Origin of the sequence: Sphingomonas sp. DBB INV C78, from assembly GCF_042693015.1 — a bacterium.
Classification (GTDB): domain Bacteria; phylum Pseudomonadota; class Alphaproteobacteria; order Sphingomonadales; family Sphingomonadaceae; genus Sphingomonas_E.
This window is the reverse complement of record NZ_CP170544.1, coordinates 1,651,305-1,761,787: the sequence shown is the minus strand read 5'-3', so window position 1 is coordinate 1,761,787 and position 110,483 is coordinate 1,651,305. Positions and strand designations below refer to the sequence as shown.

Genomic DNA, 110,483 nt, shown 5'->3' with positions numbered 1-110,483 from the left:
TTGATTGGCGATCGATGCCAGCGTGCGGGAACGGGCGGCCCAGGCTGCGGCATAGCGGGGATCCTTGGCGATGGCGTCGTCATACTGCGCCAGCGCGTCCCTTCCGCTCTGTTCGCCGGAGGAGAGCTGGTAAAGCGCGTTCCCGCGCAGATAGGCGTCATAGGCCGCGAAATTCTCGGTTCCGCCTACCGCGCCTTTGGCGCCGCCCTTGGTTAGCTCGGAGGAAAGCGCCGCCGTTACCGCATTGGCAATTTCATCCTGAACGGCGAACACATCGGCCAGTGGTCGCTCGAAGCTCTTGGACCATTTGCTGAAACCCGTGGCGCCCTCGGTCAGCTCGACGGAAACCCGCACGACATTGCCCGATTTGCGGACATTGCCGTCGAGCAGGTGCGCAACCCCCAGCTTTCTGGCGATGGTCTTCGCATCCTCTTGCCGGGCTGCGAATTTTGCGGAGGAGGTCTGCGCCGCGACTTGCAGGAGCGGGTTCTGGGCGAGCTCGGAACGGACTTCCGCTGCCACGCCGTCAGAGAAATAGCTTTGCCCCGGATCGCCGCTGAGATTGGCAAAGGGTAGGACCGCCACGCTGTTATTGTCGCGATCGCCGACAAAGGGCCGGACCCACACCACCACTGCCGTCCCGACAGCCGCAAGCAGCACCCCACCGCCAAGGAAGATCCGCCGGTCGATAGGCTTGGCCGCCGGCGCGGTCGGTTGTGCTGATGTGACGGGTTGATCGTGGAGCAAGGCGAGGGTGCGGAGCAGATTCTGCACGGCAGGATCGCCGGCTTTCAGTTTTGCGCGCGAAAGGTCGATCGTCTGGAACTGCCCGAACCCGAGCGGTGGCGGCACGCCGTCGATCGAAACGGGAATGATGCGTTTCCTGTCGCGCGCCCGCGTGGCTTCATCATGAACCCAATGGGAGGCGACGGATGTGTTCGACCAGAGCACGACAACGGCGGCGGCGTTCTCCAGCGCTGCCGCGGTGGTTTGCGAATATCGCTCACCTCCGCCGAGCAGGCCGTCCCACCACACCGAATAGCCGGATTCCTCGATCAGCCTGATGATCGGCAGCGCCTGCTTCTGGTCATCGCGCGAATAGCTGACGAAGACGGTGGCGGGTGCTCCGTTCGATCCGCTTGGTGCAGCATCATTCGCCATCCGCCGATTGCCGCCCCTTGCTGGCCCTGCACCTGCCGATTTTCTAAGCTCTTTGTCAGTCGACAACAAGACGGGCGCGAATTGTCGTAAGGACTTGCGAGGGCCAGCATCGCCGCTACGGTGAGGTAATGACGTCCCGCGATGCCGATCTTTCCGGCGCAATTGCGCTACCGCCAATGCGGCTTAGCGTGGGGATTACCGGACATCGTCACAATAATGCGGCCTTTGACCGGAATCGCGTCGAGATCCAGGCCGCCTTTATCCGTCTTCTGGACATCATCGACGCGGTGATTGCCCGCCAAGCCGACACGATGGCCGCGACACGCCTGCATTCATTGATGGCAAGCGGTACGGATGTCCTGGCCGTCGAGAATGCGCGTGCACGGAACTGGGAGATCGTTGCACTGCTCCCATTCGGCCAGTCGTTGAACATGGCGATAAACGGGCATCCGCTGTCTATCGAAGATGCCCTGGCGCTGATCGAGGATCGCGCCGAAGCGGTGTCACCTGCCGCCGCATATGTCGATCAGGTACGCCAATTGGCCGCACACGCAAAGCGTTTCGAGCTCGCGGAGCAGGACGAACTCATCAAAGCCATGTTCGTGAGGACGCTTCAGGCGCCGGAGGATGGGGAGACCGCGCGGGCATTTGCGACCGTCACCTCCGAACGAGCGGCTGCGGCAGGCCGGGTGATGATCGAACAGTCCGACGTCATCATTGCCGTGTGGGATGGTATCGCACCAGGTGCCGTCGGCGGAACGCGCCATACGATGGCGGCCGCGCTGGAAGAAGGCGTTCCGGTGATATGGATCAATGCGAGCGATCCGGAACAGGTGCGCCTGCTGCGAGCTCCTGAATCCCTGCTGGTCGCCGATCGTACAGATGCCGATGTTGCGTCGCTGATCGAGAATATCGTCAATCCTCCCGGTGCGAACCGGCATGAAAGCGCGATCCGATTTCACACCGAGCAATGGCACCCCCATAGCCATCGTCGCTTCCATGCCTACCGGCGGATCGAGACTCTGTTCGGGGGTGGCGGATCGCCTTTCGCGGGCCTCAAGCGGACCTATGAACGGCCCGATACGATCGGGACGCATTCGGGCGCTCCCCTATTGGCCGACGCGGACGTGCTGCCCGGACGGGACGCGGATCTCGTGGCAGCGATAAGAACCCAGATCCTCCCGCGCTTCGCCTGGGCGGACGGGCTGTCGACCTATCTGTCGGATGCCTATCGCGGCGGCATGGTGACCAACTTCCTTTTGTCTGCGCTGGCGATCATGGGGGGCGCGGCCTATCTGCCCTTCGTCGGGCCGGAGGAGAAATGGCCCTTCGCTTTGCTGGAATTCGCCTTGCTCGTCTCGATCGTTGCGATCACGACGATCGGACGCAAGCGCCGATGGCATTCGCGGTGGTTCGAAACGCGCCGGGTTGCCGAATATCTCCGTCACGCGCCGATGATGCTGTTGTTGGGCGTCGTCCGATCTGCCGGGCGTTGGCCACGGGGCGCGCATAGCCAGTGGCCCGAACATTATTGTCGGCTGGTCTTGCGCGATATCGGCTTGCCCCAGGCAAGGGTGACCCAGGCCTATTTGCAGCAGGTGTTGAAGACGCTTCTGGCTCCCCATGTACGCGAACAACGGGACTATCATCGCGACAAGGCCAAACGACTGGCCAAGGTTCACCACAATCTCGATCGGCTGTCCGAATTGCTGTTCGCGCTCGCCATCGCGACTGTCGCACTTTATCTGCTTCTGGTGCTGGCGGCGTCGCTCGCGATCATCCCGGTCGAGACCGTGACACATTCTTCGAAGGCGTTCACTTTCCTGGGAGTGGCTTTTCCTGCCCTCGGCGGTGCCTTTGCCGGCATCCGGTATTTCGGCGATTTCGAGCGCTTTTCTGCGATTTCCGAGGTGACGGCGGAAAAGCTCGACGGGGTAAGTGAGCGGATCGATATGGTGCTCGCGGCGCCGGAGAATGCGTTAAGCTACAGCCACGTGGCCGGCATGACCCGCGAGATTGACGAGATCGTCGTCGACGAAATTGAAAATTGGCAGGCGGTCTTCGCCGGAAAACAGATTTCCGTACCGGTCTAGCGTTGACATCCGAGTTTGTGGCGAGTGAGGACCACAACCGCGCACTTAGGCGTCAATGCCGCTCCAATATTCCGATCGCCGCCCGTTTGCCGATCACCTCGGCATATTTTGCCTGCAGGTCGAACAGATTGGCGTCATGCGGGCCGGGGTGCCGATCCGCGCAGGCGTCGCGCACGACGAGCGGCACGAAGGCGTTCTGAAGTGCGTCGAGGGCGGTCGCGCGCACGCAGCCGGAGGTCGAAAAGCCGGCGATCAGCACCGTATCCACGCCCTGCGCCCGCAGCGTGGATGCGAGCGATGTGCCGAAGAAGGCGGACGCATATTGCTTGGTCACCACGACGTCACCGGCGCGCGGGCTCAAGGCGGGCGGGAAGGCGCCGAGCGGCGATCCGGCATCGAACGCCTTCAGCGCGGGCACCTTGCGGTAGAACAGCCCGCCATCGCCCCCCCCGGCCTGATAGACGACATTGGTGAAGATCACCGGAGCGCCGGCAATCCGGGCGGCATCGGCCATTTCCGCCGTGGCCGCTATTGCCGCCTCACCGTCCAGAAACAGCGGTGATGACGGTTCCAGATAGGCCATCACCATGTCGACGATCAGCAACGCCGGTCGCTTGCCCGGAACCAGATTGCCGTCGAACGCACCGGCATAGTTCTGCTGGAGTTCGTCCTCCACGCTCAGATCGCTCCGGCCGCTTCGAGCCGGCTCAATTCCGCAGCGTCGAAGCCCAGCAGGTCGCCATAGATTTCCGCATTATCCTGACCGATCTCGGCCGGCGCCGGGGAGCGGATACCACCAGGCGTCTCGGACAATTTCGGGAAACTGTTCTGCATGGTGACCTTGCCCCAGCGCGGCGTCTCCACGTCGATCAACGCCTCGCGCGCCGCGAAATGGGGATCAGCCAGCATTTCGGGCGCGCGATAGATCACGCCCGACGGAACGCTGTATTCGATCATCGTGGCCTCGACCTCAGCAACCGTATGTTGACTGGTCCAGTCCTCGATCAACTGGTCCAGTTCGGTCTGGTTGCGGCCGCGCGAGACATGGTCGACGAAGCGTTCGTCTGTAGCGAGTTCCGGCTGCCCGATCGCCTTGCACAGCCGGGCGAAGACCGCGTCCTGATTGCCGCCGATCAGATAATCGCCGTCCTTGCACTTGTAGACGTTGGAGGGCGCGATCCCCGGCAGGATCGAGCCGGAGCGTTCGCGGATATAGCCCGATACCTGATATTCCGGCACCAGGCTCTCCATCACCTGCAGCACCGCCTCATAGAGCGCGGAATCCACTACCTGCCCGCGGCCCGTCCGTTCGCGCGCATGGAGCGCGGCTAGAGCGCCCATGCAGCCATAGGTCGCGGCCAGACTGTCGCCGATAGAGATGCCCATGCGCGATGGCGGGCGATCGGGATCGCCGACGACGTAGCGCCAGCCGCCCATCGCCTCGCCGATGCCGCCGAAACCCGCGCGATCCGAATAGGGGCCGGACTGGCCGTAGCCGGACACGCGAACGATGATGAGCCGGGGGTTGAGCGCATGGAGCACATCCGGCCCCAGCCCCCATTTTTCCAATGTGCCCGGCTTGAAATTCTCGATCAGGATATCCGCCTGCGCCGCCAGCCGGCGAACGATCTCCTGCCCTTCGGGCATGCGCATATTCGCGGACACCGACTTCTTGTTGCGGGCAACGACCTCCCACCACAATTTATGCTCGCCACGCCCCCATTCGCGCATCGGATCGCCTTGGTTCGGCGGTTCGACCTTGATGACTTCGGCGCCCATGTCGCCAAGCAACTGGCCGCAGAAGGGGCCAGCAATCAACTGGCCCAGTTCGATCACGCGGATGCCGGCGAGTGCGCCCTGCTTGTCGTTCATGCCGCGCACTCCTGTTGCACCCGCCAAACCGGTTGCTTGGGAGCAGGCAAGCCCGTTTCCGCAAGGCAGTTGGCCCGCAGCGTCTCGATATCGGGGCCGAAGTCGAAGACGGGTAGCGGCCCGTTCCGCTGGGCGCGCATCTCGGTGCGCAATGCCGCGGTCGCCGCCTCGTCGACTGCGCCGTCCACCAGCACCACGCCATAGCGGCGCGCGCCTTCGACGGTCACAAGTCCCTGTTCCAGTTCCCGCGCCAGTAGGGCTGGATCGCGTTCCAGCGGATCGCCCCAGCCGCCGCCGCCCCAGGTGATGAAATGGAGCTGGTCGCCCGCTTCGACCTTCAGTTCCTCCAGCTTGTTGGCGACGATGATCTGCGTGCCATCCGCTTTCTCCAGAACCTTGCGTGCTCGTGCGCCCGGCAAGCCACCATTGACACCCCAGGGCGGTACGAACCAGCGATCGTCGTGGATGGCGACGACACCGGCTTCCAAGAAACGATAGGTCATGTGGATGCCGTTGCCGCCGCGATGCAGGCCGGGGCCGCCGGAGTCCGCCGCCGTCTCGTAGCGTTCGATGCGCATCGGGAAATAGCGTTCGAGAAATTCATTGGGGACGTTGGTGAAGCCGGGCCAGAGCGAATGGCCGTCGGGGCCATCGCCCATCGGCCGGCCCGGAATGCCGCCGAAGCCGATCTGGAAAAGCTGGAACCACTGCCCTTCGCGATCGACGCCCGAATAGAAAAGGTGCGGGCTCGACGAGAAGCCCGCCGCGTTGAGGAACTCCGGCGTCTTCTGGCCGAGCAGGCCGCCCAAAATATCGAAGATGCGGCCCAGCGCGTGCGTGCGGCCGGACAGGGCGGCCGGAAATACCGGCTTCAGCAGCGATCCGCGCGGGATGCGCACCTCGATCAGATCGTAGAAGCCGTCGTTGAACAGGATCTGCGGATCGAAGACCATGATCATGTAGATGCCGAAGAACATCTTAAACATGTTTTCATTGAGATAGAAGTTGATCGACGCTTCCGACTGCGGATCGGTGCCGTCGAAATCGAGGATCACCCGATCGCCTTGGCGGTGCATGGTGCAGCGGATCCGGTAGGGGCCATAGCCCATGCCGTCATCGCAGATATAATCCTCGAAACTGACCGGCTCCTCGCTGACCGAGGTGCGGATCAACTGCTGCATCGCGCGATGATTGCGGGCGAGCAGTTCGCGCGTGGCCGATACGTAGAGATCGTCGCCGAAGCGCTCGCTCATCTCCAGCACGCGCCGCGCCGCGACCCGGCAGGAGGCGATCAGCGCGTTGAGATCGGCGGTACACCAATCCGGCTTGCGGGTCTGATGCATGACCAGCTTCACCACATCGGCATTATATTCGCCCTTCCGCCAGATCTTCACCGGAGGGATGCGCACGCCTTCCTCGAAGATGGACCGCGCGTCGATCGGCATCGACCCGGCGACCTTGCCGCCAATATCCGACTGGTGACCGAACATCGCGGTATAGGCCAGCAGCCGCCCGTCCTTGAACACCGGCAGCAGCACCAGCCAGTCGTTCGAATGGCTGATCGCGCCTTCGACCGAATAGGGATCGGACAGGAAGAACATGTCCCCATCCTCGATCGTGCCGTCATAGCCATTGAGAAAGCCACCGATGAAGGAGCCGAACTGGCCGACGATCATGTGACCTTCATGGTCGGCGATCAGCGGAAAGGCATCGCCCTGTTCGCGGATGCCGGGCGACATGGCGGTGCGCACCAGGGTCGCATCCATTTCGATGCGGGCGTTGCGCAGCGCGTTCTCGATCACTTCCAGCGTGACGGGATCGATCGGCTGGCTGGCGAAGGGCGTTTCATTGGCCTGGATGATGGTGGCGGGCATGCGCGCTCCTCAAGCCGGATTGATCAGGATGTTGCCGACGCGATCGACCGTGCCGACATGGCCGGCCTCGATCAGCGTGGTGGAATCCATTTCGACGATGATGGCGGGGCCGGGCAGCACGTCGCCTGCGCGTAGCCGCGATCGATCATAGATCACTGCTGCGCGCATCTGGCCGTCGGCCCATAATTTATGATCCCTGATCTTCGCCGCGATCGGATTGCCGTCGCCTTGCGGCAATTCCGCCGCCGGCAGATCGAGCGCGGGACCAAGCGCCACGGCGCGCAGGTTCACCAGTTCGTGCGGCGTTTCCATGTTGAAGGTGAACAGCCGCAGATGTTCGGCATCGAAGCGCTGGAGGACGCCGGCAAGACCATCTCGGCGGAGCGTTTCGGCGTCGATGGCGAGCGGCACCTCGAACGCCTGGCCTTCATAGCGGACGTCGATCTCGAACAGGCTGGTGATGTCCGCGTCGGCGATGCCCTCGGCCGTCAGTTCCGCACGGGTATGAGCCGCCATCTGGTCGAGTATCTCACCCACCTCCGCCTCGTTCGTATCCGCGAAGCGGCGGGAGAAACTGCGGGCCGTTTCCGTGCGCATCCGGGTGGTCGCATCGCCCAGCGCACACAGCACGCCCGGGCTGACCGGTGAGATGGCGGGCCAGCTTCCCATCAGCCGCGCGACGGCGTTGACGTGGAGCGGGCCTGCTCCGCCGAAGCCCATCAGCGCGAAATGGCGGGGATCGTAGCCCTGCTGGACGGAGATCATCCGCAGCGCGCCGAACATGTTTTCGTTGACGATGTCGATGATGCCGCGGGCGGCCTCCATCAGGCCGATACCCAGTGCATCCGCAACGCTCTGCACCGCCTTTTCCGCACCGGCCCGATCGAGCTTGAAGGTGCCGCCGAGCAGCGATTCCGGCAGATAACCCAGCACGACATTGGCGTCGGTCACGGTTGGCTGGGTGCCGCCCTTGCCATAGGCCGCAGGCCCGGGAACCGCGCCGGCCGATTGCGGACCGACGCGCAGCGCGCCGGTCAATGCCGGCACATAGGCGATCGAGCCTCCGCCGGCGCCCACCGTCTTCACATCCAGCGACGAGGCCCGCACAGCGAGATGGCCGACCTCGGTCGTGCGTACCCGCCGCGGATCGAGATCCTCGATCAAGGCGACGTCGGTGGATGTGCCGCCGACGTCCAGCGTCAGGATATTGCGGATGCCGGCATTGCGGCCGACCCACAGTGCCCCAGTAACACCGCCGGCGGGGCCGGACATTAGCAGTGAAACCGGATGCTCCTCCGCCTTTTCGGACGACATCAGACCTCCATCCGAACGCAACAACGAAACACTGCCCGCTATCCCGGCACCGCGCAGCCGTGATCGCAGGTTATGGACGTAATTGCCGACGATCGGGCGCACAGCTGCGTTGGCAACGGTCGTCAACGTGCGCTCATATTCCTGCATTTCGGGCAGCACGACATGGCTGAGCGACACCGGAATGCCGGGCAGGATTTCCGCGGCGATTTCCGCCACCCGCCGTTCGTGCGCGCCGTTGAGATAGGCGTTGACGAGCGAGATGGTGAGCGCCTCGATCCCCTGACGTTTCAGCTTTTCGAGGCCGGCGCGGATATCGGCCTCATCGAGTGGCCGCACCTCATGGCCGGATGCGTCCATGCGCCCCTTGATCTCGATCGTGTCTTCCAGCCGCGCCAGCGGTTCGGGCTTGGGCCAGACGATCCAGCCGGCCAGGCCACCCGGCACGAAGCTGCGCGCGATCTGCAATACCTGGCGATAGCCTTCGGTGGTGACGAGGCCGACGCGGGCGCCCTTGCCTTCGAGCACCGCGTTGGTCGCCACCGTCGTTCCGTGCAGGAACACGTCTACTTCCGCCGGCGCAATGCCAGCATTGGCGCAGATCGCCTCGACGCCGGCGAGGATGCCTTCCGAACTGTCTGGCGGCGTCGATGGCGTCTTGTGCCGCCAGAATGCCCCGCTCGCCTCGTTGAACAACAGCAGATCGGTGAAGGTGCCGCCGACATCCACACCAAGGCGATAGGCCATTCGCGATTCCTTCTATTGGACGCTTGCTTTGGGGAAGGTGCCGGCCCTTCCCAACATGCCGGGTAGCGGCTTTTCCATGACCGACGACAGCCAGCCCGCGCCCTGGATCAGTCGATCGAGATCCACGCCAGTTGCGACGCCCGACCGCTGCAGCATGTAGATGACGTCCTCGGTCGGAACATTGCCGGCTGCGCCCGGCGCGAACGGGCATCCGCCCAGCCCGCCAAGCGCTGCGTCCACCGTCCGCGCGCCGGCACAGACCGCGGCCCAGACATTCGCGATGCCGGTGTTGCGGGTATTGTGGAAATGCACGCGCACCGGGATCGGCGCGATCGCCTCGGCGACGCGCGCCACCAGTCGCTCGACATCGGCGGGCACGGCCACGCCGATCGTATCGGCCAAAGCAATCTCTACCGGCCGCGCTTCGGCCGCGCTTCTCGCCATTGCGACGACGCGGTCCTGTGCGACCTCGCCCTCGAACGGGCAACCGAATGAGGCGGCGATGGTAATCTGGCCGCGGCGACCCGCGGCGTGCGCCATGCCGACGATCCGCTTGGCCACGGCCAGCGATTCCTCGCTGGTCTGGCCCTGATTGCGCATGGCGAAAGTGTCGGTCGTGACGCAGACCGCGCCCAACTCGTGAATGCGGGTCGCGAGCAGACGATCGGCACCGCGCTCGTTCATCACCAGGCCGATATAGGTCACGCCGTCGCGCTCCGGCAGGCCGGCGCTCACCGCCTCGGCATCGGCCATCTGCGGCACCTTGCGCGGGTTGACAAAGCTCGTCACCTCGATCCGGCGAATGCCCGCGTCGATCGCGGCATGGATCAGCTTCAGCTTATCCGCCGTCGAGACGATCAACGCTTCGTTCTGCAGCCCGTCCCGCGGGCCGACCTCGACGATCTCGATCTGGGAGGGGCGATGCACGACAGGAACCATCCTCGACTACGGATCATTTTTGTATACAAATCACTTTCGCTGCCGGTCAAGCGCCGCAGAACGGTATCGACATGACCACACTATTCCGCCGCCTGCCGCTCGCGACCGCCAGCCCGGCGGAAGGCATCGCGATAGGCGTGGAAGGCGCGGCGGATATGCGAAGTCATCACCGCCTTTGCCCATTCCGGATCACGGCGGCGGAATGCCTGGATCAGTTCGTCATGCTCGGCGTGCGATTGCAGGATCTGGACCCGATCATATTGCAGCGCCGTGCGCGTCACGATCGGCTGTTCGATGATCGTGCCGAGCAGCGCCGCCAGCCGCGCCGAACCGGCCATTTCCAGGATGATGGCATGGAAGGCGCGATTATGATCGAGGAAGGCGGCAACGTCGGGCGGCGCCAACTTCGCCGCAAGACCGATCGCATTGTTGTGGGCAGCAAGGGCATTGATAGCCACATCCTCGGCCCGTTCGGCGGCCCGCGCCGCGGCATGCCCCTCCAGCATGGCGCGCAGAACGAAGCCCTCCTCGATCTCGTCCAACGACCATTCGGCAACGAACGTGCGCTGGGACTCGTTGCGTCGCACAAAGTGCTCGCTTTCCAGCCGACGCAGCGCCTCGCGGATCGGTGTGCGCGAAACCCCGCACGCGGCCGCAAGCTGCTCCTCGCGAAGCTGTTCGCCGGGCTCGAGCGCACCGGAGAGGATCTCCCCGCGAATGAAGCGGTAGGCGGCATCCGATGCTTTCGACATGCGCCCTCGGCACTCCCCTCGCAGCCAGCAACCATCGCTTGACGCCGGATGTTTGTATACAATAGCATCCGTTCAAATGAAAATGAGGGATTGCTGTTCGACGCGATAGGCTTGCGGGCCGGGGAAATCAAAATGGGGGGTCATATGTCGATCAAGGGGGCCAGTTTCTTCCTAGCCGGGATTTCGGCGATAGCGATCATCAACGGCCCCGCCGCCGCGCAGGATAGCGCCGCGAGCGAGGCCGGCGCTCCGGCAGCGGGCGGCGAAATCGTTGTCACCGCACGTCGCGTCTCGGAAACCCTGTCCGAGGTTCCAGCATCGATCACCGTCCTCACCGCGGACACGCTGGCGCGGGCGAACCTTCAGAAAGCCGAGGATTTCGTCAAACTGACGCCGGGCGTGACGATCGTCACCGGCACGGCAGAAGCGGGCGACACCCAGATCAACATTCGCGGCCTCAACGGCGCCCGCGACGCCGAAAGCTCGGTCGCTCTGGTGGTCGACGGCATCCTCAAGACCAACACCGCGCAACTCAATCAGATCCAGGGGACGTTGCGCCAGGTCGAAATCCTGAAAGGCCCGCAGGGCGCGCTCTATGGCCGCAATGCCGCCGCCGGCGCCATCGTCGTCCAGACCGTGAAGCCAGGCGATCATCTGGAAGGCAGCATCCAGGCAACTGCCGCCAACGTGAACACCTATAGCGCCAACGGCTATATTGCAGGGCCGATCAGCGATGGGATCGGCTTCGTCCTGTCTGGCGATTACCGTACCACCGACGGCTTCTACCGCAACCAGTTCCTCGACAAGAAAGTGGTCGACGATCAGGAATCCTGGAACGTCGACGGCCGCATCGTTGCGAACGTCGGCGAGAACACGACGCTCGATGCCAAGGTCCGCTATGGCGAACTTCACGGCGCATCGATCAACTTCAATTCATCCTTTCACATTCCCGCCCTCGGCGGCGCTTTTTATGAGGATGTGAACGACCATCCGTTCAATTATTATTCCAACATCCGGCCCAAGAACGACCAGAAGACGTTCGAAGCCTCGCTCAAGGTCGACCATGATTTCGGGCCCGCGACGCTGACTGCTTGGGGCCTCTACAGCAACATCAAGAATGATCTTGTCGCAGACGGCACCTCGGCCGATTTCGCGCGCTATATCTCGGCCGCCCTGCCTTCCGGGCAACCGGCGGTCGACGCCTGCTTTGCCTCCACCGCCCAACTCACCGGTTTTCCGCTCAATCCGCCGGGCTTCATCGGCCAGATCCCGGTGCCCTTCATCTTCGCGCCCGCCAATGGATCGGTGTTCGGCGCCTATTCGCCCACGACCTGCGACGGCACCCAATATCAGCGCCGCAACCAGGAGGATTATAGCGCGGAAGTCCGGCTGGTTTCGAACGGCGACAATGAGCTGAACTGGCAGGTCGGCGCTTATTATCTCCACATCGATCGCAAGACCGGTGTGAGCCTGGGCGCCGATACCGGGGCGGGCGTCATCCAGGAGCTCTATAACGATCCGACATCGGCCAACCCGACGTCGCAGCTCTTCGCCGATACCTTCACGACCAACGTCTATGCGGCATTCGGCTCGGTCGACTGGAAACCCACCGATGCGATCGATATTGGCGTGGCGCTGCGCTACGACATCGAGAAGCGCAAGGTGCGCAACGATGTGCCGACGGCGACGGACCCCTTCACCGGCGGGCCGATCAACCCCGGCCAGCAATTCGGCCCGATCGAGCCGCAGAGCAAGACGTTCGAGCAGTTCGAGCCGAAGATCACCTTCCGCTGGGAAGTGGCGCCTGACACCAACCTCTTCGCCAACTGGGGCATCGGCTTCAAATCGGGCGGCTTCAACAATCAGGGATCGGCCGCGATCGTCGACCAGAATTTCAACGTGCCGCCGATCAACGCGGGCGTTGATATCGACGACCAGTTCCGCAAGGAAAAGTCGAGCGCGTTCGAAGGCGGTATCAAGGGCAGCTTCGGCCCGGTCAATTACAGCCTGGCCGGATATTATACCCGCGTCACCGACATGCAGTTCTTCGAATTCTTCGTCGGCGGCTTCGGCCTGCTGCGTGTGGTTTCGAATATCGACAAGGTCGACCTGAAGGGCGCCGAACTCGACGTGAATGCGGAGCTCGTCGAAGGCTGGACGGTGTTCGGCGCCTTCAACGTCACCGATTCCAAGATCAAGAAGAACAGCTCCCGCCCCGATACGGTCGGCAACAAATCGCCCTACACCGCCGATTATACGATCAACCTCGGCAGCCAGATGACGGTACCTGTCGCGGACGATTTCGACATGTTCTTCCGCGCCGATTATCGCATCACCGGGCCGACCTGGTTCCACACCGTTCAGGACCAGGAAAAGGCGACGATCTTCAGCGCGCTGCTGCCGATCTCGGCGCTCGGCCTGCCCGCGTCGGTGGGCAACGCCCTCTATGACGTCAATCAGCGCGAGGCGTTCGGCGTGCTCGATCTGCGCGTCGGGCTGGACGGCGAGAATTGGCGGGCGGCCATCTTCGCCAACAATTTCCTCGACGAGAAATATCTGAACGAGGTGATCCCCGCGATCGAGTTTGGCGGCTCCTTCATCTCGCCCGGCGCGCGCCGCCTGTGGGGACTGGAGGTCGCCTACAAATTTTGATCTGGTCTGGCTGGCACGGCTCGTCCGATCTGGGGACGAGGTTCGGGTGGCCATTATGCATCGGTCGCGACCGACTTGATGATTCCATAATTGGGAGAGGCGCCGCGGCGTGACGTGCTCTCACTGCAAGACCCAAAGAATGATCGCTGCACAGCACGCCGCAAAATCTCGGCGTTTCTTGGAGAAAATGGCGCACCCGACAGGATTCGAACCTGTGGCCTCTGCCTTCGGAGGGCAGCGCTCTATCCAGCTGAGCTACGGGTGCGTGGCCTGCGCGGTTAGCAAAGGCCCGCGGGGCGCGCCAGCCCAAATCGGCGGGGCCGAGGAGAAATCGGCAATGCAGCGGGCGCTTACTTCGCCGCTTCCTTCTTTTCCATTTCCTGGAACTGGCCGAGCCCGCAGCTCGCGCCGCGGCTCAGGCCGCCGGCATCCTGCAGCACGGTGATGATGTCGGTCGAACAGAGCTCGCTGAGCGAGGTCTTGTAGGCGAAACGCTCCTCGAACCCCAGCGACGGACAGCTATGGGGGAGCGTGTTGCGGTAGATCTTGCCGCCGCGCATGTAGAAATCGATCGTGCTGTCATCACGCACGCGGGTTTCGCGGATCTGGATGATCTGGACGCAGCTTTCCGGCTTGGCATCGGCCTTGGCAGCGAGGTTGTCCGCCTTCTGCCGGGCGATGGCGGCGCCGGGCAGCGCGACCGCGGCGATCAGGGCGGCGGTGAGCATGGCCTTGGTCTTCATCTCGAAATCTCCTGTCCCGACAGGATTTTGACGGAGCCGTCAGGCGGCGGCCTTGGCTGTCCCGGCCGGCGGTGGCGTCTTCGGCTTGAACACGCACAGATCGGCAACGGGGCAGCGCCAGCATTCCGGGCGGCGTGCCTTGCAGATATATCGGCCGTGCAGGATTAACCAGTGGTGAGCGCCGCGGCGGAAGGGCTGGGGCGTCACCTTTTCCAGCTTCAGTTCGACGGCGAGCACCGTCTTGCCCTTGGCGAGGCCGGTGCGGTTGCCGACCCGGAAGATGTGGGTGTCGACCGCGAAGGTTTCCTCGCCGAAGGCGGTGTTGAGGACGACATTGGCGGTCTTGCGGCCGACGCCGGGAAGCTCCTCCAGCGCAAGCCGATCGCGCGGCACCTCACCGCCATATTTGTCGACGAGGATGCGAGCGGCGGCGATGACGTTCTTGGCCTTGGTGTTGAACAGGCCGATCGTCTTGATGTGCTCTTTCAGGCCCTCTTCGCCGAGATCGAGCATCGCCTGGGGATTGTCGACTTCGGCGAACAGGCGGCGGGTGGCTTTGTTGACGCCGACGTCCGTCGCCTGGGCGGAAAGCGCTACGGCCACCAACAAGGTATAGGGATTGGTATATTCGAGCTCGGTTTCCGGCGACGGATTGGCCTCGGCCAGCCGCCGGTAGAATTCGAATATCTCGTCGCGCTTCATGGCGGCGTCAGAGGCCCAGCACGTCATTCATCGTGTAGCGGCCGGCGGGCTTGCCGGCGAGCCACAGCGCGGCCTTGACTGCGCCGCTGGCGAAGATCGCGCGGCTTTCGGCGCGGTGGCCGAGTTCGATCCGTTCGCCTTCGCCAGCGAACACGACCTGATGATCCCCGGCGACCGACCCGCCGCGCAGCACCGCAAAGCCGATCGCGCCCTCGGGGCGTTCCCCGGTGATGCCGTCGCGGCTGCGGACGGCGACATCGGCGAGCGCGACTTGCCGACCCGCGGCGGCCGACTGGCCTAGCAGGATGCCGGTGCCGGAAGGGGCGTCGACCTTGTGGCGGTGGTGCATCTCGACGACCTCGATGTCCCAATCCGTTCCAAGGCGCGCTGCCGTTTCGCGGACGAGATGGGCGAGCAGGTTGACGCCGAGCGAAGTGTTGAATGCCTGGAGGACGGCGACGGACTTTGCCGCTTCGTCGATCAGGGCATGATGTTCGGGCGCGAGACCGGTGGTGCCGATGACGATCGGCGTGCCCACGGCGGCCGCGGCGTCGAGATGGGCAGCAAGGGCGGCGGGCGACGAGAAATCGACCATCACGTCGCTCGCGGCGGCAAGCTCGGTCGGGCTGGCAAGCAGGGGCACATCGCCGAGTGCTTCGGGTGCGGTGCCGGGCCGATCGATGCCGCCCGAAACGCAAGCATCGACATCCTCCACCGCGGCCGCGATCGCCCGCCCCATGCGTCCGCCCGCGCCGATGATGCCGATCCTCGTCATGCCCGTCTCCCGTTCGATCCGCGCCTATTGGGCGAGGAGGGGGCGGGAGGCAATGGGATGTTCCTTTTAGGCTGTTCTCCGCAAGGGACGAAGTTGAGGAAGTTGAGGGTTGTGTGTGCTTTTTGCGATCCCTGGCGCCAGATGCGTCGCCGAAGCGACGGTAAGGCGACACCCGCGCGACAAGGGCGCGGCACCGGTGCGACGGCCGCGCAACACCGGCGCGACCATGACGAGACAGTGGCACGTCGGGTGCGCACCGATGACGCATCGCTGACGTGCCGGCAATGCGACGGTGCCGCGCCGGGAGAGTCGCTCGCGAGAGGGCTGGGGCAGGGCGGGGAGCCTGCCTGCCGGGAAGGAGCGTGCTGTTCCATCGACGAGTTTAGAACAGATAAAGTCCTACATTGAAAGGCTTCGGGGTGAGGCGATGGGCCATCGGGTGTTGGAGATGAAGGCCTGATCTTGTGTCTCGACACGTCCGCTTGCGTGATCCGGACGGGCGAATGTGGACTGTCGGGACACGCGACATTGCGGACATCCATCCCCTTTCCGTCACCCCGGACTTGTTCCGGGGTCCACCGCCAAGCTGGGCGAATTCCTAACGGTTCAGGTCTGGGCAGCGTCGCCTGATTCTAGATGCAGCGCCGGCACTCGATCATCAATGCCAGTGCGTGCGTAACGGTGGACCCCGGAACAAGTCCGGGGTGACGAAAAGGTGGTGTCCGCAATCCCCGACTTTCCAGCTGTACCGGGCTGGCCTTCGCCCCACCTAATTCCTGACTGTCCGGAATCGGCGTGTCGCCGCAACCTCTATAACGACCGAAAAGTCGGGGGGAGGGGATATCCGCTCTTCGTCACCCCGGACTTGTTCCGGGGTCCACCGTCACGCGGGCGACGCGGCCAGAGGTTCCAACCCGAACGCTACAGCCAGATCATTCCATGAGGGATTGTCCCGTTCGATCAGGTTCCGTTTCCAGTCCCGCCGCCAGCGCTTGATCTGCTTCTCGCGCAGGATCGCAGCCTCCATCGTGCCTGCCGCCTCCCAATAGACCAGGCATTTGATGCCATATCGCTTGGTGAAGCCGTCAAACATGCCTTCACGATGCTGGGCGACATGGCGAAGGAGATCGAAGGTTACGCCGACATACAGCGTTCCGTTAACGGAGCTGGCGAGGATGTAGACGCAAGGCTGTCGCTCGATCATCGACATCAATGAGTGCCGCACGGTGGACCCCGGAACACGTCCGGGGTGACGAGGGGAGTTCGTATCGTCGACGGCGTCCGCTATGTCGCGTGTCCCGACAGGCAGGAATTTCCCGGCGACGAGCTGGAACAAGGTTTGAAAAATCCAGACCGCCCGCAACCCAAACCACCATTGGCACTACCCCGTGTCGTGACAGGCATGGACCCCAGCCTACGCTGGGTGACGGTCGCGAGGCGTGAGGTGTCCATCCGAATGCAGCGACATTGGACTCGGGCCGACCTTCAGGCTTTGAGGGGCGCCACCGCCGCTGCAGCCGCAGTGCGGTCGTCGTCGGGCGAAAGGCGGACCTTCGCTCGCCAACTACCCACTTGCCCGCGTGGTTACTCTCTGCGCGCACTTCCCCGGTCCGGCCGCTTTTGCGCTATCATCTCGAACCTCTGACCGCCGTGGTAGCTGACGATGCCGCACATCCGCTTGCCATCGGATGCGAGAGAGCCGTCGAAGCGAACATCCCCCTCGCGTGATGCGACGATCATCGCCACGGTCTGGCCGTCGGACTTGAGACTGCGAACCACCACCACACCGGGTGTCAGCGCGAGCGATCCTCCCAGCGCTGCACCTGACATGCCCACGGATAGCAGGCCGAAGCTGGGAACACCTCCCACATCCATGACGACGTCCCACAAACCCGAGAGTTCGGGCGGCTGGCCTGGCTTCGTGATCGAGGCAGGGCATTCGAAACGCATGTTCACGGTCTCGCTTGCTGCCGCCGGAACAGCTGTAAATGCCAATGCCAAGCCAGCGATAATCCGATTCATTGCTTTCTCCCTGTCACCATTGCGACGTTTGTGCTCGCCGGTTGGATGGTTGCGATGCCGGTCGACAACGGGGAAAGTCGTGAATAGCCTTCGATATTTCGCGACCGGTGGGCCGATGCAATTGGCGATGCGTGAATGGCGGATGATGGGGAAGTGGCGGGTGCCGATAAGCGCCGTCGCTTTTGGTGCGCTGCTTGGCGTGATGGGGCCATTCGGATCGCAAACATCGCTCAGCCCGGCGGTGCGATATGCTTTCTGGATGGTCATTGCGCTCGCCGGCTTTGGAGCCGCTATTGCCGCCAGTCGAGTGATTTCATCCACTGCGCCGGGTACGAGAACGGCAACACGGATCGTCGCAATAGCAGTTGTATCCGCAGTGCCCATGACGTTCTTTGTGGCCTGGTCCATGGGGGTGGTCCGACCCGGCAGAATGTTCAGCCCTCTACAACTGCTCGGGTTGTTCCCGTACGTGGCGCTGGTCCAGTTGCTGATTGCCCGCGTCCTGTCTCCACACGAGCAGACGGCTGTGGCTGCACCCGTGGAAGAACAGCCGGCCGCCGCACCGGAATATCCGCCCGAGTTCGTGGCGAAGCTTCCGGCCGCTTTGCGCCGGGATATACTCGCCCTTGAAGCCGAGGATCATTATTTGCGCGTGCACACGCTCCACGGCTCGGCGCTGGTCCTGATGCGGCTGGCGGACGCGGCGGCGATCATCGATCCCCGGCTGGGCCTGCGCGTGCACCGTAGCTGGTGGGTGGCCAAAGACGGTGTTCGCGCTGTGGAAAGAACGCCCGGACGAGCAATTGCCCGGCTGGTCGATGACACAACCGTTCCGATCAGCAGGACATATTTGCCGGCCGCACGGGCAGTTTTGACGGATTAGCTTTATCGAAGCGACGTGTTTTGCCGGGGCGAACCGTCAGATTGTAGGTTTGATCCTGTATTTCCGACACGAATCTTCGGCTCCCGCCCATTTTTCCGACATTCGCGGGGTTATTGTTCACGCCCGGATGCTGAGGGGCAGGGCGAGACGCTTGGATAGCTCAGGGTATCGCCTGATTGAGGCGGAGGGTGACGCAAACTAGCATCGCTCGGGTGGTGGTGCTTCGTCACAATTTGTGACTCGCCCCGATTGAATGTGGGGCAACAGAGATGATTGCGTCGACCCCTGAAATTGAGACGAGACGCAGTGCATTGGTCGCCGGCTTGCTTGCCGTGATCGGCTCCATCCTGATCGCGGCAATGCCTGCAATGGCGCAGGACGACGGCGCCCGGCTCTACATGCTTATACCCGACAAGACGACGATCACCTCGGTCCGCTACCACCGGATGCACAGCAACCTCGCCGTCGATCCGGGGAATATCGCGGAGGGCGATCATCTCGACACCGATCTGGTGGTCTTCCAGTTCGTTCAGACGCTGAAGATCGCCGGCGGGCAATCGTCGGTCTTCTTCGTTCTGCCGGTCAGCCGCATCGAGCCCGATTTCGTGCAGCCCGGCCCGGATGCGGTGGATAAGGTTTCGGGGCTGGGCGACGCGCAGCTCGGCTTCGTGCTCGGTGTTCACGGCACGCCGGCGCTGGAACTCGCGGCCTATGCCGATCATCCGCCCGGCCTTGCGGTCAACCTGCTTGGCAAAATCTTCTTCCCGACGGGCAAATATAGCGCGGGGCGATCGATCAATGTCGGCGCCAATCGTTGGGCGCTGCGGCTGGGCGTGCCGATGGTCTATGCCATTGGCGATCGCATGGCCGACCCGCATCTGACGACGATCGAGATCATGCCGACCGTCACTTTCTTCGGCCGCAACGACGATCCCTTCGGCGCCGACAGCAGCAAGCAGAAGCCGCTGTTCATCCTCGAAGGCCATCTGACCCGCGGCGTCACGCCCGATTTCTGGGCTTCGCTTGATCTGCTCTGGCGGCGGGGCGGCGAGGGGACGGTGGATGGGGTCGACGCCGACAATTTTCAGCGCGCTTTGTCGCTGGGCGCCACCGGGACGTTCGCGCTGGCGAAGAACGCCTCGCTGCGGGTGAGCTATGGCGGGGTGGTCGATCGCAACGCGCATGGCCCCAATGGCTGGATCTTCCGAACCATCCTCGGCTTCACCTTCTGACGACGGCATAGGTAGTGCCTCGGGCCTCGTTTCGGGAGTTTAATGGCAACCTCTCGGGGGTTTCCCCGATTGTTCCTTTCCTGCCCGAGGCGGAGGATCGGCGCGCATTTCCATTCCTTTGCGGCCCCCTCAAACCGAGGACATTCTCCATGCATGATGCGCCCGTCTGGTCGAAGCCCGCGGCTGCCGTGATCCCCAAGCATGACGAGAATTGGGAGGTCGGGAAATATGGCCCGATCTGGCCGCGGACACCGGCCTGCTACGGCTTCACGATCATCGCCAAGGTGAAGGAGGGGCGGGCCGAGACGATCCGCGGCTATGGCGCGAATCTCGCCAAGGCGCTCGAGACCGAGCCCTATCTGCTGGCGCCGCTCAAGCTGCATTATCTGCGCTGGGTGCTGTTCGATGACGATACCCGCTTCATGTACCAGGGCATCTTCGACACCGATTTCGACAAATATACCGAGGACGCGATCGAGCTGTTCAAGAAATCGGGCGTCGACACAGTCTTCGAGAATCTCGAAGGCTTCCCGTTGGACTGGAAGACCAATCCCGACGCCTTCGTGAAGTTCGTGCGCGAGCATCAGGCACCGAGCTTCATCGAATATGGCGAATATCCGTTCGTCACCGCCGACGAGATCAAGAGCGCGCTCGCGGTGAAGGCGGCCTTCTCCCAGATGATCGAGCATATGCAATAGCGGCCCTTGCAGGAGCTGATGGCGATGAAAGAGCCGGCCCGCACCTACAATCAGAACCATGTCGCGCGCGCCTGGTCCGCCGATCGCAACCGGGTGAGCATCTATGTTTCCTGGAGCTATCCGGGCGAGGCTGGACGCGATGTATCGCAACTCGACAATCGCTTTTCGACGATGACCGAGGTGCGCCGGGTCGCCTGGCCCGCTTATGGCGAGCCCCGCTTCGCCGATCCCCTGTTCTTCCAGCAGGGGATTGCCGGGGCGCTGGAACTGTTCTTCTGGGCGTGGCTTCCCTTCCAGAAACTCGTCGGCGAGATCAGCGGCCATGTCGTTCCCGTCTTCCAGCGGGTCGACCAGGCCGGGTTCCAGTTGCCGCTGGATGAGCGGGTGCTGGACGATGTCGACACGCTGTTCGTGTTCGGTCTCGACCATGACATCACCGGCCAGCAAGCCAGCGATGCCGAGATCGAGGCAGTGCGGGAATTCCTCAAGCGACCGGGCACGCGGCTGGTGATCGGACCGCACCATGATGTCGGCGCGGACGACAGCGTCGAGATCCGCGCGATGGAATATGTGCATCATGGCGATCCGCTGGTGCCGCGGCAGCAGCGCTTTGGCCAATATACAAGGTCGCTGCTGGCGGGGCTCGGCATCCCTGTCATCAACCGCTATGCCCTGCGCCCGCTGCGAGACCCGGAAACGAAGAAGATCGCACCGCTCAGCATCGCGCGCGATTTCGACACGAAGGGTTGGCTGGCTGGCGTCGAGAATTTCAACTTCCACCAGCACATGCCGCATTATGTGGTTGAGCCAGGCAGCGAGACGGCGGTGCATGTGCTCGCCAGGCAGCCGATCGACCTTTCCCACCCTCATCCGCTCACACAAGCGGGCGAGCGCGAGTTCAACGCCTTCCTCTGGGTGCCGCCGGCCGGCGACCGCGCCGGCGACGTGATGATCGCCGATTCCACATTGTTCAGTTCGCTCTTCGGTGTCGACGAGAGCGTGCAGCGCTTCTGGACGAACATCGTCGGCGTTTGACGGAGACGAACATGGTCGCGGACGAGACGGCGCTTGACCTGCACGACATCCAGGCAGGCGTGCTGCGGCCGCGGCCGACGCCTTATGCGGCGACTTATATCCTGTTCCGCATCGACGATCCCGTCGCTGGGCGGCACATGATCGGCCGGCTCGCGGAGGTCGTTTCTCCTGCTGCCGGTAGCGAAGCGGCGATCGACAGGGCCGTCAGCGTTGCGCTCACTTTTGCGGGCCTCAAGGCGTTGGGCGTGCCACAGGCATCGCTCGACAGCTTCGCGTGGGAGTTCCAGCAGGGCATGGTGGCGCGCGCGTCCGCTCTGGGGGATGTCGGGGAAAGCGCGCCCGACCATTGGGAAAAGCCGCTGGGCACGGCGGACGTGCATGTGGTGCTGGTCGTCACTGCGCGCGACCAGGCGATGCTTGAGGCCGCGCTGGATCGCGTCCGTCCGGCTTTCGAACAGCTTGCCGGCGTCGTCCCGATCTGGCGGCAGGATTGTCATGCCTTGCCGAACGAGAAGGAGCCCTTCGGCTTTCGCGACGGCATCAGTCACCCCGGCGTGGAGGGCAGCGGCATCCCCGGATCGAACCCGTTGGAGGCGCCGCTCAAGGCCGGCGAATTCGTGCTCGGCTATCGCGACGAGATGGGCGGCTTCCCGCCGATGCCCGAGCCGGCGGCGCTGGGGCGCAACGGGACCTATGTCGTCTTCCGCAAGCTGCATCAGCGCGTCGCCGAATTCCGGCGCTTCCTGAAGGCCAGCGCCGCCGACGCTGCCGAGGAGGAATGGATTGCGGCCAAGATGATGGGCCGCTGGCGGAGCGGTGCTCCGCTCGCGCTCTGCCCGCTTCACGACGATCCAGAGCTCGGCGCCGATGCCAGCCGTAGCAACACGTTCCTGTTCCAGAAGGACGATCCCGTCGGCTATGCCACGCCGCGAGGATCGCACTGCCGCCGGATGAACCCGCGTGACACGCCGGTCGCAGGCGAGGTGCGCCTCCACCGGATGATCCGCCGCGGCACGGCCTATGGCCCGCTGCTGCCCGAAGGCGTGCTGGAGGATGATGGCAAGGATCGCGGGCTGATGTTCGCCTTCGTCGGCTCGCATCTCAAACGGCAGTTCGAGTTCGTCCAGTCGGAATGGATCAATGACGGGGTTTTCCTCGGCCTCGAAAACGCCCGTGATCCGGTTACCGGTTCGCCTGATGGCGACGGCAGCTTCTCCATCCCCCGCAAGCCCATCCCGAAGCGGTTGCGCGGCCTCTCCCGTTTCGTTGTCACCCGCGGCGGCGAATATTGCTTCATGCCGAGCCTCACCGCGCTCCGCTGGCTGGCCGCGCCGGAGGGCTAGCGATGGCCGCCGGCAGCTTCGACATGGTCGTCATCGGCGCAGGCCCGGCGGGCGCCTTCGCCGCGCTGCGGGCCGCCAGCCTCGGCGCCCGGACCGCGCTGGTGACGAACGGCGCGCTGGGCGGGATGGCAGCCAATGACGGGCCGATCCCGGTGCGAACCCTGGCCCATGCCGCGCGCCTCGTTCGGGACGCGCGTGGGCTCGGCCGATACGGCATAGCGGGCTGCGATCCGGTACTGGATTATCCCCGCTTGCTCCAGCGGGTGGCCGAGGTGGTGGAGGAAACCGGCCGGCACTCTACGCTCCGTCCCCAGCTTGATGCCGCCGGCGTCACGATCCTGGAAAATGTCGGGCCCGCGCGCTTCAAAAGCGAGCATGTGATCGCGATGGCGGACGGACGTCGCCTTCAGTGTGGGCAGGCGATCGTCTGCACCGGCGGCGTCCACCGTAGCTTGCCCATCCCCGGCTTCGATCTGACCGCGACGCACAGCGATGCCTGGGGCCTGCAAAGCGTGCCGGAATCCATGCTGATCGTGGGCGGCGGCGCCACGGGGTTGCAGGTCGCCTCCGTCTTCAACGCCTTCGGCACGCGGATCGACCTGTTCGAGGCGCACGACCGCATCCTGCGCACCGAGGACGAGGATGTGGCAGTCGCCGTCGAACAAGGCTTCCGCGCGCGCGGCATCACCATCCACAGCGGCTTCGGCGTGATCGACTGCTTCGAGAAAGTGGCCGATGGCGTGGCGATGCATTTTTCGCGGGACGGCCAAGCCTTCGTGGCGCAAGCGGCGCTTATCGTCACCGCTCTTGGATGGGTGGCACAGACCGAAGCGCTCGATCTCGCGGCGGCCGGCGTTGCGATAAATGCGCGCGGCTTCATTCAGGTCGACGGTCAACTCCGCACCACGGCGCCCGGCATCTATGCGGCCGGCGACGTCACCGGCCGGTTGATGTTGGCGCCCCAGGCGATTCAGGATGGCATCAGGGCCGCCACCAACGCGCTGTCGTCCACGCCTTCCCCTCAGCCGGCCGCCGTCAATCCGATGGGTAGTTTCACCGATCCGGAATATGCGCAGGTCGGCCTGACCGAAGCGCAGGCCCGCGACGGCCATGAGGTGGAAGTGGCGCTTGTCCGCTTCGACGAAACGACGCGCCCCATCATCGACGGCCGGACGGAAGGTTTTTGCAAGCTCATCGCCGATCCCGCGACGGGCCGGATGCTTGGCTGCCATATCGTCGGCGAGCGCGCCGTGGATACCGTGCAGATCGCCGCCGTCGCCATGGCCGCCAGCATGACGGTTAGCGATTTCGCCCGGATTCCACTGGCCTTTCCTACCTATGCCGGCGCGCTGGCGCGTGCCGCCACGACACTGGACACGCGGATGCAGGTGACCGCTGCCCAGACAAGGGCATAATTCCCAGCCTGATCCGGTTTTTCGATTTTCAGGCAAGACGGCGTGATCGCACCGGCCGCCATCAAGCTCAGAAAATGAGAAATTCCGAACTCAGCGCATTCTGTCGCGCACAGGGTGACTAGGCAGAAGCTGCCCACATGCCGCCATCGCGACCAGGTTTGGGTTGCCCAATACGTGCCGTCTCGTCACCCGGGTGAGCGCGCTCTAGTCCAGTGATCGCGGAAGTCCCGCTGGATCGGCAGGCCTGGTCCCCGTGAACCGGTCCAGTTCGGCGAGCAAATCCGCAAAGTCCCCGGAATCCTCGGGAAGTGGAAAATGCCGTGTAAACGCTTGTCCCAGCGCATCGAGATCGCGTTGAGACAGTAGGCCTATGGCCACCGGTCGGTCACGGTCGGTCATGAAAATCCAACGCTCGCATCAATTGAAAGTGCCGGCGTGATCCGATCAATGTTCGAATTTTTATTCAGAACTTGTTTGCCGTGCGAAACAAGATCGACCGGTGCGCGCGACGGAATAGGTGGTATGAGGGAAAGATCGGAGGCGCAACATGATCGACGATGATAGTGAACCATTTCGTTGGGTAATCGGACGAGTCATCGTTCCACTTATTTGTGCCATTCTTGCTATGTTGGTCGGATTTTATTTCAAGAACGCCTGAGTGAGACGTCGATCGCGATCTTCGTAAGCCTTTCATCGCTGCCGAAACGGAGATCCCACCGGTAGAATCAGGTCGAGCCTCTGGTTTCGCTCGGGAGCGCTCATGACCTGGATCGAATCCTACCGCGCCCAAGCGGCCTCGCAACGCGAGGCGGCCGCAAAAACTAACCTGCCCAACCGTCGAATGACGCATGAACGGTCCGCGATGACTAGGGAGCTATGGCCGACCGTGCGGAAGACAACGCGGTTCGCACCCAGGCGATGCGCAGCTATGTCTGGATCAGCGTTTCGCGACCCGTGCCTTGCGGGCCGCGTAGCGTGCGTCGCGCGCAGCCTTTCGCTCCGCTTCGGTCATCGCCGGGCCCTCGGTTTCCTGCTGCGCGGCTTTTTCGCTAGCGCGGGCCTTCCGAGTGGCCTTCTCAAGTTCCAGCGCCGCACGCTTTTCCTCGCGCGCCTTTGCCTGGGCTGCCTCTCGGGCGACACGTACAGCCTGCCGCTCGGCAAGGGCCGCTTCGTCCACCGGCGGCTTAGCCCGGAGTTTGTCGAGCGCCGCCTGTTTCGCTTTGGCCGAGAGCGCTGCTCTCTCCTGGAAGGTCGGCTGTTTGAATGACGGCATTTAGGGTCGATATCCTGAATTGCGAAAAAGGGGTGCGTTTCGCGAATAGAGCGTGGATAGGGCCGCCACCGTGATTCGCCTACGGCCGATGGCGCACGCCTGTCGCGAGCCTCTACTCGCTTCCAATACGATTCCCCAAGGGGAATCCCCTTACCGGAGCTCATATGAAACCTCGCGAACTGATCGACACGGCGCAAATTCCGGGCGGCGACGAGCTTCGGCTGTTTCGCCGCGGCGCCGATTTCATGATCGTGCTCGACCGCAACGAACTCATGAGCAGTCGCATGAGCGGATCGGAGGAAGCCCTCGCCACGATGACCTGTGATCGACTGGGGAGACGGAGGGCGCCCCACATGCTCATCGGTGGCTATGGGATGGGATTTACGCTGCGTGCAGCGCTGGAAAAGCTCGACAAGCAGGCAAGAGTGACGGTCGCCGAACTGGTCCCGGAAATCATCGAATGGGCGCGAGGGCCGATGGCGGCACTGACCGCCGGGTGCCTTGATGATCCGCGCGTGACGCTGTGCGCGCGCGATGTCGCGATGGTGATTGCCGAAGGCGAAGGCATTTATGATGCGATCCTGCTCGATGTCGATAATGGGCCGGACGGTCTCGTCCGCCTCGCCAACGATCGGCTCTACACGCTTTCCGGGCTGGCGTCGGCCAAGGCTGCGCTCAAGCCAGGCGGTGTGCTCGCCATCTGGTCGGCCGGATCAGACGCGACTTTTACGCGGAGGCTTGGCAGCGCGGGCTTCTCGGTCGAGGAGGTCGCCGTCAAGGCGCGCAGCAACGGCAAGGGGCCGCGGCACGTGATATGGTTTGCCATCAAGAAATGACGGTTCGCATTTGATCGGGCCACTGTGGCAGGCCGTTCGCTATGGCCAGGCGGGCAGGTGCGGCCCGGAAGTCGCTAGTATAGGATGGGCTGATGACCGACTCTCCCGATGAAACGATCGTCCAGACGCCCGACGGGCCCATGACCTGGGCCGAGTGGAAGAAAAAGCATCCGATTCAGACGCCCTCCCGTCGCACCAAGGGCAAGGATCTACCGAACAAGGTAAAAAGCCGCACGCAGGATTGAGCATGTGATCCTGTTGGTTGTGGGCCTTCAACGACAGACCTCTTTGAAAATTTCTGCCGCGCGCGGCCCGAGTCGAGCGCGCGAGCTATCGCCGACCAGTCCGACTGCCGGCCGGCTTGCGACTGGCTGATAGCGGATATCCATTGATGTGAGGACGGGCATCGTCGGCGGCCAAAACTTCGTCAGTGCGCCGGGAATAGCAGCGGAGCATCACCCGGCCGCCACGGTTCGATGCGAACCATAATCTCGCCGAACAATATGGATTGAAGATGGTCGCGGAGCCATGCCTGCAGGCCGGGTAGCGGCTGCGCGTCGAACCAGGTGCGATCGGTTTCGGCGAATTGGCGCACGAAGGGGAAAATCGCAATATCGGTGATGCCGCGCGCGTCTCCACAGAGGTTGCGCCGCGCAGCAAGGCGCGCTTCGAGCACTTCGAGCAGCGCCAGTCCCGCAGCGCGATGCTCGACCGGGTCCGAGGCATGGCGTTCGGGATATTTGTAGCGATCGAGGTGGTGCTTGAACGGGCCGTCATTGGCTTCGATCAGCGCGCGGTCTTCGCGCTCCAGCCACCCTTCCGGATCGTTGTGTGCCAGCGACCAGCGCATGATCGCCAGACTTTCCTCAATCACGCCGCCATCGGGGCGCACGAGCACCGGCACCGTCGCCTTGGGAGACGCAGCGATCAGCTCCTTGGGCTTGTGCGAGAGCTTCACCTCGCGAATGAAGCAGGCCGTGCCGCTGATCAGCAGCGCCATGCGGGCGCGCATGGCATAGGGGCAGCGCCGGAAGCTGTAGAGGATCGGCTTATCCGTCACGCCGATCCGACAGGCGGACGCCGATATGCGACGTGCCGCGCGCCTTGGCGAGATGTTCCTGCCGGTCGCGTTCGGCATAGCCCGCACGCTGCTCGTCCGTGCGGGTCGCATGACAGGCGGGACAGCTTACCCCGGACACGTAGAGCGGCGAGGCCTGATCCGCTTCGCTGACCGGCCGGCGGCAACCGCGGCACAGCACATGGGTTCCGGCTTCGAGGCCATGGCCGACCGCGACGCGCTCGTCGAACACGAAGCATTCCCCTTCCCACAGGCTTTGCTCGGCAGGAACTGTTTCCAGATATTTCAGGATGCCGCCCTGGAGGTGATAGACCTCGTCCAGCCCTTCGGCCTTCAGGAAGGCGGTCGATTTCTCGCACCGAATGCCGCCGGTGCAGAACATCGCTATCTTCAGCCGATCGGTGCTGCCCAGCAGCCGGTCGCGCTCGGCGCGGAACCAGGCGGGAAAATCGCGGAAGCTGGCGGTCTTTGGATCGATCGCGCCGGCAAAGCTGCCGATCGCGACCTCATAATCGTTGCGGGTGTCGATCACGATCGTGCCCGGATCGCTGATCAGGGCGTTCCAGTCTTCCGGCGCCACATAGTGCCCGACCCCGGTGAGCGGATCGATCCCGGGCTGACCCATCGTCACGATCTCGCGCTTCACCCGCACTTTCATGCGATGGAACGGCATCGTCTCCGCCGCCGAATACTTTACCTCCAGTTCGGCGAAACCCGGCAAGCCACGGATGAATGTCAGGACCGTCGCAATCGCATGGTCCGACCCGGCGATCGTGCCGTTGATCCCTTCGCCGGCGAGCAGCAGCGTGCCCTTCAATCCCGCGCTGCAGCACAGGCTCGCCAGTTCGCGGCGGACGGCGTCGCAGTCGTCCAGCCGGGCGAACTTGTAAAGCGCGGCCACGCGAATAAGGGAGGGTGAACTGGCCAAGGCAGCAGATCCTTCAGCGTTGCTTCTTGGCAATGGTTGCCGTGAAGTCCGGATCCTTGTTCGCTACCCAATCCACGAATTTGCGCACGTTCGGATTATCCAGCAGGCCCGCCACCTCCATCCCGTGGCGCTGAAGTTCGGAATTGGTGAAATTGGCGATCAGCGTCTGCTGGCAGATCGAGTGCATCGGCACGACATCGCGGCCGCCGCGGCTCTTGGGCACAGGATGATGCCAGACAATGGTCTTGCCGGTCGGCCTGCCACAAAGCCAGCAGAGCACGGGCGCCGCCGGCGCCTCGTCTTCTTGCGGAAGATGGTCATATGGATCGTATTTCGAACTTTTGCGGGCCATGTGTCGATCTAGCTGCCTTGATTTCGCTGAGCCTATAGCGACACGAACAGCCGTATCACATGCGCAAATTCATGGCGCCGGCCTTTGGCACGAACCAACCGGGAAAGAGCGATGACAGATCCGACGAAACCGTGGGATGCAGAACTGGTCCGCAAATGGCTTGCGCGTCGTTTCGAGGTGTCGCGGCTTGATCAGGCTGCGGCGGACAGACGCGGCTATGAGGCGCGGGACGACTATGACAAGGCCGCTGCCGAGGAATGGGCTTGCCGCGCGCTAAAGGACAGCGCTTGCACAAGCGATCAAGCGGCCTTCGCCACGCGCATCAAGGAACTCGTCAGCCAGGACGACTATCAGGCGGCGAGCACCTATGACGACACGCGGTTCCAACGGCATGTCCGCACATATCTCAGGAAACTGGCCAAGATGACCAAGGCGAATGAAGGGTTCGAGAAAAGCTTGCGACACCAGTGATGGGTGGAGTGCCGCTGCCGGCATGCTAAGGGCATGACAAGCCTCATACGTGCGGCCGCGGCGGCGCCGCCGAAATCGACGGTTTCAAATAGCGTTTCACGAGAATTGCACAGCCGCGATGCCGGGCCTAATCGGCCCGATCCTTCAAGCGGCGAAAATTCATTGATCTAAAAGCGTTTGCATTTGGAGGCCCGAGCCGGAATCGAACCGGCGTGCAAGGATTTGCAGTCCTCTGCGTAACCACTCCGCCATCGGGCCTCGAAGCGGAGCCGGCGGGATAGGGGGCGGGACGGCGGCCGTCAAGCGGCCGTTGCACCTGTTTGCGGATCAGCCCCAGACGCGGGCGTAGAGGTCAGCCATTTCGGACGCGTCGGGCACCCGCGGATTGTTGGCGGGGGAGCCGGAGGCGAGCGCCTGTTCGCACATCAGCGGCACCAGCCCCGCCCAGCGATCCGCGTCAATGCCCCATGCGGCCGGCCCCGGCACGTCGAGATCCATGTTGAGCTGCGCCAGTTCGTCCACCAGCCGCGCGACGGCGGACTGATCGCCTTCGCGATCGTCGGCCACGCCCATGGCGCGGGCGCAGGTGGCATAGCGGACGACAGCCGCCGGGGCCGACCAGGCGGTGATGGTGGGCAGCAGCATCGCGTTGGAAAGGCCGTGGGGCACATGAAAATGCGCGCCGATCGGGCGGCTCATGCCGTGGACCAAAGCGACCGAGGCGTTGGAGAAGGCGATGCCGGCCTGGGTCGCGCCCAGCATCATCGCTTCCCGCGCCGGCAGATCGTTGGGATCGGCGCAGACGCGGCGGAGATTGGGGGCGATCGCCTGCATCGCCAACAGCGCCATGCCATCGCTGAACGGGTTGGCGCGGCGCGACACATAGGCCTCGATCGCATGGGTAAGCGAATCGATGCCGGTGTCCGCGGTCAGGCGTCGCGGCTTGGTAAGCGTGAGCTCATAATCGACCAAAGCGGCCACCGGCAGATAGGCAAGGCCGGGGCAGAGCATCTTCTCGTCGGTCGTCTCATCGGTGATGATGGTGAAGCGCGTCGCTTCCGATCCGGTGCCGGCGGTCGTGGGGATGGCGATGATCGGTAGGCCGGGCTCGTCCTGGACATGCGGCGCCTTGTAGCCCGCCATCGTGCCGCCATGCTTGCCGAGCAGGGCGATGGCCTTGGCGCTGTCGAGCGGGCTGCCGCCGCCAAAGCCAATTACGCAATCGTGATCGGCTTCGCGGAGAAAGGCGACGCCAGCGTCGATCGACGCCACGGTCGGGTCCGGCACGGTATCGGCGAAGATGCGGGCGGAAATGCCGGCTGTCGCAAGATCATCCCGAAGCCGATCGGCCCAACCCTGACCAACTAGAAACTGGTCGGTGACGATCAAGGGACGCGAGAGGCCGAGCTGGCCAAGCACTTCGCCCGCCAGCCGCGAAGCACCGCCGCCGATGCGCAGGATGCGGGGCAGGGCGATCGATGCGGTCATCTGGCGATCCTAACTTTTCCGTTCGTGTCGAGCGAAGTCGAGACACGTTGTGCGGCGCTTGGGGCACGTCCCTCGACTGCGCTCGGGACGAACGGAAGATATAACAGAAGGCGGCGCTCTTACTCGCCGTCGCCGCGATATTTGAGTTCGAGGAAGCGGCCTTGCGTGGCGAGGCGATGGAGATCGCCGGAGGCAAGCTGTTCGGTCATGCGAGCAAGTTCGCTTTCGACCACCTCAAGCCCTTCGACGAGCTGCCGGTCGGGCGACTTGCCGTTGCGGTCTTCGCGCCGGAGCGATTGCGGGACGCGCTGATAGCCGTTGACCAGTTCGGGCAACTCCTCGCCGATCAGCTTGCGGATCTCGACTGCGGCGGGTTCCGCCGGGTTGAGCGTGGCGAGTTGCGGGGCCAGTGCCTCCAGCCGGACACCGATGCCGTCGGCCAGCCGTTGGGCGGGAGCGGGAAGCGCCGGACGTTGCTTTTCAAGCCATTGTTCGGTCTGGAGCGGCAGGGCCTTGATGTCGACCTGAACCAAAGTCTCGGCGGTCGGCTCTGCCGCGGACGGCCAGAACAGGATGACGAATGCCACGAACATCGCGACCAGCCCGGCGAGGAAGCCGGGGAAGCTGATGTTGAGCGCGGTGAGCACGCCCGCGGCGATCATCACCGCCAGCACCGCCATGATCGCGATCTTGATCCGCCGCCAGCGGGCCGCGCGGCGACGCTTGCGCGCGCGCATCTTCATCCGCTGAGCCTCTGGCGAGACGCGGCGGAGCAGAGCTTCCGCTTGTTCGAGGACGCGGCTGGATTCGACCATCAGCGATCGACCGGAGCGAAGGGATCGGCCGGCTGGCCGTGGGTGATCTGCGCCTTGGCCGCGCCTTCGGCACGAGCGATGTAGCCGCGCGACTTTTCGACCTCGTCGGTGAGCGTGTTCACGGTCTGCTTCATCGACGACAGCGCTTCGAGCTTGAATTTATCGATGCTGTCCATCGTGTCGTAGATGTTCTGGAAGGCGCGCTGCAGCGTTTCGAGCGGGATGGTGGAGGCCGCGGCCTGCTTGTGGATCTCGCCCGTTTGCGTGCGCAACAGCTCGCCCGTGGATTCGATCATGCCCGCGGTGGTGGTGTTGAGCGCGGTGATCTGCTGCAGAACGAGTTTCTGGTTGGTCAGCGCCTGCGCCACGGTGACGGCGGTGCGGAGGGCGGCGACGGTGGTGGTCGACGCGCGATCGACGCCCTTCACCAGCTCGACATTGTTCTTCTTGACGAGATCGAGCGCGAGATAGCCCTGCACGGTGACCGCCATCTGCGTCAGCAGATCGGTCGAGCGCTGGCGGACGTAGAAGAGCGCGGTTTCGCGGATCGCCTTGGACTTGGCGGGATCGGTCGCTTCCAGATCCATCGCCCGGCCTTCGAGCTTGGCATCGAGCGCCTTGGAGACGTGGATCATCTGTTCCAGCCGGCCCATCGCGGCCCACAGATTCTGCCGTTCGACGTCGATCGCGGCATTGTCCTTGAGCAGTTCGTCCTTGCCGCCGGCCAGCCGCGCGAGGATCGACGAGATATGGCTTTGCGCGGATTTATAGCCGTCGAAATAGTTGCGCATCTTGTTGCCGAACGGGATGATCCCGAACAGCTTCTTGGGCGCGAGCAGATTGCCCTGCTTGCCGGGATCGAGATCCTCGATCGTGCGGCGCAGTTCGGCAAGGTCGGTGCCGACGCCCGTATCCTTGTCCATCGCTTTGACTGGGCGATCGAGGAAGCGGTTGGACTGCCCTGCGGCTTCCGCAATCTCGCGCCGGCCCATATTGGTGATCTGATCGACCTTCATCCCGAATTCGGGGCTGTTCGCGTCGAGCGCGGCCAGTTCGTCGACGAATGCCTCCGCTTTTTCTTCGAGCGCGGAACGCTGTTCATCGCGCAGTGGCACCAGCCCTGCAGCCTTTTCAGGCGATACGACCTTCACGGGCTCCGGCGCGGTCAGCACCAGATTGCCTTCGGTTTCGGTCGTCGTCGTCGCCATGCAGGTCCTCCCAACCTTCGGATGCTCGCCAAGATGGAGGGGAAAGCCTCGCGGTTCAAGCACGACGCTCGTCAGGTTGCGTCAGATGCAACCGTAGCGTCGATTTCCTGATTTGCAGCCAGAGGGGCTTGAGCTAGAAGGCCTTTCCGTCATGGCCGATAGCGAAACCGCATTGATCCTGGCGCGAGCGCAGTTCGCGTTCACGGTCTCCTTCCATTTCATCTTTCCGGCCTTCTCGATTGGCCTCGCGAGCTATCTCGCCGTGCTCGAAGGGTTGTGGCTGAAGACGGGCAAGGACCATTATCTCGATCTCTTCCGCTACTGGCTGAAGATCTTCGCGATCGCCTTTGCGATGGGTGTCGTTTCCGGGATCGTCATGTCCTACCAGTTCGGCACCAACTGGTCGGTCTTTTCGGACAAGGCCGGTCCGATCATCGGTCCGCTGATGGCCTATGAGGTGCTGACCGCTTTCTTCCTGGAGGCGGGTTTCCTGGGCGTGATGCTGTTCGGCATGAACAAGGTGGGTAAAGGCCTGCACTTCACCGCGACGCTCGCAGTGGCGGTGGGCACCTTCATCTCCGCCTTCTGGATCCTGTCGGTGAATAGCTGGATGCAGACGCCCGTGGGCTATGCGGTCAACGATGTCGGGCAGTTCGTGCCGGCGGCCGGATGGGCGGACATCATCTTCAACCCCAGCTTTCCCTATCGCCTGGTCCATACGGTGATCGCCGCTTACCTTACGACGGCGCTGGCGGTCGGCGGGGTGGGGGCATGGCATCTGCTGAAGGGCAATCGCAGCCCACAGGTTAAGACCATGTTCTCGATGGCGATGTGGATGGCGGCGCTGGTGGCGCCCGTCCAGATCTTCGTTGGCGACCTTCATGGCCTCAACACGCTCGAGCACCAGCCGGTGAAGGTGATGGCGATGGAGGGCCATTATCGGAGCCACCCCGATGGCGCGCCGCTGATCCTGTTCGGCATTCCTGATAGCGAGGCCGAGACGGTCCATGCCGCGATCGAGGTGCCCAAGCTCTCTTCGCTGATCCTGAAGCATGACCTGAACGCGCCTCTGGCCGGGCTGGATACGGTGGCGAAGGAAGATCGGCCGCCCGTCGGCATTGTCTTCTGGTCGTTCCGGATCATGGTCGGCATCGGCTTGCTGATGCTGACGCTCGGGCTGTGGAGCCTGTTGGCGCGGGCGATGGGCAAGCTCCACGAGTGGCGCTGGCTGCATCGGCTGGCGCTGGTGCTGGGGCCGTCGGGCTTCGTCGCGGTGATCGCCGGCTGGGTGACGACCGAGGTCGGCCGCCAGCCCTGGGTGATCCATGGATTGCTGCGGACGGCGGACTCGGTGTCACCGCTGGCGTCGCCCGCGGTGGGTGCGTCGCTGGTCGCGTTCGTGATCGTCTATTTCAGCGTCTTTGCGGCGGGGACCATCTATATCCTCAAGCTCGCCGGGAAAGCGCCGCACAGCCATGAAAGCGCACCCGATCGTGCGCCGATCCGCAGCGCCGGGATTACGCCGGCGCCCGCCGTGCAGGAGGGCGAGTGATGGACCTGACCGTCATCTGGGCCGGCATCATCGCCATCGCGGTCGCGGCCTATGTGCTGATGGACGGGTTCGATCTCGGCATCGGCATCCTGTTCCCGAAGTTCAGGGTCGGGCGCGAGCGCGACGCGGCGATGAATGCGATCGCGCCGGTGTGGGACGGCAATGAAACCTGGCTGGTGATGGGCGGCGGCGGCCTGCTCGCCGCGTTCCCGCTGGCTTATGCGATCGTGCTGCCCGCGCTCTATGCGCCGCTGATCGCGATGCTGCTGGCTTTGGTGTTCCGCGGTGTCGCCTTCGAGTTTCGCTGGCGCGATCCGGGGCATCGCCGTTTCTGGGATTTCGCCTTCTTCGGCGGATCGCTGGTCGCGACCTTTGCGCAAGGGATAACGCTGGGCGCGCTGCTGCAGGGCATCACGGTCTCCGGCCGCGCTTATGCCGGCGGCTGGTGGGAATGGGCGAGTTGGTTCAGCCTGCTGACGGGGGTCAGCCTCGTCATCGGCTATGCGCTGCTCGGCGCGACATGGCTGATCTGGAAGACTGAGGGACCGCTGCAGGCGGATGCGCGGCGTTTTGCTCGGTTGCTGTTGCCTGCGCTGCTGGTGGCACTTGCCGCCGTCAGCTTGGCAACTCCGTTCCTGGAGGGGCAATATTGGCAGCGCTGGTTCGTCTGGCCGGGCCTGCTAGTGACGGTGCCGATGCCGCTGCTGGTGGCCGTCGCTGCCTTCCTGTTGTGGCGGGGCATCCCTCGCGCGCCGGACTGGCGACCCTTTGTCTGGACGCTAGCGATTTTTGGCCTGTCCTTCGCGGGCCTAGCTATCTCGATCTGGCCGGATGTGATCCCGGGCCGCGTGACGATCTGGGAGGCGGCCGCCCCGCATTCGAGCCAGCTATTCATGCTGATCGGCGCCGGCGTGTTGATCCCGCTGATCCTGGCCTATACCGGCTGGGCCTATTGGGTGTTCCGCGGCAAGGTGGGGGATGAAGGCTATCACGCGCATGGCGACCACTGATCGGCCACTAAGCTTGTGGGCACGCCGCATCGGCTGGTTCGTCGCGATCTGGGCGATCAGCGTTGCGGCGATTGGGGCGGTCGCGTGGCTGCTCCGCCTCTTCATCAAGGCTTGAGCCGGGGGCATGGCCTCCGCTAGGCCACGGCCATGAACAAGACAGGCGACGATCTCGATCAATTGCTGGCAACGGCGCAGGACTGGCTGGACGGCGGTCATCGCGTCGCCATCGCCACCGTCATCGAAACCTGGGGATCGGCGCCGCGCCGGCGCGGATCGCACGCGATCATCCGCGATGACGGGCATTTCGCCGGATCGGTGAGCGGCGGCTGCGTGGAGGGCGATGTGATCGTCACCGCGCAGGAACTGCTGAAGGCGGGTGGCAGCAAGCGAATCGATTATGGCGTGGCGGACGAGGCCGCGTGGCAGGTCGGGCTGGCCTGTGGCGGGCGAATCTCCGTTTTCGTCCAGCCTGTCGATGCGGATCATTATCCGCCGTCGCTGATCGGCCGCATCCGCGAGGAGCGCGCTGCCGGTCGGACCGTGCAGGTCGCGACCGATCTCGAATCCGGGCGGAGCGCGGAAGGCGAGGGACCGGCCGATGCCTTCCAGTCGAGCTATCCCCCGCCGCTCAGGATGATGATCGTCGGCGCGGTGCATGTCGCGCGCAGCCTGGTGCCGATGGCGCGGACGCTGGGCTATGCGCCGCTCGTCGTCGATCCGCGCGGCGCCTTTGCCGCCTCCTTCGCGCTGGACGGGATCGCCGTGGACGAGCGCTGGTCGGACGAGGCCTTTGCAGACTGGCGGCCGGATGCAGCGACGGCGGTGGTGACGCTGTCTCATGATCCGAAGATCGACGATCCCGCGCTCGCCGCGGCGCTGCGGTCGCCGGCTTTCTATATCGCCGCGCTCGGATCGCGCCGCACCCATGCGGCGCGGATCGAAAGGCTCGGCAATATGGGGTTCGAGGCGTTCGATCTCGCGCGTATCCATGGGCCGGCGGGGCTTTCGATCGGCGCGGCCAATCCGCCCGAGATCGCCGTTTCGATCCTTGCCCAGGCGACCGAGCAATTGCGCAAATCGGCGGCGTCATGATCATCGGCGCGATCGTCCTTGCAGCGGGGCGGTCGACGCGGATGGGCAGCAACAAGCTGACCGCCGATCTGGGCGGCAAGCCGGTGGTGGCGCATGTGGTGGACGCGATTGCCGCCGCGGGACTGCCCGTACCGATCGTTGTGACCGGCTATGATGCGCCGGCGGTCGAGGCGGTGCTCGCCGATCGGGAGGCGCGCTTCGTCCACGCTACCGATCACGCCTCCGGCCTGTCGCGATCGCTGGCGGCCGGGGTGCTGGCGACGCCCGCCGAATGGGATGGAGTGATCATCTGCCTGGGCGACATGCCGATGATCCGGGCCGCGTTGCTGCGGAAGCTTGCGGATCGAGCCGTGTCGGGCGCCATCGTCGTCCCGTGCCGCAACGGCCGGCGGGGCAATCCGGTATTGTGGACGCGGCCCTATTTTGAACAATTGTTGATACTTCAAGGAGATGTCGGCGGTAAGGCGCTGATCGAGGCGGCCGCGGCGTCTGTCATTCAAGTTGAATGCGAGGATGAAGGGGCATTGATCGACGCCGATACCCCGGCGGCGCTGGCGGAATTGCGGGCAAAATATAGCGAGATGGACATAAAGCGATAAGCGGACATCGCTTTGCGCATCGCAAGGTCCATCAGTTATCAAAATGAGCAATTGCGGATTCGTGTCTTGAACAGAGGACGCAAAAGGCGTCTCCTCCTGCCAATAGCAAGCAAAATAGACTTGTGGGGAGGAAGAGGAATGAGGACGTGCCTTCATGGCCGGCTGTTGGCCGGCATCAGCCTGATCGCCAGTGCGGCCCCGGCCTTTGCGCAGGAGGCGAACCAACCCGCCCCGCAGGCGGCGAACAGCGGCGGCCTTGAGGAAATCGTCGTTACGGCGCGGCGACAGGAGGAAAACCTCCAGGAAACGCCCGTTTCGGTTTCGGCCCTGTCGCAATTGACGATCGAGCGACTCAATATCCAGGATGTGACCCGCGTCGCGCAGCTCACGCCAAACGTCTCGCTGTCGCAAGGGTCGGGCACGGTCGCAGGCGTCGCCGCCTTCATCCGCGGTATCGGCAATCAGGACCCGCTGCTTTCGCTGGATACGCCGATCGGCATCTATCTGGACGGTGTCTATAATGGCCGCGTCGGTGCCGCCGGCAATTTCGACCTCGTCGATCTGGAGCGCGTCGAAGTGCTGCGCGGCCCGCAGGGCACGCTATTCGGGCGCAACACCACGGGCGGCGCGATCAGCCTCGTCACGCGCCAGCCGCTCGACGAGATGCGCGTCCAGGTGAAGGGCGGCTTTGCCAGTTATAATGAATGGTATGGCCGCGTGTCGTTCGACACGGGCGAACTCGGCAATAGCGGCCTCAAGGCCAATATGGTCTATCTCCACCGCCAGCGCGAAGGCTTCGTCGACAATATCGCCGAACCCAAGGACAGCAAGGATCCGGGCGCGCTGAACGCGGATGCCTTCTACGCGAAGGTTGCCGGCGAATGGGGTGATTTCAAAGCCGCGCTGACCTTCGATTATAATGACCGCCGCGGCGTGCCGCTGGGCTTCCAGATCGCGGCCGTGACGGACGAAGCGGCAACCTATTACGGCCAGTCCCCGGGCCTGGGCGGCGATACGCTGAGCGTCGTCGGCGATCGCCGGCTCAAGAAGATCAATCAGGAACGGACGCCGGGCCAAGTATCGAAGATCTGGGGCACGGCGCTGACGTTGGAATATGCCATCAGCGACACCGTCTCGCTGAAGAATATCGCGTCCTATCGCAAGTTCGATTCATCGCAGCCAACGCGCTATGCCGAGCCCAATCTGTTGGGTCCGGTCGTTACCAATTTCGATCCTTTCACGGTCGAGATTCAGCGGGTGACGCCTTTCTCGGCGCCACAGAAGGTGAAGCAGGACCAGGTTTCGGAAGAGTTCCAGATCCTCGGCAATACCGATCATCTGAAATATGTCGTCGGCCTGTATTACTTCAAAGAGGAGTATTCGGAATTCAATCCGAACTTCTTCACCTTCATCCTGCCGGGGACGGGTGGGACGCTCGCGCTCAACCTGAACCCGATCCTGGATTATAGCGGCGACGCGGAATCCTATGCCGCGTTCGGCCAGGCGACCTGGACGCCGTCGATCCTGGACGAGAAGCTGGATCTCACCTTCGGCATCCGCCAGACCAAGGACAAGAAGTCGATCGACGTGATCAACCAGGCGGCGCCGGGCGCTCCCGCCACGCTGACGAGCAAGAAGGACTCGTTCAACAACACGTCCTACAACGCCGTGATCGACTATCAGTGGACCGATGACATCATGACCTATGCCCGGATCGGCACGGGTTATCGGTCCGGTGGTTTCAACGCCCGCGGGGGTGCGCAGACCTTTCGGCCCGAAGATGCGACGACCTATGAGGCCGGCATCAAGACGGAGTTCCTCGACCGGAGGCTTCGCATCAACGCCGCGGCCTTTTACACCAAATACAAGGATCTGCAGGTGGCGCAGTTCAGCGGGGGCCAGGGCTTCGCTGAAAATGCCAATGCCAATTATCCTGGCTTCGAAGTCGAGTTGACGGCGGTGCCCGTCGACGGGCTGAAGCTTGAAGGCAGCATCGGCTATATCGACCCCGAATATACCTCCTTCCCGCAGCTCAACCCCGATCCGTCGGGGCCGGCGATCATCGACATCTCCGACATCGCCAAATTCCCTTACGTGCCGAAGACGACGACGCATTGGGCGGTGGAATATTCGGCGCCCGCATTCGAGTGGGGGCAATTGTCCTTCCGGCTCGATTATTCGACGTCGAGCAAGCGCTTTTTCCACGCGAGCGATCTGCCCAACATCAATCCGCTCAACAACGCGATCGACGATCCGGGCCAGAAGAACCTGGCGGCGCGCATCACGGTTTCGGATCTCCAGCTTGGCGGTGGCGCTGCCGAGGTTTCGCTCTGGGCGGACAATCTGACCGATCATGACAATGTCGTGGCCGGTATCGATTTCGGCCCCGCGCTCGGCTTCGCGGGCCGCAATTACGGCATGCCCCAGCGCTTCGGCGTGGACCTGAAATTCACTTACTGAGGAATCTCTGTGACAGTGGCTTGGGATGAGGAATGTGACGTCCTCGTCATTGGTTCGGGCGGGGGCGCGCTGGTCGGCGCGCTCACCGCGGCCAAGGCGGGGCTGGATGTGGTGCTGGTCGAAGCGACCGACCGGTTCGGCGGCACCACCGCTTATTCGGGCGGCGGTATGTGGCTGCCCTGCAATGCCGCGCTGAAGCGCGAGGGGGATAACGACACGCTGGACGATGCGCGCGAATATTATCGCGCCGTCGTCGGCGATCGAACGCCGCGTGGCGTTCAGGACGCCTTCCTCGAAAATGGCGCGCGGATGCTCGATTTCCTCGAGAGAGATCCGCACATGGCGTTCGCCGTCTATCCCTGGCCCGATTATTACGGGAAGGCGCCCAAGGCCCGCGCGGGCGGGCGGCACATCATGCCGCTCAACCTGACGCCCGAGGAGATCGGCGAGCTTCGCAATGTGCTGCGGTCGACATTGCCGGTCGAGCGGCTGGGCGAGGCGTTGCCGGACGAACTGGTTGGCGGGCAGGCGCTGATCGGACGGCTGCTGCTCGCGCTCAAGGTGCAGCCGACGGCCGATCTTCGCCTGTCGACCCCGTTCGAGGAGTATGTCGTCGAGGATGGCGCCGTCACCGGCGTCATCGTGCGGCGGGATGGCAAGGCGCAGCGGATCAAGGCACGCCGCGGCGTGCTGGCCGCTGCCGGGGGCTTCGAGCGCAATGAGGCGATGCGGGAGCGTTTCGGTGTGCCAGGTGAGCTTTCGGGCTGCGTCGGTGCGCCCGGCAATATGGGGCGGCCGATCGAGGCCGGCATGGCGATCGGCGCCGACATTGATCTGATGGGCGAGGCCTGGTGGTCGCCGGGCATTTTGCATCCCGACGGCCGTGCGACCTTTGCGCTGGGTTTCACTGGCGGCATCTTCGTCGACGGCAATGGCGAGCGTTTCACCAATGAGTCCGCCGCTTATGACCGGCTGGGTCGCGAGATCGTCGCGGCGGAGGCGGAGGGGCGCCTGACCCGGCCCTTCTGGATGGTCTATGACAGTTCGGCGGGCGTCGAGCCGCCGGTGATATTTCCCACTGTGCCCTTGATCGAGCGGGACGCCTTCGTGGCGGCCGGCATCCGCAAGGAAGGCGCCACGCTGGAGGCGCTGGCGGCCGAGATCGGCGTGCCGGGCGATCGGCTGGCGGCGACCGTCGAGCGCTACAACCGGTTCTGCGAGGCCGGCAAGGACGAGGATTTCGACCGCGGCGGCGAACCCTATGATCGTTTCTTCATGGGCGAGGCCGGGGGATCGCCGCTACTGCCGATCCGGCAGGGTCCGTTCCATGCCGCCGCCTTCTCGATCTCCGACCTCGGCACCAAGGGCGGGTTGCGCACCGATGGAAAGGCCCGCGTGCTGCGTGCCGATGGATCGGTGATCCCAGGCCTCTATGCCGCGGGCAACACCATGGCCGCGGCCAGCGGCACGACTTATCCGGGCGGGGGCAACCCCATCGGCTCATGCGCGGTATTCTCCTGGCTCGCGGCCGAGGACATGATCGCGGCTTCCCCACGCGGATAAGCTGCGTCATGGTGGTGCGATGAAGATCGCGCACCGTTTGAGCCTGTTAGGCGCACTTGCTGTCACCACCTTGTCCGTGGCGACGTGGGCGGCACCAATGCAATGGTCGGACCTCACCAGCCGCCCGCGGCCGGAGCCGACCACGCGGCTACCCTATGGCAAGGGGCCGCTGCAATTTGCCGAGCTCTGGCTGCCGGCGGGGCAGGGGCCGTTCCCCGTGGTGCTGATGGTGCATGGCGGATGCTGGCGCACCGATGTTGCCGATCTTTCGCTGATGAACTGGGCGGCGGAGGATTTGCGCAACCGCGGCATCGCCGTCTGGAACATCGAATATCGCGGGATCGACCGGCCGGGGGGCGGCTATCCGGGCACTTATCAGGATGTGGGCGCGGCCACTGACCTGTTGCGTCAGCTTGCGCCACTGTTCCGGCTCAAGGCGGATCATGTCGTCATCGTCGGTCATTCGGCTGGCGCGCATCTCGGGCTGTGGATCGCGGGGCGGTCGGGCATTCCGGCCAACAGCCCGCTTCACGCCAATCGGCCATTGCCGATCGCCAGCGTCATAGGCTTGGGTAGCGTGCCGGATCTGGAAGCCGAGCAGAATATGCCCGATCGCCCGTGCGACCTCAGCGCATCGGCGAAGGTGATGTCAGGGCCGAAGACGCCGACGCGGACCGATCGCTTCCGGGATACTTCGCCACCCGCCATGGGGCGGTTTCCGGCGAAGCAGATATTGGTGAGCACCAGCGAGGACCGCATTTCGCCGCCCTCCATCTCGGCGGCTTATTCGCGGAAGGTGGCGCTCAACGGGCTCAAGCCGACGCTCGTCACGGTTCCGGGGGAGGGCCATGTCGAACTGATCGCGCCCGGCAGCGAGGCCTGGAACGAGACGGTGACACTGATCGAGCGTGAATTGGGCGTGGCGAAACCCAAATAGGAATCAAACGGGGGCCTTGTCCGCCGGCGCCTTAGCTGCCTGGCCATAGCTGTGCCAGGTGAAGATGGCGGCGGCGCCGCGATGCGGGCTCCACCCATGCGCGACTTCGCGCGTGAGTTTTTCCGACGGGCGCTCGTCCATGCCGAGCAGGCGGCCGACCTCGATCTGAACGGCAAGGTCACCGGCGGGCCATACATCCGGGCGGCCCTCGGCGAAAAGCAGGTAGATTTCCGCCGACCAGCGGCCGACGCCCTTGATGTCGACAAGCTGGGCGATTGCTTCCTCATCGTCCTCAGGTAGCGCATCCAGATTGAGTTGGCCCGACGTCACATGTCCGGCAAGGCTGCGAGCATAGCCGCTTTTCTGGCGCGACAGGCCGGCTGCACGCAGCACCTCATCCGACGCGGCGGCAAGTGCTGCGGGATCGGCGGCGGAGCCCAAAGCGGCATCGAGCCGCTTCCATACGGCGTTGGCGGCATGGACGCTCACCTGCTGGCCGACGATCGTTCTGAGCAAGGTGGAATAGCCGCGATCGCGGAGGCGCGGCTCCGGATAACCGATTGCTTCCAGCCGCCGCGCGAAGGCCGGTTCGGCCCCCGCCAGGGCATCGAGGCTTGCCTTGAGCTGCTCGGCAGTCAATCCCATGTCGCGTCCGCCCTTGATTTCGTAAGTGTGGGCAGACATAGCCGCCCGGAAACTGGCTCGCCGGAGCGAGGGGAGAAACCATAATGCCGAAGCTGTTTGTCGTCACGCGCGAAGGGGAAGAGAAAGTCATCGATGGCCAGGTCGGCCTGTCGGTGATGGAAAATATCCGCGACAATGGTTTTGACGAACTGCTCGCACTGTGCGGCGGCTGCTGCTCCTGCGCGACCTGCCATGTGATCATCGACGCCGGCGACTTCGAAAAGACCGGCAAGGTCGGCGATGATGAGAATGATCTGCTCGACAGTTCCGACCATCGTGTCGATACATCGCGCCTGTCCTGCCAGATCCCGTTCACCGAAGCACTCGACGGCTTGCGCGTCACGATCGCGCCGGAGGACTAAGACAATGCCCGCGGCCCGCATCTACCAGCGCAGCAAGAACGCCATGCAGTCCGGCCGGGCACGCGCCGGCGAATGGGTGCTGGAATATGAGCCCGCCGAGGCCAAACGGCCCGACCCGCTGACCGGCTGGGCCGGATCGGGCGACACCCGCGGGCAGGTGAGCCTGGTATTCCCGTCGCTGGACGCCGCGCGCGCTTATGCCGATGCGGAAGGGCTTGCCGTTTCGGTGGTGCCGGCCGCCGCCAAGACGCTGCGTATCCGCACCTATGCAGAGAATTTCCGCTAAGGATCATTCAGCGCAATCAACCACTTCTTCCCGTGCGTGAAACCGGCGCTATGTTCGAGCGTTACGTTGCCGGACTGATTTCACCAAAACGGGGAGAATGTAGATGCGACATCTGACGATCCTGTCGCCGCTGCTTGCGGCCGGGCTGCTGTCGGCCTGCGCCACCAGCGGATCGGCCGATTCGGCGAGCGAGGCGCCAGCGGTAAATTCGGCCTCGATCAATCTTGCGGCGCCGGACGGGACATCGAAGGGCACCGCGACTCTTACGCAGACCAATACCGGCGTCCGCCTGGTGATCGACGGCCGCGGCCTGACGCCGGGTGGCCATGGCCTGCACCTCCACACCGTCGGCCGCTGCGACGCGCCCGATTTTGCCAGCGCCGGCCCCCACTGGAACCCGAGCCATGTCGTCCACGGCAAGGATGCGCCGGGCGGCCCGCACTGGGGCGATCTGCCCAACCTGATCGTCGGCACCGATGGCACCGGCAAGCTGGAGGCCACGATCGGCGGCACGCAACTGACCGGCGGCCCGAACCCACTGCTCGACGCCGATGGCGCCGCGCTGGTCGTCCACGCCTCCCCGGACGACTATAAGACCGATCCCAGCGGCAACAGCGGCGGCCGCATCGCCTGCGGTGTCGTTACGCCCAACTAAGGTTCAGACCGGCTCCCCCGCCGCCCGGGCGCGCTCGATCAGCGTGGCCTCGGCAGCGGGAAGCAGGCGCGCGCCGATCAGGAACAGAACTACCGCCACAGGCGCAGGGGCGAGCGCGCAGAGCATGGCGAGGCGGAGATCGCCGGTCGCATCGCTGATGAGGCCGGTGATGTAAGGCCCAAGGCCTAGCCCGATCAGGTTGGCGCCAAGAAACTGCACCGCCATGGCGAGGCCCCGCATCCGGGGCAGCACCTGATCCTGCAAGGTTGCGGCCACCGGACCCAGCCATAGGGTAAGGAACAATATTCCGAAAAAATTGGCGGCGTAGAAGAGTGACACGCTCGACGTACTGTATTGGACGATGCTGAACGCGGCGGAGATGGCAGCGGCCGCGATCGCCACGAACAGCCGTCCCGACGGATGGCGCAGGCGTGCCCAATCCCCGATCACGCCGCCAAGGCCGGTGCCGATGCCTCCCGCGGTCGCCGCAATCGCGCCGAGATACCAGCCGTCTTCGGGCTGCAGACCCAGATAGGTCTTGCCGTGGAGGAAGATGAAGGTGCTGAGGCCGTAGCTGCCATAGCTCACCAGGCCGCCGGCAATGACCGGGCAATAGAAGCTCGGCGTGCTCAGCAGCAACCGCGCGGCGACGGGATCGCGCAGGCGGATCGACTGAATCCAGCTCCATGTCGCGTAGACGCCGATGGCGATCGCGACCCACTGGACGAAATTGGTGGTGACAGCGATCCCGCCGATGTCCGCGATCAAGGCGCGCTTGGTGGGATCGAGTAGCTGGTTGGTCGATGCGATCACCAGCGCAGCGGCAGCGGCGCAGGCGATGAGCGCGACTGCATTGGCCGCGATCAGCGATCCGGGCGCATTGTGGCGCTTCAGGCTCAACAGGCTGAAGGGCGGAAACATGGTCGCCATTTCGGCGAAGGTGGCGCGAAAGGGATGGGGATCACCGGGATGCGGATGGCCATCGATCGCGCCGCGCACCGGTTCCCGCACCGTCATCACCACCAATAATGCCAGGATCAGGCCGGGCATGCCGACCGCGAAATAGGCGGCCTGCCAGCCGGCGAGACCGAAGGGCGGATCGACGGGGTAGGCGGCTTCCCACCAGCCGACGATATGCCCGCCGATCATCAGCGAGGCGCCCGCGCCGATGTAGATGCCGCTCATATAGATGGCGAGTGCGGTTGCCCGCTTGGCCTTGGGGAAGAAATCGAGCAGCACCGAGGCCGCGGCCGGCGATGCGCTCGCTTCACCCACGCCGACGCCGACGCGCGCGAGCGCGAGCTGGGCGAAGTTGGAGGCCGTCCCTGAAATCGCCGTCATCGCCGACCAGAAGCCGAGCCCGATCGCGAGCGTCCGCACCCGGTGCCAACCATCGGCGAGCTTCGCCAGCGGAATGCCGAACAAGGCGTAGAAGAGGGCGAAAGCGGTGCCGAACAGCAAACCGACCTGCGCATCGGTGATGCCGAGGTCCGCCTTCAGATACGGCGCGAGGATCGTGATGATCTGGCGATCGATGAAGTTGAAGGCATAGACGACGGTGAACAGGCCCAGGACATACCAGCGGTAGATGCCCCCGCCGGCGGGCTTGTCCGTCTGCACCATTCCCCTCGCATCCTCTTGTTACGGCGGCTTCTGTCGCCCGCCGCTTTGTTCTAGAGCCTCGCAGGGATGGGAGGCCGTGTCCATCCTCATGAAACATGAATCATGGTTCAGGTCGCGTACCTTATCGGGAGATCGCCGTGTCCTTCAACCCCAGTCCATCCGTGCTGTTCGTCTGCCTCGGCAATATCTGCCGCTCGCCGCTGGCCGAGGCCGCGTTCCGGGCGGAGGCGGAACGGATCGGGCTAGACGTGAAGGTGGATTCGGCGGGCACCGGCGACTGGCACCTGGGCCACGCGCCTGACAAGCGCGCGCAGGCGGTGGCGCAGCGCAACGGCATCGACATTTCGACCTATCGAGCGCGGCAGGTGAAACCTGAGGATTTCCGGGACTTCACACATATTATCGCGCTCGACGCCAATAATTTCGCCGATCTCCGGGCGCTGCGGCCGGACGATGCAAGTGCGGAGCTGTCGCTGCTGCTTGATCATGTGCCGGGGCGCGAAGGCGAGGCGGTGGCCGATCCTTATTATGGCGAGGATGCCGGGTTCGACGTGACTTGGAGCGAGGTCGTTGCCGGCGCGAAGGGGCTGGCGGATCGGTTGAAAGGCTGATTCCCTGACATCGTCACCCTGAACTTGTTTCAGGGTCCATTTTTCCTCTTGGGCGATGCCGCCTGCCGCACGGTGGATGCTGAAACAAGTTCAGCATGACGGTTTTAGATCAACGGATAGCGCGCAACGATCTCGTAGGCCGCGCCCTCGCTGCCGAGGTGGCTTTCGTAGAGGCAGAAGTCCTTCATTTCCTGGGGTTCGCCACCCAGGCCGGCGAAATGGGACAGCAGCGGATCGATCGGGGTCGCCTTGCGGCTGAAGCGGGCGATGGTGATGTGGGGCAGGAAGGCGCGGGTGTCTGGCGCGATGCCGATGCGGGACAGCGCCTGATCGACCTTGTTGTGGAGCGCCGTCACCTGATCGTGGGGCGTGACGCCGGCCCACAGCGCGTCGAGCCGCCCGGCGCGATCGAACTGACCGATGCCGTTCAGCGCCAATGCGAAGCGCGGATGGTGGACGCTGCCCAGCGCCGCGGCCACATCTTCGGCCATGTGACGATCGACCTCGCCGATGAAACGCAGCGTGAGATGAAGCTGCTCGTCATCCTGCCAGCGGGCGCCGGGGACGCCGCCCATGGTCGCCAGCAGCGCTTCCCGCATAATGCGCGGCGGGCGGAGGGCGACGAACAAGCGGTGCATGGGGTTCTCCGCAATATCATGTTACAAGGCCGATCCGTTGAAAAGCATCGGCATTCCGCCGATATTGACGGGGAGCGGCGCGAATTGCGACCGCACATATGGAGTTTCGTCACGATGGCAAACTGGTCCGACCCCCGGACGACCGCCGCTGCGAGGGCGACTGCCGCCGGCACGCGCGACGCCGCGATCGACGCGGGTCTGCGCTCGTATATGCTTTCGGTCTACAACTACATGGCTTCAGGCGTGCTGCTGACGGGCCTCGTCGCCTATCTGTTCGCGCGCTCCGGCATGGCGCAGATGGTGTTTTCGGGCGGCGCGCTGCGCTGGCTCGTCATGCTTGCGCCGCTGGCGTTCGTGATGGTGCTGAGCTTCGGCATCAACCGCCTTTCCACTTTCGCCGCGCAGGCCCTGTTCTGGGCGTTCGCGACGGTGATGGGCGTGTCGATGTCGTACATCTTCCTCGTCTATGGCGGGGTCGACATCGCCCAGGCCTTCTTCGCGACCGCGGCCGCCTTCGCCGGTTTGAGCCTCTATGGCTACACCACGAAGCGTGACCTGTCGGCGTTCGGCACCTTCCTGATCATGGGTGTCGTCGGCCTGCTGGTGGCGAGCGTGATCAACATCTTCCTGCAGTCCAGCGGCATGGCGCTGGTGATCAGCTTCCTCGGCGTGCTGATCTTCGCGGGCCTGACCGCCTATGACACGCAGAAGATCAAGAGCATGTATTTCTACGTCGCCGGCACCGAGATGGTCGGCAAGTCGGTGATCATGGGCGCGCTGACGCTCTATCTCGACTTCGTGAACATGTTCACCTTCCTGCTCCACCTGATGGGCAACCGCGACTAATCCCGCGGCCGGAAGGCACAAGAAAAGGGCCCGGTGGAGCGATCCGCCGGGCCTTTTCTTTTTGGGGTTTGGGCAGCCTGGATAAATTCGGAGCAGGGCCGCTATAGGAGTTTTCAGCCCGATTGCGGACTGTCCGGACACGCCCGGCATAGGGGCCATTGAGGGACACGCCCTCTCCCTCGTCACCCCGGACTTGTTCCGGGGTCCACCGCCAGGCTGGGCGAATTCCTAACGGTTCAGGTCTGGGCAGCGTCGCCTGATTCTAGATGCAGCGCCGGCACTCGATCATCAATGCCAGTGTGTGTGTAACGGTGGACCCCGGAACAAGTCCGGGGTGACGAGGGGGGCAATTTCCCCCGACATTGCCGTCGTTCGGAAATCGTCAGGCACCTCCTGAAGCCCGACAGTCGTTCATCGACCGGCCTAGCCGGCCGCGGCCGCCGCCATCGCCGCGTCGTCCAGTTCGCTCGCGCGCTTGAAGGCCGGCCGATCATGGATGCGGGCGACATAATCGGTGAAGGCCGGGCGCGCCTCGAACGTCTTGAACATGAGCCCGAAGGCGATCTGCGATCCGGCGTAGATGTCGGCGGCGGTGAAGGTGTCGCCACAGAAATAGCGGTTCTTCGCCAGATGCTGCTCCAGATTAGCCATCACATTCTCGAAACAGCCATAGCCGACGAAGCCGCGCTGTTCGGGTGTCGGCACCGCCTGCAAGGTCTTGTCGGTCACCGCGGCTTCGATCGGGCCGGCAGCGAAGAACAGCCAGCGATAATATTCGCCGCGCTTGTCGAGAGCGGGGGCGAGGCCGGCGGCGGGAAAGGCGTCCGCCAGATAGGCGCAGATCGCCGCGCATTCGGTGACGACGGTGTCGCCATGCTGTATCGTCGGCACCTTGCCCATCGGGTTGATCGCCAGATAATCCGGCCCCTTCATCTCCGGGCCGTAGGAGACGATTTTGGTGTCGTAGGTCGCGCCAACCTCTTCCAGCATCCAGCGGACGATGCGGCCGCGCGACTGGGGGTTGGTGTAGAAAGTCAGGTCGCTCATGCCAGCCTCTCCTTGAGGAATGCGATCGTCCGCCCCCACGCAAGATCCGCCGCCGCCTTGTTATAGCGTTCGGCCGAGGTGTCGTTGTTGAAGGCGTGCTGCGTGCCTTCGTAGAAATAGGCCTGCACCGGCACTTTCGCAGCCTTGAGCGCATCGATCCAGGGCTGGGCCGTCTTGTTGACGCGATCGTCGGTGGCGGCGAACTGCAGCAGCATCGGTGCCTTCACCTTTGCAGCCTCCGCGGGGTCAGGGCAGGGGCCATAATAAGGCACGGCGGCGTTGAGCGCCGATCCGGCCGCGACGGCCACGCGGTTGGTCATCGCGCCGCCCCAGCAGAAGCCGATCACGCCGGCCTTGCCGTTGCCCTTCTTGTCGGCCTTGACCATGCGCACGGTCGCCGCGCCGTCCTGCACGGCGATTGCAAGGTCGAGCGCGCCGATCATCTCGCGCGCCTTGGCCTCGTCGGCGGGCGTACCCCCGGCCACCGACAGGAAATCGGGTGCAAGGGCGTGGAAACCCTCCAGCGCGACGCGGCGGGTGACGTCACGGATATGATCGTTGAGGCCGCGATTTTCGTGGATGACGATCACCGCGGGCAGCGGCTTCTTGGCGGCGGTGGGGCTTGCCCAATAGCCGCTCATCTTGCGGGTGTTGGCGGTGTTCCAGCTCGTCTCGCCGGTCTTGAGGCGCTTGTCGTCCGTGGCGACGATGGCGGCAGCGGCGGGGTTGGCGGCGATCGCGGCGGCGAGCGCATTGGCGGCGGCGGCGCTGCCGGCGAGCTTGGTCAGTTCGGCCAGGAAGGCCCGCCGGTCATGATGTTCGTGGGTGAAGCTGTCGTAGAGCGCGATCGCGCGGGCACGGAGATCCTTGTCGGTCATCTCACTCTCCTCCGGGGCGGGAATGTCTAACCCGCCCCAGAGGATGAGGCCAGTTACTTCGCTGCGTTCCGATACTTATCGAACCAGGCAATGATCGCCGATGCCTTGGCAGCCGATTGGGACGGCCGCGCGGCGATGCCACCGTGCGAGGCTTCGGGCACCTTCACCAGCGCGGTTGGAACGCCGCGGAGTTGGAGCGCCGAATAATATTGTTCGGACTCGCTGACGGGCGTCCGGTAATCCTCACTGCCGACGACGACGAGCGTGGGCGTCTTGACCTTGCCGACCAGCGACAGCGGCGAGCGCGCCCAATAAGCCTGCGGGTCCTCCCACGGCATCTTGCCGAACCAATATTTGGCGAAGAAAGGAGTGTTGTCGGCGGTGAGCACGAAGCTTGCCCAGTCGATCACCGGTTTCTGCGTGGCCGCGGCCTTGAACCGGTCGGTCTTGCCGACGATCCAGGCGGTCAGCACGCCGCCGCCGGAACCGCCCGTGACGAACAGATTGTCTTGATCGATCGAACCGGTGGCGATCGCCGCGTCGATGGCCGCCATCAGATCCCCATAATCATCGCCCGGATAGGCGTGATGGATGAGATTCGCGAATTCCGCGCCGTAGGAGGTCGAGCCGCGCGGATTGACGTAGAGCACGGCATAGCCGGCCGCCGCATAGAGCTGGTTATCGGTGGCGAAGGAGGGGCCATAGGCCGCGAACGGGCCGCCATGGATTTCCAGGATCAGCGGATATTTCTTCGCGGGATCGAAATCGGGCGGGGTGACGAGCCATGCGTCGACCGAGCGGCCATCGGCGGCCTTGACCGGGATCTGCTTCACCTGGCCGAGCGCCTTGGTGCTGAGCAGGTCTTCGTTGAGGCGGGTGAGCCGGCGCGGCTTGCCGCCATTGGCGACGGAAACGTCGGCGGGACGCAGCGCATCGCCGCTGGTGAAGGCGACGGTGCCATTCTTCGCGACGCTAAACGAACCGCCCGAGTAAGGCCGGTCGAGTCCGGTGCCGGCCATGCCGCCGGCGACCTGGGTGATCTTGCCGTCAAGCGAGACGCGGGCGACGCGCGATGAGCCATGATCGTCATACTGGATGTAGAGCGAGCGGCCGTCGGCGGCCCATTGCGCGTCGTCCACGCTGCGATCGAGGCCGGTAGTGATGGCGCGGGCATTCCCGCCATTGCGGTCCATCACGTAGAGCATCGCATTCTCGTAACCGCGATATTTGTCGTCGAAGCCGAGATAGGCGACGCGCTTGCCATCGGGCGAAACCGCGGGGGCAGCATCGGGGCCGAGACGATTGGTCAGCGCCGTCAGTGCGCCGCTGGCGACGTCGACGGAATAGATTTCGCTGTTCGCCGGCTCCCGCTCCCAATTCTTGTTGCGATCCGCGCTGAACAGGATGGAGCGGCCGTCGGGCGTCCAGGAGATCGGCCCATTATCGTTGAACCGGCCGAAGGTGAGCTGGCGCGGTGCGCTGCCATCCGCGGAAACGACGAAGAGATGATCGTAGCCGGGCTTCAGATAGCCGGCGCCATCAGCGCGATAGACGACCGAGGAGATCACTTCGAGCGGGGGCGCCCATTTCGCGCCCTCCGGCTTGGCGGGGGCGGTTCCCAGCTTCATGCCTTCGTCCGGCACCGTCATCACATAAGCGATCCGTGCGCCGTCGGGCGACCATGCGATCGAGCTCGGGCTGTCGGGCAGGCCCGTAACGCGCGCGGTGGCGCCACTATCCATCCAGCGCACGAAAAGCTGGGGCGCGCCGCCATCGGCGGTGGAGACATAAGCGAGCCGCTTGCCATCGGGCGACCAGCGCGGCTGGCTGTGCGATCCGGGGCCGGCAATCAGCGGTGTCTGGACGCCGGTGCGGGTATCGACCAGCCAAATCGTCGCGCGCGCCTTGTCCGTCATCACATCATTCGAGCGGCGGACATAGGCGATCACCGCGCCATCGGGGCGGATCTGCGGATCGGCGGCGACTTCGAGCGAGAAAAGGTCGGAGCCCTGCAGCAGCCGCTGCGGCCCTTCGGCGGGCGCGGCGATCGTAGACTGGATGGGCAGGAAGGCGAGCGCGGTTGCGGCGGCAAAACGGAGCATCATGTGACTGGCATGTCCTTGTCGTGATGCTGCTGCGTTGCGCGTTTTGGCCATGACGGCAAGTGCCTGATGTGGAGAGGATCATTGCAACTGTCCCCAGCAAGCAATCAAGCGATTCGCGGGCGCGGGCGTGACGCGCTATAGGCGCCGCCAGAATCACCTTGCCGACAACGGCAACGTCGCCACACACCGCATCCGGGAAACTGATCCATGAAGTTCTTCGTCGACACCGCCGACACCCAGGAAATCGCCGATCTGGCCGCCACGGGCCTGCTCGACGGCGTAACCACCAACCCCTCGCTGATCGCCAAGTCGGGCCGCAAGTTCGTTGAGGTGGTCGAGGAGATCTGCGGCCTCGTCTCCGGCCCGGTTTCGGCTGAAGTCGTCGCTCTCGATCACGACACGATGATGAAGGAAGCGGCGATCCTGCGGAAGATCGCGCCCAACGTCTGCATCAAGGTGCCGTTGACGGTCGACGGCCTCAAGACCTGCAAGAAGCTCAGCGACGACGGCTGCATGGTCAATGTCACGCTCTGCTTCTCGGCCAACCAGGCACTGCTGGCCGCCAAGGCGGGCGCGAGCTTCATCTCGCCCTTCGTCGGCCGCCATGACGATGTCGGCTTCGACGGCATGCAGCTCATCTCCGACATCCGCATCATCTACGACAATTATGATTTCGACACGGAGATCCTGGTGGCGAGCGTCCGCCACCCGATCCATGTGCTCGAATCGGCCAAGATCGGCGCCGACGTGATGACCGCGCCGCCGGCCGTGATCCGCGCGCTGTTCAACCATCCGCTGACCGACAAGGGCATCCAGGGCTTCCTGGCCGATTGGGCCAAGACCGGCCAGACGATCGGCTGATTTGCTTCGGCATGGCGGGCGCATTTGGCGGCCGCCATCGCCAGTAGCTTTTTAACCAAGTGTCTGTAAGCTTCTGCTTATGGGCACGCTTCTCGACTTTGAAGGTCATGCGGTCGCGTCGCTTCGGCGGCGCGTGGCCGAGGTTGAGGAAGCCAATCAGGACCTTATCGCCTTCGCGCGCGGCCATTCCGGCGCGGTTTCGGCGATCCATCAGGCGGTGCTGGCCGCGCTCGACGCGGAAGGGCTCGATCACCTCATCCATGTCATCACGCAAAGCTGGCCGCACACGCTGGGGCTGGACGCGGTTTCGCTGGCTTTGTTCGTCGAGGATCGCGCGATGCGTGCTGACGCGAGCGGCATGCAGTTCGTCGATCGCCGCATCGTTGAACGCTCGATCGCCGACATTGACGGCGTCGTGCTGCGCGGGGTGGAGCGCGGGCATCCGCTGTTCGGCCCGGCGTCCGATCTGATCCGCGCCGAGGCGCTTATCCGCCTCGACAGTGCGCCGCCGTTGCCCTCGGGTCTGCTTGCGCTCGGCCAGCGCCGCGCTCAGGGGTTCGAGACGCGCCATGGTTCGGAACTGCTGCTCTTCCTTGGCAGCGTGGTTTCGCGCATGATCGGGCGGTGGCTGCTCCCCTAGACCTTCCGGATCATCCGGCCCGGCTGATCGCCTCCGATTGGGGGCGACATCTGGCGCTCGACCGTCGTCGATCGGTGCATACCGTGCGGGCCTATGTCGCGACCGCACATCGGCTGATCGTCTTTCTCGGCCATCATCATGGGCAGTCGGTGGATGCGGCGCTGCTGACGAAGGTGGATGCGGTGGATCTGCGCGCGTTCCTGGCGAACCGACGGCAGGACGGGATCGGCAATGCGTCTGCTGCGCGAGAGCTTTCGGCGCTGCGAGGCTTCCTGAAATATGCGGTGGCCGATGCGCCACGCATTCGCGGGCCGCGCGTGAAGCGGGGCGTGCCGCGGCCGATCTCACCCGACGATGCCGTCATGCTGGCCGAAGATGCTTCCGATGCTGCCAGCCAGCCCTGGATCGCGGCGCGTGATCTTGCGGTGCTGCTGTTGCTCTATGGATCGGGCTTGCGCGTGGGCGAGGCGGTGGGCCTGACGGGCGCCGTATTGCCGTTGGGAGACGTCATTCGCGTCACCGGCAAGCGCGCCAAGACGCGGATCGTGCCGTTGCTGCCCCAGGTGCGCGCTGCGATCGACGATTATCTGGCGCAATGCCCCTGGCCCACCGGTCGCGATCTGCCGCTGTTCCGCGGTGCCCGTGGCGGGCCTTTGTCAGCCGATCTGATCCGGCGCGCGGTGCGTGGCGCTCGCGGCCGGCTGGGCCTGTCGGAACGGACGACGCCGCATGCGCTGCGCCACAGCTTCGCCACCCATCTGCTCGGCCGCGGCGCCGATCTGCGATCACTGCAGGAACTGCTCGGCCATGCCAGCCTTTCATCGACGCAGATCTACACCTCGGTCGATGCTGCGCATCTGATGGACGTCTATCGCAACGCCCATCCGCGGGCCTAACGGCTCGGCTTCCAGGTCAGCACGCGCCAGAAATACCAGAGCGCCAGCAGGAAGATGATCGCGGTCGAGACCGGCCCGATATATTCGTCCACCTCGGTATAACGCTGGCCGAGCATATAGCCGGCGGTCGCGAGCAGAGCCGTCCAGCCGGCGGTGCCCAAGGTCGACCAGAAGAGGAAGCGGCTAAGGCTCATGTGGAGCAGGCCGGCGGGGATCGACACCAGCGAGCGGATCGTCGGCATCAGCCGGCCGAAGAAGACGAAGGCGGCGCCATGGCTGTTGAACCATTTCTCGCCGCGCTGCACCTCGGCCCAATCCATCGTCAGCCACCGGCCGAAGCGATCGATCAGCGGCTTGAAACGCTGGAGGCCGAGCGCGCGGGCGAGCAGATACCAGAAGGCGTTGCCCAGCATCGCGCCTGCCGTGCCGCAGGCGATCACGCCGGCCAGCGTCATTTCTCCCTTGGCGGCCTGAAGCCCGGCGAGCGACATGATGACCTCCGACGGGATCGGCGGAAACACCGTCTCCGCGAACATCAGAAAAGCGACACCCAGATAGCCGGATTGCTCGATGAGCTGGCGAACCCACTCACCCACGGGCGGCAACCTTGGCTTCGATGGCGTCCCAGATGATCGCCGGCGTGTCGGTGCCGTTGAATCGGTCGATCGCGACTATGCCGGTGGGCGAGGTGACGTTGATTTCGGTCAGATGTCCCGCGATCACGTCGATGCCGACGAACAGCAGCCCCCGCTTGGCGAGTTCAGGCCCGATCGCGGCGCAGATTTCCAGCTCGCGCGGGGAAAGTTCGGTCGGGTCTGCACGGCCGCCGGCGGCAAGATTGGAGCGGATCTCGCCGTCCTTGGGCAGGCGGTTGATCGCGCCTGTGGCTTTGCCGTCGACCAGGACGATACGCTTGTCGCCCTTCGACACGTCCGGCAGGAAGGCCTGGACCATGAAGGGCTCGCGCCAGACCTGGCCGAACAATTCTGTGAGCGCGGCGAGATTGGCGTCCTTGCGCCCGACATGGAACACCGCGGACCCGGCATTGCCGTAGAGCGGCTTCACCACCACCTCGCCATGTTCGGCATGGAAGGCGCGGGCGTCATCCAGCCGGCGGGTGATGAGTGTGGGCGGCATGAACTCCGCATAATCGAGCACGAACAGCTTTTCGGGCGCGTTGCGGACCGATTCGGGATCGTTCACCACTAAGGTCCGGTGGCGGATGCGCTCCAGCAGGTGTGTGGCGGTGATGTAGGCGAGGTCGAAAGGAGGATCCTGTCGCATCAGCACCACATCGACATCATCGGCGAGGTCGAGGGTGACGGGATCACCGGCGGTGAAATGGTCGCCGGCTACCCGCTGCACCGTCACGGGACTCGCCGGCGCGGTCACCCGGCCATCGCGATAGCTGAGGTCGCCCGCATTGTAATGGAACAGCCTGTGCCCGCGCGCTTGCGCCAAAAGCATGATCGCGAACGTGGAATCGCCGGCGATGTTGATCGTCTCGAGCGGATCCATCTGGACCGCGACGGTAAGCGACATGGAACTGCCTCGCGCTGGTTTGGCCTGTCACCTAGGGGACAAGGCGACGAATGTCACCCGTGCCAGACATTTGTAATATGCCGGGGCCAGGCACGGGGACGGATCAGGATGACGTCGATGCGGATGAAGTCTTGCTGACGTGCGTAGCGGTGGCCCAGCATTTCCGCCGCCTGCGCCACACGGACGAGGCGTCGTCGATCAATGGAAAGATCGAGCTCGGCCTCGGTACGGCGCGTCTTGACCTCGATGAAGGCGACGGTGCGGCCGCGGCGCGCGACTAGATCGACTTCGCCCACCGGCGTGCGGACGCGTGGCCCGACGATCTTCCAGCCGTGCAGGCGCAGCCACCAGGCGGCGATCGTCTCGCCGCGTCGGCCGGTTCGCTCGGCGGCCTGTCGGCTCAATGCTCCCCCTCCCGCCTGCGGGAGGGGGTTGGGGGATGGGGATAGGTCGCGCAAGCCCACCCCCGACCCCTCCCGCAAGCGGGAGGGGAGATCAAGCCTCGTCCTTCAGCGTCATAGCGCGGGTATAGAGATCGCGCCGGGGAAGGCCGGTCGCCTTGGCGACCTCGCCCGCCGCCTTGGCCGCGGGCAGTCGGGTCATCGCCTCAATCAAGGCAGCGTCGATGTCCGCGGCTTGCGGGGCGGCCGCTTCGCCGGGCGGGCCGACGATGACGACGATCTCGCCCTTTGGCGGCGCTTCCTCATAGCGTTCCGCCAGCGAGGAGAGGGTGCCGGTCACGCATTGCTCGAACGTCTTGCTGATCTCGCGCGCGACGGCGGCCTCGCGGTCGCCCAACCCAACCGCCAATTGGGCGAGCGTCGCGGCGAGGCGGGGGCCGGATTCGTAGAAGATGAGCGTCGCGCGCACGGCCGCCACTTCAGCGATGGCGTCCGCCTTCGCTTTCTCCTTGGCGGGCAGGAAGCCCAGGAAGAAGAAGCGGTCGGTCGGCAATCCGGCGAGCGTCAGTGCGGCGATCGCGGCGCAGGGGCCGGGTATGGTCGTGACGACATGGCCTGCCGCGCGCGCATCGCGGACCAGCTTGAAGCCGGGATCGGAGATGAGCGGCGTGCCCGCATCGGAGACCAAAGCGATGGCCTGGCTGCCCATCCGCTCGATCAGTCCGGGGCGAACCTTGTCCGCATTATGATCATGATAAGGGGTCATCGGCCGCTTGGTGCCGATGCGCTGGAGCAGCTTGGCGGTGACGCGGCTGTCCTCCACCGCGATCAGATCGGCCCGCGCCAATACCGATGCGGCACGGGGCGACAGATCGGATAAGTTGCCGATCGGCGTCGCGACGATGTAGAGGCCGGGGGTCAGGGCCTCGTCAAGGGGCTGAATCATGGGATGATGTCATGGCAGAGGCCGGGTCGGGCTCGCAACCGCGTAGAACATTTCTAAGGATCGCTGGCCTCGGCCTCGCCATCTTCCTTGCAGGCTGTCAGGCCATGGTGCCGAAGACGGCGCCGCCGCCCAAGCCGGCCCCGCCCACGGAGGAGGAGCGGCCGGTCGGGCCGGGCCTGCCGACCGATCAGGAGCGGCATCGCGTCGCCCTGCTGGTGCCGATGACGGGGCCGAACGCCGCCGTCGGCCAGTCGATCGCCAATGCCGCCAACCTTGCCCTGCTGGATACCGGCGGCGCGAAGGTGCGGATCACCACCTATGACACCGCACTGGGCGCCGGCGTCGCGGCGCAGAAGGCGCTGGCGGACGGCAATCGCCTGTTCCTGGGGCCGCTGCTGGCGGAAGATGTTCGCGCGGTGGCGCCGCAGGCACGCGGCGCAAGCGTGCCGGTCGTTGCTTTCTCCAACGATGCTTCGGTGGCGGGTAACGGCGTTTATCTGATGGGCTTTTCGCCGGCGCAGTCGATCGACCGCGTCGTCCGCTTCGCGCGGACCAAGGGGGCGAGCAAGTTTGCCGGGCTGATGCCGACCGGCCTTTATGGCCGTAATGCATCCAATGCGCTGATCCATGCTGCGGAGGCATCGGGCGGCAGCGTGGTTTCGCTCCAGACCTTCGATCGCAGTCCGAAATCGCTCACGACCGCGATCGGCAAGCTGCGGCAGTCGGGTGATTATGATGCGGTTCTGATCGCCGATGGCGGCCGCATCGCCATCCAGGCCGCGCCGCAGATCCGCAAGACGGGTGGCGCCACCGCCCAGATTCTCGGCACCGAATTGTGGGCGACGGAAAGCACGCTCGCCACCAATCCGGCGATGAACGGCGCCTGGTTCGCCAGCGTGCAGGAAAATATGTATCGCCAGCTCGCGACCAAATATCGCGCGCGCTTCGGCAAGCCGCCTTATCGCCTAGCGAGCCTCGGCTATGATGCCGTGCTGCTGACGGTGCGCATCGCCGGGCAGTGGAAGGTGGGCGATCGCTTCCCGATCAAGGCACTGGCGGATGAGGGCGGCTTTGCCGGTGTCGACGGTGCGTTCCGGTTCGGATCGGACGGCGTGGCGGAACGCTCGCTGGCTGTCCACCAGATCGGCACTGGCGGCATAACCACCGTGTCACAGGCGCCCAAGGGCTTCGAGAAGTAGGTCGAACGGAGAAGGGGCGGCGGTCGTCAGTCTGCCGCCACCACCTCACCCAGGATCGCATCGAGCAGCGGCATGCCTTGCGGCGTGACTGTCAGATGCGGCCCATCGCTGGCGACTAGGCTGAGCTTTTCGAGCCGCGCGACGGCCCGTTGATCGACCAGTGCGTCCACCGCCAGCCCGCTGCGGCGTGAAACCCGTTCCAGATCTACGCCTTCGCCCAGCCGCAAACCCATCAGCAGCGCCTCCGCCGCACGGGCGGAGGAGGAGAGGGCTTCCTCGCTTTCGATGCCGTGGCCGTTGCGCGCGACTGCGCTCAGCCAGTTTTCCGGCTTCTTGCGGCGAAAGGTGGCGTGGCCGTCGCGCCGGCCATGTGCGCCTGGCCCGACGCCCAGATAATCGCCGTAGCGCCAATAAGTGAGATTATGGCGGCTTTCCTGGCCGGGCCGCGCGTGATTGGAAATCTCGTAGGCCGGAATGCCCGCCGCGGCCGTCACATCGCGCGTAAGCTCGAACAGGGTTGCGCCCATATCGGGATCGAGCGGGTGCAATTCGCCCTTGTCGACCAAAGTCGCGAAGCGCGTCCCCGGTTCGATAGTGAGCTGATAGAGCGAGAGATGGCCGGTGCCGAAGCCGATGGCATGAGCAAGCTCGGTCTGCCATGCCGCCTCATCCTGGCCGGGAAGCGCGTAGATCAGGTCGAAGCTGACCCGCCCGAAATGCCGTTGCGCGGTTTCCAGCGCGGATAGCCCCTCGTCGACGTCGTGCGCCCGTCCGAGCAGGTGGAGCGCTTCATTGTCGAGCGACTGGAGGCCCAGCGACACGCGATTCACGCCCGCCGCGGCAAGCCCGGCAAAGCGCGCAGCCTCGACCGAGGAGGGGTTGGCCTCCAGCGTGATTTCCACATCGTCGGAAAAGCCCCAGTGGCGGTCGGCCGCGCCGATTACGGCGGCCACCGTCTCAGGCCGCATCAGCGATGGCGTGCCGCCGCCGAAGAATATGGAGGTCAGACGCCTTCCGGCCGTGAGTTCCGCTTCATGGGCAAGATCGGCGAGCAATGCGTCGCGCCACGCCGCCTCGTCGATTTCGGCGCGGACATGGCTGTTGAAATCGCAATAGGGGCATTTCGAGACGCAGAACGGCCAGTGGACGTAGAGCGCGAGCGGCTCCTCGGTCACAAGCTGGCCGTCCTCATCATCTCAAAGCACCGCCGCCACCAGCTTGCGGAACGCATCCGCACGGTGGCTCATCGCGTGCTTGGCGGCCGGGTCCATCTCGCCGAAAGTGACGTCATGGTGCCACGGCTGAAACATCGCGTCATAGCCGAAGCCGTTATTTCCGCGCGGCGGCCAGACGAGCGTGCCGTCGACACGCCCCTCGAAGCTTTCAATATGGCCGTCGGGCCAGCAGACCGACAGCGCGCAGACGAAATGCGCGTCGCGCCCGGCATCGGGCACGCGGGCGAGATTATCCTCGACGAGTTGCATCGCGAGGCCGAAATCCTTGGTCTCGCCAGCCCAGCGTGCGGAGAAGATGCCGGGCTCGCCGCCCAATGCCTCGACACAAAGACCCGAATCGTCGGCGAGCGCGGGCAGGCCGGACAGGTCGGCTGCGGCACGTGCCTTCAATTCGGCATTGGCGACGAAGGTGGTGCCGGTCTCGTCGGGTTCGGGCAGGCCGAGTGAGCCGGCCGATACCGGCTCGATACCGAATGGAGCCAGCAACTCGCGGATCTCGCGCACTTTCCCCTCATTATGGCTGGCGATCACCAGCTTGCCGGGGCCGAGTTTGCGATGCACCGCGGTCACCGGCCGACGGCCTTGGCTTGCGCGGTGAAGATATCGCCGCAGCCGATGCGGGCGAGGCGGAGCAAGCGGAGCAGCGCTTCCTCGTCATAGGTCGCGCCCTCGGCAGTGGCCTGCGCCTCGGCGATGTTGCCATTGTCGAGCAGGACGAAGTTCGCGTCGGCATGGGCGTTCGAATCCTCGATATAATCGAGGTCGAGCACCGGCGTGCCTTCATAGATGCCGCAGGAGACGGCCGCGACCTGCGCCGTGATGGGGTCTTCGGCGAGCAGGCCCTGCTTGATCAGGCCATCGACCGCGAGGCGCAGCGCGACCCACGCACCCGAGATGGAGGCGGTGCGGGTGCCGCCATCGGCTTGCAGCACATCGCAATCGATGCTGATCTGGCGTTCGCCGAGCTTGGTCATATCGACCACGGCACGCAAGGAACGGCCGATAAGCCGCTGGATTTCCTGGGTGCGACCGGATTGCTTGCCCTTGGCGGCTTCACGGCTGCCGCGCGTGTGGGTGGCGCGGGGCAGCATGCCATATTCGGCCGTCACCCAGCCCTGGCCCTTGCCGCGCAGGAAGGGCGGCACGCGTTCCTCGACAGATGCGGTGACGAGAACCTTGGTGTCGCCGAATCCGATCAGGCACGAGCCTTCGGCGTGGCGGGTGTAGCCGGTCTCGATGGTGATCGGGCGCATCTGATCGGGGGTGCGGCCGGACGGGCGCATGGGCATTCCTTCATTGGTGAACTTGCCCCGCGCCTCTAGCCCCCCGCGCTGCGGGAGGCCAGTGAAAGCGTCTCTCAATCGCCGAACATGCCCTTCAGCTTGGAAAAGAAGCCACTCGCTTCAGGGCTTTCCTCGCCTGTTTCAAGCGCCCGGAATTCTTCGAGAAGTTCCTTCTGTCGCGCCGACAATTTGGTCGGCGTTTCGACGTCGATCTGGATCACCATATCGCCCTGGCCGCGGCCGTTCAGCACCGGCATGCCGGCGCCGCGCTGGCGAATCTGCTTGCCGGACTGGATGCCCGCCGGAATCCGCAGCTCATGACGTTCGCCGTCTAGGCCAGGCACCTCGATCGTGCCGCCCAGCGCGGCGGTGGTGATCGAAACCGGGCAACGCGCGAACAATGTCGTGCCTTCACGCTCGAACAATTTGTGCCGGCTGACATGGATGAAGATGTAGAGATCGCCCGGAGGCGCGCCGCGGCCACCGGCCTCGCCTTCGCCGGACAGGCGAATACGGGTGCCTTCATCGACACCGGCGGGAATGTTGACTTCGAGCGTCTTGGTCCGTTCCACCCGGCCTTCGCCGCGACAGGCGGGGCAGGGCTCGGAAATCACCTGACCGGCGCCGTGGCAGGAGGGGCAGGTCCGTTCGACCACGAAGAAGCCCTGCTGGGCCCGCACCTTGCCATGGCCCCCGCAGGTGGGGCAGCCCTTGGCGGCCGTGCCGGGCTTGGCGCCACTGCCTTCGCACGGCTCGCAATTGGCCGCGACGTCGATGCGGATTTCCGCGGCCTTGCCGTGGAACGCCTCATCCAGCGAGATTTCCATGTCGTAGCGCAGATCCGCGCCACGCCGGACATTCTGACGGCCGCCGCGGCCGCCGCCCATGAATTCGCCAAAGATATTTTCGAAGATGTCGGAAAAGCCGCCGAAATCCTGATTACCGAAACCACCAGGCCCGCCGGCGCCGCCATTCTGGAAGGCTGCGTGACCGAAACGATCGTAGGCCGATCGCTTCTGCGGGTCCTTCAGGCAGTCATAAGCGGCATTGATCGCCTTGAACTTGGCTTCCGAATCCTGGCAGCCGGGGTTGCGATCCGGATGGCACTGCATCGCCAGCTTGCGATAAGCCGTCTTGATCGTCTTGTCGTCGGCTGTCCGCTCGACTTCCAGCAGTTCGTAAAAATCGACTTCGGCCATCAGGCCCCCCAAGAATCAAAAGCCCTCTCCCCCGCAGTCGGGGGAGAGGGGCTGGAGGCTTACGCCTTGTTGTCGTCCACTTCCGAGAATTCGGCATCGACCACGTCGTCGGCTTTCGCCTCGCCCGCGTCGGCCGCCGGAGAAGCGGCGGTCTGCTGCTCCTTCTCGTAGATCGCCTGGCCGAGCTTCATCGCGACCTGAGCAAGCGCCTGGGCCTTCTCGGTCATCGTCGCCGGATCGCCACCTTCGACCGCCGTCTTGGCGGCGGCGACGGCAGCTTCGATCTCCGACTTCAGCGCCGCATCGACCTTGTCGCCATGCTCTTCGAGCTGGCGCTCCGTCGTGTGGATCAGGCTTTCGGCGTTGTTCTTCGCCTCGGCCGCCTCGCGACGCTTCTTGTCGTCCTCGGCGAACTTCTCGGCATCCTTGACCATCTGGTCGATGTCGCCGTCCGAAAGGCCACCCGAAGCCTGGATGCGGATCTGCTGTTCCTTGCCGGTGCCCTTGTCCTTGGCCGTGACATGGACGATGCCGTTGGCGTCGATGTCGAACGTGACTTCGATCTGCGGCACGCCGCGCGGCGCCGGCGGAATGCCGAGCAGATCGAACTGGCCCAACATCTTGTTGTCGGCCGCCATTTCGCGTTCGCCCTGGAACACGCGGATCGTCACGGCCTGCTGATTGTCGTCCGCAGTCGAGTAGACCTGGCTCTTCTTGGCCGGGATCGTCGTGTTGCGGTCGATCATGCGGGTGAACACGCCGCCCAGCGTTTCGATGCCCAGCGACAGCGGGGTCACGTCGAGCAGCAGCACGTCCTTGACGTCGCCCTGCAGCACGCCGGCCTGGATGGCGGCGCCCATGGCCACCACTTCGTCCGGGTTCACGCCGGTGTGCGGTTCCTTACCGAAGAAGCCCTTCACGACTTCACGGACCTTGGGCATGCGGGTCATGCCGCCGACCAGGACGACCTCGTCGATCGCGTCGGCCTTCACGCCGGCATCGGCGAGCGCCTTCCTCATCGGCTCGATCGTGCGCTGGATCAGGCTGTCCACCAGACGCTCCAGATCGGAACGGCTGATCGACTTCACCAGATGCTTCGGCCCGGTTGCGTCGGCGGTGATGAAGGGCAGGTTGACCTCGGTCGTCTGCGCCGACGACAGTTCGATCTTCGCCTTTTCAGCCGCTTCCTTCAGGCGCTGAAGCGCAAGCCGATCCTTGGTGAGATCGATGCCTTCGGCCTTCTTGAAGTCTTCAGCCAGGAATTCGACGACCTTGGCGTCGAAGTCTTCGCCGCCCAGGAAGGTGTCGCCGTTGGTCGACTTCACCTCGAACACGCCGTCGCCGATCTCGAGGATCGACACGTCGAAGGTGCCGCCGCCAAGGTCATAGACCGCGATCGTCTTGCCTTCGTTCTTGTCGAGACCATAAGCGAGCGCTGCCGCCGTCGGCTCGTTGATGATGCGCAGCACTTCAAGACCCGCAATCTGGCCGGCGTCCTTGGTCGCCTGGCGCTGCGCGTCGTTGAAGTAAGCCGGAACGGTGATCACCGCCTGCGTCACCGTCTCGCCCAGATAGGCTTCGGCGGTTTCCTTCATCTTCTGCAGCGTGAAAGCCGAGATCTGCGACGGCGAATAATCACTGCCGCCCGCCTGCACCCAGGCATCGCCATTGGGGCCGCGAACGATGTGATAGGGCACCAGTTCGGTGTCCTTCTTGGTGACGGGATCGTCGAAGCGGCGGCCGATGAGGCGCTTCACCGCGAAGATCGTGCTGTCCGGATTGGTGACCGCCTGGCGCTTGGCCGGCTGGCCGATCAGCCGCTCGCCATCCTTGGCGAACGCCACGATCGAAGGCGTGGTGCGCGTGCCTTCCGCATTTTCGATAACCTTGGGCTTGCCGCCGTCCATCACGGCGACGCAGCTGTTGGTGGTGCCAAGGTCAATCCCGATAACTTTTGCCATACGTATACCCTTCGTCCCCCGAAGATTGAGGCGTATCCGCCGGTTCCCCTTGCCAGTGAAGCGAAAACCGGACGGCGTACTGTTTCGGAGGCCGATATAGGCGGGCTTTCGGTTGCCGCAAGACGTGGCCGTGCCTAATGGAGAGCGGATCGGTTCAGCCGATCAAGATCGAAGGAGTTTTGCATGTCACGTCGCCTCCTGCTCGCGCTGCCGCTGGCTGCCGTCGCGCTTGCCGCCTGCCAGCCGGCGGCGCCCAAGGATGCGACGGTAAGCGACGCCTGGATTCGCCTGTCGCCCGTGGCCGATCGCCCGGCGGCGGCCTATTTCACCGTGCATGGCGGGGCGGCGGCGGAACGCCTGATTGCCGTCGAAAGCAGCAAGGCCGGCCGGATCGAACTGCATGAAGGCGGCATGAAGGACGGCATGATGACGATGCGCGCCATCGATGGCGTCGATGTGCCGGCGGGTGGAGAAGCGAAATTCGCGCCCGGTGGCAATCATGCGATGCTGTTCGACGTTGCGGCCGACGTGAAGCCGGGTGGCGACATGCCGCTGACCTTCCGGTTCAAGAGCGGCAAGACGATCGAGGCCCAGGCACGCACACAGGCTGCGGGCGATGCGGCGTCGGGCGAGCATGAAGGCCACTGACGGGCCGGAGTCCCGTCCGCTCAGCGCTGGCGAACAGGCGCTCGCCGCATCAATGTTCGGTGGTGCGATCGACTATGATCGCGTCCGCCTCCACCGCCGCAAATGGTGGCCCTTGCAGCCGCGTGGTGTCGTCATGGCGCCCGACGGCCATATCTGGTTCCATCCGCAGAGCCCTTATTGGTGGGCGGATTTCTCCGTGGCGCCCTTGGCCGCGCAGGGGCTGTTCATCCATGAAATGACGCATGTCTGGCAGGCCCAGACGCGCGGCCGCTGGTGGTTGCCGCTGATGCGCCATCCCTTCTGCCGATATGGCTATCGCATCCGTGACGGCTGGCCGCTCGATCGCTATGGGGTGGAGCAGCAGGCCGAAATCGTCCGCCACGCTTTCCTGCTCCGCGCCGACCATCCGATCGCCGGCGATACCTCGCTCGCCCAGTGCGAGGCCGCCTTGCCGTTCGGGCGAGGCTAGATCAGGGACTATTGCCGTCCAACATTGGGTTTAACCCGATGCCCGACGATGTTTGCGGCCATTATCCTCTTCCGGTGACCTCGCGGAGGGGTGTCGGATGAACTTTGTCCTGCCGATTTTCCTTTTGACCTATCTGGTCATCGCCATCGGCTATCTGCCGGGCTTCCGCATCGACCGCACCGGGGCCGCCATATTGGGCGCGATCGCGATGATCGTCACGGGCGGCATCGGGTTCGAGCAGGCGTGGCACGCCGCGGATTTCGGGACGCTGGCTCTGCTGTTCGGGCTGATGATCGTGTCCGGCGCCTTCTATGTCGCCGGCTTCTATCATTGGGTGGCGGTGAAGGTGGCGATGCTCGACGTGCCGCCGCGGACCTTGCTCGCCATCCTGATCGCCGTGTCCACGATCCTTTCGTCCGTCCTGACCAATGACGTCGTGGTGGTGGCGATGGTGCCGCTATTGATCGAGATCGCGATGGGCCGCGGGCTCAATCCCATCCCTTTCCTGCTCGGCTTCTGCTTCGCGTCCAACGCCGGATCGGCGGGAAGCATGATCGGCAGCCCCCAGAACATGATCATCGCGGGCGAGATGAAGATCAGCTTCGCCCAATTCCTGGTGTCCGGCCTGGTGCCGTCGATTCTGTCGATGTTCGTCATATGGCTGACGATCATCGCGCTTTATCGGGGGCGGTGGGCCGTGGAGGGGCCGGCGCACGGGGCGGCGACGCCGGGCGAGAAGGTGGAGGTCAACCATCTCGAAATGACCAAGGCTACGATCGTGTTGGTCGCGGTAATTGCCAGCTTCCTATTCGCTTCCTGGCCCTATCCGATCGTTGCGTTGACGGCGGCGGCGCTGCTGCTGCTCAACCGGCGCGCCATCGGTGTCCATTCCTCCGATCTGTTGAAGCGGGTCGACGGCAATCTGCTGCTGCTGATTTTCTCACTCTACATCATCAACGCCGCCTTTGCGCAGACCGACTATCCGATGCAGGTGCTCGACTGGCTCGCCGCGCATGATTTCGATCTGCACGATCCCTATGTGATGGTGGCGGTGATGACCTTGCTATCGGATCTGGCAGACAACAGCTCGGCGGTGATGCTGCTCGCTCCCTATGGCGACAAGAGCGAGCCGCTGGTGACCACCGCCGCGCTGGCTCTGGGGGCAGGCTTTTCGAGCAATGTCGTCAATTTCGGAAGCCTTGCCGGCATCATCGTTGTCGAAAGCGCGGCGCGGCAGGGGGTGAAGATAGGCTTCATGGAATTCTTCCGCGCCGGCATCATCGTCGGTGGCATCTGCCTTCTGATCGCTGTTGCGTGGATCGCCGTTCTGCAAGGGCTCGGCTGAACCGGAAAGCCTATGGACCGGCTCGCTTCTTCATGGCATGGGGCGCCTTCCCAAGCCGTGCGGGCGTGGTGAAACTGGTAGACGCGCCGGACTCAAAATCCGGTTCCGCAAGGAGTGTCGGTTCGAGCCCGACCGCCCGCACCATATTTTCCAAACAGCCAAAAAGAAAAGCGCGGAGACTTTCGTCCCCGCGCTTCAATGCTTCGTTGTGGCGCGCGATCAGGCCGCAGCCTTCTCCCGTTCCCGCATTTCCTGGTTGAGCATTTCGGCCAGCAGGAAAGCCAGCTCGATCGACTGGCCGGCGTTGAGCCGCGGGTCGCAATGCGTGTGATAGCGATCTGCCAGGCTCTGCTCGGTGATGTCGATTGCGCCGCCGGTGCATTCGGTGACGTTCTGGCCGGTCATTTCGGCGTGGATGCCGCCGCCATGCGTGCCTTCCGCCCGGTGGACGGCGAAGAAGCCGCGCACTTCGGCGAGGATGCGGTCGAACGGACGCGTCTTGTAGCCGTTGGCGGCCTTCACGACGTTGCCGTGCATCGGATCGCAGGACCAGACCACCGGCCGCCCTTCGCGCTTCACCGCGCGGACGAGGGCGGGCAGATGCTTCTCGATCTTGTCGTGGCCATAGCGGGTGATCAGCGTGACGCGACCTGGCGTGCGCGCGGGATCGAGCGTGTCGAGCAAGCGCAACAGCACATCCGGCTCCAGGCTCGGCCCGCACTTCAGGCCGATGGGGTTGCCGATGCCGCGCAGATATTCGACGTGCGCCGAACCTTCGAAGCGGGTGCGATCGCCGATCCAAAGCATGTGGGCCGACGTGTCGTACCAATCGCCGGTCAGCGAATCCTGGCGGGTCAGCGCCTGCTCGTAGGGCAGCAGCAGGGCTTCGTGGCTCGTGTAGAAATTGGTGCCGTTGAGCTGCGGCACGGTCTGCGGGTTGATGCCGCAGGCGGCCATGAAGTCGAGTGCGTCACCGATCCGGTCGGCCACTGCCTGATATTGCGCGGCCCACGGGCTGCGGCCCATGAAATCGAGCGTCCAGGCGTGGACCTGGTGGAGATTGGCATAGCCGCCCTGCGCGAAGGCGCGAAGCAGGTTGAGCGTCGCCGCGGCCTGGTTATAGGCGCGGACCATGCGTTCGGGATCAGGCTCGCGAGAGGCGGCTTCGAACGCGATGTCGTTGACAATGTCGCCGCGATAGCTGGGCAGCGAGACGCCACCGATCTCCTCGGTTCCTGCTGAACGCGGTTTGGCGAACTGGCCAGCCATGCGGCCGACCTTCACGATCGGAAGCTTGGACGCATAGGTCAGCACGACCGCCATCTGCAGGATGACGCGGAAGGTGTCTCGGATATTGTTCGGATGAAATTCGGCGAAGCTTTCGGCGCAGTCGCCGCCCTGGAGCAGAAATGCCTTGCCCTCCGCCACCTGCGAAAGCTCGGCCGTCAGCGCCCGCGCTTCACCGGCAAAAACCAGCGGCGGATAATGGGCAAGCTCGCCCGTCGCGCGGTCGAGTGCCGCCTTGTCGCTATATTCGGGCAGTTGCCGCGCTTCGTGCTGGGTCCAGCTCTCGGGCGTCCAGTTCGTCGCCATGATATACATCCTTTCGCCGGCCCCATTGGGGGAGGGGAGGGACGAAGGCAAGCCGCGAGGCGCTTGGGGGCGATGAAGCTAGGCTTGGATTGGGGGAATCCGATAACGCATGTTGCGATCGGATACCCCAAGGCCGCGCCTGGCGAACCAGCCCTCGATCGCATCCAATATGCGCTCGGCGGCGTCTCCCTGGCCATAGGGAAAAGCGGGAACGGACATGGCGGCATGGGCGGCGGGATCATCCAGCAGCAGCGTGGCGGCCGCGAAGATCCGCTCGCTGTCCGTGCCGACCAGCCGCGCATTGCCGGAAGCAAAAACCTCGGGCCGCTCGGTATTGTCGCGCAAAACGAGGAGCGGCACGCCCAGCGCCGGAGCTTCTTCCTGAATGCCCCCCGAATCGCTCAGAATCAGATGGGCATTGTCCATCGCCGTCACCATCGACGGGTAATCGAGCGGTGGAATGAGCTCGATCCGGTCGATGCCCTCAAGCGCCTCTACCAAGCCTCGCCGTACCTCGGGATTGGGGTGCAGGGGCACGAGGATGCGCACGTCGGGTCGCTGGGCCAGATGACGAAGGGCCGCGCAGATCGACGCGATGCCGCGCCCGATATTCTCGCGACGATGACAGGTGACGAGGATCTGCCGCACAGCGGCGTCATGAAGTGTCCAGCCCTTTGCGAGCCGCCGCATCGTCAGCAGCGCGTCGATGCCGGTATTGCCCGTGACGATGACCTCGCCAGTTACGGTGAGCTCGGCCGCCAGATTGGCAGCGGCATCTCCTGTCGGGGCGAAGAGGAGCGTGGAAATCGCGTCGATCTCAACGCGATTGCGCGCTTCGGGGAAGGGGCATGCGAGGTCGTGGCTGCGCAGCCCGGCTTCGACATGGCCGACCGGCACGTCCCAATCATGAGCGGCGAGCGCGATCGCCCAGGCGGTGGTCGTGTCCCCCTGGACGAGGATCATGTCGGGGTGAAAGCGCTCGATCAGGGCGGGGAGGCTGGCGGCGATCAGGTCCGCCAACTCGTCAATGGTCTGGCCGGGCCGGAGCAGTTCGAGATTGGCTTCGACGGGAACGTCGAAGGCCCGCATCACATCGTCGAAAGGTTCTCGATGTTGCCCGGTCGCGACGAGGCGATGATCGATTGCCGGCCGCAGCGATGCGGCACGGGCCAAGGGAGCGAATTTTATCGCTTCGGGCCGCGTGCCGGCAATCGACAGCAGCCGGATCAGGCGCCGGGTATTCCCAACTGGCGGGCACCGTCGCCGATCCGGGTCAGGGTCGCTTCATCGCCGTTGAAGGCGGTGCGCGCGTCGGCAAGCGCCTTGCCTGCGGCCTTCTGATCGCCAAGCACCATGTAGCTGCGCATCAGCCGCAGCCAGCCGTCGGCATTTTTCGGATCGGCCTTCAGCTTGGCGGCGAGCCCATCGACCATGCCGCGGACCATTTCATCCTGTTGGCCGGGGGGCAGTGAGGAGGCGGCCGTCATGTCTTCCCGCGTTGGGCCGGGGATGGCGGCCGTCGCGGCGGAAGATGCGGGCGCCTTGGGCTCGGGCATGCGACCGGCGATGTCGATCTTGTTCTGGCTCGCCGACTGCAGGATCGTCTGGCGGACATTCGCCTCCCACGGGGCTTCGGGCGGCGTATCCTTCAGCAGCGCGATCCAATCATTGATGGCGCCCTGATGGTCCCCGGCCAGATCCTTCTTCACGCCCAGGAAATAACGGGCGCGCGGATCGGACGCGTCGATTGCCAGCGCTTTGCGGAACGCAGCCTCCGCATCAGCCGGGACGGCGGCAGTGGGAGAGGACAGCACGATCGCCTCGCCCAGCGCCGACCAGCCATTGGCGTCTTTGGGATCAACCTCGGTCGCCTTTCGGTAGGCGCGGACGGCATCTGGAAAACGCTCAGTACGATAATAGGCCCAGCCCAGCATCCGCCAGCCTTCGCCATCAGCCGGATTTTCCTGCAGCTTCTTTTCAAGCTGGGTAATCATCGTCGCGACATCGGCCTGTGGCGGCATCGAGGAAACCGACGAAGCAGCTGTGGTTTCGGTCGTCTCGCGGCTTTTCACGACCTGAAAACCGATCGCGACCACGGCGATGCCGGCGGCGGCCAGCAGCGCGATGCGGCCGAAGCGCAAGCCGCCTTCGTGACGGTCGACCGTCACGACCTTCTGCGTGCCATCCGGCATTGCCGGCTTAGCCTCGTCAACCATGTTAATGATATTCCCCGTTTACCGACACTTGTCTTATTGCAGTCTAGCGCAAGTGGGGTGAAATGATACAGTGGCTTGCGAAGGGGCGTTGTAAATAACCGTGCAATGCGTGTCCGGTCGGACACATGCGTTGCGGCATCACGGCAAGCCGACAGGGGGTGTGATTGGCTATGGATTTACCAGGCGACGCCAGCCGTCCACGGGGATCATCTTTTTGCCATCCTTTGGATGCCTTGCCATGAGTAGCGCCGATTCCGCAGCGAGCAAGGCCGCCGAGCCCTTCTGGTGGGGCGACAGCGCGCGGGCGGTTGCCGCGATCGCCTGGGTAGCCGGCGGCTGTACGCTGATCCTGATGATATTGGCGCAGCCCATCGTGGAAGCGGCCGATGGAATGCTTGGCGGCATTCATCCCGCGCTCGGTGCCCGTTTCGGCATCCCGGTAGCCGTGCTGGCGCTGGCCGCGGTGGGATTGCTGATCTTCAGGCGGCCGTTTCGTCTCTATCGCCGACGCCCGGCGCTGGTGCTCTATGCCTTTCCGAGCGGAGTGCTTGCCGTGCTGGCCCTGCTCGCGATTGCCAGCCTTGCGGGGATTGTCATTCCGGTGCCGCCGGCAACAACCGAACGCGCGCTCATTCTCGGCAGCCTTGTCGTGCTCGTTCAGGTGGTCGGCGAAGAGGTGCTCTTGCGCGGCCTGCTGCAACCGCTGTTGACCCGCGCCTGGGGTGCGTGGCTCGGCATATTGCTGACGGCGCTCACTTTCACATTGATCCACGTGCTCGGCGGGTGGAGTGATCCAGTGTCGCTCTTGAACATAACACTCGCCGGCATATGGTTCGGCCTGCTTGCGCTCAGGACCAGCGGCCTGCTGGCGCCGAGCCTTGCGCACTTCGGCTATAATTGGGGGGAGGAGATCCTGATCGGGACATCTCCGAACCCGGGCATCGGCCCGTTCGGAGCGTTTTTCGACTTCGATCTGGCCGGGCCAGCGATCTTGGGGGGATCCTTGGACGGTTTCAATGCAAGTGTGGTGCTTAGCGTGGTGCTGGCGCTGCTCATTCTGCCACTCGCGCTGATGCGGGCGCGGCCTGCCGCCACGAGCGGCGCATCGCCTTCGGAGGCCCGGGCATGAGCGATATCGTCCTTTCCTATTCTGCGGCCGATTCGGATCGCGCCTCCGCGATCGTCAACGGGCTGCGTGCGGCCGGCCACAATGTGTGGTGGGATCGCGACATCCAGCCGGGGCAGGAGCGCAAGGCTGCGATTGCGGAGGCGATGGCCGATGCAAAGCTCTGCCTGGTCGCTTGGTCGCGGGTGTCGACCGACCATGCCACAGGTCAGGACGTGATCGATGAAGCCGAGGCCGCCAAGAGCCGGGGCGCCTATCTCGGCGCGTTGCTCGACAAGGTGGAACTGCCGTTCGGTTTCGGCGGATATGACCCGATCGACGTCGCGCCGTTCAACGGATCGGCAGCCGATGTAGCCGCGATCGTGCAGGGCGTGCGCGATTTCATGGAGAAGGGCCAGGCCGCACCGGCGGCGCTGCCACCGCCGCCGCCACCGCCCAAGGCGCCGGTCAATAAGGGGCTTATCGTCGGGATCGCGGTGGCGGCCGTGATGATCGGTGCCATCGCCTTCTTCCTGTTCCGCAGCGCGGCACCGACCTTGGCCGACAAGGTGGAGCCCAAGCTGGCCGAAATCCCGTGCGCCTGGTTGCATGTCGATCCGGTTCAGTCCGGCGAGGACGGCCGTATCGGGCTGATCGGCGTTGCCGGCGATCCGGCGGCTGCGCAGGCGACCGTGATGCAGATCGCCCAGGGCGAAAATTTGGCGGTTCAGTCGGTTGCGATCGACAAGGTCGCACAGATCGACCCGCGCGAATGCCCCGCCATCGACGAGCCGCGCCGGCTGCGTAAGAGCCCCGGCGGACGGCTGCGCGTGACGGGTGAGCCCTTCTTCCTCGATCCCAATACCAAGCAGTCGCTGGCCCGTGTGGCGATCGCGCTCGATGGCAAGGACAAGTCGGTCGCGGTGTTCGGTGTCGAGCCTTCGGGCGTCGTCACCTGGGCGCTGCCCAACTCGGCGGCGATCGACGAACTCAAGAATCTGCCTGCGGAGTTGGTGAAGACCGGCGACGGCAAGTGGGAGTTCAACATCTATCCTGACCATCTCGGCTGGACCGGCCTGTTTGTCGTCGTCGGCGATCGGCCGCTGGCGAAGAGCATGCCGCAGGGCACGGTGCAGCCGTCGGCGGAATTCGCCAGCACGCTGCGCGAGGCGACGGCGGCGGGCGAGTGGGACGCGGATATGGTGTGGTTCCGCATCGACCCGAAATAAGCGTTCGCAATTTTTTCATGGCGGTGATGGAGATCACTGTCCGAATCACTGATTCGGTTCACCAAGAGCGGGCGGCAGGCACCACGTTGCGGGGGGCGTAGCCGGAAGATATTATCGCGGGGCAATCTTCCCGCAGCTGAAAGGATGTTTGCGATGAAGCTGGTCGTCAGCTTGGGAGTTCTGGGTTTCATGCTCGCGGCGGCGGCGCCTGCCCATGCGCAGTCCGATCCGGAATCAGCACAGATCATGTGCGATTTGACCGGCGACTGCGCCGAGGACGTCGCCGATCCGAACGCCGCACAGGGCAATGAGCTCACGGCTGCCACACCGGGGGCGCCGCGCGGCGGCAAGACCCGCGGCTTCTCGTTCCAGCGCGCCGGCGCCACGCCGTCGCAGTCGACCCGCGTCGCCACGGCGCCGCAGCCGACGACGCAGCGCGTGGCCAAGCCGGCGCAGGTCGGTTCGTCGGACCTCGGCCTGACCTTCATGCCCAATTCGGCAGAGCTGACCGAGCCGGCCAAGGCGCGGCTCGCCAAATATGCCCAGGTGCTGGGCGGGCCGAAGCTCAACGGCCGCCGGCTGCGTATCGAAGGTCATACCGATGCTTCGGGTTCGGCGGCGATCAACAAGGAATTGTCGCGCCGCCGTGCGCAGGCAGTGGCCGATTTCCTCGCCGCTTCGGGCGTTGCCCGCAACCGGCTGGACGTGGTGGGCTATGGTTCGGCCAAGCCGCTGCCTGGCAAGTCGGCCAGCGCGCCTGAAAACCGGCGCGTGATGGCGGTGCTGCTCTAAGTCCGCTCAAGATGGTTTGACGATCGACAAGCCCGGCCTCTCGATGGGGTCGGGCTTTGTTTGGGCTAATTATGGCTCGTAGGTGTCGGATTTCGTTTTGATCGTAAGATTTTTCTGTCAAGAAGCGGTCTAGCGATTGCCGCTCAAGATGATAAAGTGTCAAAGGGTTCGCACCTAATAATAATGGTCCGCAACGACGGGCCGCTCGCGTCAGGCCCGAACGGGCCAGCTTGTTGGGTGAACAGGGGGACCAGTTGGCAGAGGCCTATCGCATCGCCATCGTCGGCTCAGGGCCGGCCGGGCTCAGCGCCGCCGCGCGTGCGTCGCAGCTCGGCATAGCGAACATCCTGCTCGAAAAGACCGATCACCTTTCGGATACGATCTTCAAGTATCAGAAGGGCAAGCACGTCATGGCGACGCCCAGCCAACTCGTGCTCCGATCGGATCTCGATTTCGACGCGGGCAAGCGCGAAGCCATTCTGGAAGTCTGGGATCGCCAGTCCGAAGAGAGCAAGATCAACGTCCGCATGAATGCGGAGGTGAAGGCGATCACGGGCGGCAAGGGTGATTTCACGCTGACCTTGGTCGATGGCACGACGATCAAGGCCGAGAACGTCATCCTGGCGATCGGCACGCAGGGCAATCCGAACCTGTTGCGCATCCCGGGCGGCGATCTGCCGCATGTGCAGTATCAGCTCGACGATCCCGGCGAATATGTCGACGAACATATCACCATCATCGGTTCCGGCGATGCCGGCATCGAAAATGCCGTCGGCCTGGCTCAAGATCCCGCGCAGCGCAACATCGTTACTATCCTCAACCGATCGGCCGATTTCAGCCGTGCCAAGGATGCCAATGTAAAGGGCCTGTTCGGCATGCGCGACGAGGGCCGGCTGTCGGTGATGACCGACACCAGCCCCCAGAAGGTCGAGCCCGGATATCTGACGCTGGATACGCGCGATGGCGAAACGCGCATCCGCTGCGACCGCATCATCGCTCGCATGGGGTCAGCTGCGCCGCGCAAGTTCATCGAAAGCTGTGGCATCGAATTCACCAGCGAGGATCGCGAGGCCTTTCCGAAGCTGACCTCGACCTTCGAGAGTTCGACGGCGCCGGGCATCTACATTATCGGCGCACTGGCGGGTTATCCGCTGATCAAGCACTGCATGAACCAGGGCTATGACGTCGTCGAGATCATCAACGGCAACACGACGCTGAAGCCGGCCGACGAGCCCATTCTGGAGGCCAAGTTCAAGGGACTGCCGCGCCAGCGTTCGGTGGACGAGTGGCTGGAATTCCTGCGGACGAACGTCGAGATCCTCAACGATCTGTCACCGCTGCAGATGCGCGAGTTCATGCTCGATTCCGATGTCCGCGCCTATCGCATCGGCGAGACGGTGTTCGAAAAGGACGATCCCGGATCGTCGCTGTTCGGTATCGCGTCCGGTTCGGTCGATGTCGCCGGCCGGGTGAAGATCGGCCGCGGCTCGATCTTTGGTGAGGTCGGCCTGATTTCGGGCCGTCGCCGCGGCGCCACGATCCGCGCGGCCGAGGATTCGATCCTGGTTGAAGTGTCGCGCACCGCGGCGCTCAAGCTGATGGCGTCGAACCCCGGCGCCAAGCGCGTGGTGACCCGCATCTCGACCGAACGGCAGTTGCTCCAGATGTTTGGATCGGGGCTGACCTCGGACGATCTGACCGAGGTAACCAATACCGCCAAGGTGGAATCGGTCAGCGCCGGCAAGACGATCATCAACGAAGGCGACGACGGCTGCGATATCTTCGTGATCCGCGTCGGATCGATGGTGGTGGAAAAGAATATCGGTGGAAAGCCGGTGTTCCTCTCCTACCTGCCGGCCGGCTCCTATGTCGGCGAGATGGCGGTGATCGACGGCGCCAAGCGCAACGCTACCGTCCGCGCGGCGATCAAATCCGAAGTGATCCGGCTGGATGGCGAGGCGTTCCGCCGACTGCTCGATGCCAAGCCGGACCTGCTCGCCAAGGCCAAGAAGGACATGGCCCAGCGCCAGGATCTGAATGCTTTTGTCGAGGCGAAGAAGGACAGCTTCTCCAGCGTGGTCGACATGTATTCGTCGGTCGCCAACTTCCTGGTCGAACAGGGCGTCGGCGAAGCGACCGATGTGCTGCTGATCGACGAAAATCTCTGCGTCGGCTGCGACAATTGCGAAAAGGCCTGCGCGGACAGCCATGAGGGGCTGTCGCGGCTGGACCGCGAAGCCGGACGGACCTTCGCCCATCTCCATGTGCCGACGTCTTGCCGGCATTGCGAGCATCCGCATTGCATGGCTGATTGCCCGCCCAACGCGATCCATCGCGGGCCGGACGGCGAGGTGTTCATCAATGACACCTGCATCGGTTGCGGCAATTGCCAGCGCAATTGCCCCTATGGCGTGATCCGGATGGACAAGGTTCCGCCGAAGAAACCGAGCTTGCTGAGCTGGTTCCTGTTCGGCAAGGGGCCGGGGCCGGGCGAGCCCAGCCACGAATGGGCCTACAAGAATGCCGAGCCCGGCGTCGAAAAGGCCAAGCGGGCCATCAAGTGCGATATGTGTTCGGGGATCGAGGGCGGCCCCGCATGCGTGCGCGCCTGCCCGACCGGGGCGGCGATCCGCGTTGCGCCCGAAGAATTCCTGACGGTGGCCAAACTCGATCGAGGGGAAGGCTGAGGTGGCGACAAGGGGGGTAAGACAGCTCGCCGTTGACGGCGGATCGAAGCATGAAGGCTTCCTGCGCTATGGCGGCTATCGCTGGCTGAAGATCGCGCTTGCGATCTCGTTCGCGGCAATCCTGATCTACGCCTTTCATGACGCGCGGCCGCGTCCCAATGGCGGCACCTGGTATGGCTATCTGTTGGGCACGATCGGCGCGGGCCTGATCCTGTGGCTGACCATGCTCGGCGTGCGCAAGCGGACGATGACGCCGGGGCGCTGGTCGCTCAAAGCATGGACGTCCGCGCACGTCTATCTCGGCCTGTCACTGGTCATCGTCGCGACGCTGCATACCGGCTTCCAATTCGGCTGGAACGTCCACACGCTGGCTTATGCGTTGATGATGCTGGTCATTCTGTCCGGTATCTATGGCATCGGCGTCTATTCGGCGCTGCCCCGCGTGCTCAGCAACAACCGCGGCGAAACGACGCAGATGCAGATGCTCGACAGCCTGCGCCAGCTCGATCGCCAGCTCGATCAGGCGGCCCAGCCGCTCGATCATCGCTATGCCGAAATCGTCCAGATGTCGCTGAACGACGATCCGTTCGGCGGCGGGCTGATTGCGCGCCTCACCGGCCGCTATCCCAAATGCGGGACGCGCGCGGCCCAAGCCGCGATCCGCACGGAGACCGGCGACCGGCCGGCGATCGGTCAGGATGCGATCGAACGGATCGACGTTCTTCTCGAACGCAAGGAGGCAGCACTTTCCCGCGTGCGCCAACATCTGCGCCTGAAGGCGCTGCTGGAAATCTGGCTCTACGTCCATGTGCCGCTGACATTTGCGCTGATCGCCGCGCTGTTCGCGCACATCTTCTCCGTCTTCTTCTACTGGTAAGGGCGCGCGCATGAGCTTCCTCGTCCGCCAGATCTCGCGCACCGCCGACGGGCGGGAAATTATTCGGCCGCGCACCTTCACGCAGAACGAGATCGTCGTCGGCCGTGATGCGGCAAGCGACATCCACCTGCCGGACCTTGCCGTCGAACTGCGCCATGGCGTGATCCGCGAGCTTGGGTCGGGCCGCATCGAGATCGTTCCGACCTCAGGCCTGCCAGTGGACATCAACGGCCGGTCCTCGACACAGGCCGAGACGATAGATGTAGGTCGCGGTGCCAATATTCGTATCGGCAACCATCTGCTGAGCGTTTCCTCCGGGGAAGGCGAAGATCAGGGCAATGTCGTCATTTCGGTGGAGCGCGTTGGCGCGCTTTCCGAAGCGTCGGATATCCGGGACGAGCAGCGCGCCTTCTCGCTGGCGGGCGCCGCGCCCGGCCGCCGCAAGACGGCCTGGATATTGGCTGTCCTGGTGTTGCTGGCCTTTCTGGCCTGGCCGATCTGGTCTTTTGCCACCAACAAATATGCGGAATCCGGCGAACGTCGGCCGGTGGCGTTCCACGCGGACGAGATGTGGTCTTCCGGCAAGCTCAGCCTGGCGCACGCCAATCTCGAGAATAATTGCCAGGCCTGCCATGTGAAGCCGGGTGAGGCGGTGCGCGACGAAAGCTGCGCGACCTGTCATTCGACACTACACGACCATGCCGATCCAAAGCGGCTCGCCGCGGCGCGGCCGGAGAAAGCGGCGGGGGACAAGTTCCAGTTGGCCGCGGCCGGCATGTTCGGCATTCCCGAAGGACGCTGCGTCGATTGCCATACCGAGCATGAAGGCGCGACCGCGATGCCCGTTACCGAGCAGCGCTTCTGCAGCGATTGCCACAACGGCATGGACCAGCGGCTGACCGATACGACGGTGCTGAACGCATCCGATTTCGAGAAGGATCATCCGCAATTCCGTCCCGCGGTGATGACGAGCCCGGGCAATCGCCCGATCGTCCAGCGCCTTTCGCTCGATGCCCGGCCGATCGAGGATCATGGTCTGAAATTCCCGCACGACATCCATCTTTCGACCAGCAACGGCGTCGCCAAGATGGCTCAGACGATGAAGGTCGAATATGGCTTCGGCGACAACCTGGTCTGCGCCGACTGCCACGTCTCCGATCCGTCGGGCGCCCGCTTCGCCAAGGTGACGATGGAGCAGAACTGCCAGATGTGTCACAGCCTCGCCTTTGATCGCGTGGGCGACACCATCCGCACGCTGCGCCATGGCGATCCCAAGCAGGTCGTCGCTGATCTGCGTGCCTTCTACCGCTCGACCGGGCCGGTTGCGCCGATCAACCTCGGCGGCCAGTCGCGGCGTCGGCCGGGAGATGCGATGCTGGTCCGCACCAGTGCCGCCTTCAATCAGGCGGCGGCCACGCGACCGGGCCGTGCCGATGCGGCGATCCGCGCGGTATTCTCGCAAGGGGGCGCCTGCTTCGACTGCCACACCGTGACCCAGCCGACAGCGCCGGGTGCGGCCGATTGGGGCATCGTGCCGGTGCGCTTGCCCGAACGCTATATGCAGAAGGGCTGGTTCGATCATAAGAGCCACGAGACCGAAGCGTGCGAAAGCTGCCACGTCGCCAAGACGTCCAGCACTTCGGCCGATGTGCTGCTGCCCAAGATCGATAGCTGCCGCACCTGCCATGGTGGCGAGCGGACATCGAAGTCGGTGCCGTCGTCCTGCGCGATGTGCCATGATTATCATATGGACGGGCGGGCGCCGCTGATGGTGCGGAGCATGCGCGACAAGGGGCAGCGCGCATCTCGTTACGGCCTGGAATCAGAACGGGCCACCGGCGGTAACTGAATCCCAAGTCTTTTTCCTCTAGACCTGTGCCGCGGATCACAGCCCATTGACCGCGGCACCGGCATGTTCGACCGGCTCGAGTTTGGCGCATAAGGGCGGCAAGCGTCAGTTGTCGGGTGAAACAGGGGAAAGAGGGTGGCGCCGGGTCTATGCTGATCGCCCAGATAACGGATATCCATCTTGGCTTCGACCCGGACAACCCGGCGGAGTTCAATCGCAAGCGCCTGGACAAGGTGCTCCATCTGCTGAGCGAGATGGACCGCAAGCCCGACATGCTGTTCGCGACGGGGGACCTGGTCGATCGCGGCGACATCGACTCCTATCGGCGGTTGCGCAACGCGCTGGCGGCATGCCCTTTCCCGGTGTGGATGTGCGTCGGCAACCATGATGTGCGCGACAATTTCTGCGCGACCTTCCCGAAGGTGCCGACGGCGGATGGCTTCATCCAATATGTCGTCGAGTCCGGGCCATTGCGGTTCATCGTCCTCGATACATTGGAAGAAGGGCGCCATGGCGGTGCCTTCTGCGAGCAGCGCGCCGAGTGGCTGGCGCAGCGCGTGGCGGAGGCGCCGGATCGGCCGACGGTGGTGGTGCTGCATCACCCGCCGATCGATACCGGGATCGAGTGGATGACCACCGGACGCGATGAACCCTGGGTGGGGCGGTTGGATGCGGCGCTTTCCGGACACCGCAACATCGTCGGCCTGATGTGCGGGCATATCCATCGTGCGATCGTGACGGGGTGGCGCGGACGGCCGCTCAGCGTATGCCCGTCGACCGCGCCGCAGGTGGCGCTGACCCTGGCGCCGATGAACCCGGCCGAGCCCGATGGCCGGCCGATGATCGTCGCCGATCCGCCGGCCTTTGCGCTGCATTACTGGAATGGCGAGGGGCTGGTGACGCATTTCGACAATGCCGACGAGCATGTCGCGCTGGCCCGGTTCGACGCGTCGATGCAGCCTTTGGTGGCGAGCCTGATCGATGAGCGGCCGAAGCCTGAGGGGGTGACGGCGGCGCGGCGGGTTCGGCTGGTTTAACGTCAGGTTTAGACTGGATTACCCAAGGCGGGCCAGGGGCGCGAGCCTAAACCTGTGGTTTCCAACAGCCAGGCGAGCCGCAAAACATCCATATCATTGAAGCGCTTAGCGATGATCTGCAGGCCGATCGGCAGGCCATCGGCGGTGAAGCCGCAATTGATCGACCCCGCGGGCTGGCCGGACATGTTGAACGCGACGGTGAAGGCGATATGTTCGAACGGGCGCGTCGGATCGTCGATCGGGCTGGCGGACTCCGCGGCGAAGGCGGGGACGGGCGCGGTGGGCGAGAGCAGGAAATCCAGATCCGCCAGCGCCCGGTGCGCGCTCACCGCCATCGCGTCGATCTGCGAAAATCCGCGATAGACCTCGACCCCGTCGATCCCGTCGGCGCCTTCCACCCATTGCAGGATGTAAGGCAGGATGCGGGCGCGGCGATCCGGCTCCATCCGCGACACATCCGACCAGAAGCGCGTGCGCCAGAAGCGATCCAGCCCGTCGAGCATGGCGTGGGTCAGGATCGGCGCAACGGGTTCGACGATCGCACCGGCTGCCTCCAGCGTGCGGGCGGCGCCCTCCACCGCAGCCGCGACCTCGGGATCGACGGGCAGGCCGCAACCGGCGTCCATCATCAGCCCGATCCGCAGGCCGGCCACCTTGAGATCAAGATCGCCCCAGTCAATCGCCGCAGGGGGCAGGCTCATATGATCGCGATAATCGGGTTCCGAGAGAGTAGCCATCAGCAGCGCGGAATCGGCCACCGTCCGCGTCATCGGCCCGGCGACGCGGCCGATATAGGGCGGATCGACGGGCACGCGGCCGAAGCTGGGCTTCAAACCGAAAATGCCGCACCAGCCGGCCGGTAGCCGGATCGACCCGCCGATATCGGTGCCGACATGGAGCGGACCATAGCCGGCGGCGCTCGCGGCGGCGGCGCCTGCGCTCGACCCGCCCGGATTGCGGCTGAGATCCCAGGGGTTGCGGGTGAGTGGGTGGAAGCTGGAAAGTCCCGAAGACAGCATCGCATAATCGGGCGTGGTCGTCTTGGCGAAGATGATCGCTCCGGCCTCGCGCAGTCGGGCCGAGGCCGGGGCATCGGCGGGGGCGGGGACGAGATCACTGGCGGCGGTGCCGAGCGGGATGGGCACGCCTTTCGTCGCGATCAATTCCTTCACCGTCACCGGCACGCCGTCGAGTGATCCGGCGGGTGACCCCGCATGCCACCGATCGGTGGAGGCCCGCGCCGCCGCCCGCGCGCCATCCGGATCATAGGCATAAAGCGCGGCGATCTGAGGCTCGCAGGCATCGGCGCGCGCGATCACCGCCTCCATCGCCTCGGTGGGCGAGAAATCCCCCAGGCGGTAACCGGAAAGCAGTTCGACAGCGGTCAGATCGGCAAGGTCGGTCATGGTCGCTCCGCAGGCGATGGCCGCGCCATCCTGCCATGGCACAGCAGAATCGCCAGCGCCCTCTTGCGTCATGGCGTCGCCTCTGCGCAAAGCGCGCTTATGGATAGCGAGAGCCATTCGGATTTCAGCCGCGCGGAATGGGCGCGCCTCAGATCCAGCGTGCCGATGATGCTGAGCGAGGCCGAGGTCGAGGCGCTGCGCGGCGCCAACGAGCCGACCTCGATGGTGGAGGTGGAGGAGGTGTTCCTGCCCCTCACGCGCCTTATCAACCTGCACGTCGCTGCATCGCGCGGCCTGGCGCGCGTGACCGACGATTTCGTCGGCCGGCCGAGCTGGCCCAGGCCCTATATCGTCGCGATCGCCGGCAGCGTGGCGGTGGGCAAGAGTACGGTCGCCCGTTTGCTGCGCGCCCTGCTATCGCGCTGGCCGGACCATCCCAAGGTCGATCTCGTCACCACCGACGGCTTCCTGTTCCCGACGCGGGAGCTGGAGGCGCGGGGGTTGATGGGCCGCAAGGGTTTTCCCGAAAGCTATGACGTCAAGCGCATGATCGGCTTCCTGTCCGACATGCGGGCGACGGGCCGCGCGGTATCACCCGTCTATTCGCACCAGGCCTATGACATTCTTCCCGGCGAGGAGCGCTTCGTCGACCGGCCGGACATATTGATCTTCGAAGGGCTCAACGTCCTCCAGATCGGGGCCGGGGTCGAACGGGCGAGCGCGCCGGTGTTCACGGCATCGGATTTCTTCGACATCTCGATCTATATCGATGCCGCCGAGCAGGATATCGAGCGCTGGTATCTCGAACGCTTCATGCTGTTGCAGCGCACGGCCTTCCAGAACCCGGCATCCTATTTCCACCACATGGCGAAGGCGTCACCGGAGGAATCGCGCGCCTTCGCGATGCAATTGTGGGACCAGATCAACGGCCCCAATCTGCGTGAGAATATCCTGCCGTCGCGGTCGCGCGCGGATGTGGTGCTCCATAAACAGGTGGACCATGGCGTCGATTGGTTGAGGTTGCGGCGGCTGTAGGCCGCCGGGATCAGCCCAGCGCCTTGGCGGCCTCGTTCACCCGGGTGCGCGCGACGGTGTCTTCGGCGCTGGCAGCCATCGCTTCCCATGTCATCGCCGAGCGTTCGTGCATCAAGCGACGGTTGGGCAGATTGGTCTTGGCAGCCGCTTCGCGTTGCGCGGCGGCCTGGGCGCGATAGGATTCGATCAGGGACATGACATGCCCTTACCCGAAATAGCGGCGCCAGCCTAATTGCTGGGCGGGGAGGTGGTTCGCGGCCGGTATCTGCGGACGGCGCGGGCGCCCACCGGACGCGACAGCGAGGCGCCTGGGTCGGGTTTGGACATTTCCGGCCCGCCCGAGCGGACTGTCAGGACACGCTGACATTGCGGACGTTCTACTCCCCTCCCTGAAAGGGAGGGGTTTGGGGGTGGGTTGGCGTGCGGAGCGCGCCTTACTAACCTTGCCTCATGTCGCGGGTGCCGGAGCATATGACAGCCAATGCGCGTGCCCTGCGCAATGGCCAGACCGAAGCCGAACGCCTGATCTGGCGGCGGCTGTCACGTTTTCAACCGCGCTTCACCCGGCAATTGGTGGTTGGCCCCTATATTCTCGACCTCGCCTGCCGATCGGTAAAACTGGCGATCGAGTTCGACGGTAGCCAGCACCTCGGCGCCGAGGACTGTGATGCGCGGCGCTCCCAATTCCTGGCGGACCATGGCTGGACGGTCATTCGCTTCTGGAACGGCGAGGTTCTCGCCAATCCCGATGGTGTGGCTGAGGCAATCCTTGCAAAGACCGCCGATTGCCTCGGCGGGACCCACCCCCAACCCCTCCCTTTCAGGGAGGGGAGGAAGAGAGGCTGACGTCTCTTCCCCCGACATAGCGGACTTAAGGTGGTCGGTTCGGTGTGCCTGATTCCCGACCGTCAGCAATTGGGAGATCGCCGTCGGCCAGCGATCGACCGCTAAGTCGGGGGGCCCGCCGCCCCATCTTCGTCACCCCGGACTTGTTCCGGGGTCCACCGTCACGCAAGCGATACCGTCAGCCCTTCCAGCCCGAACGAAACCGCCAGATCATCCCATGATGGATTGTCCCGCTCGATCAGATTTCGTTTCCAGTCCCGCTGCCAGCGTTTGATCTGCTTTTCGCGCAGGATCGCCGATTCCATCGAGCCGGCATGTTCCCAATCAACGAGGCGCTTAATCCCATATCGCTTGGTGAAGCCGTCAAACTTGCCTTCGCGATGCTCAACGATGCGGTGCAACAGATCAGATGTGACGCCAACATACAGCGTGCCATTGAGGTCGCTGGCAAGGATGTAGACGCAAGGTTGGCGCTCAATCATCAATGTTGATGTGTGCTGCACGGTGGACCCCGGAACAAGTCCGGGGTGACGAGGGGGAGCCATTGGCAGCCGAACATCAGCAATGTCGTCGGGTCCTGACTGTCCGGATTTTGGCGCGATCTCGCGGTCGGAGATTCCTGTATTAAGCCAAAAGTGCGAATTCCGTTGTGGAAACAAATGGAAACGGTGACGTTCTCATACCACCGTTGGGAAGCTTGAGCGACAACGGCTGAGAGACATCGGGCTCCCGCTCTTTAAGCAGGAGCGCCGCATGAATCCGCTGATCCTGATCGTCGAAGATGAAGCCATGGTCTCGCTGGCGCTTGAGCTGGCCGTGATCGATCTTGGCATGGATGTGCTCGGGCCGGCGGCGAGCGTCGCCCACGCCATCGCCCTTCTCGAAGGGCGATCGATTAGCGGGGCGATCCTCGACGGCAATCTGGGCGACGGGGATGTGACGCCATTGGCCTGGCGCCTGCTGGATGATGCCATTCCCTTCATCCTCCATTCGGCGTTGGTGACACCTGCCATTCTGGACGAGCATTTACCGGCATCGATACCGGTTATCGCCAAGCCATCGCCCCCGAGCCTGGTCATCCGGGCGCTCGTCGAGCTTATGGACGGGGTTTAGGCTCGGAATGCCTCTCGTGCGGGCTTGCAAGCTGCCAAGCGGAGATGATCCTGGCCGCAAGCGCTAATTTCATTCTTGTTCGCCGAATTATTTCCCTGTGGCACAGGGAAATTCTTCCTCCGAAGGCATATAGATGCTCGCGATTATAATGGTCGGCGATGCCCTGCATGATCCGCAAGTCGGACTGCAGCTTCGCCTGCTTCGCCAGAAGCGCCTGCATCTGTTTGGACGTCGTCTTCATGGACGATCCCTCCGTGCCATCTCAAGATGAGCCGATGACCGGCCCATCAAGCGTTGAGGGCGCGCCTGATCAAATTGGCCGGACGCGACGCCTTCGCGGGGCGATTATTCTGGCCCACTTCTATGACGTCCGCATAACGACCGGCCAGTTGCTCGTGCGCCCAGCGCGCCTCGGTCGAAACGGCTGCGACAGCGCGCAGCAACGAGATCTGATGTCGCATATAGAGATAATTGAGGTCCAAGACCTTGCTCCTTAACGCTGCAAGCGGGAGCTTTTCCTGGCTCTCAGTCAACGGCGCTTACTGATCCACTGCCGCAGATGAATCCTTGTAGCACGATTGGGCGCCGTGCCGCAGGGAATTCGGAAATGGCGGTTGGGAGGCGATGGGGGCCGTGCCCGTGGGCATGGCGTATGCCCGTGTTAAACAGCCATTGCGACCGATTTCCCTGCAAAGCTGGACTGCAGTGTAAATTTGGCGCTTTTGGAATAGACTCTCCGCTTCGCTTCCGCGTGAAAATGGGGCAGCAGGATTACGCATGATCGGGCATGTCCGATCACCAAATGTGGTTTTGCAGGAGAGAATGATGGGCAGGATGCGCGACAAGATCGTGCTGATCACCGGCGCGAGCGAGGGGATCGGGCGGGCCACGGCCGAACTGATCGCGGCCGAGGGCGGGCATGTCGTGATCGCCGCGCGCCGGCCGGAGCCGCTGGAGGAGACCCGCGCCGCGATCGCCGCCGCGGGCGGATCGGTGGAGGCGCACCGGCTCGATGTTTCCGATCTCGATGCCTATGCGGCGCTGATCGCCGATGTCGCCAAGCGCCACGGGCGGATCGACGTGCTGATCAACAATGCCATGTCGGCCGCCTACAAGATGCTGGCGGACCTGACGATCGAGGATTGGCGGCGCGACTTTGCGGTCAATAGCGAGGCGGTGTTCGTCGGCACGCGCGAGGCGATGAAGCTGATGGCGCCGGCGAAGCGCGGTTCGATCATCAACATCTCTTCCGCCTGCGGCGTCCGCGCGATGCCCGGCATGGCGAGCTATTCGGCGTCGAAGGCGGCGCTCATCCATTTCTCCGCCTGTGCGGCGATCGAAGGGGCTCCGCATGGCGTGCGCGTCAACTGCATCGTCCCCGGCCAGATCGCGACGCCGGCGACACTGCATTTCCAGAAGATGGCGCCCGATGCCGCCAACGCGGTGACGAGCGCGATCCCGATGGAGCGCAGCGGCGACCCGAAGGAACTGGCGCAGGCGGTGCTGTTCCTCGCGTCCGACGAGTCGAGCTATGTGACGGGTGTTGCCCTGCCGGTCGACGGCGGCAAGACCATGCAGCTCTACATGCCGTCATGAGCAAGGCGTTGCAGGGCAAGCGCGCGGTCGTTACCGGCGGCGCGCAGGGGATCGGCAAGGCGATTGCCGAGCGGCTGGCGGCCGATGGCGCGCGCGTCGCGGTGCTCGACATGGACGAGGTGGCGGCCAAGGCTGCGCTTTCGGGGGCTGAGCATCTCGGCTTTGCGTGCGATGTTTCGGACAGCGCATCGGTTGACGGCGTGTTCGCGCAGATTGCGGCGGCGTTCGGCGGGGTCGATATATTGGTCAACAATGCCGGCACGGGCCGCGGCCCCGATGACGGCAGCGACCAGATGTATGCGGGCGGCGCCGAGCGGCAGGCGCAGATCGCGCGGGGCGAGGTGCCGACGGCGCATCCCGACCAGTTGATCCATATGTCCGATGCCGGTTGGCACAAGGTGATCGGCGTCAATCTGGATGGCGTCTTCTTCTGCTGTCGCGCGGCGGTGCGGCTGATGGCGGCGGCGAACCAGGGCGGCAGCATCGTCAATATCGCCTCGACCTCGGCCGCATCCGGCGAAGGCCCGATGCATTATGTGACGAGCAAGGCCGGCGTCGTCGGGCTGACCCGCGGGCTGGCGCGTGAGCTTTCGTCGCGGGGCATCCGCGTCAATGCGGTGCATCCCGGCCCGACCAACACGCCGATCATGCAGAACGTGCCCGACGCGATGGTCAAGGCGATGGAGGCGGGCATCCCGCTCGGCCGCATGGCGCGGCCCGATGAAGTGGCGGCGGCGGTGGCGTTCCTCGCGTCCGACGACGCGAGCTATGCGACGGGTAGCGTGCTCACCGTCAATGGTGGTTCGTACATGGTGTGACGGGACGGGTCAGTCCGTGTGGGTGATCCGGCTGCGGTCGATCTCGGCGATGGTGCGGCACCCGGCCAGTGCCATCGTCAGATTGAATTCGGCGAGCATGTTGCGGATGACGGCGCGCACGCCAGCCTCGCCCGCGACGGCCAGCCCATAGACATAAGGCCGGCCGAGCAGCACCGTCCGCGCGCCGAGCGCGAGTGCGCGGAAGATATCGGCGCCGCTGCGGATGCCGCTGTCGAACAGCAGGGGTATGCGATCGGCAACCACGGTCGCGATCCTGTCCAGCGCATCCGCAGCGCCGATCGCGCCGTCGACCTGCCGGCCGCCATGGTTGGAGACGATGATGCCGTCCACCCCGGCATCCATGGCGCGCAGGGCGTCATCGGGGTGGAGGATGCCCTTCAGCAGCATGGGAAGCCGACACTTGGCCCGGAGCGCAGGCAGGTCCGCCCAGCCGACGGCGGGGTTGGTGTAGAGATCCATGAACTGCGCGATCGCGGCAATCGGGTTGGCCTCGGGCGGGGCGGGGAGCGTCGCGCGGAAGGCGGGGTCCGAGAGATATTGGGCGATACCCCGGCCGTGGAGGAAAGGGAGCGAAGCGAGGTCGAGATCGCGGTTGCGCCAGCCGAGCAGCGGGGTGTCGAGCGTCACCACCACCGCATCGCAGCCGCTGGCCTCGGCGCGGTGGAGCAGGCTTTCGATCAGGTCGGGCGACCGGCTCCAGTAAAGCTGGAACCAGCGCGGCGCATCGCCCATGACCGCGGCGCATTCCTCCATCGATCGCGACGCCTGGTTGGAGAAGATCATCGGCACGCCTTCGGCCGCGGCGGCGCGGGCGGTGGCGAGATCGGCCTCGGCAAAAGCGAGTTCCTGCACGCCGATCGGTGCGAGCAGAAGAGGGCTCGCCAGCGTGCGGCCGAACAGCTCGATCTGTGACAAGCGGGGATCGGCGGCCGCCAGCATTCGTGGCACGATCCGCCAGCGATCGAGCGCGCGGCGGTTCTCGGCCATCGTCGATCCGGTGCCGGCGCCGCAATCGATATAGGCGAACGCCGCCTCGGGCAGCGCGGCTTCGGCGGCGGCGCGCAACAGTTCGGGATCGACCGGCGGATCAGGCAGACGGCCGGCCAGATAGATTTCTTTCTGACGCTCGGGGCCGATCCCGCGGTGCGGCCCGTCCGCGCTTCCGTCGGCCTGCGTCATCCTCCCCTCCCGCTCGACCGGGTATCCCATGCTTATAGCCGATTTTCGTCGCGCGGGGCGTAATGAATGTCGTGCCGGCATGGCGTGCGGCGCGACAACATGGCATAGCATTTCATCCGCGCCTGCCCACCGGGAGTCCCCATGTTCGACCGTCTGTTCCTCGCCCATCCGCGCAGCGTCAACGAAAGCTATACCGAGCATTTCGGCGTCGCTTTCCGCTTCGGCGCGACGATGATGGCGAGCGGTGCTGCGTGCATTGTCCATGCCGTGCTGCCTTCGCTGTTCATGCGGACCGGCAGCAATGCCGTGAAGCGGCTGCACGCCCAGATGGCCGCCCGCCAGCCGAGCCAGCGCATTCGGGATTCGCGCCCCGGCGCCTGGAACGAGCCGGAATGGCAGATCGAATACGAGATCTGATCGCGCGGGACAGTTGCCCTTGGATGTTCGTCTGCCTATCGGCGTGGGCGTGACCGCGCCCGTTTCCCCGCTTCGCCTCGATTTCGATAGTGCCGCCCTTGTCGCCAACTGGCGCTGGTTTGCAGCGGCCAGCGGCCGCGCGGTGTGCGGGGCGGCGATCAAGGCCGACGGCTATGGCCTGGGCGCGCGTGCCGTGCGGGACCGGCTGGCGGCGGCGGGATGCCGCGATTTCTTCGTCGCGACCTGGGACGAGGCGGTGGCGCTCGGGCCGTTGGCCGACGGCCTGTCGCTCTCGGTGCTGCACGGCCTGCGCGACGAGGATGTGCCGCGGGCGCTGGCCGGTCCGGCGCGGCCGGTGCTCAACAGCGCGCAGATGGTGGCGCGGTGGAAGGCGTCGGGTGCGCGGCGCGCCTGCGACGTGATGATCGACACCGGCATGAACCGGCTGGGGCTGACGCCGGAGGAAGCGCGGTCGGGCCTGCTCGACGGGCTCGACATCGACACCCTGCTCAGCCACCTCGCCTGCGCGGACGAGCCGGGGCACCCGATGAACGAGCAGCAGCTCTTCACCTTCCGCAGTGTCAAGGCGGCGGTGCCAGCCCGGCGCTACAGCCTCGCCAATTCGGCGGGCGTGTGCCTTGGCCAGCGTTACGCCTTTGGCCTGACCCGGCCGGGGCTGGGGCTTTATGGCGGCGTGCCAGCACCGGGCGCTGACGGGCAGCTTCACCCTGTGGTGCGGCCGCATGCGCAGGCGATCCAGATCCGCATCGTGCCGCAAGGCGCGACGGTGGGCTATGGCGCGACCTTCACCGCGGCCGCGGCCACGCGGGTGGCGATCCTCAATTTGGGCTATGCGGACGGCTATCTGCGCGCCTTTGGCGAAGGGCGAGGGCGGGCGCTGATCGACGGCCTTGCCTGCCCGGTGCTGGGCCGCGTTTCGATGGATCTTGTCGCCATCGACATCACCGAAGCGCCCGCCGTGGCCGAGGGGGACTGGATCGAGATCGACTATGATCTGTCATCTGCCTCTGCTGCCACGGGATTGTCGCAATATGAGTTGCTGACATCGCTCGGCCGCCGCTATCAGCGGTGCTGGATATGAAGGGCAATAGCTTGATCGAGGCGATTATCGCCCTGTTCGCCGCGATCGGCCGGATGGCCATCGAGGCCATGGCCACGGTCGGCCGCGCCGCGATCTTCGCGGTCAACATCCTGCGGCGCGGCCTGACCCCGCCATATTATCCGAACAAATTGTTCGAGCAGCTTGGCCATATCGGCTGGTTTTCACTGCCGGTGGTGGGCCTGACCGCCATCTTTACCGGCGCGGCGCTGGCGCAGCAGACCTTCACCGCCGGATCGCGCTTCAACGCGACATCGACGGTGCCGGCGATCGTGGTGATAGGCATCGTCCGCGAACTCGGCCCGGTGCTTGTCGGCCTGATGGTCGCAGGCCGCGTCTCCTCCGCCATGGCGGCGGAGCTTGGCACGATGCGGGTGACCGAGCAACTCGACGCGATGACGACGCTGCGCACCGATCCCTATCGCTATCTGATCGCGCCGCGGCTTTTCGCATCGGTGATCGCGCTGCCGCTGATGGTGATGATCGCCAACGCCATCGGCATCTTCGGCGGCTATCTGATCGCGGTCTACAAGCTGGGCTTCAACGGGGTCGGCTATCTGAAGGTCACGCGCGAATATCTGACCGCGGACGATTTCGTGATGGCGCTGGTGAAGGCCGGGGTGTTCGGCTTCTTCATCGCGCTGATGGGCTGTTATCACGGCTTCCGTGCGGCGGGCGGTGCAGCGGGCGTGGGCGAGGGGACGCGCAATGCCGTCGTCAGCGCCTTCATTCTGATCCTGCTGTCCAACCTGATCATCACCGTGATGGCTTTCGGATGAGCGCCGTGCCCAAGATCGAGCTCAACGGGCTCGCCAAGAGCTTCGGTAGCAATCATGTGCTGGCGGGCGTCAATCTGGATGTGGCGCCGGGCGAGTCGCTGACGATCATCGGCCAATCGGGCAGCGGCAAATCGGTGATGTTGAAATGCATCCTCGGCCTGATCCGCCCGGATGGCGGATCGATCCGCATCGACGGCGAGGAGATCGTCGGGCTGGGCGAGCGCGACATGGCCCGCGTCCGCACCAAATTCGGCATGCTGTTCCAGGGCGGTGCCCTGTTCGATTCCATGCCGGTGTGGCGCAACGTGACCTTCGCGCTGACCCAGGGCCGCAGCCGCGATACCGCGCGCATGAAGGCGATCGCCGAGGAGAATCTGGAGCGCGTGGGGCTGGGCCCCCAGGTCCTGAACCTGCGGCCCAGCGAACTTTCCGGCGGTATGCAGAAGCGCGTGGCGCTGGCCCGCGCGATCGCGCCGCGGCCCGAGATCATCTTCTTCGACGAACCCACCACCGGCCTCGACCCGATCCGCGCCGACGTGATCAACGATCTGATCATGAGCCAAGTGGAGGATATCGGCGCAACCGCGCTCACCATCACTCACGACATGGCTTCGGCCCGCAAGATCGCGCACCGGGTGGCGATGATCTATCAGGGCAAGATCATCTGGTGCGGCCCGCGCGATCGGCTGTACGATTCGGGCAATCCTTATGTGGACCAGTTCGTCCAGGGGAATGCCGAGGGGCCGATTACGTAGGAGGGGCTGGCCGGTTGGCTGAGTCCACCTTTCGCGCTAACCGGCAAAAAGCTGACTGTCCGGACCCGCCGACAAACCTGCCATTGCGCCAACATATCAAATCGTTCGATTAGAAGGTGTCCACACCGCTGGGCGAGGCTTTTGACGAGGGGTGTCGACGTGAAATACGGATTGCTGGCATTGCTTTGCGCAGCGCTCTCGGGGTGTTCTCCTCAGCGCCCCAGTGCGCTTGATGTTCAGCATGCTCTCGAAAAATATTATCAAGATTTCATTTTTCGGGGACAATATGCAGCACTTACAATTGTGCGCTGTCCACCAATTTCTGAGCTTGAAGTAAGTTCGAATGGAGAAAAGGCGACCGCCGTTTTTCGGTTTTCAGGTCTTCGTGGTGGTTACGATGGTTATCCGCTCGGTATCTCCGCCATTGAGTTAATGCGTGGGCGAGAAGGTTGGTATATTCAGAGGGTCGATGCTCTGGCTTCGCTAAAATGCGAGGCACTTTATGCGGGGCTTTCTCTACAGAATTGAATGCTCGCTTCCCCCGAATTTCCAGACATAGGGCGCGAGGTTTCGCCTTCCTAAATCCCGCCAGTCCGGAATCGGGGTGTTGCCGCAGCTTCGGGAACGACCGCAAAGTCGGGGGAAGCGGACTTCAGCCCCTCTTCCTCCCCTCCCTGGAAGGGAGGGGCTGGGGGTGGGTTCCGCCGAGGCACTCGGCGGTCTTTGCAAGGATTGCCTCAGCCACACCGTCGGGATTGGCGAGAACCTCGCCGTTCCAGAAGCGAATGACGGTCCAGCCATTGTTCACGAGAAACCGCGAGCGCCGCGCATCATAGTCCTCGGCATCGAGGTGCTGGCTACCATCGAACTCGATCGCCAACTTTACCGATCGACAGGCGATGTCGAGAATATAGGGACCGACCACCAGTTGTCGGGTGAAGCGCGGCCGGAAGCGTGACAGCCGCCGCCAGATCAGTCGTTCGGCTTCGGTCTGGCCGTTGCGCAAGGCGCGCGCATTGGCTGTCATATGCTCCGGCACCCGCGACATGAGGCAAGGTTAGAGAGGCGCGCTCCGCGCGCCAACCCACCCCCAACCCCTCCCTTCCAGGGAGGGGAGAAGAATGTCCGCAATGTCGTCGTGTCCCGACAGTCCGCTTTTCGACAAATGGTCGAGGAAGCTGCCCATCGGCTTCATGAGCCGCGATAATCGCTCCCCCCACTAATCCGACATTCGTGCGGCGATGGAATTCGTCCTCGCCACCTGGCGCATCATGGGCGCGGTGCGTTCATTTATCGGTTGTGTCGATCGGATGGAACACGGGCCTGGCTTACCAGACAGTCGCGTCATCCCGGCTTTCGCCGGGATGACGGTAGTGGAGGGCAGGTGGGGCTTAGCGCTCCACGCACATGGCGATGCCCATGCCGCCGCCGATGCACAGCGTGACGAGGCCCTTCTTGGCGTCGCGCTTTTCCATTTCGTAGAGGAGCGTCGTCAGCACGCGGGCGCCGGACGCGCCGATCGGGTGGCCGATGGCGATCGCGCCGCCGTTGACGTTGACCTTCTCGGCATCCCAGCCGAGTTCCTTGCCGACCGAGAGCGACTGGGCGGCGAAGGCTTCATTGGCTTCGATCAGGTCGACATCCGACAGTTTCCAGCCGGCCTTTTCGAGCGCCATGCGGCTGGCCGGGGCCGGGCCGATACCCATGATGGACGGATCGACGCCGCAGGTGGCCCAGGAGACGATCTTGGCGAGCACCTTGCTGCCGCGCTTTGCGGCTTCTTCCGCCGACATCACGACGATCGCGGCGGCGCCGTCATTGATGCCGCTGGCATTGGCGGCGGTGACGGTGCCGTCCTTCTTGAAGGCGGGCTTCAGCGCCTGCATCCCCTCCAAGGTGGCGCCGGCGCGGATATATTCGTCCTGGTCGACGATGGTGTCGCCCTTGCGGCCCTTGATCGTGACGGGCGCGATCTCATCCTTGAAGCGGCCATCGGCGCGGGCCTTTTCGGCGCGGTTCTGGCTGCGCACCGCGAACGTGTCCTGTTCGGCGCGCGTGACCTGATACTTCTCGGCCAGATTTTCGGCGGTGATGCCCATGTGGTAATTGTTGAAGGCGTCGGTCAGGCCGTCATGGATCATCGTGTCGACCAGGCTGACCGCACCCATCTTGGCGCCGGCGCGCAGGAACTGAGCGTGCGGCGCCATCGACATATTTTCCTGGCCGCCGGCGACGACGATCTTCGCGTCGCCGACGCGCACCGCCTGCGCGGCGAGTGCTACCGCGCGCAGGCCCGAGCCGCAGAGCTGGTTGATGCCGATCGCGGTCTTTTCGACCGGAATGCCCGAATTCACGGCGGCCTGTCGCGCTGGGTTCTGGCCCTGGCCGGCGGCGAGCACCTGGCCCAGAATCACCTCGTCGACGTCGCCCGCATCGACTCCGGCCTGCGCAAGCGCGGCTTCGATCGCGACACGGCCCAGTTCATGCGCGGGCGTGTTGGCGAATGCCCCAAGAAAGCTGCCCACGGCAGTGCGCTTGGCGGCGGTGATGACGACGTCGGTCATGATTGGCTCCTGTGCGAACGATCCTTTCGAGCGCCCTTGTTGGACGCTTCTTTCGGCAGCGCGACTATCACCTCTTTCGCGGTTGCGAAAGCCAATGTGCCAAGGGCTCCCACAACGCCTTCCGCGCCCGGCTGCCGACGATCATGCCGACATGGCCGAGATCGAGCTGCATCTGTTCGCCGATGCGGCAGGCGCTGGCAGCGGGAACGATCCGATCGGTGAGCGACGCAATGTCGAGCACCGGGCAGTCCAATGCTGCGGGATCGACGACGGCGCCCGCGACAGTCCAGCGGCCCTGACCGGTGACGTCGTTGCCGAACATTTCGACGAGGAGCTGGCGGCCGGCGGCGTGGGTGAGCGGCGGGCCGTCATTGGCCCAATCCTCCAGCGCGATGAAGGCATCAATGCGCGGATCGCCTTCGGGCAGGCCGCCGAAATCCTCGAACTTGCGGATCGTGCGGGCGGGGTCGAGCCGCCAGAAGCTCGCCTGCAGTGCCTCCATCGGCAGCACACCGAGCGTTTCCGCAGTCGCTTCCACCTGATGCCAGAGCCCGGTGAGATCGTCGCGCGAGGCTTTTGGAAAGCCGGAAAAATGCCATGGCGCGGCGATAAGCGTCAGTGATCGCACGGGATGCCGCGCCGCGGCCGCGATCGTCATGGTGCCGCCGATGCAATAGCCGACCAGCGACACCGGCTCGCCCAGATCGCGCAGCATCGGCAGCAGGAAGGATTCGACATGGCCGCCGACGTCCATGTCGCGCTCACCGGCGGCAGGGGCGCCCCAATCGAGCAGCATCGGCCGCACGCCTTGGGTGGAAAGCCAGCGCAGCAGCGAATTGCCCTTGGCAAGATCGAGCACATGCGGCGGATTGATTAGCGACGGCACGAACAGGGCCGGCGGCCCTTCGCCACCATAATCGCGCAGCATCGCGCGGCCGACCTGGAGGATGGCGGGCGGCGGAGTCGGGCGGGCGGTGCGGTCATGCGACTGGTAGCGCTTGAGGCCGGTGAGTGCCGCCCGCAGCCGATCCGGGTTTGTTGCGGTCTCGCTGCGCAGCATTTCCAGGAATAAGGGCAGCGGACGCGGCCTGTGTTGCGGCGCGTCAAGAAATGATGCTACGCTGCCGCAAATTTCGGGAAAGGGCGCGGTCATGGCAAAATCTTCGGGCGGGTCGGGGACGGTCATCATCAAGAAATACGCCAATCGCCGGCTCTATAATACCGAGACGTCGAGCTACATCACGCTCGACCATCTCGCCCACATGACGCGCGAAGGCCGCGACTTCAAGGTGATCGACGCCAAGTCGGAAGAAGATATCACCCACAACGTCCTGACCCAGATCATCATGGAAGAAGAAAATCGCGGGCAGACCATGTTGCCGGTGAATTTCCTCCGCCAGCTCATCTCGATGTACGGCGATTCCATGCAGTCGATGGTGCCGCAATATCTGGAAGCATCAATGGATGCGTTCCGCCGCAACCAGACGCAATTTCGCCAGGCCATGGAAGGCGCCTTTGCCGGCGGCCCCTTTGCCGAACTCGCCAAGCGCAACATGGATATGTTCGAGGCGGCGGCGAGCGCGTTTCGGCCGAAGAATAATGGCGCGACGGAAGCTGCGGGCGGGCAGCCTGCCGCGCCTGCTGCTGCGCCGCGCGATGATGAGGTCGCAGCGCTGAAGGCACAGCTTGCCGGCCTTCAGGCGCAGATCGACAAGCTCAGCAATTGAGGTAGCCGGGGGCGCGGCCGCCCCCGACGTCCCTCTCCTTACGGCTTTACGAACTTGAGCGTCATGCGATCGCTTTCGCCGATCGCGGCATATTTGGCGCGGTCGACATCGCCGAGCGTGTAGGTCGGCGGCAGAGTCCACACGCCCTTTTCATAATCCGCCTTGTCCTTGGGATTGGCGTTGACCTCGGACTCCGCGACCAGCTTGAAGCCGGCGCTTTCGGCGAGCCGGACGATCGTCGACTTCTTGATATAGCCGCTCGACTTTTCGAGCGCGCTGTCACGATCCTCGGGCAGGCGGTGATCGACCACGCCGAGGGTGCCGCCCGGCTTCAACGCCTTGTAGAAGCTGGCGAAGATCGCCTTGGCTTCCGCGTCGCCCGTCATCAGGAAATTGTGGACGTTGCGGAAGGTGAGCACGGTATCGACGCTGCCCGCGGGCGCGATGTCGCCGGGCGCCTTGGGATCGAGCGTGGTGACTTCGACCTTGCCGAAGCGGCCCGCGTCGCTCGCCACCAAGGTCTCGGTCGCGGTGCGATATTTGCCGGGAGGCTGGGCGGCAGCGATGTAGCGGCCCTTGTCCTTCAGCATCGGCGCCAGGATTTCGGCGTACCAGCCTGCGCCGGGCCAGACTTCGACGACGGTCTGGTTCGGTTGGACGCCGAAGAAGCTCAGGGTTTCGGCGGGATGGCGATACTGGTCACGCGCGCGATTGCTGTCCTTGCGGCGGCTGTCGGCGACGGCGGCGGCGATCGGGGCGCTGACTGCCGCGTGCTGGCCGTGGCCGGCATGGTCTGCGGCGATCGCCATCCCGGGCAATGTCAGGCCCGCGAGCAAGGTGGCAGCGAAAAGGGGGTGGCGCAAAGTCTCTCTCCCGATCATGGCGTTGATGGGCGCATGATGCGGAGCAGAGGTGACGGATGCAAGGCACACTATGGGCGTTGGCAGGGGTTTCGGCGGGGATCGCCGGGATCGCCGCGCTCGCCGATCGTCGCCGCAACCAGCGCCGCGATCTCGATCGGGTCGGCTGGGTGCCCTGGCCGCTGATCCTGATGATGGCGATCCTGCTCGCGATCATCTTCACGGCATTCGCCATCAAGGCGTGACGCCACCCACCTTCGCGGGGCCGCAGGGCAACTCCATGCGCGCGGCCATCATGGCGAGGCCCTGAAGCAGCGCGTTGCGCAGGTCGCGCGGATCGATCACGTCGTCGAAGGCCATTTTGTCCGCCAGATGATAGGCGCCGCCGGCCTGTTCGGCGGCGATACGGGCGCGAGTTGCGGGATCGAGCTTCGCGGCCTCGCCACCGCTGACGGCGGGCATCGCGCCGAGGGTGATGGCCGGGAAAGCGAGGGACAGCGTCTGCCCGTCAAACGGGTTCATCGCCATGATCGACGATCCGAAACCGAAGGCCTTGCGCAAGGTGACGTGGATCTTGGGCACGCGCAGCCGATGCTGGGCGACGAACATCCGCGCGGCCCGCCGTAGGGCGCCCGATTTCTCCGCCGCGCTGCCGGCCATGACGCCGGGATTGTCGGTGAGGAAGATGACTGGCAGGTGGAAGGCATTGGCGACATCGAGGAAATGCACCGCCTTGTCCGCGGCATTAGCATCGATCGCGCCCGCGCCGACGCTGGGATCATTGGCGAGGATCGCGACGCTGTGGCCGCCGATCCGAGCGAGCGCGGTGATCAGCGCCTTGCCGAACTGGGGCTGGATTTCGAGCAGGCTGTCATTGTCGACCAGCCGTTCCAGCACGCCGCGCATCGCGAAGGGAATGCGCGGATCGGGATCGACGAGCGTCAACATCTCTTCGATGCGGCGCGGGCAGGCATCGGGCCCGGCCTGAACGGCGGCGCGGCCCCAGGCATTGGACGGGAAATAGGACAGATAGCGTCGCGCGAGGGCGATTGCCGCCTGATCGTCGGCCACGCGATTATGCGCGACGCCGGATGTGGCGACATGGACGTCGGGACCGCCCAGTTCCTCCTTGGTGACGACTTCGCCGATCGCGCCTTTCACCAGCGGCGGGCCGGCGGCGAACATCGCGGCCGCCTCCGTCATCACCACGAAATCGGACAGCATGGCGGTCAGCGCGCCATGCCCTGCGGACGCGCCCATCACCAGGCTCAGCATCGGCACCTGGCCCGATAGCTCGGCCAGCGCCTGAAGATCGTTGGGGCTGCGGCCGGCATGGCTGTTGGTGAGGCGATGGCCGGCGCCTTCGAGCATGAAGATCAGAGGCAGCTTTTCCTGTGCAGCGAGCTGGGCGAGGCGATAGCGCTTGTCGGCGCCGGCATCGCCGATCGATCCGGCAAGCACGGTGAAATCCTCGATCCCCGCGAGCACGGGGCGCCCGTCGACATGGCCGAAGCCGGCGATCAACCCGTCGGCCGGCGCCGGTGTGTCGCCGCCTTCGCTCAGCACCGCGGCAAAGGCGCCAATCTCCGTGAAGATGCCGTCGTCGAACAAGGCGGCCGCGCGTTGCCTGGTGTCGAGCTTGCCGGCGGCGTGCTGTTTCGCGAGTCGATCGGTGCCGTCCATGGAAGCGGCGAAAGCGCGCCGCCGCTCATGTTCGGTCAGAATGGCTTCCCAACGCCCCAGATTTTCCGCCACGCGCATCCCCCGATCATGCTTTTGTGAGGAGAATGACGGGAGGGCGGCGGTGATGCCAGTCCGAAGGGAAGCGGTGATTCCTTTGGGTAAGAAAAAGCGGGCGGCTTTCCGCTCGCCTCTCAGAACCGTCGCTGTGGGTTGTCCACAGTGTCGCAGGAGCCGCTGAAGGCGTAGTCGGAGGTGCCGCGGATAGAGATGCGGCCGCTGCGACGGTCAATGACGATCTTCGGCTTATTGAGCCCGTTGAGGCGGTATCCGGCGGTGATGGTGTCGCGGCCGGCGACGACGTCATCGAGTTCCCACCAGCCTTGATCGCCGCGGGAATGGATCGGGGGTATCAGCTTGTTCGGCAGGCGGATGCGACCCCCGCCATCCCATATCTGGATGGTCACCGAGGCGTCGAAATCCTGTGTCGTCAGTTCGGTATGGTTGCCATAGACGTAGCGACCCTTGTCATAATCCCAGCTATAGCCGTACTGCGTGGCGGCAACTGGCTTTTTGCCCTCGCCAAAGCAGATCAGCCCGAGATCGAACCAGTGATCGCCCGATTGCGCGGTCTGAGTGGGTGCGGAGGGGGGCGGTGTCGCGGCGCCCTGACGCTGGCAATCGGGGGCGGGCGACACGGTGATCGAATCATAGCGCCCCTGGACCGTCGCCACCGTTACGCAGGTGCGCGTCGAGGGGTTCCACCAATAGGTCCAGACGCGGTCGTCGCCTGTCTGCCCGCCGACATTGGTATAGCCGCGCGCCTGCATCTGCGTTTCGCCACCGGCCGCGCGGGCGCCGAGCAGATCCTTGATGTCGGGCGGCGTCTGCGCGGATGCAGGGGCGACTAGGAGGCCAGCAGAAGCCATCAGAGGAATTGCCAAACGCATAAACCCAATCTCCATCACGCAGGAAGTCCACTCGCGAACCATGCCCGCCGATCATGTCAGATCGATGAGCGGCTCGCGAGCGCTATCCCTTTGAAATGCGCGATGTCGGGGCCTTACAGGCAGGATTCCAGATAGGGCTGGTCGAAGCCGTACTGCTTGGCCTTGTCGAGCGTGTAGGGGCGCAGACCCATCGCGCGATATTCGCCGATGATCTTGCCGTCCGCGCTTTCGTCCAGATATTCGAACTTGAACAGTTCCTGGGTGACGATCACCGGGCCTTCCATGCCGATCACCTCGGTGATGTTGGTCACGCGGCGCGAACCGTCGCGGAGACGCTTCACCTGGATGATCATGTCGACTGAGTCGGCGATCTGACGCGAGATCGCTTCCTTCGGCACCTTGATGTCCGACATCATCACCATGTTTTCCATACGCGCCAACGCTTCACGTGGGCTGTTCGAGTGGAGCGTACACATGGAGCCATCGTGGCCGGTGTTCATGGCGGCGAGCATGTCGAAGCACTCGCTGCCACGAATTTCGCCGAGGATGATGCGATCGGGACGCATACGCAGCGCGTTGACGACGAGATCGCGGATGGTGACCGCGCCATTGCCTTCCAGATTGGCGGGGCGGGTTTCGAGCGGGAGCCAGTGCGGCTGCTGAAGCCGGAGTTCCGCCGCGTCCTCAATGGTGATGACGCGTTCGCCCGGGTCGATCATCTTGGACAAGGCGTTGAGCATCGTCGTCTTGCCCGAGCCGGTGCCGCCCGAGATGACGACGTTGAAGCGGCTGGCGCCGGCGATCTTGAGCGCGGTCGCCATCTTCGTGCTCATCGATCCGAAGCCGGCCATCATGTCGAGCGTGATCGGCTTGGCGGAGAATTTACGGATCGAGATGGCGGTGCCGCGCAAGCTGAGCGGGGGCACGATGACGTTGACGCGGCTGCCGTCGGGCAGGCGGGCGTCGGCCAGTGGCGTGGTCTGGTCGACGCGGCGGCCGACCTTGTTGACGATGCGCTGGGCGATCTGGAACAGATGCTCCTCATCGCGGAAGGCGATGTTGGCGATCTGCAGCTTGCCCTTCTTTTCGATGTAGGTCTGTTCCGGACCATTGACCATGATGTCGCTGATCTCGGCGTCGGCCAGCAGCTCCTCCAGCGGGCCGAGGCCGAGCAGCTCATCGACCAGCACCTTTTCCAACGCGAACTGCTCGCGCCGGTTGAGGTTGATCTTCAGTTCCGCCAGCACTTCGCCGATGATCGGGCGGAATTCCTCGGCAAGCTCATCCTTGCTGAGCGTCGCCGCGGCTTCCGGATCGACACGTTCCAGCAGGCGCGGCAGCACCTGCTCCTTGATCTTGTGGACGGAGGCTTCGAAACCTTCGACCTTGGACTGGCCGGCCTCACCGGAGGCATTCTGGCGGCCGTTGAGACGCTCCATCGCGTCCATCTGCACCGCCGGTTCGGCCGGCACGGCCGGCAGCGCCGCCGGATCGACCGCTGGGAATTGCGATCCACCGTCAAGTGGCGACGGGCTGGCGCCACCCTGCATCGGCCGAGCCACGCCGAAAGAGGGGCGTTGCCCCGCACCGCCAGCCGGTCCACCGCGTCTTCCGAATGCGCTCATCGACCTATCACCCTGTCACTTGTCGGAATTCCAGCCACGGTTTTACGCGTCACTCTTTGACAATTAGCTAACCAGCCACGAAGGGGGCGAATGGACGTTTCCGCCACGCCCGAGGCATTCCATCTTGCCCGCCAGCGACGCACCGCGATGCTCTATGCGCTGACCGGTTTCGCCTGCCTGACGATCGGCGATGGCCTGGTGAAATCCATGGCGGGCGAATGGCCGGGCTCCGCGGTGTCTGCGCTTCGCTATGTGTTCGGCGCGATCGGGCTGGCGATCGGCATCGCGCTGACGCAGGGCAAAGCGGGTTTCTCCTGCCCACGGCCATTGCTGCAGCTCGGTCGAGGGGCAGCGGTGGCGACCGCGACGCTCGGCTTCTTTCTGGGCGTGCAGGCGATGCCGCTGGCCGATACGACCGCGATCCAGTTCACCAGCCCCATGCTGACGGCTTTGCTTTCGGCAATCATCCTGCGCGAGCAGGCGTCGCGCGCGGCGCTGGTGGCGACGGCGATCGCCTTTGCCGGCGTGCTGGTGGTGCTCCGGCCCAATCTGGTGGCGCTGGGGCCGGCGGCCTTGCTGCCGGTGGGGGCGGCGTTCGGCATGGCCTTCCTGATGATCTTCAACCGGATGGCGGCGGGGTTGGCGCCGGCGTTGCAGATGCAGTTCCTGATCGCCTGTTTCGCGACGCCGATCCTGCTGGCGGCGGCTGCGCTGGGCGAGCTTTCGGGCGCGGCGCGGTTGCACATCCCCTGGCCGGATTGGACGATCGTGGCGCGCTGCGCGGCCGTCGCGGTGACGGGCACGGTGAGCCACCTGATGATCTACCTCGCGACGATGCGGGCGAGCGCGGCCGTGATCGCGCCGATGGTCTATATCCAGATCCTCGTCGCCCTGCTGATCGGCGCGTTCGTGTTCGGCGACTTTCCCGATGCGGCGACCCTGGCGGGTGTCGGCCTGATCGTCTGCGCCGGCCTGTGGCTGTTCCACAGCCAGCGCGAGCCGATGGTGGAAGGGACGCCGGACTGAGTTTGCGCTATCCTCGCCGCGGCCAAGTGGGGAGGGCGGCATGAGGATGATCGCGATAATGGCGGCGCTGGGGCTGTTCGCAGCGAGCCCGGCTGCGGCGCAGGATGCGGCCAGCCTGACCTGGATGGCGGGCGGCTGGGTGACCGAGGCGGACGGCCGCTGGACCGAGGAATGGTGGACCCCGCCGCGCGGCGGCATCATGATCGGCGCGGGGCTGACGGGGAAGGGCGACAAGGCCGATTTCTTCGAACATATGCGCATCATGCCCGACAAGGGTGGCACATTGGCTTTCTTCGGCATGCCCAGGGGCGCGCCGGCGGTGGCGTTCAGGCTGGTCCGGTCGGGCCCGACGGAGGCGGTGTTCGAAAATTCCGCCCATGATTTCCCGCAGCGCGTGCATTATCGCCTGGAAAGGGAAATGCTCGTCGCAACCGTATCAACGATTGACGGCGCGAAAGCCGAGACGTGGCGGTACAAGCGACGCTGAGAGGAAAGCGCGATGGGCATCAAGAAGCTCGACCATGTGAATATTCGCACCCCGCATCTGGAAGCGACGATCGCCTTCTATTCGGACGTGCTGGGGATGCGCGCAGGGCTGCCGCTGGGCATGGAAGGCGAGATCACCGACGCGGCGTGGATCTATGACGATAGCGGTGCGGCGGCGCTGCATCTCGGCCGGGCGGGAATGCTCTATCCCGGCGATACCGAAGTGGCACCGCCGGCCGAACCGGGTAGCGCGATGGTCCACCATGTCGCCTTCGATTGCGACGACCATGCCGGGGTTCTCGGCAAGCTGGAGGCCGCGGGCGTGGAGCATTTCCGAAACGACATGATCGCTTTCGGCCTGCGCCAGATCTTCGCCCGCGACCCCAATGGCGTGCTGGTGGAGCTCAACTTCCGCTGAGCGCGAGGCGTCCGTCGCGACGTCGCATTGCACCGCCGACCAGGCCGAAGCCCATGATCAGCATCGCCCACGTCGTCGGCTCGGGCACCGAGGTGGTGATGCCGAACTGCCGGTCGATGTCGCGCGCGATCGCCGCGTGAACCTGTGCGGTCGGGTGCGTGCCGTCGAAGGAGAAATAGCCGCTGCAATCGGTGACGACGCCCGATGCCCGCGCCTGCTGGCAGGTGGTTGCGAAATCGAGCGGCGGAAGCCCCATGCTGGCGGGATCGCCGACCGTGCGGGCGAAGGCATCGAGATAGGAATAGCGCATCAGATCGGTGCCGGCATCGAGGACGAGCCCGTCCAGCGCGGTCTGGAGCAGCGCATCGACATAATAAGCGAGCGGAATGCCGCCATTGGGAATGCCCGTGATCAGGATGTTGCGTGCGCCCATATTGTTGAGCGCCTGCACCTGCCCGGCATAGATGGAGACGACCGCAGCGATATAATCGTCGGGCGTATAGCTGCCGATCGATCCCGGCGCGGGGTTGAGCAGGCCGAAAATATCATTGCCGCCGAAATTCAGAACGTAGAGCGCGTTCGCATCTGCCACCCCGCCATGGCCGGCGGCATAGGCGCCGAGCTGAAGCTGGATGTCGGGCACCGTATCGCCGTGGTTGACCACACGCGCGCCGCCGAACGCATAATTGTTGCCGCCGGCAAGTGATGCCTTGGTTGGCGCGCCGTAAAGCTGCTGGGAGAGAAGATCGGCGTAGGTATAGCCGTTGGAAAAGCGGCCCTGATAATAGCCCGCCGAATCACTCGGCACGGCGCCGCCCGTCACGAGCTTGATGTTGCCGGCGTCGACCAAGCTGTCGCCGAAGACATACAGGGACGAATATTTCGGGTTTTCCGTAGCGGAAATCGCTGCGGTGGAGATCATCGCGGCGCAGCCAAATAGCGCCAGCCGCAAGGCCGTACTTATACGCATCCTCGTCCTCCTCTTTATTATTCAGAGGAGGCTAGGATTTTTCGTTAACCATGCAAGGGGTTGGGGCAGCGGCGCTGCCCCGAACCGGGATCAGGCCTCGGTCGCGGCCTCGGCGAGGACGGTCAGGCCCTTCTCGTTCACTTCCGCGAAGCCGCCTTCGACATGGATGCGGGCGGAGACGGTGTTCGGACCGGAGTAGATCTGAAGTTCGCCCGAGCGGATCACCGACATGAAGGGCGCATGGCCCGCGAGCACGCCGAAATCGCCCTCGGTGCCGGGGACGACCACCATGTGGACCTCCTCCGAACGGAGCAGCTTTTCCGGGGTGACGAGTTCGAAGTGCAGGTCGGCCATTTTTCGATCCTTAGCCCCTTCCATAGAAGGGAGGGGTAGGGGTGGGTCTTCTTACTTCTTCGGGCGTTGAGCCTCGCTTGCGCTCGGTCCCTCACCCCGACCCTCTCCCGCTAGCGGGAGAGGGAGAGACGCATGTTACGCCGCTTCGGCCAGCTTCTGGGCCTTGGCGACCGCTTCGTCGATGCCGCCGACCATGTAGAAGGCGGCTTCCGGCAGATGGTCATATTCGCCATCGACGACGGCCTTGAACGACTTCACCGTGTCTTCGATCGCGACGAACTTGCCGCTGATGCCGGTGAAGACTTCGGCGACGTGGAACGGCTGCGACAGGAAGCGCTGGATCTTGCGGGCGCGGCTGACGGTGAGCTTATCTTCTTCCGAAAGCTCGTCCATGCCGAGGATGGCGATGATGTCCTGCAGCGACTTATACTTCTGCAGCGTTTCCTGAACCGCACGGGCCGTCGCATAATGCTCCTGGCCGACGACGGCCGGGGTCAGCACGCGGCTGGTCGAGTCGAGCGGATCGACGGCCGGGTAGATGCCCAGTTCCGAGATGGCGCGCGAAAGCACGGTCGTCGCGTCCAAGTGGGCGAAGGACGTGGCCGGCGCCGGATCGGTAAGATCGTCCGCGGGCACGTAGATCGCCTGCACCGAGGTGATCGAGCCCTTGTTGGTCGAGGTGATCCGCTCCTGCAGGGCGCCCATGTCGGTCGCCAGCGTCGGCTGATAGCCCACGGCCGAAGGAATACGGCCGAGCAGAGCCGACACTTCCGAACCCGCCTGGGTGAAGCGGAAGATGTTGTCGACGAAGAACAGCACGTCCTGGCCCTCGACGTCGCGGAAATATTCCGCGTTGGCGAGACCCGACAGGGCGACGCGGGCGCGGGCGCCCGGCGGCTCGTTCATCTGGCCGAACACCAGGGCGACCTTGGAGCCTTCCGGCGTCGGGTTGCCGTCGGCGTCCTTGGCGATAACGCCGGCGTCGAGGAACTCGTGATAGAGATCGTTGCCTTCGCGGGTGCGTTCACCGACGCCTGCGAACACCGAGGTGCCGCCATGGCCCTTGGCGATGTTGTTGATCAGTTCCTGGATCAGCACGGTCTTGCCCACGCCGGCGCCGCCGAACAGACCGATCTTGCCACCCTTGGAGTAAGGGGCGAGGAGGTCGATCACCTTGATGCCGGTGACGAGGATGCTGGTTTCGGTCGACTGATCGACGAATTCCGGGGCCGGCGCGTGGATCGGCGCGGTCAGATCGGTGTTGACCGGGCCACGCTCGTCGATCGGCTCGCCGATGACGTTCAGAATGCGGCCGAGCGTCTGCGGGCCGACCGGAACGCGGATCTGCGCGCCGGTGTCGCGGACTTCCTGGCCACGGGTCAGACCGTCGGTGGAGTCCATCGCGATCGTGCGGACGGTGTTCTCACCGAGATGCTGGGCAACCTCGAGCACCAGGCGATTGCCCTGGTTCTCTGTTTCCAGCGCCGAGAGGATCGCCGGCAGCTCGCTGCCGAACTGGACGTCGACGACGGCGCCGATGATCTGGCTGACGCGACCGACATTGTTAGTGGTGGCGGCCTTACTGGCGGACTTGGGCTCAAACATGTCTTCTCACCTCAATGCTCGGGTGCTCTGACCCGATCGGATTTGGATCAGAGCGCTTCAGCACCCGCGATGATCTCCACCAATTCGGTGGTGATCGCGGCCTGGCGCGTGCGGTTATACTGGATCGTCAGCTTGTTGATCATGTCGCCCGCGTTGCGGGTGGCATTGTCCATCGCGGTCATGCGGCTGCCCTGTTCGGACGCGGCATTTTCCAGCATGGCGCGGAAAAGCTGGACGGCGACGTTGCGGGGCAGCAGCTCGGCAAGGATCGCTTCCTCGTCGGGCTCATATTCCACCGCCGCCGAAGCGCCCGTCGCGGCCGCACCCTCGCCGGCGCTCAGCGGCACCGGGATGATCTGCAGCTCTGTCGGGATCTGCACCAGCGCCGACTGGAACTTGGCGAAGAACAGGTGGGCGACATCATATTCACCGGCCTGGTAGCGCTTGATGAGGTCTTCGCTCACCACATGCGCGTCAGCGAAAGCGACGTTCTTGATGTGCGTCTGATCGACCTGATGGACGATCTTGCCCGGGAACAGGCGCTGGATGACCGCACGACCCTTCTTGCCGATCAGGTAGAACTTCACGTCCTTGCCCTCGGCGATCAGTTCGTCGGCCTTCTTGCGCGCGGCGCGCACGATATTGGTGTTGAACGCACCCGCGAGGCCGCGTTCGGACGTGGCGACCACGATCAGGTGGCGCTTGTCGCTGCCGGTGCCGGCGATCAGCTTCGGACTTTCCGGCCCGATCGTGACCTTGGCGGCGAGGCTCGACATCACCGCCGACAGCCGTTCCGCATAGGGACGGCCGGCCTCGGCCGCCGCCTGCGCACGGCGCAGCTTGGCGGCGGCGACCATCTTCATCGCCTTGGTGATCTTCTGGGTCGACTTCACCGAGGTGATGCGAACCTTGAGGCTCTTGAGGCTGGGCATCTGTCCCTGTCTCTTCCTACTTGCCGGTCGTCATTCCCGTTTCGAGGCGGGAATGACGATGGATGGTTCAGGCGAAGGCCTTGACGAAGGCTTCGAGCGCCGAGGCGAGCTTCGCCTTCAGATCGTCGCCCAGATCCTTGGTGTCGCGGATGCCCGCCAGCACGTCGGCATGATGCGCACGAAGATCGGCGAGCAGAGCCTGCTCGAAACGAACCACGTCCGAAGCCGGGATGCCGTCGAGATAGCCGTTCACGCCGGCGAAGATCGAAGCGACCTGCTCTTCGAACGGCATCGGCGAGAACTGACCCTGCTTCAGCAGTTCGGTCAGGCGCGCGCCGCGGTTCAGGAGCTTCTGGGTCGAGGCGTCGAGATCCGAACCGAACTGCGCGAAGGCAGCCATTTCGCGATACTGGGCGAGCTCCAGCTTGATCGAGCCGGCAACCTTCTTCATCGCCTTGGTCTGCGCGGCCGAGCCGACGCGCGACACCGACAGACCGACGTTGATGGCCGGGCGGATACCCGCGTTGAACAGGTCGGTTTCAAGGAAGATCTGGCCGTCGGTGATCGAGATCACGTTGGTCGGAATGTAGGCGGACACGTCGCCGGCCTGGGTTTCGATGATCGGCAGCGCCGTCAGCGAACCGTTGCCGTTGGCGTCGTTCATCTTGGCGGCGCGCTCGAGCAAGCGGCTGTGGAGATAGAAGACGTCGCCCGGATAGGCTTCGCGGCCCGGCGGACGGCGCAGCAGCAGCGACATCTGGCGGTAGGCGACGGCCTGCTTGGAAAGATCGTCATACACGATCACGGCGTGCATGCCGTTGTCGCGGAAAAATTCGCCCATCGCGCAGCCGGTGTAGGGCGCGAGGAACTGCAGCGGAGCCGGATCGGAAGCGGTCGCGGCGACGACGATCGAATATTCCATCGCGCCATTTTCTTCGAGCTGGCGGACGATCTGCGCGACGGTCGAGCGCTTCTGGCCGACGGCGACATAGACGCAGTAGAGCTTCTTCGACTCGTCATCGCCCTTATTGGCTTCGCGCTGGTTGATGAAGGTGTCGATCGCGACGGCGGTCTTGCCGGTCTGACGGTCACCGATGATCAGCTCGCGCTGGCCACGGCCGACGGGGACGAGCGCGTCGAGCGCCTTGAGGCCGGTCTGCACCGGTTCATGCACCGACTTGCGCGGGATGATGCCCGGAGCCTTCACTTCGACGCGGCTGCGCTTGTCGGCGATGATCGGGCCCTTGCCGTCGATCGGGTTGCCGAGACCATCGACCACGCGGCCGAGCAGGCCCTTGCCGACGGGGACGTCGACGATGGTGCCGGTCCGCTTGACGACATCGCCTTCCTTGATCTCGGCATCGGTGCCGAAGATCACGACGCCGACATTGTCGGCTTCGAGGTTGAGGGCCATGCCCTTGATGCCGTTGGCGAATTCGACCATCTCACCGGCCTGGACATTGTCCAGACCGTGGATGCGGGCGATGCCGTCGCCGACCGACAGGACCGAGCCGACCTCGGAGACCTGCGCTTCGGTGCCGAACGAGGCGATCTGGTCCTTGATGACCTTGGAGATTTCTGCGGCGCGGATATCCATGTTCAGCCTTTCATCGCAGTCGCGAGAGTGTTCAATTTGGTGCGGATGGAGCCATCGATCTGACGGCTGCCGACCTTGACGATCAGCCCGCCGAGGATCGCGGGATCGACGTTGAGATCGACCGTGACGTCGCGGCCGAGCTGGCCCTTGAGCGTCGTCTTGAGCTGGGCGACCTGATCGTCGGAAAGTGGATGGGCGGAGGTCACCTGGGCGGTGATCTCGCCACGATGGCGGGCGGCGAGATCGCTGAAAGCGCGGATCGCCGGGGCGATCTGGCCGAGGCGACCGTTCTTGGCGAGCACGCCGAGGAAATTGGTCGTGAGCGAATCGAGTTTGAGCGACGCGGCAACGGCCGCAATCGCCTTCGCCGCATCAGCGCGCGCCACGAGCGGGCTCGTCGTCAGCTGACGCAGCTCGGCCGATTCGGCCAGCATCTGCTTCAGGGTCGAGAGGCTGGCCGAAACGGCGGCCAGCATCTTCTCGTCACGGGCAAGCTCGAACAGCGCCTTTGCGTAGCGCCCTGCGAGGCTTGCCTGAATACCGCCGGAATTCTCCACGCGCCTAAAATCCCCCAAATGGATTTCGTCCCATGCGAAAAAGGGGGCGCCGATAGGGCGTCCCCGCATGGGTCGCGGGCCGGTTAGCAGGGGAGGTGCCGCGATGCAAGGCAACGCTTTTGTAACTTTGAAAGCAAAGCGCGGGATGCGGTTCGCGGCCCTTGCGCCCACATAGAGCACATGACCCAGACCGAATCACTCCACCATGCCGCGATCGAAGCGGACGCCGCCTGGGAGGCGGTGTTGCGGCGCGATCGTTCACAGGATGGCCGCTTCGTCACTGGCGTGCTGACAACCGGCATCTATTGCCGACCGTCCTGCGCCGCCCGCCATCCGCGGCGGGAGAATGTGCGCTTCTTCAGCGATGGGGTGGGTGCGCGGGCCGCGGGTCTCAGGCCCTGCCGCCGATGCCTGCCCGACGATGTGGCGCGCGACGAGGCGGGTATCGCCAAGGCACTGTCCTTCATCGCCAATGCCGAAGAGCCGCCCGTGCTCGACGAGATCGCCGCGGTGGCAGGATATGCGCCACACCATTTCCTGCGTCTGTTCCGGCGTGCCACGGGGCTGACGCCCGCCGCTTATGCCCGCGCGCTTCGTGCCCGGCGGGCGGAAGTGGCGCTGAAGGAGAATCAGACGGTGACCGAGGCGCTTTATGACGCGGGTTATACCGCGCCCGCGCGCTTCTATGCCGATGCGCCGGCGCGACTCGGCATGACGCCATCGGCCTGGCGCGACGGCGGGCGGGGCGTGACGATCCGCTGGGCGATCGCCCATACCAGCCTGGGGGCGATGCTGGTGGCGGCCACCGACCGCGGGATCTGTCGCCTGTCTTTCGACGAGGACGAATCGGAGCTCGCGGATCGTTTTCCCCATGCCGACATCGCGCCGGGCGGGGCGGCGCTGGCCGATCTCGTTACGCGGACCGTGGCAGCAGTCGAGTCGCCCGAGCGGCCCCACAATTTGCCGATCGACGTGAAGGGCACCGCTTTCCAGGAGGCGGTGTGGCGTGAACTTTCCCGCATCCCGCCGGGCGAGACGCTTTCCTATGCGGCTTTGGCGGCGAAGGCCGGCAAGCCGGGCGCGGCGCGTGCGGCGGGATCGGCGTGCGGCGCCAACAATATCGCGGTGCTGATTCCCTGCCATCGCGCCAAGCGCGGCGACGGCACCCTGGGCGGCTATGCCTATGGCCTTGCCATCAAGCAGGAACTGCTGGCGCGCGAGGAACGCGCCGAGGCCTGATCGGGGCCTGTGCAACCAGAACGGAATGGCGGTAGGAGGGAGTAAGACATCTTCCTGCCGCCATCCCGGAGCCTGCGTGACCGCCAGCCCCTTCGCCCAGCAATTCCGGGCATCGCCTGATCTTCTTGCCCAATCGCTCGACGCCGGCGGCGACCGCGTGCTCGTCGCGCGGATGGCAGAGGCGGACTATGCGAAGGCAAGCTTCCTAGACCAGCGCATCCTGACGCAGGATCGGCCGTGCCAATGGTTCGGCTGGGAGGAACTTGAAGCCGCGTCGGGCCGGTTGCCGGCGACCGCGCAGCACATCTTCCATATCGGCCATGTCGGATCGACGCTGATCGCGCGGCTGCTGGGCGAACTGCCGGGCGTCTTCGCGCTGCGGGAGCCGGCGCTGTTGCGCGGGTTGGCGGAGTTGCAGCGGGTGAGGGGGCGGCCGGAATCGCCCTGGTCACCCGAACGACTAGACGAAAGGATCGGGATCGCGCTGGGCTGGCTTTCCCGCACCTACCGGCCGCAGCAGCACGCGCTGATCAAGGCGACCAGCTTCGTTTCCGATCTGGCGCCGGCGATATTGGCGCAGGGTGAGAAGGCGCTGTTCCTCTATGTCCGGCCCGAAAGCTATCTCGCCACCATTCTGGCCGGCGAAGCATCGATCCAGGAATTGGGGGCGCTGAGCGGCACGCGGCTGCTGCGCCTGCATGCGCGGATCGAGGCTGAACCCTGGCGGCTGTGGAACCTGTCGCTTGGCGAAAGGGCAGCGCTGGGTTGGGCGTGCGAGATGAGCGCACTTGAACAGGCGGCCGGCGCCGCCGCCACTGGACAGGTGCTGTGGCTCGATTTCGACGAGTTTCTGACGCGCCCGGCCGAGGCGCTGGCGGCGTGCGCTGCGCATTTCGGCCAGCCGCTTGGCGAGGAGCAGGCGGCGGCGCTGACCGGTGGGCCGATCATGACGCGCTATTCCAAGGCGCCCGAACATGCCTATAGCCCGCAATTGCGGCGCGACGTTATCGCCCAGGCGGCGCGCGAGCAGGCAGGGGAGATCGGCCGCGGGCGGCAATGGCTGGCCGATGCGGCGCGCGATTTCCCGTTGATCGCCCGCGCGCTCGACCGCGTGGCCCGTGGAGAATATTGATGTTCAGGATGATCGAGGAC

The 110,483-nt window shown here is 64.6% G+C and carries 112 protein-coding genes and 3 tRNA genes (2 of these 115 cut by a window edge); 57 read left to right on the top strand and 58 right to left on the bottom strand.

Annotation, left to right across the window (positions count from 1 at the left end):
* On the bottom strand, positions 1-1,161 hold the 5' portion of the coding sequence (locus ACFB49_RS08465; protein ID WP_380878402.1) for a TIR domain-containing protein. It extends 771 nt beyond the left edge of the window; only the first 1,161 of its 1,932 coding nucleotides appear in the window; the start codon lies at positions 1,159-1,161; its stop codon lies off the left edge, out of view.
* 128 nt (positions 1,162-1,289) lie between these two features.
* On the opposite strand from ACFB49_RS08465, the gene ACFB49_RS08460 reads away from it, so the two are divergent.
* Positions 1,290-3,254, top strand: coding sequence for a hypothetical protein (locus ACFB49_RS08460; protein ID WP_380878400.1), 1,965 nt, complete (start codon positions 1,290-1,292; stop codon positions 3,252-3,254).
* A gap of 52 nt (positions 3,255-3,306) precedes the next feature.
* Here ACFB49_RS08460 and ACFB49_RS08455 read toward each other — a convergent pair whose 3' ends face one another.
* From ACFB49_RS08455 to ACFB49_RS08430, 6 genes are all read right to left on the bottom strand, one after another.
* Positions 3,307-3,930 carry an isochorismatase family protein gene (locus tag ACFB49_RS08455; protein ID WP_380878397.1) on the bottom strand — a complete coding sequence of 208 codons (624 nt, stop codon included), beginning with the start codon at positions 3,928-3,930 and terminating at the stop codon, positions 3,307-3,309.
* 2 nt (positions 3,931-3,932) lie between these two features.
* On the bottom strand, positions 3,933-5,126 hold the full coding sequence (locus ACFB49_RS08450; protein ID WP_380878394.1) for a CaiB/BaiF CoA transferase family protein: 1,194 nt from the start codon (positions 5,124-5,126) through the stop codon (positions 3,933-3,935).
* A complete protein-coding gene (locus tag ACFB49_RS08445) occupies positions 5,123-7,000 on the bottom strand; it encodes a hydantoinase B/oxoprolinase family protein (protein ID WP_380878391.1) in 1,878 nt (625 codons plus the stop codon). The genes ACFB49_RS08450 and ACFB49_RS08445 overlap by 4 nt, the downstream gene beginning before the upstream one ends.
* A gap of 9 nt (positions 7,001-7,009) precedes the next feature.
* Complete coding sequence (locus ACFB49_RS08440; RefSeq protein WP_380878388.1) at positions 7,010-9,058, bottom strand: hydantoinase/oxoprolinase family protein; 2,049 nt, start codon at positions 9,056-9,058, stop codon at positions 7,010-7,012.
* A gap of 12 nt (positions 9,059-9,070) precedes the next feature.
* A complete protein-coding gene (locus tag ACFB49_RS08435) occupies positions 9,071-9,997 on the bottom strand; it encodes a hydroxymethylglutaryl-CoA lyase (RefSeq protein WP_380878385.1) in 927 nt (308 codons plus the stop codon).
* 80 nt (positions 9,998-10,077) lie between these two features.
* A complete protein-coding gene (locus ACFB49_RS08430) occupies positions 10,078-10,749 on the bottom strand; it encodes a GntR family transcriptional regulator (RefSeq protein ID WP_380878382.1) in 672 nt (223 codons plus the stop codon).
* 144 nt (positions 10,750-10,893) lie between these two features.
* On the opposite strand from ACFB49_RS08430, the gene ACFB49_RS08425 reads away from it, so the two are divergent.
* A complete protein-coding gene (locus ACFB49_RS08425; protein WP_380878380.1) occupies positions 10,894-13,401 on the top strand; it encodes a TonB-dependent receptor in 2,508 nt (835 codons plus the stop codon).
* Between the two features lie 188 nt (positions 13,402-13,589).
* Here ACFB49_RS08425 and ACFB49_RS08420 read toward each other — a convergent pair.
* From ACFB49_RS08420 to ACFB49_RS08395, 6 genes are all read right to left on the bottom strand, one after another.
* Positions 13,590-13,666 (bottom strand) — tRNA-Arg (locus ACFB49_RS08420).
* A gap of 85 nt (positions 13,667-13,751) precedes the next feature.
* A complete protein-coding gene (locus tag ACFB49_RS08415) occupies positions 13,752-14,144 on the bottom strand; it encodes a hypothetical protein (RefSeq protein ID WP_380878378.1) in 393 nt (130 codons plus the stop codon).
* 39 nt (positions 14,145-14,183) lie between these two features.
* The gene (gene nth / locus ACFB49_RS08410) at positions 14,184-14,846 is read right to left on the bottom strand and encodes an endonuclease III (protein ID WP_380878375.1); all 663 of its coding nucleotides are present in this window, start codon (positions 14,844-14,846) and stop codon (positions 14,184-14,186) included.
* 7 nt (positions 14,847-14,853) lie between these two features.
* Positions 14,854-15,621: a 4-hydroxy-tetrahydrodipicolinate reductase gene (gene dapB, locus ACFB49_RS08405; protein ID WP_380878372.1), complete on the bottom strand. Its 768-nt coding sequence runs from the start codon at positions 15,619-15,621 to the stop codon at positions 14,854-14,856.
* A gap of 883 nt (positions 15,622-16,504) precedes the next feature.
* Positions 16,505-16,825 (bottom strand): GIY-YIG nuclease family protein, encoded by a 321-nt coding sequence (locus ACFB49_RS08400; protein WP_380879859.1) that lies wholly within the window; start codon positions 16,823-16,825, stop codon positions 16,505-16,507.
* Between the two features lie 380 nt (positions 16,826-17,205).
* Positions 17,206-18,051 (bottom strand): hypothetical protein, encoded by an 846-nt coding sequence (locus ACFB49_RS08395; protein ID WP_380878369.1) that lies wholly within the window; start codon positions 18,049-18,051, stop codon positions 17,206-17,208.
* On the opposite strand from ACFB49_RS08395, the gene ACFB49_RS08390 reads away from it, so the two are divergent.
* The 6 genes from ACFB49_RS08390 to ACFB49_RS08365 all read left to right on the top strand — a co-directional run bounded on the left by ACFB49_RS08390 (position 18,026) and on the right by ACFB49_RS08365 (position 24,249).
* Positions 18,026-18,526, top strand: coding sequence for a LytTR family DNA-binding domain-containing protein (locus ACFB49_RS08390; protein ID WP_380878367.1), 501 nt, complete (start codon positions 18,026-18,028; stop codon positions 18,524-18,526). The two genes, ACFB49_RS08395 and ACFB49_RS08390, sit on opposite strands and share 26 nt — an antisense overlap.
* Before the next feature lie 269 nt (positions 18,527-18,795).
* A complete protein-coding gene (locus tag ACFB49_RS08385; protein ID WP_380878365.1) occupies positions 18,796-19,758 on the top strand; it encodes a transporter in 963 nt (320 codons plus the stop codon).
* Positions 19,759-19,907: 149 nt separating this feature from the next.
* A complete protein-coding gene (locus tag ACFB49_RS08380) occupies positions 19,908-20,456 on the top strand; it encodes a hypothetical protein (protein WP_380878362.1) in 549 nt (182 codons plus the stop codon).
* Positions 20,457-20,480: 24 nt separating this feature from the next.
* Positions 20,481-21,491, top strand: a complete 1,011-nt coding sequence (locus ACFB49_RS08375) for a hypothetical protein (protein WP_380878359.1) — start codon at positions 20,481-20,483, stop codon at positions 21,489-21,491.
* 11 nt (positions 21,492-21,502) lie between these two features.
* Positions 21,503-22,834: a Dyp-type peroxidase gene (locus ACFB49_RS08370; protein ID WP_380878356.1), complete on the top strand. Its 1,332-nt coding sequence runs from the start codon at positions 21,503-21,505 to the stop codon at positions 22,832-22,834.
* Positions 22,835-22,836: 2 nt separating this feature from the next.
* Positions 22,837-24,249, top strand: coding sequence for a dihydrolipoyl dehydrogenase family protein (locus ACFB49_RS08365; protein WP_380878353.1), 1,413 nt, complete (start codon positions 22,837-22,839; stop codon positions 24,247-24,249).
* Positions 24,250-25,186: 937 nt separating this feature from the next.
* On the opposite strand, the gene ACFB49_RS08360 is transcribed toward ACFB49_RS08365, so the two are convergent.
* Entirely contained in the window at positions 25,187-25,522 is a 336-nt protein-coding gene (locus ACFB49_RS08360) for a DUF6481 family protein (RefSeq protein ID WP_380878351.1), read from the bottom strand.
* Positions 25,523-25,686: 164 nt separating this feature from the next.
* On the opposite strand from ACFB49_RS08360, the gene ACFB49_RS08355 reads away from it, so the two are divergent.
* Together ACFB49_RS08355 and ACFB49_RS08350 are read left to right on the top strand one after the other, a co-directional pair.
* On the top strand, positions 25,687-26,358 hold the full coding sequence (locus ACFB49_RS08355; RefSeq protein ID WP_380878348.1) for a spermidine synthase: 672 nt from the start codon (positions 25,687-25,689) through the stop codon (positions 26,356-26,358).
* 92 nt (positions 26,359-26,450) lie between these two features.
* Complete coding sequence (locus tag ACFB49_RS08350) at positions 26,451-26,603, top strand: hypothetical protein (protein ID WP_380878346.1); 153 nt, start codon at positions 26,451-26,453, stop codon at positions 26,601-26,603.
* A 182-nt stretch (positions 26,604-26,785) separates the two neighbouring features.
* Here ACFB49_RS08350 and ACFB49_RS08345 read toward each other — a convergent pair whose 3' ends face one another.
* From ACFB49_RS08345 to ACFB49_RS08335, 3 genes are read right to left on the bottom strand one after another with little or no spacing between them, the layout of a single operon-like run.
* Positions 26,786-27,418 carry a glutathione S-transferase gene (locus ACFB49_RS08345; RefSeq protein ID WP_380878343.1) on the bottom strand — a complete coding sequence of 211 codons (633 nt, stop codon included), beginning with the start codon at positions 27,416-27,418 and terminating at the stop codon, positions 26,786-26,788.
* Positions 27,408-28,364 carry a rhodanese-related sulfurtransferase gene (locus ACFB49_RS08340; RefSeq protein WP_380878340.1) on the bottom strand — a complete coding sequence of 319 codons (957 nt, stop codon included), beginning with the start codon at positions 28,362-28,364 and terminating at the stop codon, positions 27,408-27,410. The genes ACFB49_RS08345 and ACFB49_RS08340 overlap by 11 nt, the downstream gene beginning before the upstream one ends.
* Positions 28,365-28,377: 13 nt before the next feature.
* Complete coding sequence (locus tag ACFB49_RS08335) at positions 28,378-28,716, bottom strand: hypothetical protein (RefSeq protein WP_380878338.1); 339 nt, start codon at positions 28,714-28,716, stop codon at positions 28,378-28,380.
* Between the two features lie 111 nt (positions 28,717-28,827).
* Here ACFB49_RS08335 and ACFB49_RS08330 point away from each other — a divergent pair, with 111 nt between their 5' ends.
* On the top strand, positions 28,828-29,187 hold the full coding sequence (locus tag ACFB49_RS08330; protein WP_380878335.1) for a hypothetical protein: 360 nt from the start codon (positions 28,828-28,830) through the stop codon (positions 29,185-29,187).
* A 184-nt stretch (positions 29,188-29,371) separates the two neighbouring features.
* On the opposite strand, the gene ACFB49_RS08325 is transcribed toward ACFB49_RS08330, so the two are convergent.
* The 4 genes from ACFB49_RS08325 to ACFB49_RS08310 form a co-directional block, all read right to left on the bottom strand.
* A tRNA-Cys gene (locus tag ACFB49_RS08325) sits at positions 29,372-29,445 on the bottom strand.
* A gap of 69 nt (positions 29,446-29,514) precedes the next feature.
* Positions 29,515-30,675 carry an iron-containing alcohol dehydrogenase gene (locus tag ACFB49_RS08320; RefSeq protein WP_380878332.1) on the bottom strand — a complete coding sequence of 387 codons (1,161 nt, stop codon included), beginning with the start codon at positions 30,673-30,675 and terminating at the stop codon, positions 29,515-29,517.
* A 119-nt stretch (positions 30,676-30,794) separates the two neighbouring features.
* Complete coding sequence (locus tag ACFB49_RS08315) at positions 30,795-31,490, bottom strand: hypothetical protein (protein ID WP_380878330.1); 696 nt, start codon at positions 31,488-31,490, stop codon at positions 30,795-30,797.
* Positions 31,490-32,698: a toxic anion resistance protein gene (locus ACFB49_RS08310; RefSeq protein WP_380878327.1), complete on the bottom strand. Its 1,209-nt coding sequence runs from the start codon at positions 32,696-32,698 to the stop codon at positions 31,490-31,492. The genes ACFB49_RS08315 and ACFB49_RS08310 overlap by 1 nt, the downstream gene beginning before the upstream one ends.
* Positions 32,699-32,849: 151 nt before the next feature.
* On the opposite strand from ACFB49_RS08310, the gene ACFB49_RS08305 reads away from it, so the two are divergent.
* The 8 genes from ACFB49_RS08305 (at position 32,850) to ACFB49_RS08270 (ending at position 41,911) form a co-directional block, all read left to right on the top strand.
* On the top strand, positions 32,850-34,250 hold the full coding sequence (locus tag ACFB49_RS08305) for a cytochrome ubiquinol oxidase subunit I (protein ID WP_380878324.1): 1,401 nt from the start codon (positions 32,850-32,852) through the stop codon (positions 34,248-34,250).
* Positions 34,250-35,260, top strand: a complete 1,011-nt coding sequence (gene cydB, locus ACFB49_RS08300; protein WP_380878322.1) for a cytochrome d ubiquinol oxidase subunit II — start codon at positions 34,250-34,252, stop codon at positions 35,258-35,260. The genes ACFB49_RS08305 and cydB overlap by 1 nt, the downstream gene beginning before the upstream one ends.
* The gene (locus ACFB49_RS08295; protein ID WP_380878319.1) at positions 35,247-35,375 is read left to right on the top strand and encodes a DUF2474 domain-containing protein; all 129 of its coding nucleotides are present in this window, start codon (positions 35,247-35,249) and stop codon (positions 35,373-35,375) included. Before cydB ends, ACFB49_RS08295 begins: the two co-directional genes overlap by 14 nt.
* Positions 35,376-35,407: 32 nt before the next feature.
* Positions 35,408-36,352, top strand: a complete 945-nt coding sequence (locus tag ACFB49_RS08290) for an XdhC family protein (RefSeq protein ID WP_380878316.1) — start codon at positions 35,408-35,410, stop codon at positions 36,350-36,352.
* Positions 36,349-36,951: an NTP transferase domain-containing protein gene (locus tag ACFB49_RS08285; protein WP_380878314.1), complete on the top strand. Its 603-nt coding sequence runs from the start codon at positions 36,349-36,351 to the stop codon at positions 36,949-36,951. The genes ACFB49_RS08290 and ACFB49_RS08285 overlap by 4 nt, the downstream gene beginning before the upstream one ends.
* Before the next feature lie 138 nt (positions 36,952-37,089).
* Complete coding sequence (locus ACFB49_RS08280; RefSeq protein ID WP_380878311.1) at positions 37,090-39,411, top strand: TonB-dependent receptor; 2,322 nt, start codon at positions 37,090-37,092, stop codon at positions 39,409-39,411.
* A gap of 9 nt (positions 39,412-39,420) precedes the next feature.
* Complete coding sequence (locus tag ACFB49_RS08275) at positions 39,421-40,974, top strand: FAD-binding protein (RefSeq protein WP_380878308.1); 1,554 nt, start codon at positions 39,421-39,423, stop codon at positions 40,972-40,974.
* Between the two features lie 19 nt (positions 40,975-40,993).
* A complete protein-coding gene (locus ACFB49_RS08270) occupies positions 40,994-41,911 on the top strand; it encodes an alpha/beta hydrolase family protein (RefSeq protein WP_380878306.1) in 918 nt (305 codons plus the stop codon).
* A gap of 3 nt (positions 41,912-41,914) precedes the next feature.
* Here the strand turns inward: ACFB49_RS08270 and ACFB49_RS08265 are convergent, their stop codons facing one another.
* Complete coding sequence (locus tag ACFB49_RS08265; RefSeq protein WP_380878303.1) at positions 41,915-42,556, bottom strand: DNA-3-methyladenine glycosylase family protein; 642 nt, start codon at positions 42,554-42,556, stop codon at positions 41,915-41,917.
* A gap of 83 nt (positions 42,557-42,639) precedes the next feature.
* Here ACFB49_RS08265 and ACFB49_RS08260 point away from each other — a divergent pair, with 83 nt between their 5' ends.
* The 3 genes from ACFB49_RS08260 (at position 42,640) to ACFB49_RS08250 (ending at position 43,898) form a co-directional block, all read left to right on the top strand.
* Entirely contained in the window at positions 42,640-42,957 is a 318-nt protein-coding gene (locus ACFB49_RS08260) for a 2Fe-2S iron-sulfur cluster-binding protein (protein ID WP_380878301.1), read from the top strand.
* A 4-nt stretch (positions 42,958-42,961) separates the two neighbouring features.
* Positions 42,962-43,243: an ETC complex I subunit gene (locus ACFB49_RS08255; protein ID WP_380878298.1), complete on the top strand. Its 282-nt coding sequence runs from the start codon at positions 42,962-42,964 to the stop codon at positions 43,241-43,243.
* Between the two features lie 103 nt (positions 43,244-43,346).
* Positions 43,347-43,898, top strand: a complete 552-nt coding sequence (locus tag ACFB49_RS08250) for a superoxide dismutase family protein (protein WP_380878296.1) — start codon at positions 43,347-43,349, stop codon at positions 43,896-43,898.
* Between the two features lie 3 nt (positions 43,899-43,901).
* Here the strand turns inward: ACFB49_RS08250 and ACFB49_RS08245 are convergent, their stop codons facing one another.
* Positions 43,902-45,521 carry an MFS transporter gene (locus ACFB49_RS08245; RefSeq protein ID WP_380878293.1) on the bottom strand — a complete coding sequence of 540 codons (1,620 nt, stop codon included), beginning with the start codon at positions 45,519-45,521 and terminating at the stop codon, positions 43,902-43,904.
* Between the two features lie 95 nt (positions 45,522-45,616).
* Between ACFB49_RS08245 and ACFB49_RS08240 the strand changes: the two genes are divergently transcribed.
* Positions 45,617-46,132 carry a low molecular weight protein-tyrosine-phosphatase gene (locus ACFB49_RS08240; protein ID WP_380878291.1) on the top strand — a complete coding sequence of 172 codons (516 nt, stop codon included), beginning with the start codon at positions 45,617-45,619 and terminating at the stop codon, positions 46,130-46,132.
* A 104-nt stretch (positions 46,133-46,236) separates the two neighbouring features.
* On the opposite strand, the gene thpR is transcribed toward ACFB49_RS08240, so the two are convergent.
* Positions 46,237-46,770 carry an RNA 2',3'-cyclic phosphodiesterase gene (thpR, locus tag ACFB49_RS08235; RefSeq protein ID WP_380878289.1) on the bottom strand — a complete coding sequence of 178 codons (534 nt, stop codon included), beginning with the start codon at positions 46,768-46,770 and terminating at the stop codon, positions 46,237-46,239.
* A gap of 114 nt (positions 46,771-46,884) precedes the next feature.
* Here thpR and ACFB49_RS08230 point away from each other — a divergent pair, with 114 nt between their 5' ends.
* Entirely contained in the window at positions 46,885-47,616 is a 732-nt protein-coding gene (locus ACFB49_RS08230; RefSeq protein ID WP_380878286.1) for a Bax inhibitor-1 family protein, read from the top strand.
* A gap of 423 nt (positions 47,617-48,039) precedes the next feature.
* Here ACFB49_RS08230 and ACFB49_RS08225 read toward each other — a convergent pair whose 3' ends face one another.
* Genes ACFB49_RS08225 through ACFB49_RS08215 form a run of 3 tightly spaced genes read right to left on the bottom strand, consistent with a single transcriptional unit; the run spans position 48,040 to position 51,646 of the window.
* Positions 48,040-48,663, bottom strand: coding sequence for a glutathione S-transferase family protein (locus ACFB49_RS08225; protein ID WP_380878284.1), 624 nt, complete (start codon positions 48,661-48,663; stop codon positions 48,040-48,042).
* Positions 48,660-49,541 carry a dienelactone hydrolase family protein gene (locus ACFB49_RS08220; protein ID WP_380878281.1) on the bottom strand — a complete coding sequence of 294 codons (882 nt, stop codon included), beginning with the start codon at positions 49,539-49,541 and terminating at the stop codon, positions 48,660-48,662. The genes ACFB49_RS08225 and ACFB49_RS08220 overlap by 4 nt, the downstream gene beginning before the upstream one ends.
* 53 nt (positions 49,542-49,594) lie before the next feature.
* The gene (locus tag ACFB49_RS08215; protein ID WP_380878278.1) at positions 49,595-51,646 is read right to left on the bottom strand and encodes a S9 family peptidase; all 2,052 of its coding nucleotides are present in this window, start codon (positions 51,644-51,646) and stop codon (positions 49,595-49,597) included.
* 207 nt (positions 51,647-51,853) lie between these two features.
* On the opposite strand from ACFB49_RS08215, the gene fsa reads away from it, so the two are divergent.
* The 3 genes from fsa to ACFB49_RS08200 all read left to right on the top strand — a co-directional run bounded on the left by fsa (position 51,854) and on the right by ACFB49_RS08200 (position 54,043).
* The gene (gene fsa / locus ACFB49_RS08210; protein ID WP_380878276.1) at positions 51,854-52,507 is read left to right on the top strand and encodes a fructose-6-phosphate aldolase; all 654 of its coding nucleotides are present in this window, start codon (positions 51,854-51,856) and stop codon (positions 52,505-52,507) included.
* Positions 52,508-52,586: 79 nt separating this feature from the next.
* Complete coding sequence (locus ACFB49_RS08205) at positions 52,587-53,147, top strand: DUF484 family protein (protein ID WP_380878273.1); 561 nt, start codon at positions 52,587-52,589, stop codon at positions 53,145-53,147.
* Positions 53,132-54,043, top strand: coding sequence for a tyrosine recombinase XerC (locus tag ACFB49_RS08200; protein ID WP_380878271.1), 912 nt, complete (start codon positions 53,132-53,134; stop codon positions 54,041-54,043). The genes ACFB49_RS08205 and ACFB49_RS08200 overlap by 16 nt, the downstream gene beginning before the upstream one ends.
* Here the strand turns inward: ACFB49_RS08200 and ACFB49_RS08195 are convergent.
* From ACFB49_RS08195 to rsmI, 4 genes are all read right to left on the bottom strand, one after another.
* Entirely contained in the window at positions 54,040-54,639 is a 600-nt protein-coding gene (locus ACFB49_RS08195; RefSeq protein WP_380878269.1) for a DedA family protein, read from the bottom strand. The genes ACFB49_RS08200 and ACFB49_RS08195 overlap by 4 nt on opposite strands.
* Positions 54,632-55,585: a glutathione synthase gene (gene gshB / locus ACFB49_RS08190; RefSeq protein ID WP_380878266.1), complete on the bottom strand. Its 954-nt coding sequence runs from the start codon at positions 55,583-55,585 to the stop codon at positions 54,632-54,634. Before gshB ends, ACFB49_RS08195 begins: the two co-directional genes overlap by 8 nt.
* A 53-nt stretch (positions 55,586-55,638) precedes the next feature.
* Complete coding sequence (locus ACFB49_RS08185; RefSeq protein WP_380878264.1) at positions 55,639-55,989, bottom strand: YraN family protein; 351 nt, start codon at positions 55,987-55,989, stop codon at positions 55,639-55,641.
* A gap of 91 nt (positions 55,990-56,080) precedes the next feature.
* The gene (gene rsmI, locus ACFB49_RS08180) at positions 56,081-56,932 is read right to left on the bottom strand and encodes a 16S rRNA (cytidine(1402)-2'-O)-methyltransferase (RefSeq protein ID WP_380878261.1); all 852 of its coding nucleotides are present in this window, start codon (positions 56,930-56,932) and stop codon (positions 56,081-56,083) included.
* Between the two features lie 11 nt (positions 56,933-56,943).
* Here rsmI and ACFB49_RS08175 point away from each other — a divergent pair, with 11 nt between their 5' ends.
* Entirely contained in the window at positions 56,944-58,131 is a 1,188-nt protein-coding gene (locus ACFB49_RS08175) for a penicillin-binding protein activator (RefSeq protein ID WP_380878259.1), read from the top strand.
* Positions 58,132-58,157: 26 nt separating this feature from the next.
* Here ACFB49_RS08175 and hemW read toward each other — a convergent pair whose 3' ends face one another.
* From hemW to dnaK, 5 genes are all read right to left on the bottom strand, one after another.
* On the bottom strand, positions 58,158-59,306 hold the full coding sequence (gene hemW, locus ACFB49_RS08170; protein WP_380878257.1) for a radical SAM family heme chaperone HemW: 1,149 nt from the start codon (positions 59,304-59,306) through the stop codon (positions 58,158-58,160).
* Positions 59,307-59,327: 21 nt separating this feature from the next.
* Positions 59,328-59,936, bottom strand: coding sequence for an RdgB/HAM1 family non-canonical purine NTP pyrophosphatase (gene rdgB, locus ACFB49_RS08165; protein WP_380878254.1), 609 nt, complete (start codon positions 59,934-59,936; stop codon positions 59,328-59,330).
* Positions 59,933-60,649 carry a ribonuclease PH gene (gene rph, locus ACFB49_RS08160; protein WP_380878251.1) on the bottom strand — a complete coding sequence of 239 codons (717 nt, stop codon included), beginning with the start codon at positions 60,647-60,649 and terminating at the stop codon, positions 59,933-59,935. The genes rdgB and rph overlap by 4 nt, the downstream gene beginning before the upstream one ends.
* Positions 60,650-60,723: 74 nt before the next feature.
* Positions 60,724-61,848 (bottom strand): molecular chaperone DnaJ, encoded by a 1,125-nt coding sequence (dnaJ, locus tag ACFB49_RS08155; RefSeq protein ID WP_380878249.1) that lies wholly within the window; start codon positions 61,846-61,848, stop codon positions 60,724-60,726.
* A 59-nt stretch (positions 61,849-61,907) separates the two neighbouring features.
* Positions 61,908-63,809: a molecular chaperone DnaK gene (dnaK, locus tag ACFB49_RS08150; RefSeq protein WP_380878246.1), complete on the bottom strand. Its 1,902-nt coding sequence runs from the start codon at positions 63,807-63,809 to the stop codon at positions 61,908-61,910.
* 183 nt (positions 63,810-63,992) lie between these two features.
* On the opposite strand from dnaK, the gene ACFB49_RS08145 reads away from it, so the two are divergent.
* The 4 genes from ACFB49_RS08145 (at position 63,993) to ACFB49_RS08130 (ending at position 66,415) form a co-directional block, all read left to right on the top strand.
* Positions 63,993-64,457 carry a copper chaperone PCu(A)C gene (locus ACFB49_RS08145; protein WP_380878244.1) on the top strand — a complete coding sequence of 155 codons (465 nt, stop codon included), beginning with the start codon at positions 63,993-63,995 and terminating at the stop codon, positions 64,455-64,457.
* The gene (locus ACFB49_RS08140) at positions 64,444-64,926 is read left to right on the top strand and encodes a vgr related protein (RefSeq protein ID WP_380878242.1); all 483 of its coding nucleotides are present in this window, start codon (positions 64,444-64,446) and stop codon (positions 64,924-64,926) included. The genes ACFB49_RS08145 and ACFB49_RS08140 overlap by 14 nt, the downstream gene beginning before the upstream one ends.
* Positions 64,927-65,023: 97 nt before the next feature.
* Positions 65,024-66,271 (top strand): SLC13 family permease, encoded by a 1,248-nt coding sequence (locus ACFB49_RS08135; RefSeq protein ID WP_380878240.1) that lies wholly within the window; start codon positions 65,024-65,026, stop codon positions 66,269-66,271.
* 59 nt (positions 66,272-66,330) lie between these two features.
* A tRNA-Leu gene (locus ACFB49_RS08130) sits at positions 66,331-66,415 on the top strand.
* A 75-nt stretch (positions 66,416-66,490) separates the two neighbouring features.
* On the opposite strand, the gene ACFB49_RS08125 is transcribed toward ACFB49_RS08130, so the two are convergent.
* The 3 genes from ACFB49_RS08125 to ACFB49_RS08115 form a co-directional block, all read right to left on the bottom strand.
* On the bottom strand, positions 66,491-67,864 hold the full coding sequence (locus ACFB49_RS08125) for a class II 3-deoxy-7-phosphoheptulonate synthase (RefSeq protein ID WP_380878237.1): 1,374 nt from the start codon (positions 67,862-67,864) through the stop codon (positions 66,491-66,493).
* 78 nt (positions 67,865-67,942) lie between these two features.
* Positions 67,943-69,076: a non-hydrolyzing UDP-N-acetylglucosamine 2-epimerase gene (wecB, locus tag ACFB49_RS08120; RefSeq protein WP_380879899.1), complete on the bottom strand. Its 1,134-nt coding sequence runs from the start codon at positions 69,074-69,076 to the stop codon at positions 67,943-67,945.
* Positions 69,077-69,090: 14 nt separating this feature from the next.
* Positions 69,091-70,080: a tetratricopeptide repeat protein gene (locus tag ACFB49_RS08115; protein ID WP_380878235.1), complete on the bottom strand. Its 990-nt coding sequence runs from the start codon at positions 70,078-70,080 to the stop codon at positions 69,091-69,093.
* Positions 70,081-70,318: 238 nt separating this feature from the next.
* On the opposite strand from ACFB49_RS08115, the gene ACFB49_RS08110 reads away from it, so the two are divergent.
* The 7 genes from ACFB49_RS08110 (at position 70,319) to ACFB49_RS08080 (ending at position 79,656) form a co-directional block, all read left to right on the top strand.
* Positions 70,319-71,209, top strand: coding sequence for a CPBP family intramembrane glutamic endopeptidase (locus ACFB49_RS08110; RefSeq protein ID WP_380878233.1), 891 nt, complete (start codon positions 70,319-70,321; stop codon positions 71,207-71,209).
* Positions 71,206-72,414 carry a toll/interleukin-1 receptor domain-containing protein gene (locus ACFB49_RS08105; RefSeq protein ID WP_380878231.1) on the top strand — a complete coding sequence of 403 codons (1,209 nt, stop codon included), beginning with the start codon at positions 71,206-71,208 and terminating at the stop codon, positions 72,412-72,414. Before ACFB49_RS08110 ends, ACFB49_RS08105 begins: the two co-directional genes overlap by 4 nt.
* Before the next feature lie 153 nt (positions 72,415-72,567).
* A complete protein-coding gene (locus tag ACFB49_RS08100) occupies positions 72,568-73,206 on the top strand; it encodes an OmpA family protein (RefSeq protein ID WP_380878228.1) in 639 nt (212 codons plus the stop codon).
* Positions 73,207-73,460: 254 nt separating this feature from the next.
* Entirely contained in the window at positions 73,461-75,893 is a 2,433-nt protein-coding gene (locus ACFB49_RS08095) for a cyclic nucleotide-binding domain-containing protein (protein ID WP_380878226.1), read from the top strand.
* A 1-nt stretch (position 75,894) separates the two neighbouring features.
* Positions 75,895-76,770 (top strand): hypothetical protein, encoded by an 876-nt coding sequence (locus ACFB49_RS08090; protein WP_380878224.1) that lies wholly within the window; start codon positions 75,895-75,897, stop codon positions 76,768-76,770.
* A gap of 10 nt (positions 76,771-76,780) precedes the next feature.
* On the top strand, positions 76,781-78,619 hold the full coding sequence (locus ACFB49_RS08085; RefSeq protein ID WP_380878221.1) for a cytochrome c3 family protein: 1,839 nt from the start codon (positions 76,781-76,783) through the stop codon (positions 78,617-78,619).
* A 149-nt stretch (positions 78,620-78,768) separates the two neighbouring features.
* Positions 78,769-79,656, top strand: coding sequence for a phosphodiesterase (locus tag ACFB49_RS08080; protein ID WP_380878219.1), 888 nt, complete (start codon positions 78,769-78,771; stop codon positions 79,654-79,656).
* 8 nt (positions 79,657-79,664) lie between these two features.
* Here the strand turns inward: ACFB49_RS08080 and ACFB49_RS08075 are convergent, their stop codons facing one another.
* Positions 79,665-81,134 (bottom strand): amidase, encoded by a 1,470-nt coding sequence (locus tag ACFB49_RS08075; RefSeq protein ID WP_380878216.1) that lies wholly within the window; start codon positions 81,132-81,134, stop codon positions 79,665-79,667.
* Positions 81,135-81,161: 27 nt separating this feature from the next.
* Between ACFB49_RS08075 and coaA the strand changes: the two genes are divergently transcribed.
* On the top strand, positions 81,162-82,097 hold the full coding sequence (gene coaA / locus ACFB49_RS08070) for a type I pantothenate kinase (protein ID WP_380878214.1): 936 nt from the start codon (positions 81,162-81,164) through the stop codon (positions 82,095-82,097).
* 10 nt (positions 82,098-82,107) lie between these two features.
* Here the strand turns inward: coaA and ACFB49_RS08065 are convergent, their stop codons facing one another.
* Positions 82,108-82,293: a hypothetical protein gene (locus ACFB49_RS08065; protein ID WP_380878212.1), complete on the bottom strand. Its 186-nt coding sequence runs from the start codon at positions 82,291-82,293 to the stop codon at positions 82,108-82,110.
* Positions 82,294-82,547: 254 nt separating this feature from the next.
* Here ACFB49_RS08065 and ACFB49_RS08060 point away from each other — a divergent pair, with 254 nt between their 5' ends.
* Positions 82,548-82,943: an endonuclease domain-containing protein gene (locus ACFB49_RS08060; protein WP_380878209.1), complete on the top strand. Its 396-nt coding sequence runs from the start codon at positions 82,548-82,550 to the stop codon at positions 82,941-82,943.
* A gap of 161 nt (positions 82,944-83,104) precedes the next feature.
* On the opposite strand, the gene ACFB49_RS08055 is transcribed toward ACFB49_RS08060, so the two are convergent.
* Positions 83,105-83,425 carry a GIY-YIG nuclease family protein gene (locus ACFB49_RS08055; protein ID WP_380879897.1) on the bottom strand — a complete coding sequence of 107 codons (321 nt, stop codon included), beginning with the start codon at positions 83,423-83,425 and terminating at the stop codon, positions 83,105-83,107.
* A 271-nt stretch (positions 83,426-83,696) separates the two neighbouring features.
* Here ACFB49_RS08055 and ACFB49_RS08050 point away from each other — a divergent pair, with 271 nt between their 5' ends.
* Positions 83,697-84,056, top strand: a complete 360-nt coding sequence (locus tag ACFB49_RS08050) for a response regulator (RefSeq protein ID WP_380878207.1) — start codon at positions 83,697-83,699, stop codon at positions 84,054-84,056.
* On the opposite strand, the gene ACFB49_RS08045 is transcribed toward ACFB49_RS08050, so the two are convergent.
* Together ACFB49_RS08045 and ACFB49_RS08040 are read right to left on the bottom strand one after the other, a co-directional pair.
* On the bottom strand, positions 84,040-84,297 hold the full coding sequence (locus ACFB49_RS08045) for a hypothetical protein (RefSeq protein WP_380878205.1): 258 nt from the start codon (positions 84,295-84,297) through the stop codon (positions 84,040-84,042). The two genes, ACFB49_RS08050 and ACFB49_RS08045, sit on opposite strands and share 17 nt — an antisense overlap.
* A gap of 46 nt (positions 84,298-84,343) precedes the next feature.
* The gene (locus tag ACFB49_RS08040; protein WP_380878202.1) at positions 84,344-84,538 is read right to left on the bottom strand and encodes a hypothetical protein; all 195 of its coding nucleotides are present in this window, start codon (positions 84,536-84,538) and stop codon (positions 84,344-84,346) included.
* A 343-nt stretch (positions 84,539-84,881) separates the two neighbouring features.
* Here ACFB49_RS08040 and ACFB49_RS08035 point away from each other — a divergent pair, with 343 nt between their 5' ends.
* A complete protein-coding gene (locus tag ACFB49_RS08035; protein ID WP_380878200.1) occupies positions 84,882-85,652 on the top strand; it encodes an SDR family NAD(P)-dependent oxidoreductase in 771 nt (256 codons plus the stop codon).
* Complete coding sequence (locus tag ACFB49_RS08030) at positions 85,649-86,470, top strand: SDR family NAD(P)-dependent oxidoreductase (protein ID WP_380878198.1); 822 nt, start codon at positions 85,649-85,651, stop codon at positions 86,468-86,470. Before ACFB49_RS08035 ends, ACFB49_RS08030 begins: the two co-directional genes overlap by 4 nt.
* 9 nt (positions 86,471-86,479) lie before the next feature.
* On the opposite strand, the gene ACFB49_RS08025 is transcribed toward ACFB49_RS08030, so the two are convergent.
* Positions 86,480-87,670, bottom strand: coding sequence for an alpha-hydroxy-acid oxidizing protein (locus ACFB49_RS08025; protein WP_380878195.1), 1,191 nt, complete (start codon positions 87,668-87,670; stop codon positions 86,480-86,482).
* Positions 87,671-87,811: 141 nt separating this feature from the next.
* On the opposite strand from ACFB49_RS08025, the gene ACFB49_RS08020 reads away from it, so the two are divergent.
* The 5 genes from ACFB49_RS08020 (at position 87,812) to ACFB49_RS08000 (ending at position 91,269) form a co-directional block, all read left to right on the top strand.
* Complete coding sequence (locus ACFB49_RS08020; protein WP_380878192.1) at positions 87,812-88,087, top strand: DUF6356 family protein; 276 nt, start codon at positions 87,812-87,814, stop codon at positions 88,085-88,087.
* A gap of 19 nt (positions 88,088-88,106) precedes the next feature.
* Positions 88,107-89,189: an alanine racemase gene (gene alr, locus ACFB49_RS08015; RefSeq protein ID WP_380878190.1), complete on the top strand. Its 1,083-nt coding sequence runs from the start codon at positions 88,107-88,109 to the stop codon at positions 89,187-89,189.
* Positions 89,186-89,986, top strand: coding sequence for an MlaE family ABC transporter permease (locus ACFB49_RS08010; protein ID WP_380878187.1), 801 nt, complete (start codon positions 89,186-89,188; stop codon positions 89,984-89,986). The genes alr and ACFB49_RS08010 overlap by 4 nt, the downstream gene beginning before the upstream one ends.
* A complete protein-coding gene (locus ACFB49_RS08005; RefSeq protein WP_380878185.1) occupies positions 89,983-90,741 on the top strand; it encodes an ABC transporter ATP-binding protein in 759 nt (252 codons plus the stop codon). Before ACFB49_RS08010 ends, ACFB49_RS08005 begins: the two co-directional genes overlap by 4 nt.
* A 159-nt stretch (positions 90,742-90,900) precedes the next feature.
* Positions 90,901-91,269, top strand: a complete 369-nt coding sequence (locus ACFB49_RS08000; protein ID WP_380878183.1) for a hypothetical protein — start codon at positions 90,901-90,903, stop codon at positions 91,267-91,269.
* Positions 91,270-91,393: 124 nt separating this feature from the next.
* Here the strand turns inward: ACFB49_RS08000 and ACFB49_RS07995 are convergent, their stop codons facing one another.
* The 3 genes from ACFB49_RS07995 to ACFB49_RS07985 all read right to left on the bottom strand — a co-directional run bounded on the left by ACFB49_RS07995 (position 91,394) and on the right by ACFB49_RS07985 (position 94,365).
* Positions 91,394-91,789: an endonuclease domain-containing protein gene (locus ACFB49_RS07995; RefSeq protein ID WP_380878181.1), complete on the bottom strand. Its 396-nt coding sequence runs from the start codon at positions 91,787-91,789 to the stop codon at positions 91,394-91,396.
* 343 nt (positions 91,790-92,132) lie between these two features.
* The gene (locus tag ACFB49_RS07990) at positions 92,133-93,305 is read right to left on the bottom strand and encodes an acetyl-CoA C-acetyltransferase (protein WP_380878179.1); all 1,173 of its coding nucleotides are present in this window, start codon (positions 93,303-93,305) and stop codon (positions 92,133-92,135) included.
* A 67-nt stretch (positions 93,306-93,372) separates the two neighbouring features.
* Positions 93,373-94,365: an alpha/beta hydrolase gene (locus tag ACFB49_RS07985; RefSeq protein ID WP_380879895.1), complete on the bottom strand. Its 993-nt coding sequence runs from the start codon at positions 94,363-94,365 to the stop codon at positions 93,373-93,375.
* 91 nt (positions 94,366-94,456) lie between these two features.
* Between ACFB49_RS07985 and phaR the strand changes: the two genes are divergently transcribed.
* On the top strand, positions 94,457-95,032 hold the full coding sequence (gene phaR, locus ACFB49_RS07980; protein ID WP_380878176.1) for a polyhydroxyalkanoate synthesis repressor PhaR: 576 nt from the start codon (positions 94,457-94,459) through the stop codon (positions 95,030-95,032).
* Positions 95,033-95,070: 38 nt separating this feature from the next.
* Here phaR and ACFB49_RS07975 read toward each other — a convergent pair whose 3' ends face one another.
* Positions 95,071-95,841: a class I SAM-dependent methyltransferase gene (locus ACFB49_RS07975; protein WP_380879893.1), complete on the bottom strand. Its 771-nt coding sequence runs from the start codon at positions 95,839-95,841 to the stop codon at positions 95,071-95,073.
* Positions 95,842-95,951: 110 nt separating this feature from the next.
* On the opposite strand from ACFB49_RS07975, the gene ACFB49_RS07970 reads away from it, so the two are divergent.
* Positions 95,952-96,137: a hypothetical protein gene (locus tag ACFB49_RS07970; protein ID WP_380878174.1), complete on the top strand. Its 186-nt coding sequence runs from the start codon at positions 95,952-95,954 to the stop codon at positions 96,135-96,137.
* Here the strand turns inward: ACFB49_RS07970 and ACFB49_RS07965 are convergent.
* The 3 genes from ACFB49_RS07965 to ACFB49_RS07955 form a co-directional block, all read right to left on the bottom strand.
* Positions 96,127-97,647: an acyl-CoA carboxylase subunit beta gene (locus ACFB49_RS07965; RefSeq protein ID WP_380878172.1), complete on the bottom strand. Its 1,521-nt coding sequence runs from the start codon at positions 97,645-97,647 to the stop codon at positions 96,127-96,129. The two genes, ACFB49_RS07970 and ACFB49_RS07965, sit on opposite strands and share 11 nt — an antisense overlap.
* A gap of 119 nt (positions 97,648-97,766) precedes the next feature.
* Complete coding sequence (locus ACFB49_RS07960; RefSeq protein ID WP_380878170.1) at positions 97,767-98,501, bottom strand: hypothetical protein; 735 nt, start codon at positions 98,499-98,501, stop codon at positions 97,767-97,769.
* Between the two features lie 134 nt (positions 98,502-98,635).
* Entirely contained in the window at positions 98,636-100,147 is a 1,512-nt protein-coding gene (locus ACFB49_RS07955; protein ID WP_380878168.1) for a CpaF family protein, read from the bottom strand.
* A gap of 90 nt (positions 100,148-100,237) precedes the next feature.
* Here ACFB49_RS07955 and ACFB49_RS07950 point away from each other — a divergent pair, with 90 nt between their 5' ends.
* Genes ACFB49_RS07950 through ACFB49_RS07940 form a run of 3 tightly spaced genes read left to right on the top strand, consistent with a single transcriptional unit; the run spans position 100,238 to position 102,077 of the window.
* Entirely contained in the window at positions 100,238-101,173 is a 936-nt protein-coding gene (locus tag ACFB49_RS07950) for a DMT family transporter (RefSeq protein ID WP_380878165.1), read from the top strand.
* A 40-nt stretch (positions 101,174-101,213) separates the two neighbouring features.
* Positions 101,214-101,660 (top strand): DUF6265 family protein, encoded by a 447-nt coding sequence (locus ACFB49_RS07945; protein ID WP_380878163.1) that lies wholly within the window; start codon positions 101,214-101,216, stop codon positions 101,658-101,660.
* A gap of 12 nt (positions 101,661-101,672) precedes the next feature.
* Positions 101,673-102,077, top strand: coding sequence for a VOC family protein (locus ACFB49_RS07940; protein WP_380878161.1), 405 nt, complete (start codon positions 101,673-101,675; stop codon positions 102,075-102,077).
* On the opposite strand, the gene ACFB49_RS07935 is transcribed toward ACFB49_RS07940, so the two are convergent.
* The 6 genes from ACFB49_RS07935 to ACFB49_RS07910 form a co-directional block, all read right to left on the bottom strand.
* On the bottom strand, positions 102,064-103,047 hold the full coding sequence (locus tag ACFB49_RS07935) for an SGNH/GDSL hydrolase family protein (RefSeq protein ID WP_380878159.1): 984 nt from the start codon (positions 103,045-103,047) through the stop codon (positions 102,064-102,066). The two genes, ACFB49_RS07940 and ACFB49_RS07935, sit on opposite strands and share 14 nt — an antisense overlap.
* A 90-nt stretch (positions 103,048-103,137) precedes the next feature.
* Positions 103,138-103,401, bottom strand: a complete 264-nt coding sequence (locus ACFB49_RS07930) for an ATP synthase F1 subunit epsilon (protein ID WP_380878156.1) — start codon at positions 103,399-103,401, stop codon at positions 103,138-103,140.
* Between the two features lie 135 nt (positions 103,402-103,536).
* Positions 103,537-105,006, bottom strand: a complete 1,470-nt coding sequence (gene atpD, locus ACFB49_RS07925) for a F0F1 ATP synthase subunit beta (protein ID WP_380878153.1) — start codon at positions 105,004-105,006, stop codon at positions 103,537-103,539.
* 47 nt (positions 105,007-105,053) lie between these two features.
* Positions 105,054-105,938, bottom strand: a complete 885-nt coding sequence (locus tag ACFB49_RS07920) for a F0F1 ATP synthase subunit gamma (protein ID WP_380878151.1) — start codon at positions 105,936-105,938, stop codon at positions 105,054-105,056.
* Positions 105,939-106,005: 67 nt separating this feature from the next.
* Positions 106,006-107,535: a F0F1 ATP synthase subunit alpha gene (gene atpA, locus ACFB49_RS07915; RefSeq protein WP_380878149.1), complete on the bottom strand. Its 1,530-nt coding sequence runs from the start codon at positions 107,533-107,535 to the stop codon at positions 106,006-106,008.
* Positions 107,536-107,537: 2 nt separating this feature from the next.
* Positions 107,538-108,092, bottom strand: a complete 555-nt coding sequence (locus ACFB49_RS07910; RefSeq protein ID WP_380878147.1) for a F0F1 ATP synthase subunit delta — start codon at positions 108,090-108,092, stop codon at positions 107,538-107,540.
* A gap of 180 nt (positions 108,093-108,272) precedes the next feature.
* Here ACFB49_RS07910 and ada point away from each other — a divergent pair, with 180 nt between their 5' ends.
* From ada to ACFB49_RS07895, 3 genes are all read left to right on the top strand, one after another.
* Positions 108,273-109,331 carry a bifunctional DNA-binding transcriptional regulator/O6-methylguanine-DNA methyltransferase Ada gene (gene ada, locus ACFB49_RS07905; RefSeq protein WP_380878145.1) on the top strand — a complete coding sequence of 353 codons (1,059 nt, stop codon included), beginning with the start codon at positions 108,273-108,275 and terminating at the stop codon, positions 109,329-109,331.
* Between the two features lie 76 nt (positions 109,332-109,407).
* On the top strand, positions 109,408-110,463 hold the full coding sequence (locus tag ACFB49_RS07900) for a hypothetical protein (RefSeq protein ID WP_380878143.1): 1,056 nt from the start codon (positions 109,408-109,410) through the stop codon (positions 110,461-110,463).
* Positions 110,463-110,483, top strand: the 5' end (the start) of a protein-coding gene (locus ACFB49_RS07895) for a Fe2+-dependent dioxygenase (RefSeq protein ID WP_380878140.1). 645 nt of this gene lie beyond the right edge of the window; 21 of the gene's 666 nt are visible here — the first part of the coding sequence; its start codon is at positions 110,463-110,465; its stop codon lies off the right edge, out of view. The genes ACFB49_RS07900 and ACFB49_RS07895 overlap by 1 nt, the downstream gene beginning before the upstream one ends.

Bases quoted from the DNA above. Each gene is read 5' to 3' on its own strand.
- ACFB49_RS08010 (WP_380878187.1), top strand. From the start codon at position 89,186: ATGAAGGGCAATAGCTTGATCGAGGCGATTATCGCCCTGTTCGCCGCG.
- ACFB49_RS08250 (WP_380878296.1), top strand. From the start codon at position 43,347: ATGCGACATCTGACGATCCTGTCGCCGCTGCTTGCGGCCGGGCTGCTG.
- ACFB49_RS07935 (WP_380878159.1), bottom strand. From the start codon at position 103,047: ATGCGTATAAGTACGGCCTTGCGGCTGGCGCTATTTGGCTGCGCCGCG.
- rph (WP_380878251.1), bottom strand. From the start codon at position 60,649: ATGCGCCCGTCCGGCCGCACCCCCGATCAGATGCGCCCGATCACCATC.
- ACFB49_RS08270 (WP_380878306.1), top strand. From the start codon at position 40,994: ATGAAGATCGCGCACCGTTTGAGCCTGTTAGGCGCACTTGCTGTCACC.
- ACFB49_RS07990 (WP_380878179.1), bottom strand. From the start codon at position 93,305: ATGACCGACGTCGTCATCACCGCCGCCAAGCGCACTGCCGTGGGCAGC.
- ACFB49_RS08375 (WP_380878359.1), top strand. From the start codon at position 20,481: ATGAAAGAGCCGGCCCGCACCTACAATCAGAACCATGTCGCGCGCGCC.
- ACFB49_RS08110 (WP_380878233.1), top strand. From the start codon at position 70,319: ATGAGTAGCGCCGATTCCGCAGCGAGCAAGGCCGCCGAGCCCTTCTGG.
- ACFB49_RS08385 (WP_380878365.1), top strand. From the start codon at position 18,796: ATGATTGCGTCGACCCCTGAAATTGAGACGAGACGCAGTGCATTGGTC.
- ACFB49_RS07975 (WP_380879893.1), bottom strand. From the start codon at position 95,841: ATGGCGATCGCCGCAGACCATGCCGGCCACGGCCAGCACGCGGCAGTC.
- ACFB49_RS08230 (WP_380878286.1), top strand. From the start codon at position 46,885: ATGGCAAACTGGTCCGACCCCCGGACGACCGCCGCTGCGAGGGCGACT.
- ACFB49_RS08365 (WP_380878353.1), top strand. From the start codon at position 22,837: ATGGCCGCCGGCAGCTTCGACATGGTCGTCATCGGCGCAGGCCCGGCG.
- ACFB49_RS08355 (WP_380878348.1), top strand. From the start codon at position 25,687: ATGAAACCTCGCGAACTGATCGACACGGCGCAAATTCCGGGCGGCGAC.
- ACFB49_RS07930 (WP_380878156.1), bottom strand. From the start codon at position 103,401: ATGGCCGACCTGCACTTCGAACTCGTCACCCCGGAAAAGCTGCTCCGT.
- ACFB49_RS08135 (WP_380878240.1), top strand. From the start codon at position 65,024: ATGAACTTTGTCCTGCCGATTTTCCTTTTGACCTATCTGGTCATCGCC.
- ACFB49_RS08145 (WP_380878244.1), top strand. From the start codon at position 63,993: ATGTCACGTCGCCTCCTGCTCGCGCTGCCGCTGGCTGCCGTCGCGCTT.
- ACFB49_RS08060 (WP_380878209.1), top strand. From the start codon at position 82,548: ATGTCGCGGGTGCCGGAGCATATGACAGCCAATGCGCGTGCCCTGCGC.
- ACFB49_RS08005 (WP_380878185.1), top strand. From the start codon at position 89,983: ATGAGCGCCGTGCCCAAGATCGAGCTCAACGGGCTCGCCAAGAGCTTC.
- ACFB49_RS08105 (WP_380878231.1), top strand. From the start codon at position 71,206: ATGAGCGATATCGTCCTTTCCTATTCTGCGGCCGATTCGGATCGCGCC.
- coaA (WP_380878214.1), top strand. From the start codon at position 81,162: ATGGATAGCGAGAGCCATTCGGATTTCAGCCGCGCGGAATGGGCGCGC.
- ACFB49_RS07995 (WP_380878181.1), bottom strand. From the start codon at position 91,789: ATGTCGCGGGTGCCGGAGCATATGACAGCCAATGCGCGCGCCTTGCGC.
- ACFB49_RS07970 (WP_380878174.1), top strand. From the start codon at position 95,952: ATGCAAGGCACACTATGGGCGTTGGCAGGGGTTTCGGCGGGGATCGCC.
- ACFB49_RS08115 (WP_380878235.1), bottom strand. From the start codon at position 70,080: ATGGTTGACGAGGCTAAGCCGGCAATGCCGGATGGCACGCAGAAGGTC.
- thpR (WP_380878289.1), bottom strand. From the start codon at position 46,770: ATGCACCGCTTGTTCGTCGCCCTCCGCCCGCCGCGCATTATGCGGGAA.
- ACFB49_RS08390 (WP_380878367.1), top strand. From the start codon at position 18,026: ATGACGTTCTTTGTGGCCTGGTCCATGGGGGTGGTCCGACCCGGCAGA.
- ACFB49_RS08035 (WP_380878200.1), top strand. From the start codon at position 84,882: ATGGGCAGGATGCGCGACAAGATCGTGCTGATCACCGGCGCGAGCGAG.
- ACFB49_RS08075 (WP_380878216.1), bottom strand. From the start codon at position 81,134: ATGACGCAAGAGGGCGCTGGCGATTCTGCTGTGCCATGGCAGGATGGC.
- ada (WP_380878145.1), top strand. From the start codon at position 108,273: ATGACCCAGACCGAATCACTCCACCATGCCGCGATCGAAGCGGACGCC.
- fsa (WP_380878276.1), top strand. From the start codon at position 51,854: ATGAAGTTCTTCGTCGACACCGCCGACACCCAGGAAATCGCCGATCTG.
- ACFB49_RS08360 (WP_380878351.1), bottom strand. From the start codon at position 25,522: ATGCCGTCATTCAAACAGCCGACCTTCCAGGAGAGAGCAGCGCTCTCG.
- ACFB49_RS08380 (WP_380878362.1), top strand. From the start codon at position 19,908: ATGCATGATGCGCCCGTCTGGTCGAAGCCCGCGGCTGCCGTGATCCCC.
- ACFB49_RS08255 (WP_380878298.1), top strand. From the start codon at position 42,962: ATGCCCGCGGCCCGCATCTACCAGCGCAGCAAGAACGCCATGCAGTCC.
- ACFB49_RS08425 (WP_380878380.1), top strand. From the start codon at position 10,894: ATGTCGATCAAGGGGGCCAGTTTCTTCCTAGCCGGGATTTCGGCGATA.
- ACFB49_RS07940 (WP_380878161.1), top strand. From the start codon at position 101,673: ATGGGCATCAAGAAGCTCGACCATGTGAATATTCGCACCCCGCATCTG.
- rsmI (WP_380878261.1), bottom strand. From the start codon at position 56,932: ATGATTCAGCCCCTTGACGAGGCCCTGACCCCCGGCCTCTACATCGTC.
- ACFB49_RS08290 (WP_380878316.1), top strand. From the start codon at position 35,408: ATGAACAAGACAGGCGACGATCTCGATCAATTGCTGGCAACGGCGCAG.
- ACFB49_RS08430 (WP_380878382.1), bottom strand. From the start codon at position 10,749: ATGTCGAAAGCATCGGATGCCGCCTACCGCTTCATTCGCGGGGAGATC.
- ACFB49_RS08125 (WP_380878237.1), bottom strand. From the start codon at position 67,864: ATGGCGACGAACTGGACGCCCGAGAGCTGGACCCAGCACGAAGCGCGG.
- ACFB49_RS08460 (WP_380878400.1), top strand. From the start codon at position 1,290: ATGACGTCCCGCGATGCCGATCTTTCCGGCGCAATTGCGCTACCGCCA.
- ACFB49_RS08265 (WP_380878303.1), bottom strand. From the start codon at position 42,556: ATGGGATTGACTGCCGAGCAGCTCAAGGCAAGCCTCGATGCCCTGGCG.
- ACFB49_RS08400 (WP_380879859.1), bottom strand. From the start codon at position 16,825: ATGATCGAGCGACAGCCTTGCGTCTACATCCTCGCCAGCTCCGTTAAC.
- ACFB49_RS07955 (WP_380878168.1), bottom strand. From the start codon at position 100,147: ATGAGCGCATTCGGAAGACGCGGTGGACCGGCTGGCGGTGCGGGGCAA.
- ACFB49_RS08435 (WP_380878385.1), bottom strand. From the start codon at position 9,997: ATGGTTCCTGTCGTGCATCGCCCCTCCCAGATCGAGATCGTCGAGGTC.
- nth (WP_380878375.1), bottom strand. From the start codon at position 14,846: ATGAAGCGCGACGAGATATTCGAATTCTACCGGCGGCTGGCCGAGGCC.
- ACFB49_RS07920 (WP_380878151.1), bottom strand. From the start codon at position 105,938: ATGCCCAGCCTCAAGAGCCTCAAGGTTCGCATCACCTCGGTGAAGTCG.
- ACFB49_RS08310 (WP_380878327.1), bottom strand. From the start codon at position 32,698: ATGGCGACGACGACGACCGAAACCGAAGGCAATCTGGTGCTGACCGCG.
- ACFB49_RS08240 (WP_380878291.1), top strand. From the start codon at position 45,617: ATGAATCATGGTTCAGGTCGCGTACCTTATCGGGAGATCGCCGTGTCC.
- ACFB49_RS08260 (WP_380878301.1), top strand. From the start codon at position 42,640: ATGCCGAAGCTGTTTGTCGTCACGCGCGAAGGGGAAGAGAAAGTCATC.
- ACFB49_RS07985 (WP_380879895.1), bottom strand. From the start codon at position 94,365: ATGCTGCGCAGCGAGACCGCAACAAACCCGGATCGGCTGCGGGCGGCA.
- ACFB49_RS08225 (WP_380878284.1), bottom strand. From the start codon at position 48,663: ATGAGCGACCTGACTTTCTACACCAACCCCCAGTCGCGCGGCCGCATC.
- dnaK (WP_380878246.1), bottom strand. From the start codon at position 63,809: ATGGCAAAAGTTATCGGGATTGACCTTGGCACCACCAACAGCTGCGTC.
- ACFB49_RS08215 (WP_380878278.1), bottom strand. From the start codon at position 51,646: ATGATGCTCCGTTTTGCCGCCGCAACCGCGCTCGCCTTCCTGCCCATC.
- ACFB49_RS08175 (WP_380878259.1), top strand. From the start codon at position 56,944: ATGGCAGAGGCCGGGTCGGGCTCGCAACCGCGTAGAACATTTCTAAGG.
- ACFB49_RS08085 (WP_380878221.1), top strand. From the start codon at position 76,781: ATGAGCTTCCTCGTCCGCCAGATCTCGCGCACCGCCGACGGGCGGGAA.
- ACFB49_RS07945 (WP_380878163.1), top strand. From the start codon at position 101,214: ATGAGGATGATCGCGATAATGGCGGCGCTGGGGCTGTTCGCAGCGAGC.
- ACFB49_RS08025 (WP_380878195.1), bottom strand. From the start codon at position 87,670: ATGACGCAGGCCGACGGAAGCGCGGACGGGCCGCACCGCGGGATCGGC.
- ACFB49_RS08395 (WP_380878369.1), bottom strand. From the start codon at position 18,051: ATGGACCAGGCCACAAAGAACGTCATGGGCACTGCGGATACAACTGCT.
- gshB (WP_380878266.1), bottom strand. From the start codon at position 55,585: ATGTCGCTTACCGTCGCGGTCCAGATGGATCCGCTCGAGACGATCAAC.
- ACFB49_RS08295 (WP_380878319.1), top strand. From the start codon at position 35,247: ATGGCGACCACTGATCGGCCACTAAGCTTGTGGGCACGCCGCATCGGC.
- ACFB49_RS08315 (WP_380878330.1), bottom strand. From the start codon at position 31,490: ATGGTCGAATCCAGCCGCGTCCTCGAACAAGCGGAAGCTCTGCTCCGC.
- ACFB49_RS08220 (WP_380878281.1), bottom strand. From the start codon at position 49,541: ATGACCGACAAGGATCTCCGTGCCCGCGCGATCGCGCTCTACGACAGC.
- ACFB49_RS08050 (WP_380878207.1), top strand. From the start codon at position 83,697: ATGAATCCGCTGATCCTGATCGTCGAAGATGAAGCCATGGTCTCGCTG.
- cydB (WP_380878322.1), top strand. From the start codon at position 34,250: ATGGACCTGACCGTCATCTGGGCCGGCATCATCGCCATCGCGGTCGCG.
- ACFB49_RS08450 (WP_380878394.1), bottom strand. From the start codon at position 5,126: ATGAACGACAAGCAGGGCGCACTCGCCGGCATCCGCGTGATCGAACTG.
- ACFB49_RS08440 (WP_380878388.1), bottom strand. From the start codon at position 9,058: ATGGCCTATCGCCTTGGTGTGGATGTCGGCGGCACCTTCACCGATCTG.
- ACFB49_RS07960 (WP_380878170.1), bottom strand. From the start codon at position 98,501: ATGGCTTCTGCTGGCCTCCTAGTCGCCCCTGCATCCGCGCAGACGCCG.
- dapB (WP_380878372.1), bottom strand. From the start codon at position 15,621: ATGACGAGGATCGGCATCATCGGCGCGGGCGGACGCATGGGGCGGGCG.
- ACFB49_RS08205 (WP_380878273.1), top strand. From the start codon at position 52,587: ATGGGCACGCTTCTCGACTTTGAAGGTCATGCGGTCGCGTCGCTTCGG.
- ACFB49_RS08335 (WP_380878338.1), bottom strand. From the start codon at position 28,716: ATGGCCCGCAAAAGTTCGAAATACGATCCATATGACCATCTTCCGCAA.
- ACFB49_RS08330 (WP_380878335.1), top strand. From the start codon at position 28,828: ATGACAGATCCGACGAAACCGTGGGATGCAGAACTGGTCCGCAAATGG.
- dnaJ (WP_380878249.1), bottom strand. From the start codon at position 61,848: ATGGCCGAAGTCGATTTTTACGAACTGCTGGAAGTCGAGCGGACAGCC.
- ACFB49_RS08445 (WP_380878391.1), bottom strand. From the start codon at position 7,000: ATGCCCGCCACCATCATCCAGGCCAATGAAACGCCCTTCGCCAGCCAG.
- phaR (WP_380878176.1), top strand. From the start codon at position 94,457: ATGGCAAAATCTTCGGGCGGGTCGGGGACGGTCATCATCAAGAAATAC.
- ACFB49_RS08140 (WP_380878242.1), top strand. From the start codon at position 64,444: ATGAAGGCCACTGACGGGCCGGAGTCCCGTCCGCTCAGCGCTGGCGAA.
- ACFB49_RS08285 (WP_380878314.1), top strand. From the start codon at position 36,349: ATGATCATCGGCGCGATCGTCCTTGCAGCGGGGCGGTCGACGCGGATG.
- ACFB49_RS08055 (WP_380879897.1), bottom strand. From the start codon at position 83,425: ATGATTGAGCGCCAACCTTGCGTCTACATCCTTGCCAGCGACCTCAAT.
- ACFB49_RS08350 (WP_380878346.1), top strand. From the start codon at position 26,451: ATGACCGACTCTCCCGATGAAACGATCGTCCAGACGCCCGACGGGCCC.
- ACFB49_RS08045 (WP_380878205.1), bottom strand. From the start codon at position 84,297: ATGAAGACGACGTCCAAACAGATGCAGGCGCTTCTGGCGAAGCAGGCG.
- ACFB49_RS08020 (WP_380878192.1), top strand. From the start codon at position 87,812: ATGTTCGACCGTCTGTTCCTCGCCCATCCGCGCAGCGTCAACGAAAGC.
- atpA (WP_380878149.1), bottom strand. From the start codon at position 107,535: ATGGATATCCGCGCCGCAGAAATCTCCAAGGTCATCAAGGACCAGATC.
- ACFB49_RS08100 (WP_380878228.1), top strand. From the start codon at position 72,568: ATGAAGCTGGTCGTCAGCTTGGGAGTTCTGGGTTTCATGCTCGCGGCG.
- ACFB49_RS08030 (WP_380878198.1), top strand. From the start codon at position 85,649: ATGAGCAAGGCGTTGCAGGGCAAGCGCGCGGTCGTTACCGGCGGCGCG.
- ACFB49_RS08415 (WP_380878378.1), bottom strand. From the start codon at position 14,144: ATGAAGACCAAGGCCATGCTCACCGCCGCCCTGATCGCCGCGGTCGCG.
- ACFB49_RS08080 (WP_380878219.1), top strand. From the start codon at position 78,769: ATGCTGATCGCCCAGATAACGGATATCCATCTTGGCTTCGACCCGGAC.
- atpD (WP_380878153.1), bottom strand. From the start codon at position 105,006: ATGTTTGAGCCCAAGTCCGCCAGTAAGGCCGCCACCACTAACAATGTC.
- ACFB49_RS08065 (WP_380878212.1), bottom strand. From the start codon at position 82,293: ATGTCCCTGATCGAATCCTATCGCGCCCAGGCCGCCGCGCAACGCGAA.
- ACFB49_RS08305 (WP_380878324.1), top strand. From the start codon at position 32,850: ATGGCCGATAGCGAAACCGCATTGATCCTGGCGCGAGCGCAGTTCGCG.
- ACFB49_RS08320 (WP_380878332.1), bottom strand. From the start codon at position 30,675: ATGACCGCATCGATCGCCCTGCCCCGCATCCTGCGCATCGGCGGCGGT.
- ACFB49_RS07950 (WP_380878165.1), top strand. From the start codon at position 100,238: ATGGACGTTTCCGCCACGCCCGAGGCATTCCATCTTGCCCGCCAGCGA.
- ACFB49_RS08280 (WP_380878311.1), top strand. From the start codon at position 37,090: ATGAGGACGTGCCTTCATGGCCGGCTGTTGGCCGGCATCAGCCTGATC.
- ACFB49_RS08370 (WP_380878356.1), top strand. From the start codon at position 21,503: ATGGTCGCGGACGAGACGGCGCTTGACCTGCACGACATCCAGGCAGGC.
- ACFB49_RS08245 (WP_380878293.1), bottom strand. From the start codon at position 45,521: ATGGTGCAGACGGACAAGCCCGCCGGCGGGGGCATCTACCGCTGGTAT.